108 protein-coding genes and 4 pseudogenes (2 of these 112 only partly in view) are annotated in these 115,343 nt (G+C 42.1%); 86 read left to right on the top strand and 26 right to left on the bottom strand.

What is annotated here, in order from left to right; genetic code table 11:
• Nucleotides 1–411: the 5' portion of a hypothetical protein gene (locus tag EGM68_RS07955; RefSeq protein ID WP_129548959.1), read on the bottom strand. 63 nt of this gene lie to the left of the window's left edge; 411 of the gene's 474 nt are visible here — the first part of the coding sequence; the start codon lies at nt 409–411; the stop codon falls past the left edge of the window.
• 219 nt (nt 412–630) lie between these two features.
• On the opposite strand from EGM68_RS07955, the gene EGM68_RS07960 reads away from it, so the two are divergent.
• On the top strand, nt 631–1,014 hold the full coding sequence (locus EGM68_RS07960; RefSeq protein WP_129548960.1) for a DUF423 domain-containing protein: 384 nt from the start codon (nt 631–633) through the stop codon (nt 1,012–1,014).
• Nucleotides 1,015–1,119: 105 nt separating this feature from the next.
• Here EGM68_RS07960 and EGM68_RS07965 read toward each other — a convergent pair whose 3' ends face one another.
• On the bottom strand, nt 1,120–1,668 hold the full coding sequence (locus tag EGM68_RS07965) for a hypothetical protein (protein ID WP_058829284.1): 549 nt from the start codon (nt 1,666–1,668) through the stop codon (nt 1,120–1,122).
• A 365-nt stretch (nt 1,669–2,033) separates the two neighbouring features.
• The gene (locus tag EGM68_RS07970) at nt 2,034–2,804 is read right to left on the bottom strand and encodes an ANT(4')-I family aminoglycoside nucleotidyltransferase (RefSeq protein WP_129548961.1); all 771 of its coding nucleotides are present in this window, start codon (nt 2,802–2,804) and stop codon (nt 2,034–2,036) included.
• Between the two features lie 457 nt (nt 2,805–3,261).
• On the opposite strand from EGM68_RS07970, the gene EGM68_RS07975 reads away from it, so the two are divergent.
• The gene (locus EGM68_RS07975; RefSeq protein WP_240664135.1) at nt 3,262–3,843 is read left to right on the top strand and encodes an RNA polymerase sigma factor; all 582 of its coding nucleotides are present in this window, start codon (nt 3,262–3,264) and stop codon (nt 3,841–3,843) included.
• Nucleotides 3,800–5,497, top strand: a complete 1,698-nt coding sequence (locus EGM68_RS07980; RefSeq protein ID WP_058829287.1) for a DUF4179 domain-containing protein — start codon at nt 3,800–3,802, stop codon at nt 5,495–5,497. Before EGM68_RS07975 ends, EGM68_RS07980 begins: the two co-directional genes overlap by 44 nt.
• A 266-nt stretch (nt 5,498–5,763) precedes the next feature.
• On the opposite strand, the gene infC is transcribed toward EGM68_RS07980, so the two are convergent.
• Nucleotides 5,764–6,279: a translation initiation factor IF-3 gene (gene infC / locus EGM68_RS07985; protein ID WP_129548962.1), complete on the bottom strand. Its 516-nt coding sequence runs from the start codon at nt 6,277–6,279 to the stop codon at nt 5,764–5,766.
• 172 nt (nt 6,280–6,451) lie between these two features.
• Between infC and EGM68_RS07990 the strand changes: the two genes are divergently transcribed.
• From EGM68_RS07990 to EGM68_RS08035, 10 genes are all read left to right on the top strand, one after another.
• Complete coding sequence (locus EGM68_RS07990; protein ID WP_013370192.1) at nt 6,452–7,447, top strand: ABC transporter substrate-binding protein; 996 nt, start codon at nt 6,452–6,454, stop codon at nt 7,445–7,447.
• Nucleotides 7,444–9,492, top strand: coding sequence for an iron ABC transporter permease (locus EGM68_RS07995; RefSeq protein WP_025676426.1), 2,049 nt, complete (start codon nt 7,444–7,446; stop codon nt 9,490–9,492). Before EGM68_RS07990 ends, EGM68_RS07995 begins: the two co-directional genes overlap by 4 nt.
• A gap of 139 nt (nt 9,493–9,631) precedes the next feature.
• Nucleotides 9,632–9,943, top strand: a complete 312-nt coding sequence (locus EGM68_RS08000; protein ID WP_014599587.1) for an ArsR/SmtB family transcription factor — start codon at nt 9,632–9,634, stop codon at nt 9,941–9,943.
• A 74-nt stretch (nt 9,944–10,017) separates the two neighbouring features.
• Complete coding sequence (locus EGM68_RS08005; protein WP_129548963.1) at nt 10,018–11,193, top strand: MFS transporter; 1,176 nt, start codon at nt 10,018–10,020, stop codon at nt 11,191–11,193.
• 234 nt (nt 11,194–11,427) lie between these two features.
• The gene (locus EGM68_RS08010; protein ID WP_129548964.1) at nt 11,428–11,952 is read left to right on the top strand and encodes a hypothetical protein; all 525 of its coding nucleotides are present in this window, start codon (nt 11,428–11,430) and stop codon (nt 11,950–11,952) included.
• Nucleotides 11,953–12,040: 88 nt separating this feature from the next.
• Nucleotides 12,041–12,715 (top strand): VOC family protein, encoded by a 675-nt coding sequence (locus tag EGM68_RS08015; protein ID WP_129548965.1) that lies wholly within the window; start codon nt 12,041–12,043, stop codon nt 12,713–12,715.
• A 96-nt stretch (nt 12,716–12,811) separates the two neighbouring features.
• On the top strand, nt 12,812–13,267 hold the full coding sequence (locus tag EGM68_RS08020; RefSeq protein WP_013370198.1) for a GNAT family N-acetyltransferase: 456 nt from the start codon (nt 12,812–12,814) through the stop codon (nt 13,265–13,267).
• 223 nt (nt 13,268–13,490) lie between these two features.
• Entirely contained in the window at nt 13,491–14,822 is a 1,332-nt protein-coding gene (locus EGM68_RS08025; RefSeq protein WP_129550305.1) for a helix-turn-helix domain-containing protein, read from the top strand.
• Between the two features lie 439 nt (nt 14,823–15,261).
• Entirely contained in the window at nt 15,262–16,632 is a 1,371-nt protein-coding gene (locus EGM68_RS08030) for a helix-turn-helix domain-containing protein (protein ID WP_129548966.1), read from the top strand.
• Between the two features lie 161 nt (nt 16,633–16,793).
• Nucleotides 16,794–17,135, top strand: a complete 342-nt coding sequence (locus EGM68_RS08035) for a hypothetical protein (protein WP_240664136.1) — start codon at nt 16,794–16,796, stop codon at nt 17,133–17,135.
• A 744-nt stretch (nt 17,136–17,879) separates the two neighbouring features.
• Here EGM68_RS08035 and EGM68_RS08040 read toward each other — a convergent pair.
• Nucleotides 17,880–19,124 carry a hypothetical protein gene (locus EGM68_RS08040; RefSeq protein WP_090735994.1) on the bottom strand — a complete coding sequence of 415 codons (1,245 nt, stop codon included), beginning with the start codon at nt 19,122–19,124 and terminating at the stop codon, nt 17,880–17,882.
• A gap of 218 nt (nt 19,125–19,342) precedes the next feature.
• Here EGM68_RS08040 and EGM68_RS25665 point away from each other — a divergent pair, with 218 nt between their 5' ends.
• Entirely contained in the window at nt 19,343–19,504 is a 162-nt protein-coding gene (locus EGM68_RS25665; RefSeq protein WP_206099047.1) for a hypothetical protein, read from the top strand.
• A 289-nt stretch (nt 19,505–19,793) separates the two neighbouring features.
• Here the strand turns inward: EGM68_RS25665 and EGM68_RS08045 are convergent, their stop codons facing one another.
• Nucleotides 19,794–22,070, bottom strand: coding sequence for a preprotein translocase subunit SecA (locus tag EGM68_RS08045; RefSeq protein ID WP_129548968.1), 2,277 nt, complete (start codon nt 22,068–22,070; stop codon nt 19,794–19,796).
• A 218-nt stretch (nt 22,071–22,288) separates the two neighbouring features.
• On the opposite strand from EGM68_RS08045, the gene EGM68_RS08050 reads away from it, so the two are divergent.
• From EGM68_RS08050 to EGM68_RS08060, 3 genes are all read left to right on the top strand, one after another.
• Nucleotides 22,289–22,762, top strand: coding sequence for a copper amine oxidase N-terminal domain-containing protein (locus EGM68_RS08050; protein WP_013370208.1), 474 nt, complete (start codon nt 22,289–22,291; stop codon nt 22,760–22,762).
• Nucleotides 22,763–22,975: 213 nt separating this feature from the next.
• The gene (locus tag EGM68_RS08055) at nt 22,976–23,218 is read left to right on the top strand and encodes a DUF1871 family protein (RefSeq protein WP_129548969.1); all 243 of its coding nucleotides are present in this window, start codon (nt 22,976–22,978) and stop codon (nt 23,216–23,218) included.
• A 231-nt stretch (nt 23,219–23,449) separates the two neighbouring features.
• Nucleotides 23,450–23,779: a hypothetical protein gene (locus tag EGM68_RS08060; RefSeq protein ID WP_129548970.1), complete on the top strand. Its 330-nt coding sequence runs from the start codon at nt 23,450–23,452 to the stop codon at nt 23,777–23,779.
• Between the two features lie 95 nt (nt 23,780–23,874).
• Here EGM68_RS08060 and EGM68_RS08065 read toward each other — a convergent pair whose 3' ends face one another.
• Complete coding sequence (locus EGM68_RS08065) at nt 23,875–24,156, bottom strand: DUF3139 domain-containing protein (protein ID WP_240664137.1); 282 nt, start codon at nt 24,154–24,156, stop codon at nt 23,875–23,877.
• Between the two features lie 128 nt (nt 24,157–24,284).
• Here EGM68_RS08065 and EGM68_RS08070 point away from each other — a divergent pair, with 128 nt between their 5' ends.
• The 9 genes and pseudogenes from EGM68_RS08070 to EGM68_RS26440 form a co-directional block, all read left to right on the top strand.
• Nucleotides 24,285–24,830 (top strand): hypothetical protein, encoded by a 546-nt coding sequence (locus EGM68_RS08070; protein ID WP_129548971.1) that lies wholly within the window; start codon nt 24,285–24,287, stop codon nt 24,828–24,830.
• A 159-nt stretch (nt 24,831–24,989) separates the two neighbouring features.
• Nucleotides 24,990–25,628: a restriction endonuclease gene (locus EGM68_RS08075; protein WP_129548972.1), complete on the top strand. Its 639-nt coding sequence runs from the start codon at nt 24,990–24,992 to the stop codon at nt 25,626–25,628.
• A gap of 379 nt (nt 25,629–26,007) precedes the next feature.
• Nucleotides 26,008–27,267, top strand: a complete 1,260-nt coding sequence (locus EGM68_RS08080; RefSeq protein ID WP_129548973.1) for a WXG100 family type VII secretion target — start codon at nt 26,008–26,010, stop codon at nt 27,265–27,267.
• Nucleotides 27,268–27,293: 26 nt separating this feature from the next.
• Nucleotides 27,294–27,575: a hypothetical protein gene (locus EGM68_RS08085; RefSeq protein WP_231124621.1), complete on the top strand. Its 282-nt coding sequence runs from the start codon at nt 27,294–27,296 to the stop codon at nt 27,573–27,575.
• Between the two features lie 1,881 nt (nt 27,576–29,456).
• Complete coding sequence (locus EGM68_RS08100) at nt 29,457–31,508, top strand: YfaP family protein (RefSeq protein WP_064963858.1); 2,052 nt, start codon at nt 29,457–29,459, stop codon at nt 31,506–31,508.
• 82 nt (nt 31,509–31,590) lie between these two features.
• On the top strand, nt 31,591–31,902 hold the full coding sequence (locus EGM68_RS08105) for a hypothetical protein (RefSeq protein ID WP_013370248.1): 312 nt from the start codon (nt 31,591–31,593) through the stop codon (nt 31,900–31,902).
• A gap of 65 nt (nt 31,903–31,967) precedes the next feature.
• Nucleotides 31,968–32,500: pseudogene (locus EGM68_RS08110) on the top strand (3'-5' exonuclease).
• A 50-nt stretch (nt 32,501–32,550) separates the two neighbouring features.
• Complete coding sequence (locus EGM68_RS08115) at nt 32,551–33,330, top strand: RNA ligase family protein (protein ID WP_129548974.1); 780 nt, start codon at nt 32,551–32,553, stop codon at nt 33,328–33,330.
• Nucleotides 33,331–33,660: 330 nt separating this feature from the next.
• Nucleotides 33,661–33,780, top strand: a pseudogene (locus EGM68_RS26440) (YunC family protein); the annotation flags it as partial.
• Nucleotides 33,781–34,083: 303 nt separating this feature from the next.
• On the opposite strand, the gene EGM68_RS08125 reads toward EGM68_RS26440, so the two are convergent.
• Together EGM68_RS08125 and EGM68_RS08130 are read right to left on the bottom strand one after the other, a co-directional pair.
• Entirely contained in the window at nt 34,084–34,467 is a 384-nt protein-coding gene (locus tag EGM68_RS08125) for a hypothetical protein (RefSeq protein WP_058829304.1), read from the bottom strand.
• A complete protein-coding gene (locus tag EGM68_RS08130) occupies nt 34,460–35,440 on the bottom strand; it encodes an amidase domain-containing protein (RefSeq protein ID WP_129548976.1) in 981 nt (326 codons plus the stop codon). Before EGM68_RS08130 ends, EGM68_RS08125 begins: the two co-directional genes overlap by 8 nt.
• Before the next feature lie 1,526 nt (nt 35,441–36,966).
• On the opposite strand from EGM68_RS08130, the gene EGM68_RS08135 reads away from it, so the two are divergent.
• From EGM68_RS08135 to EGM68_RS08250, 23 genes and pseudogenes are all read left to right on the top strand, one after another.
• Nucleotides 36,967–37,749: an MBL fold metallo-hydrolase gene (locus EGM68_RS08135; protein WP_165263996.1), complete on the top strand. Its 783-nt coding sequence runs from the start codon at nt 36,967–36,969 to the stop codon at nt 37,747–37,749.
• A gap of 162 nt (nt 37,750–37,911) precedes the next feature.
• Entirely contained in the window at nt 37,912–38,175 is a 264-nt protein-coding gene (locus tag EGM68_RS08140; protein ID WP_240664138.1) for a hypothetical protein, read from the top strand.
• Nucleotides 38,176–38,340: 165 nt separating this feature from the next.
• Nucleotides 38,341–38,535 carry a hypothetical protein gene (locus EGM68_RS08145; protein WP_129548977.1) on the top strand — a complete coding sequence of 65 codons (195 nt, stop codon included), beginning with the start codon at nt 38,341–38,343 and terminating at the stop codon, nt 38,533–38,535.
• A 391-nt stretch (nt 38,536–38,926) separates the two neighbouring features.
• The gene (locus EGM68_RS08155) at nt 38,927–39,610 is read left to right on the top strand and encodes a zinc ribbon domain-containing protein (protein WP_129548978.1); all 684 of its coding nucleotides are present in this window, start codon (nt 38,927–38,929) and stop codon (nt 39,608–39,610) included.
• Between the two features lie 248 nt (nt 39,611–39,858).
• Nucleotides 39,859–40,473 carry a copper amine oxidase N-terminal domain-containing protein gene (locus EGM68_RS08160; protein WP_129548979.1) on the top strand — a complete coding sequence of 205 codons (615 nt, stop codon included), beginning with the start codon at nt 39,859–39,861 and terminating at the stop codon, nt 40,471–40,473.
• A 153-nt stretch (nt 40,474–40,626) separates the two neighbouring features.
• Nucleotides 40,627–40,944: a hypothetical protein gene (locus EGM68_RS08165; protein WP_126665702.1), complete on the top strand. Its 318-nt coding sequence runs from the start codon at nt 40,627–40,629 to the stop codon at nt 40,942–40,944.
• 73 nt (nt 40,945–41,017) lie between these two features.
• On the top strand, nt 41,018–42,112 hold the full coding sequence (locus tag EGM68_RS08170; protein ID WP_129548980.1) for a DUF4238 domain-containing protein: 1,095 nt from the start codon (nt 41,018–41,020) through the stop codon (nt 42,110–42,112).
• Between the two features lie 3 nt (nt 42,113–42,115).
• Nucleotides 42,116–42,364 (top strand): hypothetical protein, encoded by a 249-nt coding sequence (locus EGM68_RS08175; RefSeq protein WP_126665700.1) that lies wholly within the window; start codon nt 42,116–42,118, stop codon nt 42,362–42,364.
• Between the two features lie 116 nt (nt 42,365–42,480).
• A complete protein-coding gene (locus tag EGM68_RS08180; RefSeq protein ID WP_126665699.1) occupies nt 42,481–42,996 on the top strand; it encodes a hypothetical protein in 516 nt (171 codons plus the stop codon).
• Nucleotides 42,997–43,019: 23 nt separating this feature from the next.
• Nucleotides 43,020–43,493, top strand: coding sequence for a hypothetical protein (locus tag EGM68_RS08185; protein WP_129548981.1), 474 nt, complete (start codon nt 43,020–43,022; stop codon nt 43,491–43,493).
• 435 nt (nt 43,494–43,928) lie between these two features.
• The gene (locus EGM68_RS08190) at nt 43,929–44,243 is read left to right on the top strand and encodes a DUF3102 domain-containing protein (protein WP_129548982.1); all 315 of its coding nucleotides are present in this window, start codon (nt 43,929–43,931) and stop codon (nt 44,241–44,243) included.
• Nucleotides 44,244–45,099: 856 nt separating this feature from the next.
• Nucleotides 45,100–45,717 carry a recombinase family protein gene (locus EGM68_RS08195; protein WP_129548983.1) on the top strand — a complete coding sequence of 206 codons (618 nt, stop codon included), beginning with the start codon at nt 45,100–45,102 and terminating at the stop codon, nt 45,715–45,717.
• A 750-nt stretch (nt 45,718–46,467) separates the two neighbouring features.
• Complete coding sequence (locus EGM68_RS08200; RefSeq protein WP_129548984.1) at nt 46,468–47,811, top strand: helix-turn-helix domain-containing protein; 1,344 nt, start codon at nt 46,468–46,470, stop codon at nt 47,809–47,811.
• A gap of 276 nt (nt 47,812–48,087) precedes the next feature.
• Nucleotides 48,088–48,297, top strand: a complete 210-nt coding sequence (locus EGM68_RS08205; RefSeq protein WP_129548985.1) for a hypothetical protein — start codon at nt 48,088–48,090, stop codon at nt 48,295–48,297.
• A 383-nt stretch (nt 48,298–48,680) separates the two neighbouring features.
• A complete protein-coding gene (locus EGM68_RS08210; RefSeq protein ID WP_240664140.1) occupies nt 48,681–50,024 on the top strand; it encodes a WXG100 family type VII secretion target in 1,344 nt (447 codons plus the stop codon).
• A gap of 3 nt (nt 50,025–50,027) precedes the next feature.
• Complete coding sequence (locus tag EGM68_RS08215) at nt 50,028–50,435, top strand: hypothetical protein (protein ID WP_129548986.1); 408 nt, start codon at nt 50,028–50,030, stop codon at nt 50,433–50,435.
• A 523-nt stretch (nt 50,436–50,958) separates the two neighbouring features.
• On the top strand, nt 50,959–51,672 hold the full coding sequence (locus tag EGM68_RS08220) for a helix-turn-helix domain-containing protein (RefSeq protein WP_165263998.1): 714 nt from the start codon (nt 50,959–50,961) through the stop codon (nt 51,670–51,672).
• An 88-nt stretch (nt 51,673–51,760) separates the two neighbouring features.
• Nucleotides 51,761–53,668: a CHC2 zinc finger domain-containing protein gene (locus tag EGM68_RS08225; RefSeq protein ID WP_063213742.1), complete on the top strand. Its 1,908-nt coding sequence runs from the start codon at nt 51,761–51,763 to the stop codon at nt 53,666–53,668.
• Between the two features lie 277 nt (nt 53,669–53,945).
• A complete protein-coding gene (locus EGM68_RS08230; protein ID WP_129548988.1) occupies nt 53,946–54,278 on the top strand; it encodes a hypothetical protein in 333 nt (110 codons plus the stop codon).
• A 193-nt stretch (nt 54,279–54,471) separates the two neighbouring features.
• Complete coding sequence (locus EGM68_RS08235) at nt 54,472–54,978, top strand: helix-turn-helix domain-containing protein (RefSeq protein ID WP_129548989.1); 507 nt, start codon at nt 54,472–54,474, stop codon at nt 54,976–54,978.
• Nucleotides 54,979–55,529: 551 nt separating this feature from the next.
• On the top strand, nt 55,530–55,715 hold the full coding sequence (locus EGM68_RS08240) for a helix-turn-helix domain-containing protein (RefSeq protein WP_013309546.1): 186 nt from the start codon (nt 55,530–55,532) through the stop codon (nt 55,713–55,715).
• Nucleotides 55,716–55,813: 98 nt separating this feature from the next.
• Complete coding sequence (locus EGM68_RS08245) at nt 55,814–56,941, top strand: site-specific integrase (protein ID WP_129548990.1); 1,128 nt, start codon at nt 55,814–55,816, stop codon at nt 56,939–56,941.
• A 75-nt stretch (nt 56,942–57,016) separates the two neighbouring features.
• A pseudogene (locus tag EGM68_RS08250) lies at nt 57,017–57,217 on the top strand (YunC family protein); the annotation flags it as partial.
• 103 nt (nt 57,218–57,320) lie between these two features.
• On the opposite strand, the gene EGM68_RS08255 reads toward EGM68_RS08250, so the two are convergent.
• The 3 genes from EGM68_RS08255 to mtnK all read right to left on the bottom strand — a co-directional run bounded on the left by EGM68_RS08255 (nt 57,321) and on the right by mtnK (nt 60,994).
• A protein-coding gene (locus EGM68_RS08255) for an IS3 family transposase (RefSeq protein WP_431191750.1) occupies nt 57,321–58,483 on the bottom strand; the annotation gives its coding sequence in 2 pieces (ribosomal slippage) (nt 57,321–58,219 and nt 58,219–58,483; 1,164 coding nt in all).
• A gap of 172 nt (nt 58,484–58,655) precedes the next feature.
• Nucleotides 58,656–59,765, bottom strand: a complete 1,110-nt coding sequence (gene mtnA, locus EGM68_RS08260; protein WP_129548991.1) for an S-methyl-5-thioribose-1-phosphate isomerase — start codon at nt 59,763–59,765, stop codon at nt 58,656–58,658.
• Nucleotides 59,762–60,994 carry an S-methyl-5-thioribose kinase gene (gene mtnK / locus EGM68_RS08265; RefSeq protein WP_129548992.1) on the bottom strand — a complete coding sequence of 411 codons (1,233 nt, stop codon included), beginning with the start codon at nt 60,992–60,994 and terminating at the stop codon, nt 59,762–59,764. Before mtnK ends, mtnA begins: the two co-directional genes overlap by 4 nt.
• A gap of 307 nt (nt 60,995–61,301) precedes the next feature.
• Between mtnK and EGM68_RS08270 the strand changes: the two genes are divergently transcribed.
• The 6 genes from EGM68_RS08270 (at nt 61,302) to sufB (ending at nt 67,326) form a co-directional block, all read left to right on the top strand.
• Nucleotides 61,302–61,772, top strand: coding sequence for a Dps family protein (locus tag EGM68_RS08270; RefSeq protein ID WP_129550308.1), 471 nt, complete (start codon nt 61,302–61,304; stop codon nt 61,770–61,772).
• 386 nt (nt 61,773–62,158) lie between these two features.
• On the top strand, nt 62,159–62,941 hold the full coding sequence (gene sufC / locus EGM68_RS08275) for a Fe-S cluster assembly ATPase SufC (RefSeq protein WP_013370290.1): 783 nt from the start codon (nt 62,159–62,161) through the stop codon (nt 62,939–62,941).
• Nucleotides 62,942–62,964: 23 nt separating this feature from the next.
• Nucleotides 62,965–64,269 carry a Fe-S cluster assembly protein SufD gene (gene sufD / locus EGM68_RS08280; RefSeq protein ID WP_064963853.1) on the top strand — a complete coding sequence of 435 codons (1,305 nt, stop codon included), beginning with the start codon at nt 62,965–62,967 and terminating at the stop codon, nt 64,267–64,269.
• Nucleotides 64,266–65,486, top strand: a complete 1,221-nt coding sequence (locus EGM68_RS08285; protein ID WP_129548993.1) for a cysteine desulfurase — start codon at nt 64,266–64,268, stop codon at nt 65,484–65,486. The genes sufD and EGM68_RS08285 overlap by 4 nt, the downstream gene beginning before the upstream one ends.
• Complete coding sequence (gene sufU / locus EGM68_RS08290) at nt 65,476–65,898, top strand: Fe-S cluster assembly sulfur transfer protein SufU (RefSeq protein ID WP_013370293.1); 423 nt, start codon at nt 65,476–65,478, stop codon at nt 65,896–65,898. The genes EGM68_RS08285 and sufU overlap by 11 nt, the downstream gene beginning before the upstream one ends.
• A 30-nt stretch (nt 65,899–65,928) precedes the next feature.
• Entirely contained in the window at nt 65,929–67,326 is a 1,398-nt protein-coding gene (gene sufB / locus EGM68_RS08295) for a Fe-S cluster assembly protein SufB (RefSeq protein WP_016819590.1), read from the top strand.
• A 67-nt stretch (nt 67,327–67,393) separates the two neighbouring features.
• Here sufB and EGM68_RS08300 read toward each other — a convergent pair whose 3' ends face one another.
• Complete coding sequence (locus EGM68_RS08300; RefSeq protein WP_129548994.1) at nt 67,394–67,930, bottom strand: site-specific integrase; 537 nt, start codon at nt 67,928–67,930, stop codon at nt 67,394–67,396.
• A 177-nt stretch (nt 67,931–68,107) separates the two neighbouring features.
• Here EGM68_RS08300 and EGM68_RS08305 point away from each other — a divergent pair, with 177 nt between their 5' ends.
• The 3 genes and pseudogenes from EGM68_RS08305 to EGM68_RS26510 all read left to right on the top strand — a co-directional run.
• Nucleotides 68,108–68,977, top strand: coding sequence for an MSCRAMM family protein (locus tag EGM68_RS08305; protein ID WP_240664141.1), 870 nt, complete (start codon nt 68,108–68,110; stop codon nt 68,975–68,977).
• Nucleotides 68,974–69,327: a hypothetical protein gene (locus EGM68_RS08310; RefSeq protein ID WP_040101734.1), complete on the top strand. Its 354-nt coding sequence runs from the start codon at nt 68,974–68,976 to the stop codon at nt 69,325–69,327. Before EGM68_RS08305 ends, EGM68_RS08310 begins: the two co-directional genes overlap by 4 nt.
• A gap of 526 nt (nt 69,328–69,853) precedes the next feature.
• Nucleotides 69,854–70,419, top strand: a pseudogene (locus EGM68_RS26510) (Ig-like domain-containing protein); the annotation flags it as partial.
• 208 nt (nt 70,420–70,627) lie between these two features.
• Here the strand turns inward: EGM68_RS26510 and EGM68_RS08320 are convergent.
• Nucleotides 70,628–71,467 carry a manganese catalase gene (locus EGM68_RS08320; RefSeq protein ID WP_129548995.1) on the bottom strand — a complete coding sequence of 280 codons (840 nt, stop codon included), beginning with the start codon at nt 71,465–71,467 and terminating at the stop codon, nt 70,628–70,630.
• 225 nt (nt 71,468–71,692) lie between these two features.
• On the opposite strand from EGM68_RS08320, the gene EGM68_RS08325 reads away from it, so the two are divergent.
• Nucleotides 71,693–72,547, top strand: a complete 855-nt coding sequence (locus tag EGM68_RS08325; protein WP_025676021.1) for a manganese catalase family protein — start codon at nt 71,693–71,695, stop codon at nt 72,545–72,547.
• Nucleotides 72,548–72,716: 169 nt separating this feature from the next.
• Here EGM68_RS08325 and EGM68_RS08330 read toward each other — a convergent pair whose 3' ends face one another.
• Nucleotides 72,717–73,781: an HD-GYP domain-containing protein gene (locus tag EGM68_RS08330; RefSeq protein ID WP_013370307.1), complete on the bottom strand. Its 1,065-nt coding sequence runs from the start codon at nt 73,779–73,781 to the stop codon at nt 72,717–72,719.
• 270 nt (nt 73,782–74,051) lie between these two features.
• Here EGM68_RS08330 and EGM68_RS08335 point away from each other — a divergent pair, with 270 nt between their 5' ends.
• The 7 genes from EGM68_RS08335 to EGM68_RS08365 all read left to right on the top strand — a co-directional run bounded on the left by EGM68_RS08335 (nt 74,052) and on the right by EGM68_RS08365 (nt 80,813).
• Nucleotides 74,052–75,506, top strand: a complete 1,455-nt coding sequence (locus EGM68_RS08335; protein WP_129548996.1) for a bifunctional metallophosphatase/5'-nucleotidase — start codon at nt 74,052–74,054, stop codon at nt 75,504–75,506.
• Nucleotides 75,460–76,620: an HD-GYP domain-containing protein gene (locus EGM68_RS08340; protein ID WP_017425923.1), complete on the top strand. Its 1,161-nt coding sequence runs from the start codon at nt 75,460–75,462 to the stop codon at nt 76,618–76,620. Before EGM68_RS08335 ends, EGM68_RS08340 begins: the two co-directional genes overlap by 47 nt.
• A 97-nt stretch (nt 76,621–76,717) precedes the next feature.
• On the top strand, nt 76,718–77,848 hold the full coding sequence (yfkAB, locus tag EGM68_RS08345) for a radical SAM/CxCxxxxC motif protein YfkAB (protein WP_013370310.1): 1,131 nt from the start codon (nt 76,718–76,720) through the stop codon (nt 77,846–77,848).
• A gap of 107 nt (nt 77,849–77,955) precedes the next feature.
• Complete coding sequence (locus tag EGM68_RS08350) at nt 77,956–79,314, top strand: hemolysin family protein (protein WP_013370311.1); 1,359 nt, start codon at nt 77,956–77,958, stop codon at nt 79,312–79,314.
• 202 nt (nt 79,315–79,516) lie between these two features.
• A complete protein-coding gene (locus EGM68_RS08355) occupies nt 79,517–79,741 on the top strand; it encodes a spore coat associated protein CotJA (protein WP_013370312.1) in 225 nt (74 codons plus the stop codon).
• Nucleotide 79,742: 1 nt separating this feature from the next.
• Entirely contained in the window at nt 79,743–80,210 is a 468-nt protein-coding gene (locus EGM68_RS26375; protein WP_014599603.1) for a spore coat protein CotJB, read from the top strand.
• A gap of 33 nt (nt 80,211–80,243) precedes the next feature.
• Complete coding sequence (locus EGM68_RS08365) at nt 80,244–80,813, top strand: manganese catalase family protein (protein ID WP_013370315.1); 570 nt, start codon at nt 80,244–80,246, stop codon at nt 80,811–80,813.
• Nucleotides 80,814–80,869: 56 nt separating this feature from the next.
• On the opposite strand, the gene EGM68_RS08370 is transcribed toward EGM68_RS08365, so the two are convergent.
• Nucleotides 80,870–81,580: a GntR family transcriptional regulator gene (locus EGM68_RS08370; RefSeq protein ID WP_013370316.1), complete on the bottom strand. Its 711-nt coding sequence runs from the start codon at nt 81,578–81,580 to the stop codon at nt 80,870–80,872.
• A 284-nt stretch (nt 81,581–81,864) separates the two neighbouring features.
• Here EGM68_RS08370 and EGM68_RS08375 point away from each other — a divergent pair, with 284 nt between their 5' ends.
• From EGM68_RS08375 to EGM68_RS08390, 4 genes are all read left to right on the top strand, one after another.
• Nucleotides 81,865–82,839 carry an SIS domain-containing protein gene (locus EGM68_RS08375; RefSeq protein ID WP_013370317.1) on the top strand — a complete coding sequence of 325 codons (975 nt, stop codon included), beginning with the start codon at nt 81,865–81,867 and terminating at the stop codon, nt 82,837–82,839.
• A 31-nt stretch (nt 82,840–82,870) separates the two neighbouring features.
• Nucleotides 82,871–83,758 (top strand): fructoselysine 6-kinase, encoded by an 888-nt coding sequence (locus tag EGM68_RS08380; RefSeq protein ID WP_025676026.1) that lies wholly within the window; start codon nt 82,871–82,873, stop codon nt 83,756–83,758.
• A gap of 104 nt (nt 83,759–83,862) precedes the next feature.
• A complete protein-coding gene (locus EGM68_RS08385; RefSeq protein ID WP_040101729.1) occupies nt 83,863–85,179 on the top strand; it encodes an anaerobic C4-dicarboxylate transporter family protein in 1,317 nt (438 codons plus the stop codon).
• 30 nt (nt 85,180–85,209) lie between these two features.
• Nucleotides 85,210–86,040, top strand: a complete 831-nt coding sequence (locus tag EGM68_RS08390; protein ID WP_129548997.1) for a sugar phosphate isomerase/epimerase family protein — start codon at nt 85,210–85,212, stop codon at nt 86,038–86,040.
• 149 nt (nt 86,041–86,189) lie between these two features.
• Here EGM68_RS08390 and EGM68_RS08395 read toward each other — a convergent pair whose 3' ends face one another.
• The gene (locus tag EGM68_RS08395; RefSeq protein WP_058711211.1) at nt 86,190–87,266 is read right to left on the bottom strand and encodes a glycosyltransferase family 2 protein; all 1,077 of its coding nucleotides are present in this window, start codon (nt 87,264–87,266) and stop codon (nt 86,190–86,192) included.
• Between the two features lie 389 nt (nt 87,267–87,655).
• Between EGM68_RS08395 and EGM68_RS08400 the strand changes: the two genes are divergently transcribed.
• The 3 genes from EGM68_RS08400 (at nt 87,656) to EGM68_RS08410 (ending at nt 91,980) form a co-directional block, all read left to right on the top strand.
• Nucleotides 87,656–90,505: a methyltransferase domain-containing protein gene (locus EGM68_RS08400; protein ID WP_058711212.1), complete on the top strand. Its 2,850-nt coding sequence runs from the start codon at nt 87,656–87,658 to the stop codon at nt 90,503–90,505.
• Between the two features lie 27 nt (nt 90,506–90,532).
• Nucleotides 90,533–91,195 (top strand): class I SAM-dependent methyltransferase, encoded by a 663-nt coding sequence (locus EGM68_RS08405; RefSeq protein ID WP_025676031.1) that lies wholly within the window; start codon nt 90,533–90,535, stop codon nt 91,193–91,195.
• An 83-nt stretch (nt 91,196–91,278) separates the two neighbouring features.
• The gene (locus tag EGM68_RS08410; protein WP_016819605.1) at nt 91,279–91,980 is read left to right on the top strand and encodes an HAD family hydrolase; all 702 of its coding nucleotides are present in this window, start codon (nt 91,279–91,281) and stop codon (nt 91,978–91,980) included.
• Nucleotides 91,981–92,081: 101 nt separating this feature from the next.
• Here the strand turns inward: EGM68_RS08410 and EGM68_RS08415 are convergent, their stop codons facing one another.
• From EGM68_RS08415 to EGM68_RS08440, 6 genes are read right to left on the bottom strand one after another with little or no spacing between them, the layout of a single operon-like run.
• Complete coding sequence (locus tag EGM68_RS08415; protein WP_025676032.1) at nt 92,082–93,260, bottom strand: YheC/YheD family endospore coat-associated protein; 1,179 nt, start codon at nt 93,258–93,260, stop codon at nt 92,082–92,084.
• The gene (locus tag EGM68_RS08420; protein WP_040101724.1) at nt 93,242–93,757 is read right to left on the bottom strand and encodes a GNAT family protein; all 516 of its coding nucleotides are present in this window, start codon (nt 93,755–93,757) and stop codon (nt 93,242–93,244) included. The genes EGM68_RS08415 and EGM68_RS08420 overlap by 19 nt, the downstream gene beginning before the upstream one ends.
• Before the next feature lie 18 nt (nt 93,758–93,775).
• Entirely contained in the window at nt 93,776–94,882 is a 1,107-nt protein-coding gene (locus tag EGM68_RS08425; RefSeq protein WP_129548998.1) for a YheC/YheD family endospore coat-associated protein, read from the bottom strand.
• The gene (locus EGM68_RS08430) at nt 94,879–96,249 is read right to left on the bottom strand and encodes a YheC/YheD family endospore coat-associated protein (protein ID WP_013370328.1); all 1,371 of its coding nucleotides are present in this window, start codon (nt 96,247–96,249) and stop codon (nt 94,879–94,881) included. Before EGM68_RS08430 ends, EGM68_RS08425 begins: the two co-directional genes overlap by 4 nt.
• Nucleotides 96,250–96,261: 12 nt before the next feature.
• On the bottom strand, nt 96,262–97,416 hold the full coding sequence (locus EGM68_RS08435) for a YheC/YheD family endospore coat-associated protein (RefSeq protein ID WP_013370329.1): 1,155 nt from the start codon (nt 97,414–97,416) through the stop codon (nt 96,262–96,264).
• Between the two features lie 43 nt (nt 97,417–97,459).
• Complete coding sequence (locus tag EGM68_RS08440; protein WP_014599605.1) at nt 97,460–98,839, bottom strand: YheC/YheD family endospore coat-associated protein; 1,380 nt, start codon at nt 98,837–98,839, stop codon at nt 97,460–97,462.
• A gap of 162 nt (nt 98,840–99,001) precedes the next feature.
• Here EGM68_RS08440 and EGM68_RS08445 point away from each other — a divergent pair, with 162 nt between their 5' ends.
• The 3 genes from EGM68_RS08445 to EGM68_RS08455 all read left to right on the top strand — a co-directional run bounded on the left by EGM68_RS08445 (nt 99,002) and on the right by EGM68_RS08455 (nt 101,235).
• The gene (locus EGM68_RS08445) at nt 99,002–99,346 is read left to right on the top strand and encodes a YlbF/YmcA family competence regulator (protein ID WP_013370332.1); all 345 of its coding nucleotides are present in this window, start codon (nt 99,002–99,004) and stop codon (nt 99,344–99,346) included.
• 72 nt (nt 99,347–99,418) lie between these two features.
• Complete coding sequence (locus tag EGM68_RS08450; RefSeq protein WP_017425916.1) at nt 99,419–99,703, top strand: hypothetical protein; 285 nt, start codon at nt 99,419–99,421, stop codon at nt 99,701–99,703.
• A gap of 197 nt (nt 99,704–99,900) precedes the next feature.
• Nucleotides 99,901–101,235: a DRTGG domain-containing protein gene (locus tag EGM68_RS08455; protein ID WP_013370334.1), complete on the top strand. Its 1,335-nt coding sequence runs from the start codon at nt 99,901–99,903 to the stop codon at nt 101,233–101,235.
• Nucleotides 101,236–101,278: 43 nt separating this feature from the next.
• Here the strand turns inward: EGM68_RS08455 and EGM68_RS08460 are convergent, their stop codons facing one another.
• Together EGM68_RS08460 and EGM68_RS08465 are read right to left on the bottom strand one after the other, a co-directional pair.
• A complete protein-coding gene (locus tag EGM68_RS08460) occupies nt 101,279–101,776 on the bottom strand; it encodes a sporulation membrane protein YtrI (protein ID WP_013370335.1) in 498 nt (165 codons plus the stop codon).
• 12 nt (nt 101,777–101,788) lie between these two features.
• A complete protein-coding gene (locus EGM68_RS08465; RefSeq protein ID WP_013309582.1) occupies nt 101,789–102,118 on the bottom strand; it encodes a YtrH family sporulation protein in 330 nt (109 codons plus the stop codon).
• Nucleotides 102,119–102,255: 137 nt separating this feature from the next.
• On the opposite strand from EGM68_RS08465, the gene EGM68_RS08470 reads away from it, so the two are divergent.
• From EGM68_RS08470 to pyk, 6 genes are all read left to right on the top strand, one after another.
• On the top strand, nt 102,256–105,921 hold the full coding sequence (locus tag EGM68_RS08470; RefSeq protein ID WP_129548999.1) for a DNA polymerase III subunit alpha: 3,666 nt from the start codon (nt 102,256–102,258) through the stop codon (nt 105,919–105,921).
• Between the two features lie 167 nt (nt 105,922–106,088).
• On the top strand, nt 106,089–106,586 hold the full coding sequence (locus EGM68_RS08475; RefSeq protein ID WP_013370337.1) for a phosphatidylglycerophosphatase A family protein: 498 nt from the start codon (nt 106,089–106,091) through the stop codon (nt 106,584–106,586).
• Nucleotides 106,587–106,739: 153 nt separating this feature from the next.
• The gene (locus EGM68_RS08480) at nt 106,740–106,928 is read left to right on the top strand and encodes a hypothetical protein (RefSeq protein WP_007429680.1); all 189 of its coding nucleotides are present in this window, start codon (nt 106,740–106,742) and stop codon (nt 106,926–106,928) included.
• A gap of 180 nt (nt 106,929–107,108) precedes the next feature.
• The gene (accD, locus tag EGM68_RS08485; protein WP_013370338.1) at nt 107,109–108,002 is read left to right on the top strand and encodes an acetyl-CoA carboxylase, carboxyltransferase subunit beta; all 894 of its coding nucleotides are present in this window, start codon (nt 107,109–107,111) and stop codon (nt 108,000–108,002) included.
• Nucleotides 108,003–108,986, top strand: a complete 984-nt coding sequence (locus EGM68_RS08490; RefSeq protein ID WP_044785431.1) for an acetyl-CoA carboxylase carboxyltransferase subunit alpha — start codon at nt 108,003–108,005, stop codon at nt 108,984–108,986.
• Nucleotides 108,987–109,111: 125 nt separating this feature from the next.
• A complete protein-coding gene (pyk, locus tag EGM68_RS08495) occupies nt 109,112–110,542 on the top strand; it encodes a pyruvate kinase (protein ID WP_013370340.1) in 1,431 nt (476 codons plus the stop codon).
• 96 nt (nt 110,543–110,638) lie between these two features.
• On the opposite strand, the gene EGM68_RS08500 is transcribed toward pyk, so the two are convergent.
• Complete coding sequence (locus EGM68_RS08500) at nt 110,639–111,526, bottom strand: LysR family transcriptional regulator (RefSeq protein WP_129549000.1); 888 nt, start codon at nt 111,524–111,526, stop codon at nt 110,639–110,641.
• A gap of 206 nt (nt 111,527–111,732) precedes the next feature.
• Here EGM68_RS08500 and EGM68_RS08505 point away from each other — a divergent pair, with 206 nt between their 5' ends.
• The 4 genes from EGM68_RS08505 to pstB form a co-directional block, all read left to right on the top strand.
• Nucleotides 111,733–112,656 carry a phosphate ABC transporter substrate-binding protein gene (locus EGM68_RS08505; RefSeq protein WP_013370342.1) on the top strand — a complete coding sequence of 308 codons (924 nt, stop codon included), beginning with the start codon at nt 111,733–111,735 and terminating at the stop codon, nt 112,654–112,656.
• Nucleotides 112,657–112,761: 105 nt separating this feature from the next.
• Entirely contained in the window at nt 112,762–113,694 is a 933-nt protein-coding gene (pstC, locus tag EGM68_RS08510) for a phosphate ABC transporter permease subunit PstC (protein WP_013370343.1), read from the top strand.
• Entirely contained in the window at nt 113,694–114,590 is an 897-nt protein-coding gene (pstA, locus tag EGM68_RS08515; protein ID WP_013309592.1) for a phosphate ABC transporter permease PstA, read from the top strand. Before pstC ends, pstA begins: the two co-directional genes overlap by 1 nt.
• Nucleotides 114,591–114,607: 17 nt before the next feature.
• Nucleotides 114,608–115,343 carry the 5' portion of a phosphate ABC transporter ATP-binding protein PstB gene (gene pstB / locus EGM68_RS08520; RefSeq protein WP_016819624.1) on the top strand. The gene runs 107 nt beyond the window's last position, so only the first 736 of its 843 coding nucleotides appear in the window; the start codon lies at nt 114,608–114,610; the stop codon falls past the right edge of the window.

Genomic DNA, 115,343 nt, shown 5'->3' on the forward strand with positions numbered 1-115,343 from the left:
GGCAAGTAGTGCAATAAAACCTACAATAATGAGTGCATTAATGATTAATCCAGTAATAGCAAAGGTTTTTTTGCGGTTTTTTAACGCAATGCCGATGATCCCGACCACAAGTCCGCTACAATTGAGCAGCAGGCTGGCTAAAAAAATAAAGGGAATCAGCATCGTTCCGGTTTGCTGAAAAACGACTTCCGGGTTCATTGTTTGGTATTGGCTGAAATGAGCCATCAGATTAATGACCATAATAGCCAAGATAATATATCCGATCAGACTGACGAGCGACATAATAAAAGAGGCAATTCCGGGACCGGAATGCTTGAGCTTGACCGGAGGCTGAAACACAGGAGCTTCTGAAAAAACAGGGTGCTCCTCAGACGCAGCAGGCTTTTGCAAATTAGGATCTTGGTAACTCATTTTTTCAACTCCTTGAACATAGTCCGAACAGGTACTAATTTTCCACAAAATAAACAAAAAAGCAAGCCACTTTACATATTACCCTCCAAATAGACAGGGCTTAATCATCGAATTTCGTATGTGGTTTGTTTACACACACTGGCTGGTAAACTTCATGCTGTTCCGATAAAATAAGAAGAACATTCGGGTAAAAGGAACAGTGAAAAGGAGTAAAAAAACATGCAACGGAGATGGATAATGGTAGGATCTATAATGATGATGTTGGCGGTAGCCATTGGAGCCTTCGGAGCGCATATTGTAAAAGCATGGATCGACGCGGATGCATTGGCTATATATGAAACCGGTGTGAAATACCATATGATTCACGCTGTCGGTTTGCTGATCATTGCATTGGCTGCCGGACAATGGGGCCCTTCGACCCGCTTAAGATGGGCCGCGCGGCTGTTGTTCACGGGTATCATTTTGTTTTCCGGCAGTCTGTATGTGCTAAGTTTAACCGGAATCCGTGTGCTGGGTGCGATCACCCCATTAGGGGGCGTATGTTTTATTGCAGGATGGATATTCCTGGCATGGGCTGCTGCTGGTCTAAAGAAAGAGGCTTAGAAAACTTACCGGTCCATACTAAAAAAGAGAATCGTGAGGAAAGACGCAATGTTTTTCCACCGATTCTCTTTTTTCATGCTTAGTTGTTTTAGTGAGATGTTACACTTATGATGTGATTTCGTCAATCTCATTCATTTTAAAGGAGTATACTTGCTTCTCATCGACATGATACACACTCAGCAGGTTATTATCATGGTCCAGGTTGAGTATGCGGCAAGGAATGCTGCGCTGTCCTCCATAGCGGTTCACAATTAACCGTACAAGCGTATTATCATGTATATAGCGTTTGATCCATTCGTACGTACTAAGGTCTTGTTGTATTGCAGGCTTTGGCTGTACGTGGGATTGTTTGATCTCTTGAACAACGGGTGTCTTGTTCGGAATTGCGGCTGACTTCTTTTTGGAGAATCTCTCCGCAAGCGTAGCGGCTGCATCAGATGGGCTATTAACAGCCGACTGTTTTTTTAGATATAATGCAGCTTCAATTAAATTGCCAAGTTCGATACCAGATTGAATCCGACTATCCGCAATTTGTTCGTTTTGGCTCAAGAGATTAAGCAGGAACTGAAGGGCCTCTACGTTCGAACGACCTTTAACTAATACATCAACATTAAATAAATAACTGGTTTCGTCTTGATTTGATTCCTTTTTCATACATCCTCCAGCCCAAGCCCTGGGTAATTAGTCTTTTGTAGTATCTATCAATATATCATTAAAATGTAATCTGTCATAGGGCCTAGGGCCCTGTTATTGGATATTAACAAAAATTAGCTCTATATAAAGACCTATGCGTTACATTTTCTCTGAAAACACAGGAAATATACATTCTGGCATGTGTACATGAACAAGGACTGTATATGCGAAGATTAATAGAGCCAAAGTATGCATATACCGAGAATAAGCGAGGTGGGGGATGAAATCAAGTGATTTAAATTTAAAATATTTTACAAAAAAATATAACGTAACATGTCTGTAAAAAGGATCTCATCCGCTCAGAAGAAAAATGAAAAAATTTCCGATTAAAATGGGATTCGTTGTGAATTCATATGATAGTCATGTTCGACTGCCCAGCTCACAAGACCACTCCAGAAATTTTCACAGGCTGAAATGATCTTTGTGGATTCCGCTAAGTCACCGGACATGACCATCTTAACCAGATGATCAAATCCTTGTGGACGACTTGGCAGTTCCAGTGCTTCCGGTAGAACCATTGAGCCCGTTGAGAAAAGCTTCTGATTGTGTAACCCAACTAACATAGCCCCATATTGGGCAAACTGCATGATCAAGTACGGCAAGTAAGTACGAGGGCCATTTATACTGACATTTCTAAGCTTTCCAATAAACTCATACATTTCACCTACAAGCACTTCGTTGATGGCATGCCTGAAATCTTCCCTTGTTGGGGATTCGGCAGCTTCCTTTAATATAGAAAAAAAGTCTTTAGGATCATACAGACGAAGTGGGGAAAAGAAGGGTCCATGTGTTAACGGCCAGTCGCCCTCAACAGTAGAGGCGGTTTTCAGAAGAATGTCTGAACTACAGACGTTCACCTCAGCTTTCCAGGGACCCGCCGACCATTCATGGCTAAAATCTACAGGAGCGTTGGATTCACTTAATACACAAAACATTTCAATATCTGAAAAAGGGCCGTCCGTACCTTTGGCAACAGATCCATAGACCCCTATAGCTAGAATTTTGTCTCTATATACCTCATGCAACCTAGCAGCTATTTCGTGGCAAGTCTGAAATCTCTCAATTCGAGAAATGTGAATAGGTCCATTCATGTTCATTAGTGATTCTCCCTCCGATTTATTGGGGTGAGTTGAAACTAACACATGGATGGAGGAGACCGGGCTTAACGAGGGACATTTTTTCGATGCATTCCAATTCCCCCCAAGGGATTTTCTTATGGGAATTGTACTCAAACGGGTCTATTTTAGCAAGCATATTGCTCTGTCCATCTTACTTAGGCTATTGATAGAGCGGTCATAGGGTGAATCTACGGCTGAAGATTGTTGCTTGAGCGCTGTAAGAATTGGCGATAAGTTTAAGGCATGTATTTTATGAGTAAAGCGGTGATCCTCTCACAGCTGAACTAGGCATAGAGAAATGAGCCAAGTGTTCATGACCTTGAGGGCAACAAAACCTCAAGGTCTTTTTTATATGGATCAAGTGAGAGAAAAGATGCAGATTAGGAGTCTTAGAAATGAAACAAATAAAAGCCGGACCGTAAGAGGAGGGGAACGCGTGGAGCTGACAGACGATCATTCCATTATTGAAGTTGTATTAAAAGGCAATAAACAGGCGTACGCAGACATTGTCCGGCGCTATCAGAATAAGCTTTACGGTTTGTTTCGCAAGATGGGGACTTCTGAAGCGGATGCTCAGGATCTGACCCAAGAGACACTAATTAAAGCCTATCGTAAACTGGCAGCACATAACCCGTCGCAAAGTTTTGCCGGTTGGATGTATACAATTGCCGTCAATTTGCAGAAGGACCGTGGACGCCGAAAAGATCCGAAGTCTCCGGTACAGGAAGATACATATGAACGTGAAACACCGGAATCAAAGTTGCTGCAAAAGGAACTACGTTTCGAATTGGATCGCTTGTTGGAGACGCTACCCGAACATTATCGACTTGTGTTGATTCTGCGCTACACTAACCAACTGAGTCACAAGGAGATCGCTAGTATTACTGGCATGTCGGTTCGGCAGGTTAACAACGCCGTCCACCGTGCTAAAATCAGCCTACGGAAAACCGTAGAAGCCAGGAAGGGGCAACGTTATGAGATTCTGGGGTCGTACAACAACGAAAAAAGCCAATCTTGAAGCAGTAGACGGTAAATCGATGATAGAAGATAGGAATTGGGAAAATTCGTTGTTTCACGAAAGGCTTCCTGATGAGTTTACCGACCAGGTGATGCTGGAACTGGAAGGAGTGGAGATCGAACCAGCTGACAGAGCCGACGCGAGCGATCAGGATCTATCCAGATACTCTGCGAGCGGGCAACCCGCGGAAACGGAGGCACAGATTATGACGGGATCGACTGGACACGGGAAGCGGCAACAGAACGCAGCAGCGTACGATGACACGTCCATAGTTGCTCAGGTGAAACATTACCGTCTTACCAGATGCTCTTCACAGCTTAAAGTATGGAGTGTGGTGGTCGTCGTCTCTGTATTTGCGGTTAGCACACTACTGTATACGCAGCCAACTCTCGCAGATACGGTGAGATCGCTGTTTGCGAAAGATAGTTATGTGGATAGCGGTATGAAGAAGGCACGTGAAACAGGGCTGGTACAGATTTCGGGCGCCAGCGCTAAAGATCAGGGTTACACCCTGAAAGTCAACGAACTTATCGCCGATTCGACTAGAATGATTATCGGGATCGACGTTTTCGACGCCAAAGGAAATGCTATAGCCGGGGATTTTGGTCTTCAAGATGTCGATTTCAGTATCTTTGATAACCAGAGAGGTGATATTGGCGCTGTTCCTTTTGAAGTAAGCACAGGGAGCAACGAGACAACTAGCAGGATTGAGTTCGACTTTACGAGGCCAGTACTGACTGACAAGCTTCAGCTTAGTGCGCATATCCGTGAACTTAGGCTGTATGCGGATAAACTCAATGTGGAAGCTCCTATTAAAACGGTAAAAGGAGATTGGAGACTGAATCTTGAGGCAGATCTGACTAAAGCCAAAGAGCAAACGTTGCTGACTCCAATTGATAAAACGTATGAGACGCCAAGCGGCTTACAAATTCACATGCAGGGAGCTACTCGGACACCAAGCGGCGGATCATTGGAATATACGACAGAGTTGACTCCGGAAGCGGCAGGCCGAGCGCTGAACGGAAAAAGCGGATTCCACGAGCTTAAGTATCATCTGGAAGATGCACAGGGGAAATGGCTTGGGGATAACAGAGAACCTGAATTCGAACGCCGATCTAAATTGGACCGTTGGAGTGGCAAGACGCACTGGTTCTATCAATTTAATGACTTCGCTTATGATAAGCAGCAAATTCGATTCGTATTGGACGGCTATATAATTCGAGAGAAAAGCGAAATGTCGGTCGTGCTCGACCCGGCTCAAACCTCAGCTGTGCATCCCGTTAAATTTGAAGATTCGGGTGATGCTTATCTGTTCAAGGGGCTTAAACTTCGTCCCGACAGTTCCAATTCGGGCAAAATGTATGCGACCATTCCGGTTAGTGGTACGTTCAGCAGTCCAAACTTCACGAAAGATATCTGGGTTGCAGTTGACGAGAATGGCAGGGAGTATTCAATGTTTTTTGGCGGAGGCTATACCACAGACCGTGCAGGTGTGATCGAGCCGCAGGAGGATGCCGGATATTTCGTCGATGGTCTAAATCAAATGCCGAAACAGCTCACGTTAAAACGAAAGATTGTTAACCATTTGTACAAGGATGCCGATTGGTCGTTTGTCATACCGCAAACGGGAACGAACGGCGTCATCCTGAAATAAGCAAGCGGTTATGTATCGAGGTTGATGAATGAAAAACCTTTTTGGTATCTCCCTTGGAGCAAAGTAGCTGTGACAAGAACAGGAATGAGGTGGAGCACTTGATCATAGTAAATCAGATAACCACATTGAATCTGCTCGCTCTGCTTCACCTGACTTGTGCCGAAGATAAAAAGAAAAATTCAAACAAGGGATTTATAACAGAGGGCACATTCGGCCCTCTGTTTTCATACGGACGAAGAGACTTGTCCAATCTACCGATTCGCCATTCAGCGAGGGTTTAATTTTACCTGTGAGCCCTTGCCGCCCGTCTGGATTCCAGTTTCCTTTACGCCGACTTCCTTCAGATCACCCAGTAGACGCTCCAGCACCGCTTTGGCGACAGGTGCTTCTTTTGCGCCTGAGGCCTTAACGACCAACTGTACCGGCTTACCAGAACGAAGCTGTTTGTCCGCCTGACGCAGCTTCGTGTCGTAATCATGATCCTCAATGTGAGCGGTGAAGCGGAGCTCCTTGACCTTTTCTTTGCCGCTGTTTCCTGCGGCTCGTCCGTTGTTTGTTTTGCTTGCTGCGGCTTTTTTTTGCGCAAGCGCTTTTCCTTTACCTTTTGCAACCAAACTGCATGGTGGTGGACTACTCATCAGTGAGGTGCAGACCAGATCCACTCCTTTGGATCGGGCCATAGCCAAGGCTTCTGACTTGGAAACAACGCCGAGGTTCTCCCCTGAGAGTCCAGTGAGCACCACCTCATTAGCTTTAATTTGCTCGTTGATTAATACTGCCACTTCAATGTAGCCTCCCTTAAAACAATGATAAAGCTATCATATACGGAACCTGTGTGCGATTCAATTGAACTTCGATATATCCTTATTGACAAAAATCACTAACCCCTATACTCTTTTACTGATAATGATTATCATTTTCCGATGCATATACATACAGGGGTGATTGAGAGAAATGAAAAAGATGTTGAATGGCCTATTGTTATTTGTAGTTTTCGCGATTGTATTGGCAGGTTGCGGTTCGGCTGGGGATAGCTCAAAGACGGAAGGTGCTGCAGGATCTGAGCAGACATCTACAGCGGCTGGTCCAGTTACGGTTAAGGACGACCATGGAGAAGTCAAGCTGGACAAGCCAGCGGAACGTGTCGTTGTACTCGAATGGACGTTTACCGAAGATCTGATTGCCCTTGGCGTACAGCCGGTCGGCAATGCGGACAATGAAAACTACAAGCTGTGGGTAACACCGGAGGCGAAGCTGGCTGATACCGTAACGGATATCGGCACACGGGGCGAACCCAATCTCGAAGCGATTGCGGCGCTCAAGCCAGATCTTATTATCTCTAACGCCGATAACAATGCAGCGATTTATGCGCAGCTTAAGGGAATTGCACCAACGATAGAGTTCGATCCTTACAAGGGGAACGGCTATGATTACGATCGTATGGTTGAAATCTTCAAGCAAGTTGCTGTGGCTACCGGTAAAACGGAACAGGCTGATAAAGTCTTAAGCGAACTTGACCAGCACTATGTAGAGGCAAAGGCTACATTGGAAAAAGCGGGCAAAGCAGACTTTCACTATGCGCTGACACAAGCCTTTACATCTCAAAATGCTGCCAGTCTGCGAATGTTCAAAGAAAATTCGGTTGTAGTGGGAACACTTGCGAAAATCGGTATGGTGAACGACTGGAAGTCGGACCAGACTGAGAAGTACGGATTTAGTACCGTTGGAATCGAAGCTCTTCCAGCTGTACAGGACAGTAATTTTATCTACATTACGCAAAAGACGGACGATATATTTGGCGCCGCGATGAAGAACAACACGGTATGGAACGGACTGAACTTTGTTAAAGAAAAACGGACCTACCCGCTAGACGGCACAACATGGACATTCGGTGGCCCAATCTCATCCAAAGTACTGGTTGATCAAGTAGTCGGAGCTCTGACGAAATGACCCGAACGGACACAACGGGTTTATCGAAGACTTGGCGTATAGGAAGCATCTTTGGGGGCGGTTTGCTCGTCCTCATCGTGCTTTTTTTTGTAAGCTTGTGTTATGGGGAGGCTTCGATCCCGCTGCATACAGTCATCGAGGCGTTGACCCAGCGTCAGGATACGCTTGAGCATAACATGGTGTGGGATCTTCGGATGCCGCGTACGGTTATTGGAATCCTGGCTGGCGGCGCGCTGGCTATTGCCGGTGCTTTGCTTCAGGCCATCACCAAAAATCCACTGGCGGCTTCTGATACCCTAGGGATAAACGCTGGTGCCTACTTTGTGGTCGTACTTGGTGCGGTGATGTTTCCTGGCTTGCTGCACCAGGCGCCATTTCTATTTGCCGCCGCTGGCGGGCTGTTGGCAGCGGTGCTAGCTTATTTTATGGGTGGAGGAAGAGCAGGAACTCCGATTCGGTTGGCGCTTGCCGGTCTGATCGTATCCATGGTTCTTGGTTCATTTACCGGAGCGTTGCATATCTTTTATTCATTTGAAACACAGGGGCTGTTTCTCTGGGGTTCGGGCTCACTGGTGCAAAATGATTGGAGTGGGACGACTTACGCTTGGCCTTGGGTAGTAGGACTCTCGGTTATTGCTGTTATGCTGTCAAGGCAGTTTGATGTGCTGGATCTGGATGAGTCCACATCCACATCCCTTGGACAAAAGGTTAGCTTAACCCGGGCGGTGGGAATTGTGCTGGCGGTTCTGCTATCGACCATTACAGTCAGCGTCATTGGTCCCATCGGATTTGTAGGTTTGGTGGCTCCGCATTTGGTTCGCTTAAGCGGGCTGAAAATGCATCGTTGGGTACTGCCCGGTTCCTTCCTATGGGGGGCACTGCTGTTGATAGGCGCAGACGTGTTGGCGAAAATGGTTCACAAATCAAGTATGGATTTGCCAACCGGAGCGGTCATGGCCTTGATCGGGGCACCTTGGTTGATTTGGCTGATTTTGTGGAAGATGAAGCTGCCTTCCGGTATCGGTGGACAGTCTTCAATGAACATAGGTGTGCGCTCTCGGAAATTACCGTTTGGCAGACTGGTTACAATATTTGCTTGCTGTGCCGTGATATTAACGGTATTCAGTCTAATGTTTGGAGGCATGCGCATTCCGGTGGGGGATCTGCTGTCTGGCCTGTTTGGCGGGGAGAACGCGAATTCGGCTTTGCTACAATTTAGAATACCACGCACATTGGTGGCGGCCGGGGCTGGTATCGCGCTTGCGGTCAGCGGCGTCTTGATCCAACTAGCGGTTCGTAATCCTTTGGCGGATGCCTCAATCATCGGGGTTTCTTCGGGGGCTGGTTTCGGCGCGCTTGCAGTGATTATCGTGTGGCCTGGGCTGCCTATTTATATGTTGCCCATTGCGGCAATTGCCGGAGCGACGGTATCGGCAGCGGTAATCTTCTTTTTATCGTGGAACAAGCAACTCAATCCGTCTGTGGTCATCCTGCTTGGTATTGCCGTATCTGCCATCGGATCAGCCGGTATTCAGGTGTTGATCATCCAAGGTTCACTTTGGGGTAGCACAGGCTATATCTGGCTGACTGGTAGTACCTACGCTCGAAACTGGGGGCAGGTGGCGACCATTCTGGCCTTTCTGCTCGTGTTGTTGCCAGTAGCGTGGTGGCTGGCTCGTCGTTTCGATCTTTTGGTATTTGACGATAGCAGTGCCATGGGTCTGGGACTTCCGGTGCGTCGCACCCGGCTGCTGGCGATGGTAGTGGGTGTGCTGCTGGCAGGTGGAGCAGTAGCCTGTGTGGGTACAATTGGCTTCATCGGGCTAATTGCTCCGCATATTGTGCGTACGTTGATCGGGCACCATGTACGCCGTTCCATTGTTCTGTCGAGCATCTTGGGAGCGGTCATGCTGGTGCTGGCGGATACGATTGGACGGACCGTGCTTGCACCGACCGAAATTCCTTCTGGATTGCTGATTGCATTGATCGGTGCACCGTATTTTCTGTACTTGATGTACCGCTCGAATAAGAGTAAATCTGTGTAGTTGAGATGACACGAACAGGCTGTTTCCAAGCGGATTCTCCGTGAGGAAGCAGCCTTTATTATATTTTATTGTGTAATCATCTGAGTAATCATCTGAATTAAATATTTACAAATCTAATAAAGTAGATATAATGTGATGTATGGAACCGTCATTGATTTATAAAGCTTTGTCCAACGAGACTCGTCGTCTAATTATGCAGTGGTTAAAAAAACCGGAAGATTATTTTGATGAACAGGCTTATTTAAAGCAAGGGCTTAATTTTCAAATTGGTGTATGCGTGGGAGATATTCAGGCCAAATCGGGACTGGCACAGTCTGTAATTTCAAGTTATTTATTAACGATGCAAAAATCCGGTTTGTTAGAGTCTGAGCGAGTAGGAAAGTGGACGTACTATCGTCGGAATGAAAAAACAATACAGGAATTTGCCGAGTACATCCAAAAAGAACTATAAACAGAAAGGAGTTTTTTTTCACATAACATATCTACAAATCTATATATATAATTAATTGGAGGCTTATACTTAATATGAAAAAGGTTAACCCGTTACTTATTATCATTCTAGCTTTGGGCGTGTTCGGCATTATTACAACGGAAATGGGGATTATAGGTGTTCTTCCCCAAGTCACTCAAAAATTCAATGTATCAGCTTCCCAGGCTGGTTGGCTCGTCAGTATATTTTCTTTAGTTGTTGCTATCTCAGGTCCGTTTTTGACCTTACTCGTTTCTGGCATGAATCGTAAAGTTATTCTATTAATAGCTGTATTCAGTTTTGTTATTTCAAATATTGTCTATGCCTATACTACTCATTTTGAGGTCATGCTCATTTTTCGTGTTCTCCCTGCTATATTTCACCCTGTCTTTTTTTCAGTTGCCCTCGTGACCGCATCTCATCTTGTCCCCCCTGAAAAGAGCAGTAAAGCCGTCACCAAGGTTTTCGCCGGGATTACAGTAGGATTTGCTTTTGGTGTGCCCTTGACTTCTTATCTTGCTGAGAAGATAGCGTTAGAAGCTGCTTTCTGGTTTGGAGCTGTCGTAAGCATGATTGCATTTGTAGGAATTCTCATATGGCTTCCTTCTCTACCTGTCCAGCAAAAGATGTCTTATGGCAAACAACTTGGTATATTACGCAAGCCTCAATTATGGTTCAATATTGTGTCTGTTATTTTTATCTTTGCGGCTATGTTTTCAGTGTATAGCTATTTTGCTGAATATCTTGGAGAAATAACTCTTATGAACGGATCATGGATCAGCATGATGTTGATGGTCTTTGGAATCGTTATGATTTTTGGGAACTTTTTATTTGGAGGGTTATTACATAAAAATCTGATCAAGACCGTCATCATGTTCCCGTTGCTATATATGGTCGTTTACGTATTCACTTATGCTCTGGGTACATCTTTCCTAGCGATGATTGTAGTTGTGCTCATTTGGGGAGTTGTGCATTCAGGAGGGCTTATTATTAGCCAAACATGGTTAACCACTGAAGCGAAAGAAGCTCCAGAGTTCGGTAACAGCCTGTTTGTCTCGTTTTCTAATCTGGGTATTACGATAGGATCTGCTATAGGCGGATGGTTTATCTCTCATCTGGGAATACACCAGCTCATCTGGAGCGGAATGATGTTTGCGCTGCTGGCATTCTTATCTATGATTATAAAAATAAAATTGTTCAATTCAAATGCAACGGAAGTGAACGTGCGTTAAAATATGGAGAGGCATTAGAAGATACTTTACAAGATGACCATAAAATGATGCATGGGGTGATGTTGATTGCATTTCGTATGGACTTCGATCTTAATGACCTTTGTAATTGTCAGTGGTATCTTGGCGTTGCTCATCTGGGGAGTGATATCCTTGATTAAGCGCTTTCGTTAATTGTAATGAAGGAGTAGACATCTCTAAGTGTTAGAATTTATATTGTCTATGGGGAGGAATCTGATGGATATTCGAATGTATCACGATCTGGAAGCTCAATTGGAAGAAACGATTTGGGCTCTTGGAGAGGAAGCAGCTCTTACACTCCCGTTAGATAGCAGCTTGGCCGAGGAAAAGGTACAGAAGGCTTGGGACCTCATCCCCGAACCTAAGCATACATGGGGCATTACAAGTGTAACTTTGCATCAGTATGTTCAAATTCTCAATTATAACAGCCATATGCAGCGATCAGTAGAGCTTTTAAATGAGGAAATTTTAGATTTGGAAAGTGCGGGGTACCGGATTATACATGCAGGGCCTTACATTCAAATGGCGGAAACTCTTCTTCTGCAGAGCAAGCCTGTATTAGCTCATGAATATCTCAAGAAAGCATACTCGATTGGGAATGCAAGGGCATTTCGGGATCAACCCAAGCTTTATCTCGAAATGGCAAAAAGTAAAGTTCTGGATGAACAGGCTATATTACTTCGTTTTAAGGCGTTGGATGTAAATGCCAAACTTTTGAGCGAATTAAAAGATAGTCAATAACCAATATAATGATCCAATACAGCCCTAAATCGATATGCTAATTTGGATATGTACAGGTTATCTTTTATCTATGAGGGAGGACGATTGTATGAAATTAAAAGCAGTGCTCTTGGACACACGCAGCTTCGAAGCGATGAAAGCTTTTTACGGCTCTCTCCTGGATTTGCAGGTTGTAGAGGAGGGCCCTTCGCGGTTGTCGTTTCAAGTAGGGGAATCGGTGCTTGCTTTTCAGGAATCCTCCCACATGGAAAATGAATTTTATCATATTGCCTTTACGATCCCAACAAATAAATTCATAGAAGCAAAACAGTGGGCCATCGACCGGGGGATTACATTGATTGCAAGATCCCAAGAAGACGAGTTTTTTTTCGAAAACTGGAATGCCACGGCGTTTTACTTCTATGATCCGGATCATAACCTCATTGAATTCATTGCTCACCATACACTCGATAATGCAGTTACTGAAGCTTTCGGTCCCCACTCCCTACTTCGTATAAGCGAGATTGGTCTTCCAGTTGATGATGTTCCAGAGGTATCCAAAATAATCACCGAAACGTTCCAATTTAATTCATGGGGAGGGGCTGGACAGAAATTCGCACCGCTAGGGGATGTGGAAGGTTCCTTTATTGTCACAGACAAGCAACGCCCCTGGTTTCCTGATGATAGGCTTCCGGCCGTGTTCGGCATCAGTGTCTTGTTTGAAGGTACATGTTCTGCCCGTCTTTCGCTTCACAAGGGGTTGTATGAATTGAGATCAACCTAAGTCAAGGCTTTATCTCATCGTCCCCACTCCCGGATTTCTGGAATAAATCAAGAAGTGGGAAAATTCGGGGATAACAATACATACAGGAGAGAATAGATGAATATTAGATTGCTTAAACCAAATGAAAATTGTCCGTTAGAGCTCTTGCTACTAGCTGATCCTTCGCGCCAACTTGTTGAGGAATATTTGAAAAGAGGGCAGTGTTATGTAGCAGAAATTGAGCATCAAATTGTGGGAGTCTATGTTCTTTTACCTACAAGACCCGAAACAATTGAGGTGGTGAATATTGCAGTAGCGGAAGTCATGCATGGTAAAGGGATTGGGAGACAATTAGTAACCCATGCCATTGAAACAGCCCGGTCACAAGGCTATAAAACGTTAGAAATTGGTACAGGAAACTCTAGCATTGGACAGTTAGCTCTCTACCAAAAATGTGGTTTCAGAATTGTGGGTGTAGATCTAGATTTCTTTGTCAGACATAACTATCTAGAAGAAATTTATGAGAATGGCATACAGTGTAGAGATATGATTCGTATGTCTCAGGATTTATAGAGCTTAATTTTCTTTGCAAACCCTTCAAAGGTATCTTAAGTAAGGTTCTGAAAGGTATATGATATTGTGCCAAAAGATGGTACAATAAATTGCGGAAAGGCTATACAATCATTGGATTGCAATAGTCCTTTTTTAATGAGTTGATATCCTAATAAGTTCCTGATAAGGGGTGGTTACTTTGTACAACACAACAACCACGATACTCACAGAGATAGCAAAACATATGAGAGATCATGATTTAATCCTAAGTGATTTAGCTAGAGCAGCCGAAATGAATCCGGGCACCATGAGCAGTATTATTAATGGGAACCGCACACTTTCAGTGGATCAGTTAGATCGAATTACACAAGCGATGGGCTACCCCGTTGGTTACTACTATGAACGCTATGTGTCTGAGTATTTAGCAGAGGCTAATCCGAACTGGCGTCGGATGAGCCCTTTCATACATAATTGTGCGAGACTCAATAAATTGGACTGCATTCATGATGTGGTTAATTTATTGATGGATAAACTAGGCTATTCAGAATCTTTATTTGAGCTTGCCGAAGAATTATTTAGAGAAGGGCTTTATGAAGCGGCAACCATACTTTATGAAAATGTGGCTATAAGTGAGAAAAAGCAATATTCAGAACGTCTGGCTATGTGTCAGTACCGTTTGTTCCATACAAGGCAAGGAGATAATCAAGAGAAAAACTATGAAGCAGCCGTTCAATTTGAAATATACGTTGATCGACTAGATGAGATAGAACAGTTAGATGCATTAAAAGATCTGGCGAATACATACCGTTCATTACGAAAATGGGACAAAGTAGAATTATTCGCTAAAGCTCTGGGAGACAAGGCCAAAATTCAATATAACATGGAGCAACAACGGCATCCTTCCAAAAAAGAAAATGCAAAGAAACCAAGCTTTCCTCTGTTTGCTTATTGGGCTTTTTCTCATTTACTTCGTGATGAAGTTTGCGAAGCACATAAAGATTATGAGAAAGCGCTTCAACATACGTACACATATGCTGACCTAAGTTGGGTGAAGGAAACTGATGACATTACCATGGTATGGAAAAGGCGATATGAAGAATGGGCTGAAGCCAACGCTTATGTAAATAAACTTCACGCTGGTGAAATTGGTGTTTTGAATGATTATGTAGCGTTTTTTTCTTCAAGGAAAGAAGAGACACTTCCCGGATTAGATAACGTAATTGAAGCTGCTAATCGATTTAATTTAAATGTTGATCATATTCTAAATCAATTTCAAACGGGAATTTTAGCTATGCGAGATAAACATGAGGGTGTAGGTGTCTACAATCAACAATTTATTATAGAACGTTATGCTCATTTTACATTTGAATTAGCGGTTTACTACTTTAATAAAAATAATTTTGCAGATGGATTTACTTTTTTATTAAGTTGTTTGGAAAAATCTACATTAGTAAACAATAAATCGTATATAATTAAATGTGTAAAGCTGTATGAATCCTATCTGGAGTATGCATCGTTTGAAACGAAGGCAGCATACAGAAATTTGATTAATAAGGTGGATGAGGATGGGACGTAAAGTGATGATAGCTTTCTTGGTAACAAGTTTTACACTAGCAGCGGTAATGGTTATCCCCCTTCAGTATCAAGACAAAGGATCTACTTACGAGCCGACTGGAAAACACGGAGGAATGTGAGAATAAAAAGGTCTCAAGTTCAAGGTCACAGTAGAACCTAGAAAATCACCATTATTAAGTGGTTAGACGGAATGATCCGTCTAGCCTTTTTATTACCTATTTTGCTGTATATCAGCAATATGAGGAAATCTTCTTTTGAGGAATATATGTAAAAAGTGCAAAAATGTAATGTGTGTTATTGTACACAACTAAAGGGTGTATGGCTTTATTCTAAAAGACGATACAACTATGGGTGATAAAGTGATTTTTACTAACCATTTCTCTATTACATCGTTTTATTTTATATCATATGCCGATCTACGTTGAAAGGGTGGTTTATCTATGGAGATCACACCTACGATTAGAGCAGAAGTACAAACCTATCTGATACGGAAAAGCTTAACCATGACCGAGTTTGGTCACATGATTGATTTGAATGTAGGTACAGTTAGTGGCATTGTGACGGGCAACCGGTCTATTTCTGTTCACCAGTTAGATCGCATCACTATGGGAATGGATTTACCACCGGATTATTTTTATGAACGTTATATTGAAGAATGTATTGAGGAAGAACCGCTCAACTGGCGAAGAATCAGCCCTTTTTTGTACCGCTGCGTGGAGTTAGGACGACTTGATTGCTTGCGAAGAGTTGTAGGTATGTTGCTAGATAATCCTGTTTATCTTCCTTCACTTTTTGAAGTAGCCGAGGATTCTTTTAAAAAAGGTAATACTGAAGCAGCGGCGTTCCTTTATGAAAATGTGGCAGAAGGGGAAAAGTATCAGTATTCAGAACGTTTGGCGGTTTGCCAGTATCGATTGTTTACGATTCGTATTGGAGACGATCAAGAGAAAAACTATGATGCAGCCATTCAATTTGAGCCTTACGTTGAACGGTTAGATGAGATAGATCAGCTTGATGCACTAAGAGCGTTGGTGAATACATATCGTTCTCTACGAAAATGGGCTAAATTGGATGACTTCGCCAAAACGTTAGGGTATAAAGCTAAAATACAATACAAAATTGATCAACAGCATCATGAAAATAATGAACACACAAAGAAGCCACTTTACCCTCCATTTGTCTACTGGGCATTTTCGCATTTAATACGTGCTGAAGTTTGTGATGCTCATAAAGATTATGAGACAGCACTCCAACATATTCAGAGATATGCCGATTTAAGCTGGGTAGAAGAGAAAGATGAAACGACTCTAGAATGGAAAAATCAATTTAAAGAATGGGCAACTGCTAATATTTATGTGAATAGGCTTATGTCAGGCGACTTAAGTGTAATTCCTGATTATGTTGCTTATTTCTCTTCAAAGAAAGATGAAATACTCCCTGCAATAGATAATATAATCGAGGCGGCTAATCGATATAATATTAATGTAGATCACATCCTTGATTTGTTTGAAACAGAAATTCAATCTTTTTTGAATGAACAAAATCAGGTAGGCGTATATACTCAACAAATTAGTTCAGAACGTTTTACTCATTTATTAAGGGGATTGGCAATCTATCTTTTGCGTAAGGGCAGATTTTCAGATGGCTTCACATTTTTGTTCGGTTGTTTGGAAAAGTCGACTGAAGCTAATAATAGAATACAAGCAATTAGATGTATGAGGTTGTTTACACATTTTAAAGAACATGCATCTGCTCACACGAAGGCAGTCTATGGAGAACTGATTAAAGCGGTTAACGAAGAGGAAGAGTGAGTTGATCCCACCATTCCTAATTACAGATCAACAGACCCTCACGAGGAATCTGCAAATATAATGCTCTCAAGTTCAAAATCACAGCCATTAGTAGGAGTAAGAGTACAGATAAAATAAATAATACCTACTATGCTGGATTTGAAGGAGAACCAGAAATAAGATTGATTTATACAAATTCAGATGAAAGCTATGTATTGAAGATATGGAATGGATACTTTGAAACATTATTGGGCTGCTTGATTCAAATAGAGTCTGTACAAAGTAATATACTAAGTGAGTATGATGCTCACGAAGGCTGGTATGAGGAAAGTCCCTGGGAAGTGAAAAATATTAGAGAGACTCTACATTTGTTTGATTCATTTGATATTAAAAATTTGACCGAGGAAGAAGCGAAAAGTTTGACTAATATATTACCTGTACTTCCCGGTCTTAAGGACAATATAATTATATTGTTACAGAAAGCCATCAATAGAAACGGCAATGTGTTCATTGAGTATGATTAATATTTTATAAGCTTGCGCCTTTGACATAAAATGAGGACAGGCTTTTTTAAAATAGTTAGTCAATCAAATAAAGGGTACGAGTTTCTGAATACAGCAAACAACAATATCATCCATGATAAAATGGCTGTGCCTCGATAGGCTAATATAACTTGAGTAGGAGCAAGCTTAAAGTAGTTCTACCTGTGACGCAATATTTGCTTTGAACCGTCAATAAAGAAAAGGAGCTATTGCGATTGGTCGGCTCCTTTTGCTTTAGGATTATTCTGGGGGATCTACTTATTTCCTTTTATACATAAAAAAACGATAGTATAGACCACTCCAGCAATGAGGCTTAGTAGAAACGAGATGGATAAAGTTCTGAAAATAAAAGTAGAAGTGGGTACTGTATAAAACTTAAATATACCGTTGACTGAAGAACTCATAGTTGGCCCTTTGATAAAGGAATAATATATTCCTACAAAAAAACCATAAGACAAATACTTAATTAGATTTTTCTCGAATTTACTCATCTATTAGCCTCCAATAATGTTTATGGAAAAGGATAATTTTTGTACTATGAAACCATTCAAATTAGTATAGGGAAAGCCTGGTAATTAAAAGAAATCCTTGTTAAGCTAACGAGAAACGTTAGGTCAATGACAACAGGGGCGGACACAAGATTTTATTTATCAAGTCTTGTGTCCGCCGCTGCTCTTTTATTATACTGGTCCATATTTAGCTGGTGTTAGATCTGGAAGAGAAGAATTATGGTTTTTTCTTGGTTTTAGGCAATACTTCGACTGCTATCTCAGCCCATTTGACAGAGCCGTACGGTGAACTACCTCCGACGAATACATCTGGGCTTAGAATATTGACCAAATAAGTACCAGGTTTTTGAATAACGACAGAACCGCTAAAGGATTTATCCTGTTTGAGGGGAATAACGGTCTTTTTTTCAACTTCAACAAAATCACCGTTTTGAAATGCTGCCACTCCAAAAGAAACTTCATTGCTTTCCAGATACGTAGCTGTCACGACTCCAGCAATTGCTATTGGATCTCCAGCCTGTACACGGAGGTATCCCTGTGTAGGTTTGGTAAAGCGGATATCCTGCTCGTTCTCGGGATGGTTGTATCTAATAGGGACGGAGGACGGGTTTAATACTTTGCGATGGACCATTATTTTAACAGATCCTTTATCATTGGTGTGAATTTCTAATGGATTTGGACCAGGACGAAGCTCAACTGAATATTCAATCCGCCGAAATGTTTGCCCATTTATTATAATTGGCTTTCCAATGCTTTTTTCTTTTCCCTTAAACGTGCTAATGCTACCTCCAATGGAACTTGTCATGCCACCGTGCCCTGTATTTACCATAAGATAAGCATGCCCGAACTCTTTTTGTACTAATGCACTAAAAGTGATTTTTTCCTTATCCGTTGTATAAGTTGGGTGAAGCGCTTTAACTACTTTGTCGTTCCAGACCCAGTGCATGACTCCATTACTCCATGTATAATTTATTCCCATTTTAGGCAGAAGTGACGCTGGAATATACAATTGATCGTTTTTCATAAAGGTTTTAGGGATTGGCTCATCCAGCGCTGTCATTGTTCCGTCTTCGTACCTGAAAATCTTTGATTGGTTAGGCATCAACCGAAATGAGGAAAAAGGTACTGAGTTCTCAATGTCAAACTCCGCCCACGTGCTGCCTGTCTTTGCATCCCACTTGATGGTTGCCAAGTGAACTGTTTCCAGCCATTTGAACGGGAAATATAAATGATTATTTTTCTTCAGCAGGGGAGCGGTTTTTATGGAGACGGAATCCAGCGATAAAGAAGATTTGTTTATTTCGGCAGTCAGTTGGTGCGGAACCAGATAGAACACAGCCGCATCCTCTACTACAACGGGAAGATTGGAAGTTGAATTCTCCGCATAACTCAGAGCCGTTGGAAGCAGGCCAGAAATTAGAAGGCAGGAAGATACAAGTAGAGAAACAAAAATTCGTCTCATTGAATAAACACCTGATTTCATTTTTTTATCATATATACCAGAAAAACGAAAAAAAGTTGCACAGATATAAGTCTTTTATTCTGACCATAAGTTTTTTTGAATAACTTAGTTCTTTCATTAACTGCTTTCTTATTTGTTTTATGACAAGCTTTATGATACTTCGATACGACTCTTACTATAGGATAAATATAAGGCTAATTTACTTTGGAGGTGTCTTTTTGGAGTTATTTCTATTTATACTTAATATTTTAGTTATTCTCCTTTCTATTGCTGGTGGAGCGCTTTTAATTGGATTATTGTGCAGAGGATATATACTGCTAGGTTTACTTATTGCTGAGAAAAAGAGAAGAATAACGGATCAATCTCAAGATCAGGCTTGACTATTAGCCCAACATCCGATAGCGGTTACATTCAATGAGAATGCCTGCTTTATAGCGGCTACGCTTGTTGCCATTGGCATATCAATCCCTCCTCAAAATGAGTGCAAAAAAGCCGCCATAGCTTTGGCGGCCGTGATTGGTATGTTTATACCGATTATAAAATTGAGAAATCCAAGCGGACGTCCAAAGTCAACACGGAGTCAATGCTTCGCTTCAACTTTTTCAGCGCAGGATGAATCGAGCGTTTGCTCTTATTCGTCCCGATCATTCTCGAAAAAGCTACGCTGCATCAAAATTTTGACAGTTTGAATATCGGCCTCAAAATCTTGCGAATCCCAAAAGCAAATACAGTCATTGCGGTCCATGAGCTGCGCATATTCTGGATGTATTGATCGTTGATTATATAAGTCCGAGTGGAAGTAGGGCTCTTCAGACCGAACTCTTCCCACTTCGCCGGATCATTCGAACCTCCGAGCCTTACAAGCATATTCGCTGACTTGCTATTTATTTTAGCTCGAATTTGCTCGTATGCTTGGATGATTTGCTCATGAAATTCGTCGATCGGATTGCGGTTAGCAAGGCTCTCCAAGTGGATGCCTTCGCGAAGGTAAGAAATGTATGCCAGATGGTCAGCCCAGAACTTGTCAATATAATAAAGCCGTACCCGCTGCTCCGAAGGGCTCATCGGCGTCGCTCCTTTCAAAATTACGAGCCGCTCCTCGTATAGAATACGTCGCTGTTCCTCCACCATATCCGAATAACGGTTTAGTTCCTGGTGGATATCGAAGTTCTGGCCCATAATAACGTGCTGAATATGCGCGATTTTGCTGCGTAGCACCGGGTCTTCGAGAGTCTCATCCTGCCTGTGGGCGCGAATCGCTTTATCGATGCCGAACCGAAGTAACAACTCGTCCTCCAAGCTTACGAAAAATACGGAAGCTCCAGGGTCGCCTTGGCGTCCAGAACGCCCGCGCAGTTGGTCGTCGATCCGCACACTTTCGTGCACATGTGTACCAATCACGTATAACCCTCCCAGCTTGGCGACAACTTCTGCTTGCGTAGGGTTACCACCGCCGAGCCGAATGTCGACGCCGCGTCCCGCCATATTCGTAGACACCGTCACGGCGCCGATTTCTCCCGCTCTTGCAATGACCTCGGCTTCTTCTACGTCGTTTTTCGCATTCAGAACATGGCAGGGTACGCCGGCAACCGCTAGCACCTTTGCCAGCATGTCCGACTCCTCCACGCTTGACGTACCAATGAGAATCGGCCGTCCCATCGCATGGACGGACGAGATTTCTTGGACAAGCGCCTTAAGCTTGGCTTCCTTATGGGTATAAATTCGATGCGGTTGGTCGATCCGTATGTTTGGCCGGTTCGGTGGAATTTGCACGACCTGCAGTGCATAAATCTCTTTGAATTCCATTGCGGAAGCGTACGCGGTAGCCGTCATTCCGCAAATTTTTGGATACAGGCTAATGAAGTGTTGAAGGGTGATCGTTCCGAGAATTTTCCCGCCGACTTTCGAGTGCAGCCCTTCTTTGGCTGCAAGCGCGGCTTGCAGTCCTTCTGGCAAATGCCTGTTCTCCGCCACGCGGCCGGTATATTCGTCGATCAGCTCGATTTTACCGTCCCGGACGATGTAATCGACGTCTTTTTTCAATAACGTTTCCGCATACAACGCGCAATTTAACGACGACAACAAATGACTATTATGGCTTTCGTACAAATTACCGCATCCCAGCAGCGACTCCGCTTTCGCAGCGCCCGCCTCATTCAAATAAACGTTCCGCTTGAACTCGTCGAAGTCGTAATACTTATCTTGCTCAAGCTGCCTAGTCACATCTGCGAAACGAATTACGTCGTTGCCGGAAGAATCCGGCTCGCCAGCGATGACTAGGGGCACCCGAGCTTCGTCGAGAAGCAGTGAATCCGCTTCGTCGACGATAACGTAGTGGAAAGGACGATGCACGGTATCGGCTTCGCTTAGTGTAATCGTGTCGCGCAAATAATCGAATCCCGCTTCTTTGGCCGTAACATAGGTTATATCCGTGGCGTACGCTTCTCGTTTCTCGGACAAGCTCATGCCCGCTTGAACCGATTTTACCGTTAATCCGAGGAAACGATAGATCGGACCCATCCACTCCGCATCCCGATTTGCCAAATAATCGTTAAAAGTGAGCACATGAACGCCTTCGCCGGTCAGCGCATTTAGATAAGCAGGCATAACAGCAGAGAGCGTTTTTCCTTCGCCGGTATGCTGCTCGATCACAAACCTATCGTGCAGAGCGATGGCAGCCATGATCTGGACATCATAAGGCTGTAATCCGAGCTTTCTCTTCGCTGCCTCGCAGACTAACGCATAAGCATCGACAAGCAGCTCATCCAAAGGCGTACCCAATTTTGCTTCCTTTTTCAGCCGGAGAGATTCCGCTTTCAGCCGCTGATCGTCCCATGCTTCCAAATTCCGTTTCCTAATGAGCTCCGCTTTGTCCCGATAGCCTTTCAGCTTATTCTGGGTATCGCGGTCTTTGAATTTTTGCATCAACTTGACGGCTAAATTCATTGGAATTTGATCCCTCCTCGGTAGAAACACGCAATTCTAATAGTGGCTAAAGTATAATCAAACTCTGTAACAATAGCAAAGTTTGGAATAAAAAACTTCCTTGCTTTATTCTTATTATTAGGCAACGATGTATGATTCACAGGAAAAGTACATCTTGGAGGTCAGAAAGATATATTTTCAGTAAATTGTTAATTTTAAACAAAGGGAGAGATGGATGCATGATGAAAAGATTCTTTCCGGTTTCCGTATTTCTTATTTTTTCACTTGTATTAAGCGTACAAGCCAGTGCAACAAAACATCCTTATAGTTACACAATTAATGTACAGGTAAACGGTGTTCCTATTAATTTTGGAACTAATTCAGATTCACCTCCTTATATTGAAAATGCTACAAATACAGCTTTTGTTCCTCTTCGCTTCGTTTCTGAAAATCTAGGAGGGAGAGTAAGAGACTGGGACAAAACTTTACAACAAGTCACAATCGAATCAAAGAATGGAACTGTAATTAAATTGGCGATCGGTAGTAAGATTGCATATGTCAACGATGAAGAGAAAATGATGCTGGCGGCACCGCAGATTCCTACAACTCGTGTTCAAGTTCCTTTAAGAGTTGTTTCCGAAGTGTTGGGAGCTAAAGTGGATACCCAAAAAATAGGTGAAACATTAAATGTGAACATTACAACCTCTAATTAATAATTCTTGGAACTAAACTATCCTATTTATGCGGCAGTTTTTCCTCATTTAATTGATTAAATTTATTTTCATCGTTAAACATTTGTTTTCAAAAGAAGATGCTGCTGTATTGCTAACGATGGGACGCTTGTTATAGTTATTCCTAAGGGTAAGTATGGTGATGCATATAAAGCACTATCTAAATCGTTATTTGGAGAATAGGAGTCTATAAAAATGAACGATGATATAGTACAAATGATTAATGAATGGAACCCAATCGAAATATATCCTCTATTAGAAGATGAATATTATTCAGAAATACATAAAATTCATGAAAAAAGCAAGGAAACAAACTCTATTAGAGAATTAGCCAAGCAGATCCATTCTGTATTCGCTCAATCTTTTAAAAAGGAATTCGATAAAAGCATTGAAGATTGTCAGTCAATCGCTGAAAAGATAATGAATATTACAAAATAATTTATTTATGAGCTTGCTCCTTTAACAATAAAATGGGAGTAGGCTTATTTTTGCATAATTGGTCAATCAAATAAAGGACACGAGTTTTTGAATACAGCAAACAACAATATCATCCATGATAAGATGGTTGTGTCTGGATAGGTTAATAAGGAATTGGGACAATGGTTTATTTATAGCGAAACACTCCATTGAATTTGAAGACGAGAAGAGCCTTAAACTAAGGAGGAATATATGGGATATGATTCTTTAATTAAAGCTATTATTTCAGTACCAAAAGAAGAATTAACTATTCATTGGGAAAATGGGTTAAAGATTATTGGTACTAGAGACACCATCTATGAAACAAACAATGGCTTAGATGAAGATGATAATGAGTTCCTTGAATATGATGCTGCGGTTGTTGAAGTTAAAAAGATAGTATCTAAGCCGATTAACGATGAAGGAAGTATATATAAATGGTTACAAAAAGGAAAAAGCTCCTTTATTGAAATTTCTCTCCATGACGACCCCCCTAGCATGATTACATCTTCAGATGGGTCTATTATCTGGAAAAATGAATAGCTTAGACCATCCTCAATTGAGTTTTTTCACTGAATTGAGGATGATCTTTCGTTCTTATTTGTTTTCATGATGTTTATAATTATAAGTACCATCATCTACTCCTTTAATAGGGGCTTAGTTATACTGAATAATTTTACCTTGCTCCTTTTATAAAAATACCTTGCATTGATTTCGTCCTTAAATATAACTTGTGTACTAATTAAGGGAGCTTTAGCTATTTGAGTTTCAACTGAATAAATTTCAGATGGTTTGTATCCTTGATCTTTTATAAGATAGCTGAATACTTCGTTTTGGGTATAACTTTTAGTGTAACTACTAAGTATCCAAATGCTCGCAAATAGAGTTGCTATAAAGATTGCTATTCCATATTTCTTCATAACGATCTCCCTTTTTAATTGAAAGAATAGAAAAAATTCAGTTTTTCTTCTAATGCTTTTTAATTATATTTACTCTTACCTTTATTTCCCTTATGATAATTGTAATACTAGCAGATAAGGGGATATATATGAAGAAAGCTATTTTATTAATATTAATGTTTGTTGTTTTAATTCCATCACAAGTATTGGCAGCAACATCTACAAAAGCTATGTCAACAAGTGAAATCGAAAAATTATACTTTGAGAATTACAAAGATCGTGTAAAAGAAATTAAAGCTGCACAAAAAAAGCTTAATGCTGTTCTAGGGGCAGAAGTTCGTGAGCTAACTCAAAGATTAAACCAAGCAACTGCACAATATAAAAACGAAGTGAAAAATAAGTCTAGTAAAACGGTAATAGCTCAAGCGAAGGCTGATTGCGATAAATTAAAGAAGCAACTCAGCGTGGCGAAGGTTGAACTAAGTAAAAGTATTAAACATTACAAGCGAGAAAGTGACCAAGTTTTAAAGGATATTGCAAAACAGAAAGCAGACCTTATAAAATTCATTAAGGATCACACGGCAGGAAAAGACAAACTTACGGAATCTCAATTTAGCAAGCAAGTTAATGGAGAAATTATGTCGATCGGCAATTCATTTACTGAAGCTTTAAAAACATTAAGGGAAGCTGAGTAATAGGAAGTGAGGCAGCAGGTATTACCTGTTGTCTTTTTATTTAGACTCATTTTTGTTTCTAATCTACTATATTTCTCTGAATTTCAATGGTAAATTGTACCTATTCGTTGTATTATGAGCAAGTGTGAAAAAGGGTTGAATAGCTAAGGAGGAGCAGAGTTGTACATATTTATAGTTGTTGGTGTCATTGCTGTATTACTTGCTTTGGCTCTATTACGTTTTCTTAAAAAGCCTAAAGTCCAAGAGCGATATAAAGTAACGCAGGATATTGACCCTTACAAAATCGGAATAAATGAGATCGATCGTATGGAAGATGGCAAGGACTTTGAAATGTATCTGTTCAGGTTGTTCTTGTGTTTAGGCTATAGTGATGCGTATAAAACACAGGACAGTAGAGATTTTGGAACAGATTTGGTATTTACGGATAGAGAAGGATATCGCAATGTCATTCAGGCAAAACGGTATGCATTAAGCAATCCTGTAGGTTTGAGTGCAGTTCAGGAAGTGTACAGTTCTATGCGATTTTATAGAGCTAAGAAATCTATTGTGATTACTTCAAGTAAATATACTCCCTCGTGTGAACAGTTAGCCAGTTATAATGGAGTGAAGCTGCTGGATCGTAATGATTTAATTCGAATGATTGAGCTATTCCAAGAACAACAGCACAGCAAAGTAAAAGATATCATCGAAGCAGAGCCTTACTTGAGTCTGGATTCATGGGATGATTATAGGAATAACAGTAAAGTGATTAAAAAGGATCGTAAGACTGAAAAATACCAGAAACAAACTGTGTTGTAACGAAAGAAAACAAGACCGGAACGGATAGGGATACCCCCTTACCAGTCCGGTTTTCACTTTTTTCATGCAAAAGACTGTCTAATGGTCGAAGAAAACTACTTTTGGAAGAGATCCATTTGTAGACGGAGGGCTAAACAAGAAGGGATGTGCATATAGAGTCAAACAAATTGCAGAAGGCAAAAGTTACAAAAACGCTTCTCACATTATTCCTTTGTTAAAGATTAAAGAATGAAGATGAAGATTAAAAAACGATGAATTTAAGTCTTTAGACATAGGTAGAAAGGTTAATCCTTCATATAACAATTAGGAATTAAGTTTATTTTCCATAAATCGGAATAGTGTTACTATGTCATAACGAACTCATGACTAGAGGTAAACTATGACAACTATTAAAGTGACACCTGAGCAACTTATGACTGTCTCCAAGCAGTTTGAGTTAGCACAGCAAACGGCAACTCAAATGAACAGCAATTTAGTACAACAAATTTCATCTATGGGGCAATTGTGGGAAGGACTGACTAAAGAGCACTTTTACTATTCCTTCCAGACCTCTCAGAAGAATATGAATGACTTTGTTACCCTAATAGATTCTATTGCTAGGGAGTTACGTCAGCATGCAGATAAATTCAGATTAGCGGACCAGATGGAAGCAGGTAATATTGACGCAAGTTGTTTACCGCCTCCACCGAATTCATGTGCTGTTCCTGCCCCAGATACACGAAATGCATTCCAGAAATCGGTAGATAGCTTAACTGAACTAGGTCAGGATTTTGTAGATGCTAATTCAGTACGCTATGAGAAAAAGTTTGATTCGGTTTGGAGCTTCTTAGATTATATGTCGTATGGTATTCCAAAAGGAATGTATCAAGGGTACATGGAACGGGCAGCTAAACAAAATGATTCGTGGAATGACATGCTCAAATTCGGTACATTTGGAATAACGGGCATGATTCAGGGAGCATTTAATCCTACCAATGCGTGGTCAAAGGAACACTGGGCTAATATGATCGGTACAGCAGGATTGTTTGGAGGAGTTAGTTCGGTAATTAAGCCTAAAATTGGGTTATCAGGGTCTATAAAATATACTCCGTTAAAAGATGGAACTACCCGAATAATAGAAGAGGCGGGCAATGCAAGGAAAATTATTGATACTAATGGCCTTCGTAATGAAGTGCCTTTAACTGTAGCACAAATTGAAGGTTTAACTCAGTACGCAAAAAAATTAGGGATACCACAAGAAAATATCCGTGTAGCGGGGCCAAATGACACATCTCCTACTGGATTATTATTTGATACGATTCTCAATATAAATAATGATGTATTACCTTCTAATGCAACAGGTAAATTAGCAGCTAATAGCCGGATTACTGGTCATGGAACAATAGCGCATGAAGTTGTCGGACATTATGAAGCAGGACTAGCAGGAAAATCCTTTCAGGTTATGGATGATGAATTTAACGTTATAACTAGAAACTTTGCACTTGACGAAGCTCAAGCAAGTATCCGAGCTGCACGGTTTGCTCCTGATTTGACCCAATTAGAAAGGATCATGCTATTAAGAGATGGAATTACTAGATTAAAAAACGAAGGTATCAAAATTAGGGAAGTTAAAGATATACTGTTTATACATGAACGTTAGAATGGAGAGGTTCTCTTTTGGAGATTATGAAATTAGACGATATTATTAAAACACCTAATAAAGGAATCATTTTAATTGGAACTAATTTTAGTTTAGATAAGCAGGATCATACCAATTTGAAAGGTTTGATAGGTTCGAAAATACAAGTAGATAAGATAGATGGAACGAAATGCGAACTGGATGTATTGGATATAAGCATTTCTTTCTCCATTGCTAACCATCCGCTAATTGGAATTAATGTAAAGGATTCAGAAAACATTGAAGATATAAAAAAGGGAACACAAGTAACAGTACTTAAAAAAGTTTGAATAAAGCGTAGAACTAGAACATTAACTTATGATCAAGAGACTAGATGGAATGATTCGTCTAGTCTTTTTGATTTCGTCTGTTTTGCTGTACATAAATAAGCTTTTTAATATTTTGAATGCATCCACGTATTTCCATTATAATCCTTCGAAGAATAATTATACGCCCCATCATCTACTCCTTTAATGGGGGCGTGGCTATACTGAATAATTTTATCTTGCTCTTTAAAAATACCTTGCCTTGGTTTCGTCCTTAAAAATAACTTGTGTACTAACTAAGGGAGCTTTACCTATCGTTTTGAGTATGATTTTTAGTATAACTACTAAGCATCCAAGCGCTTGCAAATATCATTACCGTAAAGATTGATATTCCGTATTTTCCTATAACTATCCCCTTTGTTGGAGCAAGCTAAAGTGGCGCTACCAATGACGTAATATTTGCTTCGAACTGTCACTTAAGTAAAGGAGCCGCTGCAATTTGGACAGCTTCTTTTGCTTTGGAGTTATTTAAAGAATCTACTTACTTCCTCTTATACATAAAAAAGTAATTGTATACACCACTCCAGCAAAGAGGCTTAGTAGAAACGAGGTTGATAATGTTCTGAAAATAAAAGTAGAAGTGGGTACCGTATAAAATTCAAACGTACCGTTGATCGGAGTACTCGTCGTTGTTGGCCCTTTAATAAAGGAATAGTATATTCCTACAAAAAAACCGTAAGACAAATACTTAATTAGATTTTTTTCAAATTTACTCATTTGTTAGCCTCCAATAATGATTTTGGAAAAGTAGAATTCTTGTACTATGAAGCCATTCAAAGTAATGTAGGAAAAGTCTATAAATATAGCGATCTTAAAAATCTTTGGAAAGGATGTTTATTGATATTATGTCAATTATATCGTTTTAAATCAATAAAAAGGACTATGGATAAAATCCTTGAAACTCTAGGTCACGCTAAGAATGTACACAGCGTCTAACATTAACAATACGTGAAATCCCGTCATATCAAGGCTTATGACAGTTTGTCAAAAGTATTAGGAAAATTTTACAACAAATCAGCCTAATAAAATGATTTAGGCTCTTCGCCATGTTGTCTATGTGAGGCAAATATAATAAAAAGGCAGGGAAGGATTGTGTATATAGGAGTCAGATAGGAGTGATTTTACCCCTTTGATATGTAATTAAGCATCTAGCAATAGGCGTTATTTATTGTCGATTTACTATAGTTATTTAAAAATAATTGGGAAATTGTCCCTGAGTGTTGTATTATAAGCAAGTGTGGAAAAGAGTTGGAATAGCTAAGGGGGAGCAGAGTTATCTATATTTGTGATTGTTGGTGTCATTGCTATATTGCTTGCTTTGGCCCTGTTACATTTTCTTAAAAAGCCTAAAGTTCAAAAGCGATATAAAATAACGCAGGGTATTAACCCTTACAAACTCGGTATTAACGGAAATAAACCGTATGGAAGATGGCAAGGATTTTGAATTTTATTTGTGGAAGCTGTGCTTGGGCTATAATGATGCGTATAAGATACAAGACAGGACAGTAGAGATTTTGGAGCGGGTTTGGTATTTATGGATCCTTGTGTGAACAGTTAGCCAGTTTTAGTGGAGTAAAGTTGTTGGATCGCAATAATTTAATTGAAATGATAGAGCTTTTCAAGTCACAGCAGCATAGTAAGGTAAAAGATATCATTGAAGGAGAGTCTTATCTGAGTCTGGATTCATGGGACGATTCTAGGAATAAGGTAAGTGATTAAAAGGATCGTAAGGTTGAAAAACTCATCGCTTCAGGTAACTAGATACTGAAGACTTTTGAAGTAGAATGATGATTTTACAATCATGTTACATAAAAAATAATAATACAATTAGGAGAAGGTTAAAAAGTGAACAACAATATCAATTATATCAAAGACAAATACGACAACAGCAATGATCAATACCCACATTTCAGTGAGGTAATCAAAGAAAGATTTACAACCTTTAGCAGCAAGCCGCTTTTCACAACTGATTCCGATGGAGTATTTGACGCATTTCTTGAGGGCTTACCACATGAAGCAAGACAACATTATACTTGTAAATGTTGTAGAAATTTCGTGAATCGTTTTGGTGGGCTTGTTTCTATTTCTGAAGATGGCGAAATCTATTCTGTTATGTGGGATGAAAGCAACACTCCTGAGTTTTTCATTAATTCTGTCAATGCAATGAAGCAAATTGTTCTTAAATCTAGAGTTACAGGGGTGTTTGTTTCTAGCGAAAGGAATCTTGGTCAGCCACACTCTAATGGACGGGATCATATGTCAGTTACGCTTCCAGCAGAAAAAGTTTATCAATCTAGACTGAAAACTGCTGGACAGGAACTGGCAGAGAAGAAAGAGGATTTCAGAATTTTGACTGCTGGACTTACGGAATATCCGCCGGAGGCTGTCGACCAAGCTGTGACTCTCTTGGAATCAGAATCTTTGTATCGGTCTGACAAAATTCTTGGTGTAGCTAAATTTCTTCAAGTTCTTCACTCAAAACACCAAAACATTCGGAACAGTCAAATTCGTGAAAACATTACTTGGATGGCTGTTGCAACCGCTCCATCTGGATTCTGCCATGTGAAAAGCAGCATGATCGGAACTTTGCTTGACGATATTGTTAATGGACTTTCATTTGACTCTATAAGTCGCAGATTTGCTGAAAAAATGAGTCCTTCCAATTATATGAGAGCGCAAGTTGCTCCATCTCAAGGGAACATTGAGCAAGCTGAGAAGATTGTTCAGAAGCTTGGCATTGCTAATTCGCTACAACGAAGATACGCAACGATTGAAGAAGTCCCTGAGACCATTTGGAAGAGTAAGGGTTCTTTTGTGAATAAGGGTGTTGTTAAAGCTGGAGGTATATTCGGTAATATTACGCCGAAAGAGAAAACTAATACTGTTTCAAACAGAGGTGACCTTCCAAGCGCGGTTATGACATGGGACAAATTCCGAAAAACGGTAATGCCATCAGCAGAAAGCATTGAAGCGAAAATCGATAATCCAAATAGATTTATGGCATTGGTTACGGCTTCTGATGATACAGCACCTAACATTCTGCAATGGGATAACGCATTTAGCTGGTATTATCATGGAGGCATTGATGGAGAGATCAAACGTAGGGTTGAGAGTGCAGGTGGTCAATATAAGAACAATGAAATCCGATGCTCACTCATTTGGGAAGGATATACGGATCTTGATTTGCATTGCGTGACCCCTAACGGTGAACATATTTACTACGGAGACAAGCTAAGCGGGTGTAATGGTTGGCTAGACATTGATATGAATGGTGGAGGTCATAGAGAGTACTCGCCAGTAGAAAATATCAGATGGAGCGAAGGAGAAGCTAGAAATGGAACATATAGATTCTATGTTCATAATTACTGTGAACGAGGAAAAGGAAGCACACCATTCAAGGTAGAACTTGAAGTCAATGGAAAAATATATTCCTATCATGGTGTTGCTGGCGGTGATGGCTATCAACAAGACGTATTTATATTTAAACATATTAAAGGCCAGCATCCGGAAATCGTTAACTCAAATTCATATTCTTCTGATGATGCATGGAATGTTTCAGTTAATAGTTTTGTCAAGGTAAACGGAATTACGAATTCTCCAAATTTGTGGGGCGAAGAGAAAGTTACTCATACAGGCCATCATATTTTCTTCTTGTTGGATGGATGCAAAGATTTGTCGGAAGGTAAAGGCAGAGGATTCTTCGTTGAAACACTGAAACCAGAACTTCGTGAAATCAGAAAGACGCTTGAAGCGTACACCGCTAACACTCCAATCGAAGGAATTGAAGCAGCGTCAGCTAGTGGTGTGGGTTACTCTAAGGATAGTGAGTGGAATTTGATTGTGAAAGTAACATCAGGCAACTTCGCACGAATCATCAAGATTGATCGTTGGGATTAGTATTTAATAATTATCTTGGAAATATATAAAAGCTTGGGAAGAATCAAAATGAATTTTTCTGTCCATGAGGAGGGCGATTGTAATGAAAGAAGGGTTGACACTAGAATTTCATAAGAATAAATTAATTTTTTTTGAATTCAAGAAAAAGGCTGTCACTCTGATACCTGATATTATTCGCGAGGAATTCAAGGATGCGCAAGTGATTAATGAGCATAACAGTAAAGAAAAAGTGATTTACCAGGTATACCTATATGAAAACGACATAGAATTTACCATTCGAATTATCGCTTCTTATTTCTATGATTCCATCATCATTATCGCTGACGAAGTAAATATAACAATCAGAGCTTATCAAGTCTTGCATAAAATACTTGCAAATGGCTCATTGGCTTGAAAGATGGCTAACCTAGCTATATATGGTGAGAGTAAAACAAGATTTGACATGAGAAAGGATAAATAATGAACTACATAATCTTTGATTTAGAAGCTACCTGCTGGGAGAATGATCGAACAAGGCAGAATGAAATTATTGAAATTGGTGCTGTCAAAGTAAATGTAAATTTAGAGATCATAGGCGAATTTCAAACTTTTATTAAACCTAATTGAACTCACAATTATCTGACTTCTGTAAGAGTCTAACTTCAATTTCGCAGCAAGATATTGATATGGCAACATATTTTCCACAAGCTATCTATAAGTTTCAAGAATGGATTGGTAAAGAACCCTATTATCTTTGTTCTTGGGGATTTTATGATAAGAGCCAACTGAAGAAGGACTGTGAGTTACATAAAATCAGAACTGAATGGATTAGAAATCATATAAGTATTAAACATCAGCATGGAAAACTGATTGGAAATGATCGTGGAGTTGGTATGGAGAGAGCTTTAAAGATGCTTAATCTGCCATTGGAGGGTACTCATCATAGAGGAATTGATGATGCAAAGAATATCTCAAGGATTTTTGTTAAGATATTTGACCGTTTGAAGCTTTAATTAACCGCACATATAACAATGATTTTTTAGTTGGATAAAAGGAGACAAACATGGATATACAAAAAATTAATTCGATTACGAAGTACCCTAGCATTCTTACATATCATGAAATAGGCGAAAGAGGGCGGCTAAAAGATACTCTTACTCAAGCTAAATTCTTTCCTTCTGATGAGATGCTATATTGTTATGAGAAAGTAGATGGTGAGAACTCAAGAATGATATTCATCAACGATGGTGAAGAAGCAGATTATTTTATAGGTTCCAGAGAGGAGCTTTTAACTTCTAAAGGCGATAGAATAGCAAACCCTTACGGTAATATTGCAGAATTTTTAAAGCCATTAGCAGAAAAGCTGAAAGGATCTATTTTTAAGAATCGAAACGATCTTGCGTTAACTGTTATCTATCAAGAATCTTATGGAGGAAAAACTCCTAAATCTAAAAACTATACGCAGAATAAAACACAAGGTTATCAAGTATTCGATGTTTTTTCCCTCACATGGGAGCAGTTTAATGGATTGATGGATAGGGATGTATCTGCTATAGCATCTTGGAGAGACAATGGAGGACAGCCATTTTACAATGGGACAGAGAAGCGTAGATTGGTTGATGGCTTTAAATTGGATGCTAGCCCTATCGTAGACTATTTAAGTTCAGATCTTTTTCCTGAGTCAATTGATGATGTATACGCGTATTTGAAGAGGTATGAATTTACTAAGGTAGGTATTGATGTAATCGGTAAATCCGAAGGAATTATTGTTCGAACAGAAAATAGAAGCATGATTCGAAAAGTTAGATTTGAAGATTATGAAAGAACCCTAAGAGCCAGATAAAAGATTAATTTGGCCAAGATCGCTTAGGCGGTCTTTTTTTGGTAATTTAAGTAGGAAAGATATTTGAAATCTAATCCATTGATTTTATTAACCAGGAGCATATCAATCTTTCAAATGGTGGTTCGGTCGTACCTTCTTAAAAAATACGATAGAAACAAACTAAGGAAAAGGCTAGATGGAATGATTCGTCTAGTCTTTTTGATTTCGCCTGTTTTGCTGTACATAAATTAGCTTCTTAATATTTTGAATGTATCCACGGGCGTCCACACTTACCCGCAAATGCCGCATAAAATATCCCGGATGAACAAAGAGGAGGTGCATGTAATAACCATGATACACATGGAACCCATTCAAGTGGGTGAGCATACATTTATCGGAGTCGAGGTCAAACTGCCTAAAACAACGCTGTTGACGATCTCTAACTCTCGTGGTTACATCATGTGTGGTGCGTCTAAGATGTACCGAATTTGGAATAGTAAATTTTTTCGCTGTTTAAGACTTAAAGTCAAGCGGGACAAGCTTTCATAGCAGTTTTCAATTTACTGATCTGTACTGATTCATTCTATTAAAATCTTATAAATAACTGAATTTTGTGACCGCAATTGTGACCTCTTGGAGGGGGACAAGCATGTGACTATGCATCATACTCCTGTGAGGTCTGCTCAAAGGAGAATGTTAACCAACGTAGGTGAAAGTTACGGGGGCTTTGAGACTTCCATATTCATAATATAAATAAAGACCCCGTGTGGGGTCTTAAGAATTTTTTCTAACTGTAACCTTGGTTGTTTGATTGTCAGAGCTTTTAGTAATAATCAGTAAGTATTTAATATTGTTTTTTTCTACTGATATTACTTTGTTGCTTTCGACTTCAGTTATTTCCCATCCCTCATCTTTGAGTTCTTTTTGATATGCAGCATTAAAATTTTCAAAAGGTTGAGAAACTTCATATATTTTAAAATATTTAGCAGATTTTCCATCGACTTCGATGGCAGTGCTGGGGAGAGGCAAATTATTAAGTTCCTGAACATTTTCATATTCAGTACTAACCTCCTGGGTCGAACTATCTGTTACATTTGAACATGATGCAAGGATTATTAATAATACTAAACAAATCAAGCGCATAAACACCTCAGTCATTTGGGGTTCTTTTTGCAGTACTCATTTTCCATGCATAAACCTTGTACCCATTTGAATACCAAGTAGATAGGGGAGCGTCTTTTCGATCTGTTGTATGCTGAGTCAAAAAGAAACGACCATTCGTAAACTCAGTTATAATAGCTGTATGATCAATGTCACCATCATTATTAAAGTCAGCATTTACTGGGTCTCCCATTGATATATCGTTTGTACTAGATGCTAATTTAGCTCTATACTTCCAGTGATTATAGAAGTTATGTGCCCCTCCCCAGCTATGAGTTGGTTTAAAGAGGCGACCATTTCTAAAGTACCAAGCATCATCACCAGTTAAATATAAACCATCCCATTCCAGCATACCACCAGCATATAATGCCTGTGAAACAAAGTTGGTGCAGTCATTCCAACATGCTCTACTTACAGAACAACCAAAATAATCGGCGTAGTACTCAGAGTAAGTTGGATTACGGTCATCCCACCATTTGTAAGCATATTCTCTTGCTTCAACTGAACTGTATCCATTTGCATATCTTAACGGTTTTATGTCTGCCTTTTCTTGATAAACTGAGGCTTCAACAGTCGAAGGAGCCTCAACTGTTGAAGGATCTGACAAGGATACTGGTACAAGTTCCAACAGTTCCGCTAAGCCATCCTCATTAATGGATTTTGTATATAATTTTGATTTAAGGTTATTAATAATCTTGTTTTTCTCAGCGTTTTCGTATAAATCCACAAATTTAACTAACTTCACAAGTTCTTGTCTGTCAGGCTCTGAAAAGTCATCAAGTGATGACCCTAATGATTTTATAAATTTTTGATATTCAATGTTGTCGAGATCTTGATTGATTTTAATATTTTTTTCTACAATATACTTTTCTACAATATCAAAAGCTTTAGCATATTGTTTTAAGGCTTCGTCTTTTGTAACATTTGTTTCTTTAAGGGTATTGATTTTTAGCGTAGTTTTTCCCTGCACAATGTTATCTACCAATGTAGAAAAGGACGAATTTGGTTAAGCTTTTGACGTCAATTCCTTTTCTCCGTCTGCTGATGCAGGCGATGTTAAGAATGAGGTGGTTAAAAAAGAAATAACAAGTAACGGACTAGCAATTTTTCTTATAATTTTTAACATAATTGCACCCCTTTGTAATATTTATAATCAAAGACTAGCACACATCCTAAAGTACTTGAACATGCCATTTGAATCAAAAGTCGATGTCGTTTTTTGTCTTTTTGGGGCTATTTGTTTATTTTTTGATAAATCCGCTATTTCGTAAATAAAGATGAGATTGATGAAATCTAAACAAAAGAGTAGGTACTTTTATTTAAAGTAGGTAAAATTGCTATCGTTGAAATCGATTAATGAAAATTAAGAGGGGATGAGGCTTAGTCAGATATTTTTTGCAATGTCCAACTTGTTTAAGGTATTTGAGTCTGATTTAATAAGGAGAGTATATATAGTCAATATAACCCATGTAAAACACCAATTTTACCATCCAGTTGCCCCCATATTGACGGTGACTGGATTTATTTGTATCCAAATGTCCCAACGCCTGAACGTTTACAACCTATATTATTCTCAGTATGGACTTTTTTGTCCACATTGGAGATGCGACATCGCAACGCGTCAAATTGACGTTTCGCCAAATCAAATCTATAAGAGATGCGATGTCGCAACTGTCAACTTTGGCGTATGAAGCTAATTATATAGCTTGGTTACCCTTAAAATTCACCGACATCGGAGAAAATTGAGCGCCTTGAATGGACTAGAGAGCTTGAACAATTGGAGAGATTGAAAGCAAAGGAACGCTAAGGAACTCGTACAGACAATGATGACAACATTGGACAAAATTTTGCGCGAAGTAATTCACCAAATACAACAATCACTACTGTACGAATTGAGAAGCTTCTACGAAAATTTCGGGGAACCTTATTGTTGTCCTAACTGTTGCCATAACTAATACTTAAATAATTTCAGTATTAGGCTACTAAGTTAAGTTTAGTACGTTCAAATCAAATGGTGGGCTGTCCAACTTTGGACTGTCCTGTAAAGTTGTAAAGGGTGTGGAAAATTTTCCACAGGGTTCATAGCTGATAATATAGTTTATACAACAAAATGGGTGTCATCGAGTGTCAACCCAACGAAATATCAAATTGTAATGTTGTCATTTGTACATGTCACCGAGTGACACGATTCTCGTTGGACAATTCTGACCAATGAGAAGGGACGTGATTTCAAATCGCCCCCTTTTTCGCGAAAAGGCGAAATACTCCTCCACCAATGAAGGCACAAAATTGTGCTGTGTCACTTTTATTCTCGCTTAACTAGATTGCCTAATGTAACGATGTCGTTGGAACTTGATGTCTGATGAAAACAGAGCTGTAGTCCAAGAAAACAAAGTTGTAGATTGGCCGTTGGTATTAAGCTAATGGGCAGAATAGTTCAATGCGATAAATAATTGTATAATTTAGAAGACGGAAGAATCTAATTTGGAGGTTTGTATGATTAAAGATCATTGGTTTACAGTGCAACGGATTGATGATAATACATACGCAATTAGTGAATACGGACATTGGGAGAAAGTACATTCATTTTTATTATTGGGGAATCAAGAAGGGGTATTAATTGATACAGGTCTTGGGATTGATAATATTAAAAGAATAACAGACCAGTTGACAGCCTTACCTCTAAAAGTTATTACGACACATGTCCACACTGACCACATCGGTAACCATGGCGAATTTGAGCGGATCTTTGTCCATAAAGGAGATGAAGACTGGCTAATTAACGGGATTCAAGGCTTAACGATAGAGCAAATCAGGAAGGATATTAGAAGAGATATAACTTTGCCTACACCAGAAACATTTAATCCGGATACATACCAACCCTTTAAAGGAAAGCCGACAGGTTTGTTGAAGGATGGTGATATATTCGATCTAGGGAACAGAAGATTAATTATATATCACACTCCGGGACATTCTCCTGGCCATATTTCAGTTTTCGATGAAACAAAAGGGTATTTATTTACTGGCGACCTGCTTTATGATGAAACGCCAATATATGCTTTTTATCCTTCAACGAACCCTGTCGATTTAGTAAATTCATTAGAAAGGATTGCAAGAATACCCAACGTCAAAATGGTATATGGTTCTCATAATACATTAGGGCTTAATCCAATAATTTTAGATGAAATAAAAATTGCAGTTAAATTTCTCAGGGGAAATGATCTCGTCAAGTTTGGAACTGGGATTCATAAATTCAACGGATTTAGCATTCAGTTCTAATAATCTTGTTAAATTAGGGGCAGATTATTTATAAATATGTTAAAATAAGGGTGAATAAAATCAGAGGTGATTTAATGTTCAATCCGAAGGTCTTCTTCTATTAGTTGTGTCTAAGGCCATGGCTTCAAATGCCAAATCTAACCCGGCACAACGGGGATGAAGATGTTTATACGGGAAGAGATTCAATCCTGGGTAGAAGAGAAACAACGTAGTCTGGAGATCAACAATAAGCCCAAAGATCCAAGAAGAGAGAAGCTTAAGGATTTCCGTAAAGGAATCAAGAGTGTTCATTACAATAAAGAATGTAAAGTAGCAAGAAAAGATGATTATCGTCTGTATAGAACAAAAATGAAACGATTGATGCGTAGCGAGAAATACGAGCTTCTACACAGTTACAAACGAACAAGTGGTTGGATTACTTGGTAAATGAGGTGGCCTTGGATGAACTTATCCTATTGTTGAAGTGACTAGCAGTAGGGCAGTTCATGAGGGGCTGCTTTTTTTTCATTGAAGTAAGGTTAGAACCAATACGTGGTATTATTTAGAAGGAATCGATTCGAGAACAATTGCTGCGACAAGGAGCGTTGTAACATGAAGCTGATCAAAAATTTCGCGTTAGTCGTTGTGAGTCTTATTAGCGATTTGTGGCTTGGGTTAGGAATCAAGCCGGAGGTTTATGATAACCGAAGCAGCGTGAAAACCAAAGCCGGGTATATTTTATTTGTTTTGATGGCGGCATCAATTGCAATAACAACTGTTGCATGGGTAAGTGCTCGGATTTATTAAATCAGTGGGTCTTTACACTAACGGGATAAGTTAGTTTAATAAAACAGCAGCATTTTAGGATTTTATTCTCTTCGGACACTTGATTCATTCAACGTAAAATTGCATTCGATTAGGATACACAAAAAAGCCTAGATGATTAGTCTAGGCTCTTTGTTGTGTCTATGTAGTTGTAGGTTTATTCTTCTGTTTCTTCTGCTATATCGAACAAATCTTCTAAGCCGATACCTAAATAACCACAAATGTTAGCCATCATTGAGGTAGAAAGACGAGAGCTATCACCCCTCTAAATATTAATCAAGTGCCTAGCAATAGGTTCCTTTTCGTTACTATAGACCCATTACCCAAGACATGGTAAACTATTGGTATTATTTGAGAGGTGGGACTATTTTAAATGAACGCGTGTATTAATTGCAATAATTCACTAGAAGATGAAAGTTTATTTTGCAACAAATGCGGAGCTAAACAAAAAGATGATCGGCAGTTTAACGATAATCATGTTGATTCAATCGATAATTCAGTTATTAAAAATAAACGAAAATTATCTAAAAAAATTCTATTTATCACTGCGGCTATCTGTGTATTGTTTATTGTGTCAGTTGTTATCTATTTAAATACTCCTGAACAAAAGGCTAGAGCAACAGTGGACAATTACTTAAATGCCATACAACATGGTGAGTCTGTAAGTAAATTTAAAAATGAATATTTTACTGATTATGTAAATGTGTTGGATTTCAAATATATTAACACTAGAGAACATTTAAGTTATGACGGTAAGCAAACTCTCACCCTTGATGAAGATTGGTACAACAAATATGAGAAACAAAAATTTTCTAGCTTTATGGGCTTTTTGATAGTTAAGGAAGCTGAATATAGAGAAAATACAGATTACACTATTCTAGAGAGCAATAGTGAAAAATTAGTTGTCAGAGACAATAAAGTTGGACATTCATTTTCTTTCTTATACGATATGCAAGTAACAAACACCTCAGGTACTCCTACCTATAAAAGGGTTGTATTTGATGTCGACAACTTCTCTGGTAAATATAAAATTTCTGATATCATAGAAAAGTACTAGTACAGACACACTATAATTACTTTTGCGATCTTATATTAACTGATGCGGATAGTTGCTTTTCCGTTTGTTTATACTATTTATAGAAAATGAAATCGATTTCGAAAATATTAAGATGGATGAATAAGTAAAAGCGCCTGTAATGGGCGTTTTTTTTGGGTTTATTTAAATATCAAACAAATTTCTTCCTTATTATTGGTACATTGTGCTAATATACTAGGTATATAATACTAAAAAGGGGTTGTGTAAGAGTGAAAAAGAAAGTATTAGCTAGTTCATTTGCCTTAGTGTTGATTCTTTCCAGTGCTACAGCATATGCTCATCCGGGTAGAACTGATTCAAATGGTGGGCATTATTGTCGTACTAACTGTGCTAAGTGGGGACTTCAAGACGGGGAATATCACTATCATAATGGTGGAGGATCTTCTTCACGTAGTTCCTCATCTTCGAGTTCAAGTAAATCAACTCCTAAAAAGAGCGCTGCAAAGCCTAAAGCAGCGAAGCCAGCTTATAAAGAATCTGGATTAAGAGTTTATGTAAACGGAAATAAATTAAGTTTTAGTAGTGAGCCATTGATTTATCAGAATACCAATTTGGTTCCACTTCGTGAGATTGCTGAAGGTTTGGGTGCTACCCTGAACTATGATAATAATAGTGGCACAATTGGCGTAACTAAAGGAAATAGTAAAATGACACTTACCATTGGAAGCAAAATAGTGTTTTACAATGGATCATCTGAAACAGTGAGTGCAGCACCTAAAGTAATAAAAGGAGTTACCTATGTTCCTGCTCAGGTTTTTGCTAGGGGATTAGGTGCAGGTATTGAATTAGACAACATTAATAACTCTCTAAAAATAACATATTAAAGCCATGTAAATGAGCTAGAGGAGTTTTTTGATTACCATCAATATACTAATTAAAGTATCACAGGTTTTAGAAAGTCACATAAAATCTGTGATGCTTTTCTGCTTGTATATTTGTAAGTAAAACGATGATTTTATAAGGAGAGTGAGATGCTAATGAGTACTAACGATAAGTTGTTTGAACACCAAGTTAATAGAAACCTCAAAGGAATCGAACTCGAAAAAAAAGGAGAAATTGTGGAAGCTATTTTGCTATATGAAGCGAACGTTTCTGAATGTTTTGAAGGGAATCATCCTTATGATAGGCTGCGTACTATTTATAATAGGCTCAATCGATATAAAGATGTAATACGAGTACTTGAACAAGCAGTATATGTATTTGATGCAAAGGTCAATAAACTAAGGGCTGATAGACTACCGAAACTGACTAAGTTTATTGACCAACTAGAAAAAGCGAAGAATAAGTATAGCTAAATATGTATCTCATGGCATATAGTCAACTCATCAATTTTCAATTATTACGCATACTTAGTCAGGAGAAATCAAAATGGCAGAGAAGAAGAACCAACATTTTGTACCTCGATTTTATTTAAAGTATTTTTCATGCGAAGGTTCAGGGAAGTATCTAGGCATTTATAATATCCCGAACAACAAGAAGATTGCCAGAGGCGGATTACAGGGACAAGCATCGAAAGATTACTTTTATGGAAAGGATCTTGAAATAGAAGATGCTTTGGGGAAAATTGAATCAGAAGCATCAAAGATTTTTAATGCAATGATTATAACTGGAGAAGTTCCGATGCATGAATCAGTGGCTCATTATATTTTGTATGTATTCATATTTTCATTATCTGCTAGAACCGAGCAAGCTGGCGACAGCGTAAATGAAATGGCAGATAAGATGGCAAAAGAAGTTTTAAAACATAATAGAGAAATAAAAAAATATTTAGAAGGAATAAGCTTTGGCTATGACCATCCTACTCTGCTTTCTATTTCAGCAGCAATGCAAACTCTGCCATTAATTGAAGACTTGAAATTTAAGTTTTTGTTTAATGGAACTGACATTCCATTTATAACCTCAGATCATCCTGTTATAAAATATAATCAATTTTGTGAGAAACGCAAAAAATTTGGTGGTCATACTGGATTAGCTACTAAGGGGTTTCAAATCTTTTTCCCAATGTTTCCTGATCTATATATTGTATTGTATGATTCAGATGTTTATCGACTTGGCAATAAGAAAGATGAAGTAATAAATATAGTAAGCAAAAAAGACGTTCAATCATTAAATCTACTTCAATTTATTAACGCTCACAGAAATATTTATTTTAATGAAGGCTTTAAAAACGAATATTTAGAGGACTTGAAAAAACGTGGAAGCAAATTCAGAAAGAAGTTCCTTTCTTCAGTTGTTGAATACAAAAGAGCCGATGGATTGCGGCATGAATCATTACTGCATATGTATTCAAATGATACAAAGATTGGTCTTAATCTATCTTTCATAAAAGAAGTAAAAAAGGCAAAAAAATATGATTTAGGCTCCAAGGTAGTTCATTATCGAGATAAAAGCAAAGTGGAAAGTTTCGAGTCAGAAATAAAGTCTAAAAATTTCAATAAAATTAGCCTTATACGAGGAGATTAAACTATGAATGATAAAAAAATTGTTTCCATTGGTATCGATTATAATCAACGTTTGAAAAACAACAAGGGTAAGGGGTGCGTTCCATGCGAGGTATCAGAAAGATACATATTATTTGATGATTTAGTTCATGAGAATGGAATGGTTTTTGCTCAGGTGAGAACCACAAATGACGATGTAGACAGATTGTTGTGTGGGTTAACAATAAAATATGATGATCTTGTAGCTGCTATAGAGAATATGAAAAGATCGTAAAAGAAAAATAATACAAAGACAGGCGTTTGAATCAAACGAAAATTTCTATATAGTCGTTACTTAAACAAAGAAATTAGAAAGTATTAGTGAGATTCAACTTGTTAAAGGAGAGAAAAATGGAAATTATCACGAAGTATTTGCCTGTAGTTGGAGCCGGTTCCTTAATTGCATTAATCGTTCTATTTTTTAAAGGTATAGCCTTAATTAATTCCTCTCACATCGAAAAGTTACTGTATAAAAGTAACAAAAAATATGTAGCAACAACATTGAGTATTATTCTATATTCCTCAATCTCTACATTTTTATGTGTAAGCATGAGTGTTATCTTTGGTGGAATTAAAACTATAATAGATCTGAAGGCGGTATTAACAATCTCTTTAGTTCTTAGTATTGTAGCCTATTCAATTGTGGCCGTAATTCTTTATCTTATATCTAAGAAGAAAGAAAGGGTATATTATATTAAAGAAAATCTAAATGGCACAGATATTGAGCTTTACTTATTGAAAACTACTGATGAGGGCTATATTTTATTATCTGATCAACCATATATTTATTCTAGCACTGGATTTAAAATATTAAAGAAACAAGAAGACATACTTAATAAGCAGATTTATTCAAAGATCATTTCATAGCAAACAGAGGTGAATACTTTAATATGAGTTCAAACCAGCATCACACAATGACCTACACACTAAACAGCGGTATTAAAGGAACTGTCAATCTATCCACCAAACAAATACAGCACTGGATAGAATCTTATCGTGTAGGCAGTAAATATGTAACCACAGTTGGTAAAGAATACTTTGGATTGAATCCTGAGCTTGTAGCAGATTTTAAGGTACATAATGAATTTTCTGAGCAGAGGGAATATGTAACAGCAATACAGCAACAACCAGCAACAAGTAAGGACAATGAACAGTTAGCAGACGAATACAGCCAACATAAGGTGTTGATTCAGGTAGAGTGTAAGTGTGGAGCTTCCTTTATAGATGAGTCAACATATAGAAGGAACAAGTGGGGATGTAGAGAGTGTGGTGATATTGTGTTTCTGGACAGTAAGAAGGGGATGGTTGATACAGTGAAAGGGAAAGCATGGTATATGACCAATAGGTATTTTGTTGAGAGGTGAATTGGCTTTCCTCAAGATGAAGAAACCCTTGATATGACTGAGTTTAACATAGAATTAAACCGTTGTACGGTGCGTAAAACTATTGGACATTGCGCTCAACTTTGGGGTGTCACTTGGTGTCACTATGGCAGCTTAATACTGAAATGATGTCAGTATTAAATCAGAGGGGACGAAATTTCATCCTCCCTACACGTCTCATCAAAGTTGAGTTCTAAGTTTAACTTAGTGGTGACCAAAATAATTTTGCTCACCAATTTTCTATCCTCTTATCATGTTAGTTGCTTCCATTTTAATACTTAATCAATTTCAGTATTAGGCTACTAAGTTAAGCTTAGAAGGCTCGAAGGTAAAATGGAATTGAGTACCACTATGGTACGGGAGAATATCCGGCCAATATATGAGGAACAAAACTAGGTTAAACCGAGCTACAAGCAAATAGCTGGTCAATCAGTGTTTGAGATTGGACGACGATTGAAGCATGTGAAAGAGAATGACTTGGTGCATGGCGAGTGGGAAAAGTGGCTCTCTAAACACGTTGATTTCAGTAGGATGCAAGCTCATAGATTTATTCAAGTGTACGAACAGTTCGGAAATGTAACGACATCGTTACAAACAAGCAAATTATTTGAAATGCTCTCTCTGCCTGAATCCATTGATCGCCTAGAGTTTGTTGAACAGGAACATACTGTTCCATCAACTGGTGAGCAGAAGACAGTAGAAGAAATGACTGTAAGTGATCTGTGTGTATGATTCAACCTTGAGACAAATTGTCTTAGGGTTCAGGTGTGTAAGCGTGATAGAGTGTGTAATTATGTTCATATTGATAATATCAAAACGACAATTATAACACTTCCACTCCGCGATTCTTGTTACGATTCACGATAGGTGTTTGCTGTGTTTAAAAGTATAGATAAATAAAGCATTTTTCGAATTTTAGTTTTTCGAAATTTAATTAATAAAAACTTAAATATCCCTTGATGCATCAAGCTTTTTTGCCCATTATTTCTCGATACCTACGATTGAAGTCACGATGCAAAGCAATTCTCCATAAATCCCTTTGTTTATCTACATTTTCACTATTTCTTCGATACGGCACGATGTAAATATATTATGGTACAAAGTTGAACCACAATGACTCAAAAAGCTATATAGAATAAGTGTTTATGAATATATAATCAATTTTGACGATTGAGCTTCGATAAGGGTGTCGATAAGGGTCTTCTTATACAGTGTCGCCAAAGTTGGACACCCCCCTATAATGGTTGACACAGCATCAGCCTAATAACATATCGACTTCGATATTTTCTAAGTTGCTCATTGGATTGGACGCTGTGTCCAACTATCCATATGAGTGCTAACCAATTTGGTTAATACCGTCTTGAAATTCAAGATGGTTATTTCTGCATGACCATTGGTCGGGCAGAATGTTGCTAACTCTATGTCATAAAGTATACCTTTTGCAATAGTAGTTTGATGTGTGTCGAAAATATTTATGAAATATGTCAAATAGTGTATAAAATATTTTGAAACGTTTCATATATATTGATATACATTTTGACATAGTTTTGCTATAATATAATCAATGACATAGCAAAGGATGATCCATATGAGTGAGATTAGACACTATGGTTACATAAGGGTATCGACGAAAGATCAGAACGAAGCTAGACAATTGGAAGCAATGCAAGATTTAGGTATCATGGAGCGTGATTATTTCATTGATAAGAAAAGCGGCAAGAATTTTGACAGACCACAATATCAAGCATTGAAGAATGTGCTTAGGAAAGGCGACATTTTGTTCATCAAGGAACTAGACAGACTTGGACGGAATGCAGAAGAAATCAAACGTGAATGGCAAGATATTACGCACGAGATAGGCGCACACATTGTTATTCTTGATATGCCTATCCTTGATACCAGACAATATCATAATGGCTTGGAGAAAGTTATATCCAGTATCGTGCTTGAGTTGCTTTCGTATATGGCTGAACGTGAACGAGAGAAGATTAACGGAAGACAGAATGAAGGCATAGCAGCAGCTAAGAACAATGGCGTTGTGTTTGGTCGTCCTAAACAGGCAATAAGCGATGACTTCATTATGGTATATGAGGAATGGAAACAAGGCAGCATAACAGCAGTGGAAGCCATGAGACGTGTAGAAATGAAGCCTAACACATTTTATCGCAGGGTAAAGGAATATGAGCAACAGAAACAAGTAGGATAAAATAATAATTATGTGTACACTACGTACAGACTCACGCCTAGATGATTTATTCTAGGCTTTTTGTTGTTTAATAACCATATATTGGTGAGCGATTTGAATGAGGGGGGATAGTTTACACCTAAAACGCCTATTAAATTTCCAAATAATGCAGTAGCACTTCCACCTACACACTGAAGTTATTTTATAAGCGAATGATTCAGGCTTCCTAACAATTTGGTAAATACGCAGATGCCTGCGCGTTTCAACTAGGCAAAATCGAAATGCTCTCTTTGATACCAATACGGAAAATTTCCTGCATGGGGGGATGGTTAAAATCATTTGACTATTCACTTTCTACAAATACAGGCTCAGCACATCTACTCCCCGACTCAGCCCAATTTATAGCTCGATACCGTCTCTAATATCATTAAGGTTGCTTGTATGCCATACATCCATTCTAAGCTCTAAATTAGATTAATTTATAAGGGAATACGTACATGACTATTCAATAGAGTAACTTTGTATTGGATGAGTTGTATTATGATTTTTCCAATAAACTATACATCAATATGAGGACGATACTTTTAATCATAAAATCATCGCAAACTATCCCAAAAGGTATCTTAAGTACATATATGAAAAGTATATGATTTTGTACCAAAAGATGGTACAATCAAGATCATTAGAGCATTTTACTACTTGTTTCACAACTACATAATAATTTTAACTATGCATCGTATTGTTAGTCTACGTTGAAAGGGTGGTTTATCGATGAAAATTACACCCACGATTAGAGCAGAATTGGAACAATTTCTACAACAAGAAAACTTAACATTATCGCAATTTGGACAAATTACAGGGATGAATAGGGGAATAATAAGTAGCATTGTAACAGGTAATAAATCTATGTCTATTAACCAGCTCGACCGAATTACCGAGGCTATGGGTTTACCTGAAGGTCACTTTTATGATCTGTTTATAGATAACTATATCATCGACACTCCCCCGAATATGAGACGAATAGAACCATTTTTGTATCGCTGTGCGGAGTTGGATAAGCTGGATGCGATCCGTCGAGTGGTGGGAGCCATCATGGACAATCTTCTCTACTCACCCAAACTATTTGAAATTGCAGAAGGATTGTTGGCACAGGGACGACTAGGAGCGGCATTGATACTCTATGAGGGAGTTGCAGAAGCGGAGAAGTACCAGCACTCGGAACGGTTAGCCATCTGTCAATATCGTATATTTAAAATCCAGATTGGAAATGACCAAGAAAAGAATTTCCAATCAGCACTCCAATTTGAGCCATTTGTCAAACGACTCGACGCTATAGACCAATTAGATGCCCTTATAGATTTGGCTAATGTATACCGGTCATTGCGCAAATGGGAACGCACTAAGGAAGTTGCTAAGGATTTAAGAACTTTAGCCGAAGCTCAATACTCCTTAGAATATTCCCAGAAGAGTGAAGAGCGCAAGCCTCAGAGACCGTTATTTTTTTATATAGCATTCAGTAAATCACTTATTGGTGGCGTTTATTATGAACAAGGGAAATATGAGTTGGCGTTACAAATTGCGTATGAGTCTTGTGATTTGGATTGGGTGAAAGAGACCGACGAAGAAGCATTGCGCTGGAAAAGCTTGTTTCAAGAATGGGGCGAGGCTAACATATGTTTAACTAAACTCATGGCTGGAGATACAGAGGTACTTCCTTTATATATTGATCTTATTTCAACAAACAGAGAGGAATTACTACCGGGTCTGTGGAATATAATGATAGTAGCCAATCGTTATAAATTAAATGTAGATGGTATTCTAAGTCAATTTGAAAGGGAAATATCCAACATACATGATCAAGAAGGAAGACAAACGAATGACAAGCAGAATATTAATGATCAGCTTGTTGGCTTTTTAAGTGAATTGGCTGACTATTATTTGACCAACGGTCAGTACGAAAAGGGAATTAGTTACTTATTAGACTGTATGAGATTATCCACTATAATCAATAATGAGCACTCTATACTTCGTTGCGTGAGAATGTTTGAACGTTGTCGCCAATTTGTCTCAAATGAAGTCAAAGTAGAGTATCGAAATTTAGTGGAAATGGGGTAATGGTATGAAACGCATAATTAAAGGGTTGTTTGCAACTACTTACTTATTGGTGTTGTTAGCGAGCATACAAACAATAAACATTCAAGATTTTAGTATGTTACAGCCAATTTCTAACGGTGGTATCTCAGTTTTTGGTTGGCATATTGGAAGTTAGTACATTTTAAATAGTGTGAAAGCGTTTGTTCAAATGAAGAATATTAAGTCACATTTAAGGGTTGGACGGGATTATCCGTTTAGCCTTTTTTGTGGTAAACAATTGATTTGGAGGTGTGCTGGATGGATATAGGTGAATTAGTGCAGTATTTAAATCGGATGAGTTCCAGCATAAGTGAAATAGGGGATAAAACTAGTTCAGGTTTACAGGACATTGAAATTAGATTGAGCGACTTAGATAGCACTCTTACTGTGACTAATGTTTTGCTTATCGTTCTAATTATTGTTATTGCCCTAAATACATTTCTAAAGTGGAAAAACTTAAAGAATTAGTCATGAGATCATTGAATATGTTCATTCATGAATGCCCCTATAGTTGCCAGAAAGCTGCGACGATCTGGTTAGAGGCATATTCTTATAGATTGAGTATAGGAGCTACTAAAAGACTGCGAGTCTAAAATACAATCCAGTATTATCTCAAGAAATTAGAATGACCAAGCAACCCCTACATAATTGTAAAAACTTCTAATGCCTTTAGAGGGACGTACCATGTAACTTATAACAAGGGATTATAATACTTTTGACATAGTAACCTGTTTATTTCAGTCCATTGGTCACATAATATAAAAAGGAAATAACAGGATAGTAGATGGATTTCCCTAAATCACCCCTTCTGATAAGATTATTTCCATCAAAATTAAAGTGGGCGTGGTAGAATGGGGAGAATATTAGTTCCACCTGACAAACTGATGGAAGTTGCTGATCAGTTCTTACACGGAAAGCATGAAATGGAACGTATGCTGAATTTTTTGAGTGGACGAATTGAGTTTGTCCAACAAGGTTGGTCTGGTGCTACCCGAGAGAGGTTTTTCCAAGATTTTCAGGTTTCTCGACAATCCATGAGTGTGACGCTTGAGCGACTATCAACAGTAGCACAAGAACTTATTTTTATTTCAAAAAACTTTACACAGGTGGACGGGGAGAAAGTCGTATTGGATGTGCCGTGGCTTGGTACCCCTGTTAAAACGGCATCCACAGGTGAAGGTTGGTTACATAAAATCTTTGAACAAATTGGACAAGCTGAGATCACCAAGGCTGAAGCTCAATTGGAAGCTAGCAAACTTCAAGGAGAAATCCTTTGGGATACTGCACAGGGAGCAAAAGGAGCTATTCAGGGGAATTTGACATTGGGGATGCTGCCTGATAAAGAACGAGTTTATGATCATCCCATGGCAGCTAAAGTAGGAGAAATTCTCGGGAATGTAGCTACAACATTGCAAGGGGCTGGTGAGGTAGTAGCTGGATTGGGTGGAGAAGGATTATCAGTTGCTATATCATCTACAGGCGTAGGGAGTATAATCGGAGTACCCGGATTAATTGGATCGGCAGCGTTGGCGTCGCATGGAGCTACAACTGCGGTTAAAAGTGCAAAAGGAGTAGGAGAAAGCTCAGCAGAATTGTGGCAGATGGCGAGAGGAGAAGGTGGAGGCTCATCAAAATCCACTCCATCTTCGGGAGCTAAGGCAGAAAGTGCGACTCCTACTGAAAGTAAGGGGAGAAATCAGGAAGAACTAAAGCAAAGATTGTCGCATGAACGTGAATTGAAAGCAGACAAGAAACCCGAAAATCGTATGGAAACATTAACTCAAGCAGAAAAGAAAATTGCTGAACATAAAATGCAGATGGAAAAACTAATCGACAGTGATGGGAACTTTAATCTTAGTAATGGAGTAATAGAAAATGGAAAAATAAGCGAACACCAACTACAATCTTGGGTTCCATCAGGAGCAAGTAATAATTTTAGACCTGATCCTGGTATTATTGAGAGTGGTTATAAGTATAATTTTAATTATAATGGGACAAAGGTTGAAATAAAATGGCATTCACCACAGCTTAACCTGAGCAGCAAGCTTTCTCCATCTGAGCTTGCTACAAGCAATTCCTATAACGGATGGAGCGCACAAATTAAAATAGGAAGAAAGTATTTGGGTACGGATGGGAATTTGTATAGAAATAATCAGCAAAATATTACCCATATACCAGTTGATCTTGGGAGGTAAACAATGAATTTGAATGAAATTAAACAGTTGCCTGATATTATGTCAAAAGAACAGTTAGAGTCCTATATTATTCAATATTTAGACTCCATTGAAAATTTAGAGAAGATGAATGTTTTTGAAACGTTGGAATGTTTTTCGGAATTTGCCGACAGGAAGACTTATACTTACGAATTGCTAAGTGATTCGTTGAGAAAAAGATTAGACAGCTTTGTCCAGAAATTATGGGATGATACATCTTCAGAGTTAGTAGATATATATTCTTCAGTTGTTGTCAATCTGAACTTAAAAAGTAGCTATAACTTGATGGAAGAATCTTTAAACAAAGATTTGGATGAAGATGTAAGGGAAATCATCGAGGAAACTGTAAATGAAATTGGTGAAGATATAGAGGTTCCATTTAAAATGAACTAAATTTATGAGTTCAGAGCTAGATATACATGGCCTCAGACGACGTTAATTTGCCTCAAGCTTGCTCCTTAAACATAGGGAGTGAGCTTTTTTATAGTTGTCCAATCTAAATATAGGGGGATGGTATTTGCATACACCTAGCTTCAACGAAGGTGTGTCAAAATTAACTCACCGTACTCCATAATCCACCATCACAAATCGGTGGGCTTGGATAGGCTCAACAAGCACGCGGAACAATGTTACATTTGAAGTTTTCCTGAGAACTTGGTGAAAACGAATGTGACAACCAATTGCTCGTCAAAATGACGATAATAAATTTTTTTCTTCCTATTATATCTATGATATCTGTCAGCTTCATTTTAATATGATATATCGAATCATCGCGATTAAAGTTTTAAATAATCTTAGTTTTAATCAAATCCAACTATATATTTAGAATGTAAAAAAAAATTGACTAATCGATTAGTCATCTGTTATATTGTATTTAAAAGAAATGACTAATCGATTAGTCAGAGGAGGGTTGGAATTGATTGGACTTGAACACATAGTCAAAGTTTACAATGGTACATATAAAAAGCTAGCTGAGAAGCTAGGGATATCTTCTCCAACAATTATGGGATGGTTGAGCAAAAAAAGGCCAATTCCTAAGTCGAAATTGGAGGCACTTTCGAAAATGTTTGGAATTGATGAGGAGTATTTTCATAAAGAATTAAATGAAGTGGAGAAAGTCCAGATTGAATTAGAATATTTAAATCGACTCTCTAAAAAAAACTCAATGCTTATTCCAGATGTTGTTCAAGATGATGAAGGCATTCAACATGAGATAATGGTGATGTTCGATCCACATGAACATGAAATCCGAGCAAAGCATGAAGAACTAGCACTACAGAAACTACTCTTGAGACTTAAAGGTATTCTTTATAATGAGTCGTTTTTAAGTGATTTTTCTCTGGATCATCATTTTAATTTACTGAAAGAAGTGTGTAACTTTCTTGAGGAAGATAACTATTTTCAAGTTACTGACAGAGGTATAGAAATTGAAGGGAATTCAAGTCAAGTCACTGCTATTCAAACACTAGTATATATTCTCAATAACGAGAATAAACTGGCATTTGGACATAGAGAAGACAACGCTTTTACTCTAGAATTAGAGGCATTACTCCATAAATATAAGTTACTTTCCCCAAATCATGTCTTGGGAATTAAGGAAGATCCATTCTTTAAAGATGTCGATCATTAGTGAGAAAATAAGACATTATGCGATTGTTCTTTGAAAATCAAACATATTTTTAAATTTTACAAATTAACGAAGGGAGTAGTATGTACTTTTGGAAGATAAATTTAAAATAATGCTAGATGAGCATACATATACATGTAAACCCACAGATGCTGGCGGAATTGTTAATCGTATAGTGAAGAACCCAGCAGATCTTACTATCGAGGAACTAATTCTAGCAATAGAACAAGGAAAGACCGTATTACCAGCTTATTTAGCGAGTACGTATAACGGAAGGATTAGAAAGTCTAAAGAATGTTGGAGTAGCCAACAACTGATTTTCCTAGATTTTGATAACGAAAGCGAAGTGTTTGATCCTTTACCGGGGAAACCGAAGAATAAAAAGAAGATAAAGGATATTCGCATGACGTATGAAGAAGCGATTGATCACTTTAAAAATTTTGCTTTATTCTTGTACAAATCGTTTAGCTATACAGATGATCACCCTAAGTTCAGAGTCGTTATTGCGCTGGACAGGGTAGTTTACAACAGAGATATGATTAGGAATATATTCACGAGATTTAAACAGTTGTATCAATACATAGATAGTAAGTGTTTAGAAGAAAGTAGGTTATTTTATGGTGGGACAGACGTACATAGGTTTGACTTCAGTAATAGGTTAAATGTGGATGAACTTCTTCAACAAGATGAGGGCAAGAAGGGGTTACATTATATCTTATCTAATAGTAATAATATTCCCCCCTTTTGCCTACCAAGTATCCAAGGTAAATCAACGACACAGACTACAACTAATAATATCGAATACATAATCAATCGTGACGTTAGCTACTTACAATCAGTCATTAATCCTGTTGCAATTTCATTATCACAGTATGATTTATATGAGTATCTCTATAAAATAGACTTCTCAATTTTACTAGGAGTCAACCATAAACACTGCTGTATGTACCATAATGACAACAATCCTTCAGCCTTAATTAAGGTTAAAGAAGACACTGGGGATTATATGTATCATTGTTTTGGATGTGGGTTCTCAGGCAATATCATTACATGTATCGAAAAAATGTTTGAAGATAGGCAAATAGAGATCAGGCGTGGGCAGGTTGTAGAACTACTTAAAGAAATCTATATGATTGATGATCAGCTTTCTGTATGGGGAGAGCAGCAAAAACGAGAACTCGAATCCAATATAGCACTGTTGTTAAGCCGAGAATTAGAAGAACTGGAACCAAATCTACATAAACTGATTGTGAGGAATGTCCCCAATCTGGTGGCACTACATAATGTAGCGATACAAAATATTGCAAGTGAAAACTACACAGATAATAAAGGAAACGTTCTTTTCTTTAAGGATTTAAAAAGTATCACGGCAGCTTTAGGTAAAAGTTCTGTTGATAAAGTGACTAAGGACATCAATTTTTATACATATTTAGGAATGTTGAATAAGATCAATCCAAAAGAGCTACCTAAGAGTTTGAGGAAGAAAGCAGTTGAATTCCAGTTAAAGAATCATTATAAGTATCAGAAAAACTTTTATTCGTTCCCTTCTTATACTATCAGTGTGCGGAGATCTGCTGAGCAGAGAGCTGTGGAATGGAAAGAGAAGGGATACACAAAAAAGGAATTAACGCGAGAGATGATTTACAGAGGTCATGGAGAAGAAGTAGCAGATACAGTTTATCCTCAGATGAAGGGTGAAAAATTCTCTGAAACCAATGTAGCTGTAGCAGATGAATTAGTTAAGATTGGCTTATCGCTTATTGAACAAAAGGGCTGGACGACAGAAAAAGAAATCCAAGAGAATTTACATTTACATTGGAAAGGACAGTCTATATACAAAGCTGGGATGATAAAAACCATTCGGGCTGAATTTCTGGAGTCTTACGGATTGGTCAAGAAAAAGCTGAATAAAGAGTTATCCGAGAGACTAGGTATTGACGTTCCGACGAATGGTAAAGGGAATCCTTGTTATCCTCAGATTATCTATAAAGCGGATTAGTTATGGGCTGAGAAGGTAAAATAAAAAATCCTTCTCAGAGCCTTTCTTTAGTGCATCCTTTTCTCTGAATATTCTATCATGAAATTAAGATATTTCATCATAGACAAGGTATTTGTATGGGTAAGGACAACACCCATCATTTATAAATAAATCTATCGGGATTAGAGCGTCAGAATGGATATGAAAGGGGTGATGCGCTTGATCTAGTGCTGGATTGTTTTCACTATGATGTAAGCCAGAATTATATATAATACATATAAGAAGGAGCAGCAATTAAATGAATAGTACAATAAATATCTCTGTAAAAATGCAGGTCGATGCAGGTGTAATGTATGAAAGATTCTTGAAAATTATCGAAAGAACAGAAGACATTATGCAAAAGGTAGACTTTTCTATTAATGAGGAATTGCAAATGCTACGCAACAAAGGGAAACAAGTAGCAGAAAGCATGACAGTTCAATTAAAGAAGATGATTAAAGGATCAATTAATTTAAATTTAACTCTAAGCGATTTGGCGAGTTTTACAGAAGTTTTTGATAAATATATTGATCAACAAGAAAAGCTCATAGATGATTACTTAGATTTAATGCATAAATTTTGTAGAAAATAATTCGATAATCTAGGAAGTACTAGCAAGTAATTAATACATATACGAGGAGAATAACAATGAATATTTCAATTTAAAAGCACTGGACAAGGAACAACTGGTAGAACTATATAACGATACTTCAAAAATTATTTTTGCCGACAGCAAACAATCCACAAAGAAGTTTATTGAAGACAGTCAAAACGAGTGGAAAGAAGTGGGACAAGAATATAAACAACCCAGACAGTTGCTCAATATCAGCCTGAGAAAACTTAGTGGACTGCTAGGATGCTCTGAATCTAAACTGCGTAAATGGGAGAACGGTCAACCTGTGCAAGCTGTTGATATGCTTCAACACTCCTATGACATGGCTCTAGAACTCGAAATGATTAAAAAAGATAAGAAAAATTTTAGAAAAGAGATTCAAGATGAAACAACTCTTTCTAATAAAGAAGTACGTGCATTCTACGATATTCTTTGGAGTTGGATTTGTGTAGAAGATAGCACATATGATCTTTATACGTTTATTCAATTTGACATGGATGGAAAAGATGATCCATACTCTTTACTCGACAATCAAGAAAATGCTACTCTATTTGCCAAACTGCTTGATGATCATTTGGAAGAATATGAATGTCTAGATTTTTATAAAGAAGGTTTTAAAAAATTGAAAAAAGGAGTAGAGAAAGAAGAGAAAAGATTAGAATTGAAAGGGATTATTTAGAGGATAATTAGGCTATGAAGGGAGGTGATGCGCTTGATTGATTAGCATATTAGATACAACGATCTATAGTATCCTTTACATATTCCTTTCTTATGTAAAGTTGATTGGATTGTAGCCGACTTCTTGTACCTGTTTTATATTCTTTAATGAGGTGGTTATTATGGAAGGTAAAAAATTTGTTCTTATGCTTTTACTTTTTTGCTTGTTCGGTATTATAGGACTAATCGCTTTAATGTATGGATTCCTCTGGTTAGTTTTCAACGGATAGTTTATAAAATTGGCATTTTACAATCAGTTGTTGTGTTTAAAGAGTGACCAGCAGAGTGAGCATGAACATAGAGTGGCTTCACACAGGCGTAAATGTTGTTTTAGGGTGTATATGATTTCGATTAGCACAAGAGGGAAGACTATAAATTTGGAAGCTAAGAAGACAAGCTAGAGTCTATACAAAAGAAGTTGAGAAATAGCACGGCAAGATTTATGAAGCAGTTAAACAAGGAATGGAATAGGACAAATTAAAACATACATAGGAGTATTTTGAGGTGAGCGTGATGACTAAAACGATGGAAAGTGGAAGAGTTATGATTGGTGTGACGGATATTATGCGTAAGATGGGAATCGGGCGAGATAAGGCGTATGAGTTAATTAAATCCAAGCAGTTTTACACCATAAAATTAGGAACCAGATATCTGGTGCATGAAGATGTGTTTGAAGACTGGATGAAAGGTCGGTTATAGCTGATTACAAGTAGGTTAAGGGAGGCTTTCATGTGGTATGATTACTTTTAGTCACATGCTTGACCTCCTTTCTTATTGTCACAAGAAGGGAGTTTTAAATGGCAGAACCTTTTGTTAATGAGAAGACAAAAAAATGGGATTTTGTTTTTGGTTATTACGATGAAACTGGGAAGAGGCGGCAAATCCGCAGAAAAGGCTTTAAGACAAAACGCGAAGCAAATGATAAGATGATTGAGCTTCAGAATGATGTGAAGAATAAAGAATATATCAGGAAAGATAACATTACACTCAATGAGTTTATGGATTACTGGCTGGATAACATCCGGGTTCATGAATGTGGCGAAACAACGCTTTACAATAACAAGTTGTATTTCAAAAATCATATTAAGCCTAAATTCGGAAAAGTAAAGTTGCAAAATTTTGATTTATTGAAATGTCAAAATTTCGTGAATGAGTTGCACAAGAAGAATTTTGCGAGGAATACAATAGATCGCATTACAACGATGGTCAAAAAAGTATTTGATAAGGCGATTGAATATGGCTTCATCAAAGAAAATCCCATGCGAAAAGTGACACTTCCCAAGCGAGTAAAAAAAGAAATGTCTATTTGGACGTTGGAACAAGTGAATCATTTTCTCCAATGTACCAAAGAAGATCGTTATCATTGTGTTTATGGACTCGCTTTATTAGCAGGAATGAGGCAAGGGGAGATTTTAGGGTTAAGATGGAAGGATATTGATTTTGAATCAAAGACAATTACCATCAGACAAACGCTTGCCCATTATGGAACTCGGATCAAATCTGGAGCTAAAACTACCGCTGGGGAACGTAAAATATCTATACCTAATCAACTGATTGCGATTCTTGAAGAACAGCGTAGGCTACATGAAGCTTACAAAGTAAAGTGGAAAAGAGAGTTTGGAGACGGTTTTATCGATATGGATATTGTTATTTTCAATTTAAAAAATGGTAAAACAGTGTTCCCTGCTAATTTGTCCAAGGCTTATAAAAAGGATGTTATAAGTGCCAAGCTTCCGCATATCCGTTTCCATGATATGAGACATACCCATGCGACGATGCTGTTAGAAAAGAAAATGAATGTCAAAGTGATTTCAGAGAGATTAGGTCACAGTAAGATATCTGTCACGCTGGATACGTACAGTCATGTACTTCCTAGTATGCAACAAGAGGTAGCCGATGAGCTTGAGCAGATGATCATGTTGTGATTTTTGTGACCTTTTTGTGACCTCAAATGAGTTGTTGCTTAAAAACTGTTGATATACAAAGCTTTACTGATAGTTTACATCATGTGTGGTGCGCTGGATGTCGGATTGCTCAATGAACGGCTGGCGGATCGGAAAATTCTGGCCGCACGAGCTGTAGGGGTAAAAACACTAAAGGAACTGTTGGAAGCACCAATGGAGTCAGTGACGACGGAAGCTGAGCAACTTGGAATTAAGCCAGGGATGCCAGGCTATGAAGCATTATTGAAACTGGTGTAAGAAGCCTAGTAATAGTTGTTGGATAAAAGCAAAAAAGAAAAAGTTAAAAAACCGGGCGCTATGGTCATACCCCTGTCAAGTAGACAGAACTAAAAAGACATCTTTAAGCAGCAACCGTTTCTCGGTATTCAATCGGGGAACGGTTGTTTAATTTTTTCTGAAATCTATTTTCATTATAAAAAGAAATGTACTCCCGTACGTGTTGTTCTACCTCCGCTAGGGTTCCGGGTTTCGTTAAATAAATCTTCTCTGTTTTAAGATGGGAGAAGAAGGATTCTATACAGGCATTGTCTAGGCAATTTCCACGCCTTGAATGGCTCCCAAGCATGCCAAGCCGCTTAAGTTTGCGGTTAAACGGCTTGGAGGTATACTGAAAACCCTGGTCTGAATGGAGAATGACACCCTCCATGTTCACGTTCTTACTTAGAACGTCTAGCGTCTCGCTAACTAGAGCAAGGTCATTTCGTTCCGAAAGACGCCAAGCCACGATTTCATTGTTAAACAGATCTTGAATGACAGAGAGATATACAAACCGCTCTCCAGCTCGTATGTATGTAATATCGGTAACCAGCTTGGATAAAGGAGAATCTGCCTGAAATTGTCGATCTAATCGGTTGGCATTTACCACAGATGCCTGTTTGCCAAAAAAGCGCCGCTTCTTTCGAATGACGGAACGGATCCCTAATTTCTTCATTAGGCGGTACACCTTTTTGTGATTGACCAAGATACCTTCTCTACGTAAAGCAACGGTCATCCGCAGATAACCAAAATAGGGATGGATCCGGTGGATCGACAACATATGCGATTCCAGAAGCTCTTCTTCTTGCTTACGCTGCTGGGTTGTTTGCTGATTCTTTCTCCATTTATAATATCCTGCCCGAGAAACATGGGCTAATTCAAGTAACCATTTCAACGAATATCGTGTTCGCATTCCCTCAATAATTTCAAACCTCGCTTCTTTCCTCGTCACTCCTTGTGTAGATTTGGATACTGCTTTTTTAAATATTCAATCTCCGCCCGTAGATACGCCATCTCCTCTTCCATACTGGAAAATTTCGTTTTGGGTCGTCCCTGCCTTGTGGTCGTTGGCTGGAGGTTCTCCCCCGCTCGATGTTTCATCACCCAGCTTTGCACTTGGGATTTATTACGAATGTCCAATTGTTTCGTCACTTCACGAATACTCATATGTTCTTCGTTCACCAACCGGACTGCCTCCATCTTTACATCTAAGGAGTATTGCCGGAATGATTGTCCCTTTTTAGCCATGAAAAATCCCCTCCGTTCAACAAGATTAAGTCCATCTTAACAGATGTCTTTTCTCTCTTGTCTACTAGAAGGGGATAATACCACTACGGCTCCGGTTTTTTCTGTGAAATTTTTCATTCTATCGAGTGGAACTATTTGAATTATATACCAACTAAATAACCTGCAAGAACAATTAATCGGCAAACAAAGCGGTGAGGTTCTCGCTAAAAGGAGCTTGAACAATTCCTTTTTCGGTAATGATGGCGGTAATGTACTCATGAGGTGTAACGTCAAAAGCCGGGTTGTAGACTTTGATGCCTTCTGGGGCAGTTCTTTTACCAAAGCTCTCGGTAACTTCTTCTGCAGAACGTTCCTCAATCGGAATATCTGCGCCTGTTGCGGTCTGCAAATCAATGGTTGATAACGGCGAAGCAACGTAAAAAGGTATACCATGCGCTTTCGCCAGCACTGCCAGGCTATAGGTGCCGATTTTATTGGCCACATCCCCATTAGCAGCGACTCTGTCTGTGCCGACAATGACCGCCTGCACCCATCCTTTGGACATCACCATGCCTGCCATATTGTCACAGAGCAAGGTTACATCTATGCCTGCCTGCTGAAGCTCAAAGGCGGTCAGACGCGCACCCTGTAATACGGGGCGAGTTTCGTCAGCAAATACTTTTAGGTGGATACCGTTCTCCTGAGCTAAATACATAGGCGCGAGCGCTGTTCCGTATTTGGCTGTTGCCAAGCCGCCTGCATTGCAATGAGTGAGTACGCCCATCCCGTCCTCGAACAGAGGTAATGCATGGATACCGATTTGGCGACAAACTTCTTCATCCTCCGCCTGAATGGCTATAGCTTCACGCTCCAGCCCTGCATTCCAGTCTTCGATCTGACTTACCTCAGCCTCTGTGACAAGTTCGCCGGCTCGCTTCTTCATGCGGTCCAGAGCCCAGAACAGATTTACGGCAGTCGGCCGTGAGGTAGCCAAATGTCCGCACACCGCGTGTACATGCTCCAGCCATCCAGCAGCGTCGTTGCCGCGATAGGAGATAGCGCCCAGCACAACACCGTAGGCTGCAGCCATCCCGATGGCGGGGGCGCCCCGTACCTTCATGGCATGAATGCCCTCCCATACTTCCTCGGTCGTGAATAAATCCAGCATGACTATCGTTTCGGGCAGTAGACGCTGATCCAGCATGGACAAGTGGTTACCCTTCCACACCAGCGAAGATAGAGGCTGTCCGGTCGCAGATGCTTCTCGGGAGGATGCGGGCGTCCATTCTTTATTTTCACTCATATTCGTGATGTTCCTTTAGTTTGGATCGCTGTTGCTGTCCGAACAATATCCTCCAACTCCCGAATCGAATGAAGCTTGCGATTGCAGAGAACCAAGGCTTTTCCGATTGCTAACGCGAGACGTTCCGCAGCTTCCTTGATATCAGGATCGGCAATGGTATCGATATCCGCCACATGCGACAGGCTGATGATCCGGCGGATCACTTTGCACCCTGCAAAACCAATCGTATCTTGCAGCACTTTCTGGAGATACAAGTCCTGATATCCGGGGGTACGTGCCAAATGATCGGTGACGTGCTTGTCCCACAGGGTACGGAACCTGCTCTCAAACTGTTCCCATACTTGAATGGCAGTCTCCAGGAGCCAGTCACGTCGTTCTTTAAGGGCCTTCTCGCCAGAAGTCCATCCGGGCTGTGCTGCGTAGTTCAACAGCAGATTGGCGATGACTGCTCCGATATCAAACCCCATGGGTCCGTAGAAGGCAAATTCAGGATCAATGACTTTAGTCGATTCAGCCGTTACAAAAATACTGCCTGTATGGAGGTCGCCGTGTAGCAGTGCTTCTGTTCGTGTCATAAACCTTTCTCGCAGTAAAGCTACTTCCAGGTGAAGCACCTGATCTGTACGGAGTGCCTCTGCTTCGTCTTCAATGTACACACCATAGTTGTTATTATCTGAAAACCGGTAGGGCTCATCCAAAATCAGATCCTCAGTTATTTTACAAAGTTCAGGATTAATAAAGCGTTTAACCAGCTCTTTTTTATCCTGCTGATTCATGCCTAAATCTGAGGTGAAAAAGAGCGTGCGTGCCAGAAACTCCCCAATATGATTAGCAAAAAGGGGATATCTGTTGCCTTCTATTAGTCCCTTGCGCATGATTGTGTGTGAGCTAAGATCCTCCATCACGGTTAGCGCAAGCTCATCGTCATAGCCCAGTACCGCAGGAACCAATTCGGGGCAAAGCTGGTGTTCCTGCTGAAGTGCCTCACGTTCAATACGGGCACGATCCAGGGACAACGGCCAGGATTCACCTACAATTTTTACATAGGGAAGTGCCTGCTTGGCAATGATACTCTTGTTAGATTTGGAATCTGTAATATGAAAAACCAGATTTAAGTTGCCATCACCGATTTCTCGGCATTCCAGCTGGGCTTCCTGACTGAAAAATCCGGGGATGTTTTTCACGAATTCGATTGCATCTTCGGTCGTTAAGGGATGATATTTGGACAATGAGGTCACCTCCGTAAATTGTGCACATGTAAATGGTGGAAAAATATCACAATATTAAACCAAGTATTTTGATAGGATAGAGAAAGTATAACGAAAATCACTGAATTTTTGTATATTTTTTTTATGATGGATTGGAAGAGAGAGAACTCTTCTTTTTGTTTCGTCTCTGTATAGAAAGGGTAAATATGAAACAGACGTCCGGCAGGTGATACTCAAATGCCCGCTGGCGTCTTATCGTCAGCAGTGACGGTGATGGATACGTAAACGCTTCTGAAAGTCAATTTGATGAAAAAGGAAGGGATTTATGATGGCTAAAACAACAAGTAACTCGAAAAATACGCAAACCAAATCGGTGGAGGAACTTTTAAACCGTCAAGTCGCTAACCTCAATGTGTTATATGTGAAAATTCATAACTATCACTGGTACGTGAAAGGCTCCAGTTTTTATACACTCCATGTTAAATTCGAAGAATTATACAATGAAGTGACATTGAAAATGGATGAGATTGCCGAGCGTCTGCTCGCCTTGAAAGGTTCTCCTTCCGCAACATTAAAGGAATACCTGGAGCTGTCGTCGATTCAGGAAGCAACCGGCAATGAAGATGCTCCTAAGATGGTACAAACTTTGATCGAGGATTTTGCGACTATATGTGAGGAGTTTCAGGAAGGTATCGAATTGGCGGAAAGTAATTCCGATCAGCCTACTGCAGATTTGCTAATCGGTTATAAAGCGGATCTGGAGAAACATATGTGGATGCTGCGCTCTTATTTGGGCTAACTCCTCAAGCTTTCGTTCTAAAATAACCCTTTACATGTAAAACGCTACTGACGCATGCTGTCAGTAGCGTTTTTATGGCTAAAAAAGAGATGATGTATCCCATGGTTTTTTGTACTACACTATAACTATATAATCATTCGCAGGATGTATTTAGTCATTTGTGCGCTTGGTAGGATGAACATTTTATGAAGAAAGTTGGATAACGTGTGTCTGTTGGTTGCACCCTTAAAGATATTTATTATAAAATAACTTGAGAATCATTGAGAATCAGTTTAGAATGATTATAAATAAATTTTTAAATATTGCTTGAAATCAGGGGGCTCCCCTGTTTAAATATACTTTCTGATTTCGACACCACACTACATTTTTTGGAGGGTATTGCGAATATGGCTACAAACTTTAAGATTGAAGGTCTCAAAGCGACCATTGAAGGTAAAGAAATTTTGAAGGGTATTAACCTCGAAATGAAGGGCGGAGAAATCCACGCTATCATGGGTCCTAACGGAACGGGTAAAAGTACACTCGCATCTGCTTTGATGGGTCATCCTAAATATGAAGTCACAGATGGCAAAGTAACTTTGGATGGAGAAGACGTGCTGGATATGGAAGTGGATGAGCGTGCACGTGCAGGATTGTTCCTGGCGATGCAGTATCCAAGTGAAATTGCAGGGGTAACAAACTCCGACTTTTTGCGTAGTGCAATTAACGCACGCCGTGAAGAAGGACAAGAGATTTCCCTGATTAAGTTTATCCGCCAAATGGAAAGCAAAATGAAAGAGCTTGAAATGAATCCTGAGTTTGCTCACCGTTATCTGAACGAAGGTTTTTCCGGTGGTGAGAAAAAGCGGAATGAAATTCTGCAAATGATGATGCTTGATCCGAAAATTGTCGTTCTGGACGAAATTGACTCCGGTCTGGATATCGATGCTTTGAGAATCGTAGCTAACGGTGTAAACGCTATGCGTTCTGAAGACCGTGGCTTCCTTGTGATTACTCACTACCAACGTCTGTTGAACTACATTAAACCAGATTATGTACACGTGATGATGCAAGGACGTATCGTTAAATCCGGTGGTCCTGAGCTTGCAGAGCGTCTGGAAGCGGACGGTTACGACTGGATCAAGGAAGAGCTGGGTATCGTTGATGAAACTGTAGGACAAGAGGCGTAAGCCGGAAGCGAGGAGGAAAACTGATGACAACACAAACAATCCTTCCGGTAGATTCCGAGCAACTGCGTGTTCTGTCCGAACGTAATGGCGAGCCAACTTGGCTAGCCGAAGACAGACAAAAAGCACTTGAGCTTGCAGGCCAACTGGAGCTTCCGGTATTTGAAAAAACAAAAATCGAGCGTTGGAATTTAAACGATTACGGTCAACATAAACTGAGCGAGGTCATTGCATCTGTAGGTCAGGTTCCTGCAGCCATTGCTGATCTGGTCAAAGAACAACAGGAGGGCGGTCTGATCATCCAGCGCAACTCCGGTGCGGTATACGTGAAGCTGAGCGAGGAACTGGCGGCGCAAGGCGTCATTTTCACGGATTTGCAAACGGCGGTTAAAGAGCATGCTGATTTGGTCAAAGCTCATCTGAATACTGTTATTAAAGCTGAAGAAAATTCATTATCTGCACTACATGCAGCACTCTGGAACGGTGGAGTATTTGCTTATGTGCCTAAAAATGTAGAGCTGAACGTTCCGCTTCAAGCTGTGTTCCTCACGGATGATGCGACTGCAACGTTTGCGCCGCATGTGCTGCTCATAGCTGAAAACCATAGTTCCGTGACGTACGTAGACAACTATGTATCTGCGGATTTGGCGGCACCTGTTCTTCATAACGGTGCGGTAGAAGTGGTTGCGAATGCAGGCGCTAAAGTACGTTATGCCACAGTGCATCAGTTTGGAGAGCAAGTAACGGATATTTCCATTCGTCGTGCCACGCTCGGAAATGACGCTGCTATCGAATGGATTGTAGGCGAAATGAACAACGGCAATACAGCTAGCAATACCATGTCCGTGCTCAAAGGCAATGGCTCCAACTCAGATGCCAAGGTTATTGCTGTAGGTTCTGGTTCGCAAAAGTTGAACTATACGACACAAGCACAGCATTTTGGTAAAAATTCCGCTAGTCAGATGATTACGCGCGCCGTTATGCGTGAAGAAGCATCTTCTATCATTAACGGAATTACGAAAATAGAAAAGGGTGCTACCAAAGCAGACGGTCAGCAAACAGAACGTGTTCTGATGCTCAGCCCGCAAGCACGTGGTGACGCTAACCCGATCCTGCTGATTGATGAAGACGATGTAACAGCAGGACACGCAGCCTCGGTTGGTCAGGTTAACCGTGAGCAAGTGTATTACTTGATGTCCCGCGGAATTAGCCGTGCAGAAGCTGAACGATTGATTATTTACGGCTTCCTGGCACCTGTCGTATCTGAAATTCCGCTTGAAGGACTTCAACATCAGCTGCAAAGCCTTGTTGAAAGGAAGTTAGGCCAATGAACACTGCATTGATCCGTGAACAATTCCCGATTTTACATCAGGAGATTAACGGTCATCCGCTGGTTTATTTGGATAATGCGGCCACTTCGCAAAAGCCGCTAGCGGTCATCGAGGCGATCAAGCACTACTATGAATTTGATAATTCGAATGTACACCGTGGTGTGCATACCTTGGGTAGCCGTGCTACGGATGCTTATGAAGGTGCGAGGGAGAAGGTAGCCCGTTTTCTGAATGCCAAACGCAGGGAAATCATCTTTACACGCGGAACAACAACCGCGCTGAATCTGGTGGCTTCTTCGTACGGTAGAGCTAACTGTAAGGAGGGTGATGAAATTGTCATCACTCAGATGGAACATCACAGCAACCTGATTCCGTGGCAACAGGTTGCCAAAGCCACTGGTGCAACTTTGAAATATATTCCGCTTCAAGAGGACGGTAGCGTTGATCTTGCGGACGTGGAGAAAACCGTCACAGAAAACACAAAAATTGTAGCAATTGCGCATGTCTCCAATGTACTTGGCGTTGTGAATCCGGTCAAAGAAATTGCTGCTATTGCACATCGCAAAGGTGCAGTCATCGTTGTCGACGGTGCACAAAGCACGCCACATATGAAAGTAGACGTGCAAGACATTGATGCTGATTTTTATGCTTTCTCTGGTCACAAAATGTGTGCTCCTACAGGAATTGGTGCACTCTACGGCAAGAAGGCGTTGCTGGAAAACATGGAGCCCATTGAGTTTGGCGGTGAAATGATCGACGATGTGGGATTGTATGAATCCACATGGAAGGAGCTACCTTGGAAATTCGAAGGTGGCACCCCGATTATCGCTGGGGCTGTTGGCTTGGGAGCTGCCATTGATTTTCTGGAAAGCATTGGACTGGACGCCATTGCACAGCATGAGAGCCGTCTATCAAATTATGCACTTAAACGTCTCCGTGAAGTGGATGGTTTGAAGATCTACGGACCTGCTGAACGTCATGTCGGGCTTGTAACATTCAACTTGGATGATGTGCATCCGCATGATGTAGCTACTGTACTGGACAGTAAAGGGGTGGCCATACGTGCAGGCCATCATTGTTGCCAGCCATTGATGCGCTGGTTGAAAGCCAGTGCAACTGCACGTGCTAGCTTTTACCTCTATAACACAGAAGAGGATATCGACGCTCTGGTCAGCGCCTTAATCCAAACAAAGGAGTATTTTGGCGATGCAACTTGACGACTTGTACCGACGCGTGATTATGGATCATTATAAAAATCCGCGCAATCGCGGACGTTTTGAGGATGATGCTGTTACGGTGGATTTGAACAATCCTACGTGTGGTGACCGGATATCCCTTCAACTCAAAACGAAAGACGGCTTAGTTGAGGATGCTCGTTTTACTGGCGAAGGTTGCTCGATTAGTATGTCCTCGGCTTCGATGATGACAGAAGCGGTCAAAGGAAAAACGATTGATCAGGCCTTGGATATGGCGAGTCGCTTCTCCTCTTTGATGAAGGGCGAAGCCGTCGAATTTGATGATTATGAAGAATTGGAAGCTTTGTCAGGCGTTAATAAGTTCCCGGCCCGCATTAAATGTGCGACCTTGGCTTGGAACGCGCTGCGTAAAGGAATAGATGAAGATAAATAATTTAAATAGAATAGAGGAGGTTTGAGAAACATGGCCAAGAAAGCACCGGAAATGGAAGAGTATAAGTATGGCTTTCGTGACGAGCACAAGTCCATTTTCCAAACAGGTAAGGGTCTCACTCCGGAAATTGTAAAAGAAATCTCCAAAATTAAGGGTGAACCGGATTGGATGTTGGAGTTTCGTCTGAAAGCATTGAAGCAATTTGAAAAAATGCCAATGCCAAAATGGGGCGGAGACATGGATGAGCTGGATTTCGATGATATCCAGTACTATGTAAGACCTTCCGAGAAACAAGGGAAAACGTGGGAAGAGGTTCCTACAGAAATTAAGGAAACCTTTGATAAATTAGGGATCCCTGAAGCGGAGCAAAAGTTTCTGGCTGGTGTATCCGCGCAGTATGAATCCGAGGTTGTCTACCACAGCATGCAAAAGGACCTGGAAGAGCAGGGTGTCATTTTCATGGATACCGATACGGCGTTGCGTGAGCATCCTGAGATTCTGAAAGAGTATTTTGCCACAGTCGTACCTCCTGCGGACAATAAGTTTGCGGCCCTGAACAGTGCGGTATGGTCAGGCGGTAGCTTTATCTACGTGCCTAAAGGTGTAAAATGTGAAGTTCCATTGCAGGCTTACTTCCGTATCAATTCGGAAAATATGGGGCAATTTGAGCGTACGCTCATTATTGCTGACGAAGACAGCTTTGTGCATTATGTAGAAGGCTGTACAGCTCCAATTTACAGCACGAACTCGCTGCATAGTGCTGTGGTGGAAATTATTTGTAAGAAAAACGCACGTGTTCGTTACACAACGATTCAGAACTGGGCACCAAACATTTACAACCTGGTAACCAAACGTGCGGTTGCTGAAGAAAATGCAACCATGGAATGGGTCGATGGAAACATCGGTTCCAAACTGACAATGAAGTATCCTGCCGTTGTATTGAAAGGTCGTGGAGCGAAAGGGATGGTCTTGTCCATCGCTGTTGCAGGCAAAGGCCAGCATCAGGATGCAGGTGCGAAAATGATCCACTTGGCACCAGATACTACATCCACCATTGTATCCAAATCGATCAGTAAGCACGGTGGTAAAGTAACGTATCGCGGATTAGCTTCCTTTGGTCGTCAGGCCCAAGGTGCAAAATCGAATATTAAGTGTGATACGTTGATTTTGGATAATCAGTCAACTTCAGATACTATTCCTTATAATGAGATCATGAATGACGATATCACACTTGAGCACGAAGCAACGGTGTCCAAAGTATCGGAAGATCAGTTGTTCTATCTGATGAGTCGCGGTCTGACCGAAGCTGAGGCAACGCAAATGATCGTTATGGGCTTTATCGAGCCGTTCACCAAAGAACTACCGATGGAATATGCGGTAGAAATGAACCGTTTGATCAAGTTCGAAATGGAAGGCAGTATTGGTTAAAAGCAAAGCTAAGCGTATCGGCTATTCTAGGTTTTATTTATTGGTCATGATACCGAAATGATACCGATTAGTCGTCGAATACGCTCATTGCTTCTCGTTTCCTTTCGGCGTAAAGATGACCATAGGTGTTGGTTGTTTGCTTGATATCGTCGTGTCGCATCAGTTCCTTTACGAGATAGATGTCCACGCCTTTGTTAATCAAGTATGATGCGTAGCTGTGACGCAAGTCATGAATTCGCAATTCAGGGAAGAGACTTTTAAAATGTTTGCGAAAATGGGAATAGTGGTATGGGACCACTACACCGAATACAAACATATCGTTATTGAATCCGTAGATTTTCTCTGCGGATTCTTTTTTTATGCGCTCCAGCATCTCGCCTATAAAGGCAGGAAACGGAACGTAACCTACACTGCCCTTAGTTTTAGTCGTAGTAGTCTTACGTGTGGTTATATCAAGTGTTTTGTTTACGCGAAGCAGATTCTTCTCAAAATCCATATCTGACCACTTTAGTGCAAGTCCTTCTCCTACTCGTAAATCTGTGTAAAATAGTAATCTAGCTAACTCCTGATCCTCTAAGAAGAAAGGGTTTCTCCAAAGGGGCAGGGGAACCTTAAAAGATTAGAAGTAGAAAAAAGCACTAAAAACCCATATAATCGACAGAATGCTTATTAGCCCCTCATCATGTTAGTAACGCTAAAAAAAGTATGAGTTAGGTTGTTTGACCAGTCGTTTATGAACTCTCAAGCATATATTGAGTTGTAAGATTTGTGAAAGGAGGTCATGGTTATTCCAATTTCTGACTTGTTCAAACTTCAACCAAGTGCTCCAGTTACCTTGGATGGGCACGAAGAAGAGAGCGTCAATCTAGAACTTCAAGCCTCGTCCAGCACCTCCGTTGGTGTGGTGCAGGGAACAACCCTCCTGCCTAATGGGAATCCGGTTCCTTTTGCTACAGTGCAGGTATATACTTCTCAAGGGGTGCCATATGCGCATGTTAACAGTAATCCCCAGGGGATATTTATAATACCTAACGTTCCAGTAGGCTCTTATTTAATCACTGCATCTGAACCAGGCTACCTGACACCTGTCCGTATTCCGTTAACAGTTACACAAGGCAGACCAACGCAAGTATCTATTACTTTACAACCCGATCCCGCTGCAACGACGGGAGCCATGTTTGGTATAGTAAGGAATATTACCAATAATGAACCCGTGAATAATGCTTTGGTTAGTCTATTTCGAACAGATGGGACTACGGTTACTCCGATCGGAACAGTGACTTCCAACGCATCAGGGCAATATTTGTTTGCTGAACTTCCGAGTGGTACCTATTTCGTTCAGGCGGTCCTACCCGGATATTTGTCCAACCAAAGTGCCCCTGTAACAATCCAAAGTCCTGAGTATGTCCCCCTTGATATTAATCTGACAGCCGATCCGAATGCCAATACAGGGACTGTAAGTGGTATTGTGACGGACCAAGCGAATGGTGTTGCTATACCCAATGCGCTAGTGGCACTCTATACGTTGACCGCAGGAGTGGAACAGATCATCCAGATTACGCGTACGAATCAGGGGGGGCTCTACCTGTTTGGCGATTTGCCACCGGGAATCTACCGTGTGAAAGCGACAGTTCAGGTGAATACAGGATGAACGATAAAACTATTCTGACAGACAGTTCTGCTTTTTCAATCGGTTCCGGTGAAAGTAGATGGATCCCTCTGGCTCTGCACGGCAGGAATGGTTCCATCAGGTATGGCTTCAGCCCTGTCCGAGTAACGTTTTGTCTGGTTGTTAGAAAAAAAAGAATCGTCTATAAGCAGCGGTTCCAGCTCTATATTCGCAGTGAAGAAGGTTGCAGAAATGCAATAAAATGGAGCAGTAAAAGAAAGCTATACTCATCTACTAAGTCCCGTAAAATATGTCCGGTAAAAATCGAACTGGGGGTGTCCGTGAGAAATAAAAAACGGGCGAACCGCAAGAAATTTAAAGCCGTTATTTAAGAGGTGTCTTCAAACATCCGAATAAAATAAAGCTAAGGGCGTTCTCGGATGATCATGGGAACGTCTTTTTTTGTTTTCTGCCTTACTAAAAAGTTCTTGAAAGAAAAATCGTCACTTCAATAAGGTACCAAACTGATAACGATGAAAATAAGGATCATGGTTGGCGGGGGTTTTTTCATTAAAGGAATTACCACATCATTCATTGAATGAATTATTGAGGTGACCAGCATGAACCATACATATAAAGTGTTAAAGTCGGATATCGAACTATTTGCAGCTTCGCTAAGCCAGGTAAAGGTGTACGTTGTTCAGTCGTTGGGAGAGAATATGGTGTCGGTTGTAAGGCTATGGTGGCAGTATAGAAAAGTTTTAGCCTGAATCGGTTAAGATTACTGGTAAGTATTTTATGCGGAATCAGTTTGAATTTAAGTCTGAGGAATATATTACCTTAATGACTGTTAATAGATAAATTACTATCAACGACACTGGATATTTAGTAAATCCTAAAATCAGTGCTCCTTCAAATCTATTGGCAAAGGCAGGAGACGCTAAGGTGGATTTGAACTGGACAGCAAGTCCCGATAAAAAAGAATATACTATAAAACGCAGCACTACTTCTGGAGGACCATATGAAACAATTGCTTCAAACGTCAAAACTCCATCTTACTCTGACACGTCTGTGGTTAATGGAACAACATACTATTACGTTGTTACCGCGGTAAATGATACTGGAAAAAGTGAGTTTTCTGAAGAGGTATCAGCTACTCCTCAAGGAGAAAAGCAAACAGTTCCCAATACAGACAAATCATCTCAACCTAAACCTGAGCCATCGGAGACAGTACAACCAACAGGTGATCGTGCAATTCTTGTAGTAACTATGACAACTGGTTTGGAGAAGGAATTTGATTTGAGTATGAAAGAAGTTAACAACTTCATAGCGTGGTATGATGCCCAAAGATGCCAGTCGTGGTCAATCATTTTATAATATTGATAAACATGACAATAACAAAGGACCTTTCAGCAATCGCAAGGAATACGTAATCTTTTTTTGATAAGATACTTATGTTTAAAGTAAGTGAATACTCTAAATAAATCAAAAAGCTCTGCTAACTATAATTGGTCGGCAGAGCTTTTTGGTCTTACATTGATTCTATACTTCTTGTTTATTATCAGCTGTAATTTGATGTGCTTTATGATAAGCCGTCTTATGTGCACTTTAAGTATATATTTTTGTTTCATTTTATGGTTAGTGTCACCAATAAGCGATCTTTAATGTTGGGAAGACTCGTCTGTTACACGTTTATTTATCTGAAGTTTTATGGTCTAAGTCATGATGTAACTCGGTTGCTGGTATTTTGGCATTATAGATCTGGCCTTTGGCAACGGGGTTAGAGATGTATACATAGCTCCCGGTTCCATCCGGCGCACTTCCTGTTGCCCACAGACCTTCACTAGATTCTTCGCCTTCAGACAAGTTCCAAAACTCATATGCCTCAGGCTGAGATTCTTGCTCTGCTTCAGGAGGAAAGGAAGCCGGTACCACAACACCATTTTTTTCTTCTAATTCTTGGATTGCCGCCAGCCATTGATACTGATGATAGCGGTCGCGTGCTAGCATTTTCCGTAATGTAGCCCTAACGCTTTCATCTTGGGTCATATGATATAGTCTTGCTACCTGCAATCGACCTTGACTCTCTGCATGTAGGTTGGACCGCATATCTGCCAAAAGATTACCACTAGCAACAATGTAAGAACCGTTCCATGGAACTCCATTTGAATTAGTAGGTAATCCGCCAAGACCACTCACCAGTAAATGCTGCGGGTTAATTCCCCCCATAATGGCAGCTGTAACAGGGTCTTTGGCAGCTTGCTCCTGATCTTCTGGTTTAGCCCTATCAAGTAATTGACTTATTAAAGCACACAGCATCTCCACATGCCCTATTTCTTCTGTTCCAATATCCATTAACATATCTTTATATTTTTCATCACCGCGACAGTTAAACCCTTGAAACAAATATTGCATCATCACGGTCATTTCTCCAAATTGGCCTCCCAAAACTTCTTGTACCTGTCGGGCAAATAGAGGGTCAGGTCGCTCTACTTTCACTTCGAACTGCAACTCTTTTTGATGTCTAAACATAATTAGTCCTCCTATAGGTTAAAAGCAGTTTAGTGAATCCAAGCTATATTAACCCATTCAATGCGCAACAAAACGAGGAGCTGCTTAACAACAAATATCCCTAATACTAGACTGATAGGAGCCTGCATAATAATAACCTTTCTGTTTCTTTGTCTTGTATAAAAATGATAAAAATGGGTAGCATATGTTTTACTTCAAAATAAAAGCTCTGAGGGGGTTTTGGTATTGTATTTTTATAAAGAAGATTTGATTAACTTAATAGTGCCCGATAAACCCGACCCAGCTGCTGCAAAAGTGATTCAGGAGGTATTGGGTGGTCGATTTGGAGAAATGCGTACGATGATGCAGTTTTTCTTTCAAAGTAATAATTTTCGTGGTAATGCTGTGCAGTATAGGGATTTGATACGAGGAGTTTTCCTAGAGGAGCTTAGTCATGTTGAACTGGTCCAACATACCATAAATCAACTTCTGACTGGCTCAGGCGAAGACCAAGCCGGCGATGCTGGAATTGATCATGCTCCTTTGGATGAAGCGATAAAACATGCCAATCCTCATCATTTTATTATGGGTGCTCAAAGTTCCTTACCCGTTGATGCAAGTGGTAACCCTTGGTTAGGCAGTTATGTCTATTCCCACGGCAATCTGATTAGTGATTTGCTTGATAATCTCGTACTCGAATCTACAGGGGTTCTGCAAAAATCCCGAATTTACGAAATGAGCTCGAACAAAACATTCCGGGAAACATTAGCTTTTTTGATTGTACGAGATAATGCTCATCAAAATGCGTTTGCCAAAGCGTTAGAGACACTTGGAGTAGATTGGGGCAAATTGTTCCCGGTTCCAAACTACGATATTAACAAGTATCCAGAATGTCGGAAGTATGTTGAAATGGGCTTTCACAATGCACAGTTTAATTTTCGATTGGATTCTACCCGTATTGGAGAAATATTCAATGGGCAAACGCCAAGCAGAAACGGTGGAGATTTGAGTGTCATTAACCCTCCAGAAGGCTTTCCTCTTCCGTATATGCCTGAATTGCCTAATGAACATAGCCCAGGCCTACAAGATCTTAACTCCTAGGATTAAACAAGCAATACAGAGTAATTGGGCTAATGTTCGTAATACAAAAAGAGGCTGTCCTTTGTAGGAAAAACCTACGGATTAAAGGACAGTCTCTTTTTATTCGTGTAGCCTGTGCTTCGGTAAAACATTCCGTACAAACAAAGTAACGCCGGGTGGCAGTGGCAGATCAGGATTCCAGATAAATTTCGTCAATGTATACATGGCGTTCCTTTGACAAATCTATATATTCATTATCGTTAATTCTTACTAAGGGTCTGAAGTAATCCACAGGATTGTTCAGAATAATAGTTCCTGTCTGGCCTGTAGTCAATAGAACCTGCTTATTAATAAAATTCGGAAGCATATGTCTGATGAACACTTGGGTAGTTTCTGGATTCAGATGTCCAAAACTCATACTGTGCAGCTCGCGTAATACGGTGAGCAACTCCTGTTTTGTCTGATACACACGGTTGGAAATCATCGCGCTGTATACGTCGGCAACAGCTGTTATGCTGGCAAAAGGATGAATCTCTTCCTTGAACAGTCCGTGGGGGTATCCACTTCCGTCTTCGCGTTCGTGATGCTGCAAGGCGACAATTGCTGAAATATCATCGCTGGTTGAATTGCGAATAATATCATAGCCATACAGAGAATGTTTCTTCATCTCATGAAATTCTTCAGGTGTTAGTTTATCCGGTTTATTTAAAATTTCATCCGGTATCATGGACTTGCCTATATCGTGTAAATATCCAGCTTTGCCCGCGGCATATGCCTCTTCCTCTGTATATCCAAGCCAAGTGGCAATGTAATATGACAGTATACCTACTTGGAGAGAATGGTTATAGGTATAGTGATCTCCCCGTTCCATAATTAACAGCAGAGATACGACATCTTTTTGACGAGCCAGCTCTGAAACAAGAGGGGCGAACAGCTCATCAACTCGATGTTCATCAAATTTTCCAGTTGAGGAAGCTTCGAGGAACATGCTTTCAAAGCCACTGATCGTTTGCTCCATAAGGGGAACGGCGCGTTTGAGGGACTCGGGGGAAGCAGGAACATCGGGGGCAAAGCCAACCGGAATGCTCGTAGAACCAGCATCAATGTCAATATAATCGACACCATGCATAATGAGCTTGGAAATATCGTCATGCTGAAGCTCGGTGCCCTGAATCAAGACAGGTACACCGTGCCCATTGTATGTATCGGATTTGAGGCGATCTCCCGGCTTGGCATCGGTAACGTGAACTCTCATGTGCTAACCTCCTTGTCGTAAATTTGTCGAAAATACGAAACAAACTTAATATATCAAGAATTATATGGGATGACAACGACTAATTTACTATTATTCCAAGCTGTAAAATAGGTCCCAAGGACCCGTCTCCTCTGAGTTACATATAGAAGGCAATGTCAATGATTTTCACTATCTATGTCCACCTCATATGTACCATATTGCTAAATAACATGGTATGCTTAAACATTAGAAGCTCCAAAGTCGATATATAAAATATAGAGGAGGGCGGTTATGGAAATGACGACTCGGCAAACGTTGACCATTTTGCATACCAATGATATCCATAGTCATTTTGGCAGTATGCCTTCGATAGCCGCGATGATTAATGAACGAAAAGCTGCATCAGGGGATGCGCTTCTTGTGCTGGACATAGGAGACCACATGGATCGGATGGCCCCCGAAACGGAAGGAACGCTCGGTGGGGCAAATGTGGATGTGATTAATCTGACAGGATACGATGCAATTACGATCGGTAATAATGAGGGACTGACTTTTACCTCGGATATGATTGAACAGGCATATGCGGGCATTCATTGTCCAGTTGTATGTGGCAATCTGACAGAGCGTGCTACGGGGAGGATTCCTTTGTGGATGAAGGAATCTGTTATTCTAAACAAAGCAGGAATCAAGATCGGTTTACTAGGTGTGACGGCTCCTTTTACAGAGTTTTATCAATTGTTGGGCTGGGATGTGCTCGATCCGTTTGAGGTGCTGGGGAAGCAGATCGCGTCACTCAGAAAGCAGGTGGATGTGGTGGTCGTGATGTCTCACCTAGGTTTACCCTCTGATGAGAAATTAGCATCCCAGTTTCCTGAAATTGACGTTATCCTTGGTGGTCACACCCACCATGTGCTGGAGGAACCGCTTCGGATCGGGAACACCGTTCTATGTGGGGCTGGGAAGTTCGGAACGTTGCTCGGTGAAGTGACGCTAACCCGTAACCATAGTCTTGAACCGTTTCGAGTTACCTCAGGCGGCGTAGTTCCTGTGGATCAGACGCTGCTAGACGAAAAAGTGGCATCGGCCATTGTGTTGCATCGCAGACAAGCAGAACGCGCCATGGAGAGCACGGTGGCAGTAACAGATCGGGAATTGGAGATCGCCTATAATGAGGAGTCCCCTTTCGGGAATTTGCTGGCACAATCCGTGTCCCATTTTACAGGAACCGAAATCGCCCTCGTCAATGCAGGTCAACTGCTTGGTCCCTTGCCTCAAGGAGATATTAGCAAAGGAGTACTGCATTCCTTATGCCCATCGCCGATCAATCCCTGTGTTATGAAGTTGCGGGGAAGAGACATTCGGTTGGCTCTGGAGCAATCTTTGCTGCCAGAATTTACAGACAAGCCCATGACGGGCTTTGGCTTCAGAGGCAAAGTGCTGGGCACGATGTGTGTGGAAGGGTTGACCATTCAGTTTGATCCGGACCGTGCTCCTTATGAAAAAGTGACGGACATTCGTGTAGCGGGTCAACCTTTGGAAGAAGATGAGGAATACACAGTGGGCACGTTGGATATGTTCACTTTTAAAGCAGGCTATAAGGTGCTTGCGAACGGAACAGATCTCCGATTTATGCTTCCAGAATTTTTACGGGATTTGATTGAAATGGAGTTGAAGCGTCCGGGCGCGATGGAAGAATGTTTTGCAGCTAGGTGGCTTCAGGTATCAAAACAATCGGGAGAGGATTAAGCTGCGACTGGTACCTGTTACATTATTGAGAGCCGGCATGAAGCTGGGCAAAAAAATATACAATGAAAATGGAATGGTGCTGCTCTCGGAAGGTGTTGAGCTTACTTCGCGATTGATTGAACGTCTAGGCCAAGTCGGAATTGGATATGTATACATTGAGGATGCTGTGACAGAAGATATCGTCATACCCGAGATGATCCATGAACAGACAAGGGCGGCGGCGCTACAGGAAATCAAAAAGCAGTTTCAGGGTTTGTCATCCTACTCCGTAGATCATAAGCACAAATATTTTGGCAAGTCATTTTATAAGGTCATGGAATCCATTCTGGACGATATTGGAGGCCGCCAGGATGCCATCATTATGTTGATGGATATCGGGGCCGCGGATCAGGATTTGTATCATCATTCTTTGAATGTATGCTTGTATTCACTAGTCCTGGGGATATCCAATGGCTACGATAATAATCAGCTCATGGAGCTAGGGATAGGTTCATTACTGCACGATATCGGTAAAATGAAGATTTCACCTCAAGTGCTCTATAAGCCGGGTAAATTGACGGACGAGGAATATGAGCATATGAAAACACATACAGTGATCGGCTATAAGCTACTTAAAGACGAACCCGGGATTCCCTTGTTGTCAGCTCATTGTGCATTACAGCATCATGAGCGTATTGACGGTAGTGGATACCCACACGGTTGGAAAAAGGACCAAATCCACGAATATGCGAAATGGATCGGTCTGGCGGACTCGTATGACGCGATGACGGCAAGTCGAATCTACAAGCAGGCTTTGTTGCCTTATGAAGCAATGGAGGTGCTATACGCCGGGGCAGGAACGCTGTATGAGCAGCGGATGCTGGAAGCCTTTCGTGACTGTGTAGCTATTTACCCTCTGGGGCTTTCTGTAATGCTCAACACAGGGGAAGAGGGAGTCGTAGTGCGTATACATTCCAAAATCCCGCAAAGGCCTGTCATTCGTATTGTAAGAGACCGGGATGGGCAGGAACTGAAGGCGCCTTATGATGTGGATTTGTCCGTATCCCTTTCGGTCATGATTACAAATACATTAGGCGCTGCTACCGGCCCTTTCGGAGGAGTACGCGTAGATTAGCAGAGGATGTGGAAGAAAGCATGCAGGCACTTTACACATCATGATATGATAATTATACGTCTTTTGAGGTTAATAACAGAAATAAGGTGAAAACATAATGACAGTTCTACAAAATAACACACTACCCCAAATATCGCCAACGTATGATCCGTGGGACCCGATTGTCTCACTGCGTACACATGGTCGTCATTTGCTTACAAGTGTGGAAATGACCGTAACACATTTATGTAATATGCGCTGTGAGCATTGCGCTGTCGGCGATATGCTGGTTATGAAGGAGGCCCCTTTCCTTCCTTTAGATTTGATGCTGAAGCGGCTGGATGAAGTTGAGCATCTGGAGACAATAAGTATTACAGGCGGAGAACCTGCATTGCTTGATAAAACAGTGGACGATGTGATCGTTCCGCTGTTGAAGTATGCTAAAGAGCGCGGTATTCGTTCGCAAATTAACTCCAACCTGACATTGGATATCAGAAGATATGAGAAGATGCTACCGTATCTGGATGTCATGCATATATCGTTTAATTATTTAAATGCAGACGATTTTTATGAAGTGGGATTTGCAAATACCGGACGTCCGACTCCACGCGCGGGTGCTGTGCGCCTGTATGAAAAAATGATAGAGAATGCACGCAGATTGAGCGAAATGGGGATGTTCATTTCAGCTGAGTCCATGATTAATTATCGGACACATACGAAGCTAGAAGGCATTCATCAGTTGATCAACGAAATGGGATGCCGCCGACATGAGGTTCATCCGATGTACGCATCGAATTTTGCTTCTGCCTTGCCTGTACTGTCCCTTGACGATATGCGGAACTCTATTGATAAGCTGCTGGATGTGCGAAATCAGGACATGTGGATGTTATTTGGTACACTACCGTTCTTTGCTTGTTCTGAGCGGGAGGAAGACCGTAAATTGCTTCGTCGCTTGCGCCAAGAACCGAATATTACGGTGCGTAATGATCCAGACGGAAGAAACCGTGTAAATGTGAATATGTTCACGGGTAGCGTATATGTGACGGATTTTGCAGACATTCCAGCTTTCGGAAATATTCAGGAAAACAGTCTGGACAATATTTTCGGTGAATGGCTGAATGAGCATCCGCTGAATCAGACCGTGAACTGTCATTGCGATGCGGCTGCCTGTTGCGGGCCGAATCTACTCGTAGCGGATATGTATTACAAGGGTGTAGACTTTAAATCAAGAAAAGCATTGCAATTATAAGCATTTTTACATGATTCCAATTCCAGGTTTCCAATCATAAATATTGAATTGAATAGCTTGCAAGTCGAATGGTGCAAAATGCTAACTAAAGAAATGGGGAGTTCGTATTGGATGGTCATACCGAGTTTCATTGGGGATTGCTAGGGGTGAATCTCTTCTTGGTACTGCTGCTTGTCTTTCTAAATGGTGTCTTTGTGGCCGCAGAGTTTTCGCTGGTCAAAATGCGCCAATCCCGATTGACGCAGCTCCAAAGTGAGGGGCATCGCCTGGCAGGCTATGCGCTAAAGGTGAACCAAAAGTTGGATGCTTATCTGTCTGCCACCCAATTGGGCATTACGCTGGCTTCATTGGGGCTAGGCTGGATTGGTGAGCCAGCAATATCCGGCTACCTGATAGAGCCACTCATGCACAAACTCGGTGTAACTGACGGTACACTGATTACAACGGTATCCGTTGTCGTCGGATTTTGCGTAATTACTTTTTTGCATATTGTATTGGGCGAACTGGCTCCCAAGTCTTTGGCGATTCAAAAGACCGAAGGAGTAGCGTTGTTTTTATCGGCGCCCTTGCTGCTTTTTTATAAGGTTTTTCTCCCTGTAATCTGGGTGTTGAATGCTGCCGCAAACATGCTGTTACGGGCATTCGGCATTCAGCCGGCCAGTGAAGCCGAAGCGGCACATTCGGAGGAAGAGATCCGTATATTGATGAATCAGAGCGCCAAAAGCGGTGTAATCGATAAGGATGAAATCAAACTGATGGATAATATCTTTGATTTTTCCGACTTGCTTGCTCGTGAAATCATGTTGCCGCGTACGGATATGGATTGCTTGTACACGAATTTGTCGTTTAAGGAAAATCTGAAGATTATCAGTGAAACCAAGCATTCCCGTTACCCGGTAGCGGTTGAGGATAAAGATCAGATTATCGGTTTTGTTCATATTACAGATCTTCTGTTAGCCGAGCAGGGCGAACAACTGGATCTGGCCTCAGTGGTGCGTCCAATTCTGAATGTGCCTGAGTCTATGGAAGTAAGTCATGTGCTGCGCCTTATGCAGAAAAAGCACTCCCAAATGACTCTCGTGGTGGATGAATACGGCGGAACCGCCGGTCTGCTGACAGCGGAGGAAATTCTGGAGGAAATCGTCGGGGATCTCTATGATGAGTTTGAAGATGAACGTCCAAGCGTGGAAATGAAGGAAGACTTCATCTCTGTGGACGGTCGTATGCTCATTGAGGATGTGAATGATTTGACTGGAGTGAACATTGAAGACGACGAGGTGGACTCCATCGGAGGCTGGCTGTTCAAGGAATTAGAAGGCAGTCCGGTGAAAGGGAAGAAAATAGAGTTTTATAATCTGACCTTTGAAGTGGAGGAAGCAACAAGGCTTCGCATCATGAGAGTGAAAATTCACCGCAAACCTGATCTGGTCAATGAAGATAATCTTTCTAGCGATGAGGAGTCCTGATCCACAGAGATAGGTATAATTAGTTCAGATATGTAAGTTATATAGAGTGCTGAAGAAAGAGCCTTTAAATCCACATTATCGTGGTTTTAAAAGCTCTTTTTGAATTTTATTTCTTTGAACCCATTTTTTTGTTCGAGACTTGGGCGATGCGGCATATGTTGAATAGTAAAGCAGATGGATCAATTAAAGGAGGTCCCGGCCCGTGAAATTTCCACAGCAAGGTCAGTATGCCCCGTTTGTCGGCCCGTTCGATCCGTGTCCGCCCATTCTATGCAAGACTTATGTGCTTCCGCCAAACTTGTTTATACAATTTCAGCCCCCTGGTCTGCCGCAATTCAGTCCAGAAGAGGCGCTGACGAAAGGAACGCTATGGCCATTGCTTTTCAGTCCTTATGAGCCTAGGAGAAACCAGGGGGGAGGCGAATAATATGGAGAATCCAAATCAGGGTCAGTCCCCAAATCAATTTCAGCAGCAAGTTCAGTATGAGAGTGGTCAACAACCGCCGAATCAGTCTCAAAACCCTTTTTCAAATTCGTATCCATCTCAGAGTCCATATCCATCTCAGAACCAGTACCAAAACCAAGCCCAGGGTTATAGTCAAGCTATCCCCCCGGCTCAGGGCTATACATCTCAAACCAAGCCAGTTGATGCCCAGTTTTATGCGCTATTGGAGAAGCTCCAAGCGGTGGATTTTGTCTTGGTAGAGCTGAATTTGTATTTGGATACACACCCGGATGATTTGCAGGCCATCGAACAGTTCAACAAGCTAACACAGGAAAGAACGGCGATTGCCAACGAGTACCAGCTCCTATATGGGCCTTTGCAAAATTTTGGTCGCGCTTATTCCAAGTATCCTTGGGAGTGGAGTCAAGCGCCTTGGCCGTGGCAGGTATAAGCAGGTACAACCTTTAATAAAGGAGGAACATGAATGTGGGTATATGAGAAAAAGCTGCAATATCCTGTACGTGTCAGCAAATGCGACCCTCACATGGCCAAGTTGCTTATGGAGCAGTACGGGGGAGCGGATGGAGAGCTCGCAGCAGCTTTGCGTTACCTGAATCAGCGGTATACCATTCCGGATAAAGTGATTGGTGTACTGAATGACATCGGGACGGAAGAATTTGCCCACCTCGAGATGATTGCAACGATGATTTACAAGCTGACGAAGGATGCGAGTGTGGAGCAATTAAAAGCGGCTGGTCTGGGCGAACATTATGCGGCACATGATCGTGCGTTATTTTATGAAAATGCGGCGGGGGTTCCTTTTACCGCGACCTATATTCAAGCCAAAGGCGATCCCATTGCGGATTTATATGAGGATATTGCGGCAGAGGAAAAGGCGCGAGCTACATACCAGTGGCTGATTGATTTGACAGATGATGTGGATTTGCAGGATAGTTTAAAGTTTCTGCGTGAACGTGAGGTGATTCATTCGCTGCGTTTCCGTGAGTCAGTAGAAATTTTGAAAGGGGAAAGAGACCGGAAGAAAGTATTTTAAGGGAATTTAGTAGGGAGGGCCATCTGCAAATGCAGGTGGCCTTTCTGTTTATAATCTTAAACAATCAACTCGAACCTATCCCCTAATATCAACTGCTTGGAACGATGGATTTTTTGGCCGTCTGGATTACAAACGGTACTTTTAATACACAGCAGAGGATAGCCTTCCTCAATATTTAAATAGGTGGCTACATCAAAAGAGGCAAATTCCATAACTATATATTTTCTTGATATTCCAAATGTAATCTTGTGTTTATTTTTTAAAATATCATAAAGAGATATATTATTTAAATCCTCTTGTAACAAAAAAGAAAAAGAAGAAGGGAAACGTGAATACTCTACAGATACCGGCACATTGTCAGCATACCTGATTCTTTCTATATTGATTACTTTATCCCCTGGCATTAAACCTAAATGTTCCTGATCTGATGCTGTAGCATCTTCAATCACGCATTTTATTACTTTTGCACCAGGCACTTTATTTTGTAATTTACAAGTATCGCTAAATCCAATGGTCTCTACGACATTTTTTTTGATTTTATCTTTTGTAATAAATGTTCCTTTTCCCGGAATCCGTACCAAGTAACCTTCAGAGGTAAGTGAATCAAGTGCCGCACGGACAGTTACACGACTCACATTATTGGTTTCACTTAATTCTAATTCTGTAGGGAGTTTGTCTCCTGGTTTTAGGGTACCGTTGTGGATGGAATCTAAAATTTTTTCTTGCAGCTGTCTATATAACGGTGAAGATTCTGAATGATCAATCATGCAGTTCAACCTCCAAATCAAGTTTTTATAAATGTATTATATTGTTTTATATCAGCATGCTTATATTATAACAGCATATACAATTTATGAATAGCTTGTAAGCCCTTGCAATATGGGGTTTATCCTTTAAAAATCGGGGGAATTGAAGCAGTACTCTAGAAAAAGTAGTAAAGTGTTATTGCCTAATGTATTGTTTTGTGTTATTGTTTCTTTATAACATTCCAATACATACACCGGTGTGGAATGAAAAACAAGAAAATGTATCATACAAGGAGGAAATGATAATGGAAATCAAAAAAATTATTGAAGAAATTTTAGCAAATAAACAAGAGGCTGGCGGTATAAAGCAGGTATATTATGTAGCTTGCGGTGGTTCTTATGGTGCTTTTTATCCTGCAAAAACATTTCTTGAAAAAGAAGCAAAGGAAGTTAAGGTAGGTCTCTATACCAGTAATGAGTTTGTGCATAACACACCTAGAGCATTTGGAGAAAATTCAGTACTGGTAGTGGCATCACATAAAGGTAATACACCAGAGACTGTGAAGGCCGCAGAATTAGGTAAAACAGCAGGAGTTCCAGTTATTGCATTAACATGGGTTGAAGATTCTCCTATTACAGAACAAGCAGACTATGTGGTGAAGTACACATTTGGGGATGGCAAAGATATTGCCCGCGAGAAAACCATGAAAGCACTAATGACGGCGGTAGAGGTATTAAATCAGACTGAGGGATATGAGCATTATGAAAAATTCCTGGACGGAGTAGGAAAAATAGATCGAATTGTTAAAAATGCATGCAAACACGTGGAAAAGCGTGCGCTGGCTTTTGCGAAAAATCATAAAGATGATTCCGTAATCTACACCATGGCAAGCGGAGCTGGCTACGGGGCTGCCTATATGCAAAGCATCTGCATTTTTATGGAGATGCAATGGATTAACTCTTCCAGCATACATTCAGGTGAATATTTCCATGGACCATTTGAGATTACTGATGCTGAAATACCATTTGTCATTCAGGTCTCTGAAGGAAGTACCCGACCTTTAGATGAAAGAGCGTTAAAGTTCCTTAACCGTTATACCAAGAGAGTAGAGGTTTTAGACGCAAAGGATTTGGGACTGTCTACCATTGACAGCTCTGTGGTTGATTACTTCAATCATTCTCTATTTAATAATGTTTACCCCGTTTATAACCAAGCTTTGGCCATTGAAAGAGCGCATCCGCTTACAACTCGTAGATATATGTGGAAGGTTGAATATTAATCTTTTAGCAACCTTTAGAGGGGATATTCTTATGGAACAATATAAGGTTATTGGCATTGGTGACAATGTAGTAGATAAATATGTCCACCAGGGTATGATGTACCCTGGTGGAAATGCCTTGAACTTTTGTGCGTATGCCAGAATGTGTGGTATGGAGGCATCTTATTTAGGTAAGTTTGGTAATGATCATATAGCTCAGTATATTCAAAAGGTTATAGACGATTTAGGGATAGAACGTAACCATTGCCGGATTTTTGAAGGGGAAAATGGGTATGCGCGGGTTACATTGGAAGACGGTGATCGTGTATTTCTGGGCTCCAATAAAGGCGGTATTGCAAAGGAAAAGGCATGGGACTTTACGGAAAATGACTTGAACTACATTAAAAATTTCTCCGTAATTCATACCAGTTTAAATAGCTATATAGAGCAGGATCTCGCAACATTAAAAATAACGAATGTGCCTATCTCCTATGATTTCTCGGTACGCTGGAATGATGAATATTTGGAACAAATATGCCGGTATGCGGACATTTCATTCCTTTCATGCAGTCATTTAACGGAAAGTGAAAGAAAAAGAGAAATGCTAAAAGCACAGAAATTCGGTTCTAAAATAGTGATTGGAACTGTGGGAGAAAATGGATCAGTTGCTCTCTATAAAGATCAATGGATGCACCAGCCGGCGGTATTGACGGATACCGTGGATACGATGGGAGCGGGTGACTCTTATATAACCGCTTTTATTGTAGAGATGATTAGAAGTTCTAATGCCGGCAAGATTTTCTACGATGAAGATGAGGATATGCTTCGGAGTATCAAAGCAAGCATGGAAAAAGGAGCGGTTTTTGCGGCTAAAATATGCCAGATAAACGGAGCTTTTGGCTACGGCACACCCATTCGTTGTTTGGACTCGGAAGAATAAGCATGATAAGAATTTTGTAAGCGTATTCAGTAAAGGGCGGCTACGCCCTTGTAGATAATGAAAGATCGGTAAAGTTCGTAAAATCAAAAAAAGGGAGAATTCTTATGTTTTGGTTTGAGCTATTGATCATCTTTTTACTCATTTTCTTCGGCGCTAGAGTTGGCGATGTTTTTATGGGCTTGCTCGGTGGAGTGGGCGTAGCGATTTTTGTATTTATCTTTCATGTCCAACCAGCGGCTCCTCCCATTGATGTGATGCTGATCATTTTAGCGGTTGTATTGGCTGCCTCTGCGCTGCAGTCTTCAGGCGGACTTAACTTACTCGTCCAGATTGCAGAGAAAATGCTTAGTAAGTCACCTAAGAATATTACAATAATAGCTCCAATCATATCCTGGTTATTTACCTTCTTATCAGGAACCGGGCATGTCGTATATAGTTTATTGCCTATTATCAATAAGCTTGCCATTGATAATGATATCAGGCCGGAAAGACCCATTTCAAATAGTATCATTGCTTCCCAGCAGGCAGTAACTTGCTCACCGGTTTCAGCAGCTACTGCTGCTATGATTGGATTTATGTCACCCCTTGGAGTAAGTTTGGGAACTATCTTGGCCATTTCCATACCTGCTACACTCTTAGGTGTCATTACAAGTGCGGTGTGCACGTTGCGTAAAGGGAAAGAATTATCTGAAGATTCGGAATATTTGCATAGATTGGCAGAAGGCTTAATTGAAAAATCAGAAAAGAAGGCTGAGAAAAAAGAAACTTCAAAAGGAGCGAAAGCCGCAGTTGTTCTCTTTTTGATGGGGGTTTTAGCCATTGTTATTATGGGCATGTTTACTCAGCTGCGTCCATCCTGGGTGCTGAATGGCGAGGTTACTAGTCTATCAATGCCGCATACCATTGAAATGATTATGCTAGTCTGCGCTACTATGATTATTATCGTATGCCGTCCGGCGATTGAAACGATTCTTAACGGACCCATATTTAGGGCAGGGGCGCTGGCTATGGTCTGTGCCTTTGGGTTAGCCTGGATGAGCAGTACCTTTATTAACGGACAAAGCGCTTTTATTCAAGATCATGTTGCTACGATTGTAAATAGTCACCCGTGGATGCTTGCCGTTATCATGTTTATCGTTGCTGCTTTAACTACAAGTCAAGGTGTCACGACATTAATTATGATACCTATTGCCATCGCACTTGATTTGCCTACCTACATCATAATTGGAGCCTGGATGGCTGTAAATGCAAACTTCTTTTTACCAGTATCTGCTCAGTGTCTTGCTGCGATATCTTTTGATACAGCGGGTACGACTAAAATTGGTAAATATGTATTGAACCACAGTTTTATGATACCTGGAATGATTAATATTATTTTATCTGTAATATTAGCTACTTTACTTGGAAGCGTTTTAATATAGCGTTGTGTAAAAAGGAGGTATCTAATTATTATGATACAGATCTCACAAATTGCGGCTGCAAACTATCATTATAAAAGATATTCTATGGAGTATTTTTTAGATTCTGTTGCAAGGCTGGGATTCCATAATATTGAATTGTGGGCTTCAGGTCCACATTTCCATTTAGACTATTTTACGTATCAGGATATAAAAAAATTAAATAAAAAAGTAAAAGAAAGAGGGTTAAAGACGATCTGCCTTACCCCTGAGCAGTATGTCTACCCGGTAAGCATCAGCCATCCTGATCCGGAGTATAGAAAGAGAAGTGTAGAGTTTTTTTGCCGGCATATCGAAGCTGCATCTTTGCTGGAATGTGACAAAGTGTTGGTGACCACAGGCATCGCATACTTGGATGTTGATGAGACAGAAATGTGGAAATGGTGCAGAGAATCTTTAGGCGAAATATGTAAAACAGCAGAAAAAGAGGGGATTTACCTTCCTATGGAGGCTTTTACCTCTTTTACCACACAGGTGTTTAATAGAGTCGAGCACATTTCCAAGATGATAAAAGAAGTTGGGAGTCCTTATTTAAAAGGTTTAGCGGATACAGATGTGATGGAAACTACAGGAAAGGATACCATTCATGATTTTATAAGGGAACTGAGAAATAATTTAATGCATGTACATTTTGTGGATGGTAATCCTGGAGGACATCTGGTGCCCGGAGAAGGAAAATTAGCAATGATGGAAGTGTTAAAGGAACTTAACAGTATAGATTATAAGGGATATCTAGGTCTGGAATTATTGGATAGAAGGTATGTTATGAATCCGGAAAAAGCCCTGAAGGATTCGCTCACGTGGTTCGAAAAACACCTGGAATGATATAAAAACGAGCGACTTTCAAACCAAGAAAGTCGATTCCCAGAAGGAATCGACTTTTTTAAGTGCGCCTAGCATGGGTATTAACTCTGGAGCAGGAAAACCCGAACGTGAACTGGCAGGTCCCTGCCTTTAGCCATTGTTCGTCTTCCTTATTTCTGCTGCTCTAGTTGTGCAAAATACTGTTCGTTATATAAAACACTTGGATGAGTAGGATGGTGCAACTGAGCTATGCGATGATGCGATTTTGCCTTTTCGATGTCACCGATTCGGTCATAACACAGGCATAATTGCAAGTGTGGAAACCAGGTATAGTACGACGAATTGGTTAAGGCCATTACATCTTGTAGGGGCTCGATCAGCGTCGCTTGACGAAACCAATAAATGGCTTGAGCATATTGTTCATCTTCAATGAACAAATTGCCGAAAACACAGCAGAACTGAGCGCGTGGTACATCGAGGGTAAGTGTGCGGAGCAAAGCCATACGTTGCTCCTGTTTTTGTCCTTGACGATTGTAGCAATCCGCAAGCTTAAAGCAAGCAGCAATCCGATCTTCTATCCATCCTTGATTTAGCCCTAGATAATGTTCGTACTGCTGAATGGCTTCTAGCGTGCGCCCGTTATCATATAATTCATTGGCGAAGTAGTAGTGATCTCGTTCAGAAAATACGGTACCCTGCTCCCGATGTTTGAGATATATGTGCAAATTACGGTCAGTATAAGCGCGTGTCTTGTTATGAGTCACCGCCATATTACTGTGAAAGATGCTGCCTGTTACATTCAGGAACTCGTGAACAAATCCGGTCCATCTGAATCTGCGATCACGCCGTACAATTCGGTTTCTTTTGAGCTTATACAACGGCTGTCCTTGTTCATCTACGGAAAGTACATAATCCATTGTAATGCTGTCATAAGAGAGGGTGGCTTGTTTTTTCCAGGTGAGAAAGGATAGTCGATCTTTTTCTTCCAGTATGTCATCGGCATCCAGCCAAAATTGATATTCTTGCGTGGCCTGATCAAACGCATAATTGCGAGCAGCGGAGAAATCATCGCACCACTCAAAGTTGTATATCCGAGCGTTGAATGCTGCAGCGACCTCTTGGGTTCTATCGGTAGATCCAGTATCAACGATAATGATTTCATCCACCAGGTCATGGACTGATTTCAGACAGGTATGAAGGGCTTCTTCTTCGTTTTTAACAATCATACATAAGCTGACAGTTACCATGCTCTTTGTCCCCCCAAAATAACTTGGTTTAATTTCCATTTTATTAGGATAGCTTGCTCATTATGTAGAATTCGGATGGAACGTGTAGAGGAGATGATGATCATAAATTCAGTTCTGTTCTAATAAATTAGAAAATCAAGTTGGATGTTTGGGGGGAGAGAATGGATTGAACGATGTGCGTGACATTCCGGGTTAGGACGTGCGACAGGATGGGTTTTATCGTTGAATGGGGAGATTGTATTTTGTATTGTTGTCGTTTTCAATGATATTTCCAGGTGTAAGTCCATTCATACCACGCTCACTCCCAATCGCTTGGTCGCAATTATGGTATGCGTTAGGACATGGAGGGGAACGGTTATGAGGCTTCCGCCTGATGGAGGCGTTGACACATGCGTATACTAATCGGCAGCCCGGTGCACCAGAAGCCGGAAATTTTGTCTTTGTTTCTTCAAGCCTTGGAGCGCCTGGAGACACCTGACGTGCTACCGGATTATTTGTTTGTCGATGATAATGACAATCCGATTTCAAGTCAGTGGCTAGTTGAATTTTCCAATCGGCTTCCGGGTCGGGTTTTGCCCTTGTTAACAGGCTCGCAGCAAGTGGAGAATCGTAGTGATGAGCACACTCATTATTGGCCGCCTGCTCTCGTCTGGAAAGTGGCTGGCTTTAAAAATCGTCTTATTGAATATGCCCTTCAGCACAATTATGACGCGTTGTTTCTGGTCGATTCAGACCTGGTTCTCCATTCTCGTACCTTGTGCAGGCTGGTGGAGACGGAGAAGGACATCGTATCAGAGATTTTCTGGACACGTTGGCAACCGGAAGGACCGTTATTGCCTCAAGTGTGGGTCAGTGATGAATATAACTTGTTTCACCGTGAAGATGGCGAAGTGTTGTCGAAAGAGGAGCGAGCGCAACGTGAGTTGCATTTTATACACCAGTTGCATATTCCTGGTTTGTATGAGGTGGGTGGTCTAGGCGCTTGCACCTTAATCCGCAGACGGGCGCTGGAAGCAGGAATTCATTTTGGCAAAATCAAAAACGTTTCTTATTGGGGAGAAGATCGACATTTTTGTATTCGGGCGGCTGCATATGGATTTCCACTTTTTGTAGACACACACTATCCGGCAATGCATCTATATCGGGAAGCCGATCGAATGAAGGCAGAACAGCTATTATTCACCCTAAAATATTTTACATCGAACCATTCAGAGCAAGTAACACATGCGGAACACTCCGATACTTCTCCAAGCTCTCCAGCCTTCAATCATTCAGCATCTTCAAGAACCCCTAAGTTCCCTGAACCTCCAGTTATACCCGATCATCTCCACGAAACTGCTGTCTTTGCCAAGTACACAGCGGATTCGTTTGTTGTACCACCAACGTTCACTGGTCCACGACAAAGTGAGCTTTATACACCGCCTGTCTCTAATCCTAAATTGACGCTGACCATGACGGTATACAATGAGGCAGATCACAAGCTTACAGACGTGCTGCTGAGCCACCGAAAATACATTGATGAAGCAGTCATTATTGATGATGGTAGTCATGACGATAGCGGAGAGTTGTGCCGGGAAATCTTACAAGGAATCCCACTGCGTCTGATCCGCAATGAAACACCCTCTTTTACCAATGAAGTCGAACTGCGAAAGCAGCAGTGGAGAGAAACATTGGCTTCCTCTCCCGAATGGATATTAAGCATGGATGCTGACGAAATGTTCGAATCCCGCTTTGCCCAAGGGGTCCATTCTTTGTTAGCGGGAACGACAGCGGATACGATTTGTTTCAGGTTGTTTGATATGTGGTCTTCCACGCATTACCGTGATGATGAATATTGGCAGGCTCATCGGTATTACCGTCCTTTTTTAATTCGATATAAAGAAGGGTTCCCTTATAAATGGAGGGAGCAGTCCTTGCACTGTGGGAGATTACCCGAAAATGTACTTGATCTTCCCACAGAGATCAGCAACTACCGTATTCAGCATTGGGGTTGGTATACACCTGCTATTCGCATGGCTAAATTTGAGCGGTACCAGCTGCTTGACCCAAGTGCTCGTTATGGATGGAAAGAGCAATATGAATCAATTCTGGACTCGAACCCACAACTCACGCTCTGGGTGGATCAGGACAACAAAAATACAGAAAAAGAACCTACACCAGAATATGAACCTGCCCATCAGGTGGACGCCTCGGATGTCGCCAAGGTGGCCAGTGTACAGGTTATGAACAAACCCGAACCACAAATAAAAAGTGAAACCAAGGACACCTTTTATGCTACGGAGAAGGGGAAAGGAGCAGAGCAGAGTGTAAAATGCAAACTGTGTGGCTCATCTGACACGGTAGTATTTCATGATTATCAACGCTTTACCTTGATGGGATGCGGCTCCTGTGGATTGGTTTTTCGTAAGGATGTGGATCATATTCAGTCTGAGGAAATGATAGCAGAGATTTATAATGCCAATTGGGTTGCTATGCGGGATAGTGCAGCGGCGTCCACCTATGGGGATCATGCTCTTTTTGGACTTATGTTGCTCGATATGTTCAGTCCCAGAAAAGGAAAATTGCTAGAGATTGGCTCAGGCACCGGAGAATTTATCCATGCTGCCCTTCAAGCTGGCTGGAATGCAGTGGGCATTGAGCCGTCCAGTGACTCGCGTGCCTACGCCAAAAGCAAATATGAGGTAGATTTATTACCCGGCTATTGGAACGGTGAAACAGAATTAGATGCTCAAACACAACAATCTGTGGAAGTGGAAATTCACCAAGCTCATGAAGCTCAGGAAGGGATTGAGGCCGAAAGTTTAGAGGAAGAACTGGACTTATCTTTGGAGCACCCATACGAAGCCATCGCATGCTGGCATGTGCTGGAGCATATCGCGGACCCAGTCGCATTTTTGACGGATTTATGCGAACAGCTTCAACCTGACGGAACGTTATATATTACGGTGCCCAATAAAAACTCGTTTACCAACGAGGCTTACGGCGTTCATTCACCTTTATTTACGGAGGAAGATCATTTGTACCATTATTCAGATCATACGCTGACGCTCTTGCTGGAAAAGTCCGGCTTGCGTCCGGTGGCTTTGTTCACCCGCCAGCTTCCTGCTGGTTTGGATGCCTTGCTGCAAGCACATCCATTGTACGGTGAGCTTGCCTTTACAGAACAAATGGGATTGTTGGCTAAGCTTCAAGGCGAGAAACGGGGTCATGAATTATGCTGTGTAGCAAGAGTAATCTAAACATCTCCAAAGGAGGAGGCTACATTCATGAATATGGCTGACCCGTATCTGTCTCGCTTTTTTGTATATTCTGATCCCAACTCGTCCAACATGATTTACAGACTCCCTCAAAGCTGGTGGAGTCGTCCTTATGAGTATGAGTGGTGTCTCCAATTTATGTCTGGGCAAGATACAGTATTGGACGCGGCATGTGGTATCCCTCATCCATTCAAATTTGAGCTGGCCCGCCGTTGCGCTCAGGTCTATGCCTGCGATCTGGATATACGAATCGTTTCTGTAGATGCTATCTTGGCCGAGGTGCGGCGGGATATTGGAGAGGAGGCCGCTGAGCGCATTCAGGAGATTTTACCGGTTCGGCTCCACTCCGCCCATGCCAATCTGACCGCCCTGCCCTATGAGGATGCCAGTTTTGACAAAATTGTATGTATTTCAGTGTTGGAGCATTTAACGCCCGATGAATCTTTGGCAGCCTTGCGTGAATTTCATCGAACTTTACGGGATGACGGAATGCTTCTGTTGACGTTTGATTACCCTACAGTAGATCTTTCAGCGATGGAACAATGGATAGAACAAGCGGGATTTTCGTATTGGAGTGGTGTGGATCTTAAGCTTCCACGGGGAGCTCTACACACAGATATGTGGGGCGGATTACATTGTTTTAGGACCGTTCTAAAAAAATATAAGAGTTAACGGTATGCGCAATGAGGTTTACACGGACCTCTCTTATTGCTTATCATGAGAGGGGTCGGAGTGTAAACTTACATAGGAAAGGAATGACTGATAACTACATGAACAATGCACCTGTGTTGAAGAAACCTGAGGCTATGGTATTTGATATGGACGGTACACTTTTTCAGACGGAGACGCTGCTGCTTCCTGCGTATCACAAGCTGTTTGATACGTTGCGCGCCGAAGGGCTTTATGAAGGAGAGACTCCTCCGGAGGAGCTTATTTTGAATAGTTTGGGTATGCTGCTGGATGAAATCTGGAGAAGAGTAATGCCAGAAGCCAGTGAAGCAGCTCACAGAAGAGCGGACGAGTTGTTGCTTCAGCTGGAGCTGGAGGGGTTGAAGAATGGAAGTCATGCTCTGTATCCACATGTAAAAGAAACACTCCAGGCACTTCATGAGCAAGGTGTCCGATTATTCGTAGCCAGTAACGGGCTGGAGGATTACGTAAAGGGGATTGCTGCTGCGTATGAAATGGTTCCTATTTTTGAAGGACTGTACAGCGCTGGGGAGTACAGTACGCTTTCCAAAGTGAATTTGCTAGAAATTCTGTTGAGCAAGCACGATATTTCGAATGTATGGATGGTCGGAGATCGTTCCTCCGATGTGGAAGCTGGTAAAAAGAACGGACAGACCGTGATCGGCTGTGCTTACGCTGGATTTGGTGTGAATGATGAGTTGGAAGGGTCCGATGCGATTATTACGGACTTTACCCAGCTGCTTACGCTTTATAAAAACGCCGAGTAACTGTGAAAGCACAGATAAGAGTTATAAATAGCTGTGGCGTATCATATAAATAATACATGCAAACGATGTTGGGCGATAACAAAACAAAGGAAGGCAGCCACTTAGGCGGAGCCTTCCTTTGCTTTACTCTCTGTCTTATCTTCTGTTTGTTCTTCTGCTTTCTGTTCCGTCTGCGGCTTCGGATTAATCTGAGTGTGGTAGACCCACAGGGCGTATTCCATGGGCTTGGTGATGGCACGACGATAGGTTTCTTTTTCGCCAATGCGTGAAAATACCTCGCGAGCCGGCTTCGGGTTGACTTCGAGCACGTAGATATGACCGTCCTTATTGATTGCCAAATCGAGCGCAAGCTCACATAATGCCCCATAGCTTTCTTCCAGATACGCAGCAATGTCCAGTCCGAGCTTTTCCCCTTGCTTGATGATTTTCTCTCTCTGGTCTTCATCACGAATCCATTGCGTCAGCAATTGCTTCATCGGCACTGCCTTGCCTCCGCCATGTAGGTTGGAAGTGACACTCCGATGTGCCCCGATGCGCCCGGCACATCCCGTTAGCTCCCATACTCCCTGGCTATTTTTCTGTACCAGCATACGGTAATCATGGACCCTGCCATTCGGCAACTGCACAGGAATGCCTTCCTGAACAATGTAGTTATCCATGTTCCAGCTGCTCAGACGCGGCTCCAGACGATCCAGACGTACCCGCTGCTGAGGAATAATATGGCGCTTGCGATTGCGTCCCTCAATCAGATACAGGCCGCTCTGCTTGTTAACAGGCTCAATGCGTAAAATGCCGCGGCCTCCCGTGCCGTTAATTGGCTTGAGGTATACTAGTGAATTCTGTTTGAGCATTCGCTTTACACTATGAAATCCATCGAACGGCTCTGTTGCAGGCAGATGGGGGCGAAAGGCAGCCTTTCTCGCAAGCTGCTGATGAATGGCCCATTTATTACTCAGCGGTCGGTTTAAATAAACAAGGTCTGTATACTGCAATCGGAATTTCTTTAATTGACGATACCGCTCACTGCGCTGGACTCGGCAGCGGTCGAAAATCATATCCGGAAATTCTCGCCATTTTCGTGTCCATTTATCGCTGTGTGGATCATAGATTTGGGCAAGGAGCAGTCTGCGATCCTTATGGACATCCGCAGGAGTGAATACATACATATCCAGCCCCAGCCTTTTTCCTTCTGCAATCATGCGTTCATATATGTCACGTTCCTCCAGTTGCTTCTTACTGTTCAAATACAAAGTCATGATGCCTAGGACAGGTTTTGGCACAGCATTCCACCTTCCTCTGCCGTCTGCTCATCTTCGGATAACTCCCCACAAAATATTAGCGTGGGCTTCCCCGTCGGTCCAGTCGTCATTTCATGTGCAATAAGTCCAGCACGAAAACAGGTTTTGAGACTGGCCATATTGTCGGTGGCTACGCTGCACGTCAGACGGCGCAGCTGTTGAAGCTGGGCGGACAGCAGTCTAGCGCCCAGTCTGCGGCCCCGGTAAAGCGGACGAACAATTACGATGCAAGCATCCTTCCCATAATTCAGAGCGAGGGAAAATCCCGCAATCCGCAGCCCCTTCTCTGTGCGCACATATGCGCACAGGAGGGAGGAGCCAGGGGTGTTCAATTGCTCCGGCGTTAAAACAGCCAACTGCCGCAGAGCATTGCGAGTAATGCGCATGCCGCCCGAGCTACGAGCCAGAAACAGCAACTGTCGTCGTCTCAGTACCCAACTCCGGGCAGGCAAATGTTGAACATCGCTAATTTGCGGCATAATTCCACTTCCTTGAGATTATTTCATTCGTTCGGCCAAAAAGGAGCTGTACTGAAATATACGTCTAAGTGATTTTTGACGGATGTCCGGCTCGTCGAATTTCATCGGTTTGGCATTGGCTTCAAAAAACCAGAGGGTCCCGAGTGTGTCTACGCCCAGATCCATGGACATTTCACCATGAGAAAGACCGGATGCGCGTTCAATTTGACGTGCAATCTGAATGGCCGTACTTTTAACCTTATTCAGCAAATCTGTGCTATCCTCAGGTCCAAAGAGTGAGGACAGCAGCATAAACGGGTCCTCCACACTTCCCCCGCGCGGAACATGTGTTGTAATACTTCCCTTACCCGCTAGTCTGGCACCTACTCCGGTAATGCTCCATGCGCCACGGGCATTTTTTTGCACTAGAATGCGCAAATCGAAGGGCTTTTTCTGATAGGTTGCTAGATCGATACCCTGCTGAATGATATAAGGGGAGCTGCCTGCTTCTCGGCGAATACGTCCCCATAACCGAGACAAGGATACAGATCGGTAGGTTATGCTTTTTTTGTCATGTTGAATGGTCAACCTGTATGCCATCAGATGCTCTGGGTTGAATCTGAGGATCATAATTCCCTTTCCGGCTTTACCGTTTTCTGGTTTGAGATACAGGTATGGATATGCAGACAGCATTTTTCCTAAGGATGACAGGTTGCTTAATCGTTTGGTAATCGGAACAAGTTGACGAGTGGATTCCGAGGTGCGGAGCCATTTGAACAGTTCCCATTTGTTAAAAAAGCCTGGATTGTACAGCTCAACGCCTGAGGCATGTGCAATTTCATCCAGCTTTGTGCGCACAGATGTTTTAAGTTCATAATTACGGTTGGGGATACGATTATAAATGACCTGTGGAGATGGGAAATTTTGTTCCTCCCATATCTGTGAGTTTTTGTTGTAGATGTAGCCCTTCACTGTTTCATCCGTCAGTTTCAAGTCCCTGACAGTAACAATGTATACCTGATAACCCATGCGCGTTCCCGTTTCAAGAATATCCCTGAAGTTTCGCTGATTTCCCTTGAAAAATTGTTCATCGTCGTGCACTGTCAATACAGCAACAACTGGTTTTTGCTCCGCCCGGGTATTCATAGTTCCTCTTTTCTGCGGAATTTACTGAGGTAAAGACAGTGGTCCAAAATATGCTCCACGGATGCTTTACCCTCCGCACGCAACGATGGATGCTGAAAAATGGATCGACCTGGCTTAGAATTGGCTTCAAACATCCATACCTTTTCATCCTGATCAATGCCCAGATCGAATCCGATTTCACCCAGTAGATGCTGGTGGTGATATTCAATGGCTTCTGCTAGTGTAACTGCTACATTCTTGGCACGTTGCAGCACTTCACCCGCCCGGTCTCCGAATACACGACCGAGCGCTTGCTCGGGTGTCATCAGGGAACCGCCGTTTTTGATATGGGTCGTGACACTGCCACGTCCGGCTTTTTTGGCTCCAATGCCAACGACGACCCATTGGTTATTACCGTCTTTGTGCATATGAAACCGAAAATCAATCGGGCAATTATCAATCTCGATCAGCTGAATGCCCTGCTGAATGACGTAGCCTTTTAGCGTCTGCCCCTTATTGGAGTGAAGCATCCTCAGCATGGAATTAAAAGAGGCGAACCGCAGCAATACATTGCTATTTTTTTTTCGGTACCTTACATAGTATCCTTGCTTGGGGACATAGGACAGACGATAGATTCCTTTGCCGAGACTGCCGCTACTTGGCTTGTAATAAGCAAATTGATGCCGCTCCAGCATACCTCGAATACGTTCAGAGCTAGGATTCATATAGGATTCAGGGACATAACGGTTAACCTCTGGATTATTTTCTAGCAAATGATAGATATCGGATTTATTGAAAAAGCTCCAGTTAAAGAAAGGAATTCGTTTACGGGAAAAGCGTTCGCGTAGTTGATTGATCGCTGGGGAAAAATCAGAGCGACGGCTCGGCAAACGATTATAAATTACGTCCGGCAGAGGTACGAGTTTACGGGTAAACTCCCCGCTGGATGACAGAAAATAGCCGTTAATCGTATCATTTTGCCAGTTGATATCCCGTGGGGTGAAGGCAAAAATATAAGACTTTTTGCTGCCTTCCTTCAACAGTTGCTTAATAAAGCCTGTGCGTGATCCGAAAGGGCGGGTGGTGGAGCTAGTAGCATCAGACAATACTCCAATCAACGGTCCAAGCTGAACATCTCCGTCCAGATTCCGCAAATAGATAGACCCGCTTTTGGGAACACGGATTGCATTGCGTAAGCCGGAGGTCAAGTATAGATGACGTCCCGCCTTCTGAATGGGTTTTACTGTTGCGGGAATCTGATCCTTGCCAAGTCGCAAACGAATGGACTTGGCTCCAGATAACTTAAGGCTTTTCAACAAGGCAGTGGATATATACGCCACCTTGTCGGGCTGCTGTGAGAAATGCACATTGCAATGCGTTAAACTCATCTGTTTATCCTCCTATACCGTATGTTCAAGGGAGGCGCCCGCGCCCTTTGGCCCTGTCGCTTTGGAATGGGTCATTAAATATCGAGCATATTCGAGCGGGCGGTTGACCGACCGAAAAGCGCACTCTGGCTGACGAGTCTGAAAAAAGGAAGCCCGACCAGGGCGGGAATTAACCTCCAACAGCCAGATATTCCCGCTCCGGTCAATACCATAATCAATTCCCAACTCGCCAAGGCGACCATAGCGTTCCTCCAACGCCCCGGCAATGGTCAAGGACAGCTCCATCATCTGCCCGATGATGAGACGTGTGCTGTCCACGCCAAATTGTTCACGAAGGTAAGGCTCTGCCGGATGGGCTTCGCCCCCACCGTGCAGATTGGAAGTCAGAGTTCCTTTTCTGCCTTCTCTCACGGCAAAGCCCGTCAGGCGCCAACAGCCGTTGCCGTCCTTTTGCATGAGCGCGCGAACATCAAAGGGATGATTGCTTTGGCTTGTTAATTTCAAATAAGGCTGCACGATATAGGCGCGTTTGTGTGCAATACCGTCGATCCATGACAATCCTGCATCCAATTCAGAAAACAAGCGACGGAACGGGCGGTTTTGGGAGTTCCTGCCTTGTACGTACAGTCCCTGACCTCCTTCCGCCAGCCGGAGATACAGCGTGCCCTTGCCATGTGTTCCGGACTGTGGTTTCATAAATAGCTCCGAATGGCGTTGCAGCCACTCCACAAGCTGGAGCGTATCCCGGTATGGGGCCGTAGGCGGTACAAAGGGCCGCACTTTATCTACCGTATGCAGAGCGCGATATACCTGCCATTTGCCAGGCAAGTTACGCGACCAGTAGATGAGCTTGCACGATTTTTGCTCCGCTATGTCTCCCAGTGTGCGCTTGACATTCTGGCTCTCATGGACATGGAGACAGCGGTTATAAACAATATCCGGCAAGGGAAAGCGGCCGAATGTCCATACTCCAGCACGATAAACATAACCCCGTATGGAATGATCTTCAGGTGAAACTCCTTCGGCGGTAAACGCCATTACGCTAATACCAGAGCGCCTGCCCAACAAACTTAGCCTGCGGCAGAAATCGGCTTCGGTAATAGGGGGAGTAGCGTCCTGCTTTCGGCTAACAAGCACGCCCAGCATGCCTGGCATAACAAGAGACACCGACAACAGCTCCTTTGGCAGCCGGACTCTGGAACAGATAGATTCATTTGAATCCGGCTGAATAACAGCAGTATTCAATCATTTTTTTTACGGACGGGCGGGTTTTCTGATCGTTCAACGGTGTATTGTCATTTTTTGATGGTTTGGAATTGACCTCCAGCAACCAGATACGCCCCGTGCTGTCAATCGCCAAATCAATACCAAATTCCGCGAAATGGGCGGGAATTGCCTTTTCTACTCCGCTTGCGATATCCAGTGCTGCTGTTTTGAGAGAGGTAAGACCATTCGATTTAACAGTTGCGGGCAGCGTGGTTTTGGCCAGTGCTTCCTTGACTGTACTGAGCGTACCGCCTCTTGCCAGATTGGATACAAAGTGGCTGCCTCCTGCGATCCGAGCGACAATGGATGTTACGGTCCAGGTTCCAGACGCATTTTTTTGTACAAGCGCGCGAAAATCGACCGGACGCTTATCGTGATCAATCAAGGTAAGACCCTGTTGCAGCTGAAAACGTGTTGATTTCATTTTTCCCGCTAAGCTTTTGTACAGTTTATCGACGTTAGCGTACGATTGCTTTCGGGGTGTGCCCGCTGTCGTGGATAGCACCGAAAAGGTACCATCGGTTTGCTTGTTAATGCGCATAATGCCTTTACCAAGGCTTCCGCGCACGGGTTTGAGAAAAACAGAGGGATACTGGTTGCACATTTTTTTGAAAACGGCAAAGGTTTGCAGCAAGTGGGACTCGGGTAAATACTTGCGCAGGGAAGAATTCGATTTGAGTGCATCAAACACTTCGTTCTTATCCAAAAACTTTTCATTAAAAAAGGCCGTGCCGTACTGCGATTTTACTTCTTTCATGAAATGCTGTACGCTAGTTCTGTTCTCGAGTTTACGGGAGGTAAGCCGGTTATTGACGACATCGCCGGCAGGCATGACCGTCTTTTTCCAGCCTCCGTCATACACCCATCCCTGAACTCGCCCGGGCTGACTTCCGATATGCTCCGGGGTGAAGAAATACACATATGCTCCTTGTCTGCGGCATTCCCCGACTAGTTCACGGCAGAACAGGGTGATCGACCCGAAAGGCTTGTCGGGCTGTTCGGGATAGTCCCGACTAACCAGCACGCTAATAAGTGGGCCCACTCGAAGTGTCCGGCGGCCTCGGCTGTAGGTTACTCGCAGATTACAACTGTCATGACTGGCATGAAGCCCCATTTTTCGGGCCAGCACGCTTCCCACGCGTAGACCGCTGTATCGGGGTACCGATATGACGGTAACCTCTTGGCGGAACGAACCGAAGGCGAGCTGAACGGGGTGGCCTGCGGATATTTTCCATTTGCGAAGCAGGGACTCGCCGACCATGAGTACGTCATCCTGCAAGATGCCCGATCCGATGATTTGAATCGTTGTTTTTTTGATGGACATCGTGGATCTCCTTCCGGGCAGCAACTTGATGTCTTGAAAGTAACGGGAAACGTGAATGGGCTGTAATAGCACTGATTCATCATATGAGGACATATATACCTTGGTGATTGACGGACAATGTGAAATGTTGACACAAAACTTATAATGGAGGAATGAACAATCATGAATATCTATGACAAAGCCCATGATTTAGCGAAAGCATTGAAGGAAAGCAAAGAGGTAGAGGAAATTACGTCAGCAATGAAGCTGATTGAGACTGATCCGGAAGCCAAGAAAATGCTCGACGATTTCCGTGAACGCCAAATGGAAGTGCAACAGCGGATGATGAGCGGCGATATGCCAGCACAGGAAGAGATGGAAAAGATGGAAAAAATGTTCGAGGTACTCAGCTTGAACCTTAACATCCGTCGTCTGTTCGACGCTGAACGTCGCCTGGCAGTGATTATTGAGGACGTAAATAAGATTATTGCAGACAGTCTTCAACATTTGTACGGTTCGTCTCTGTAAGTTTGTCTCATATTCCTTCCTGTCCTCTCATAGACTAGATACATAGAGTCAAAGGGAGAGGAAGGGATACGATTGGGTTCTTTTAAAAAATGGAAACACGGTTTGTACACACTAATCGCATTGGCTATGGTATTGGTCGCGTTACCACGCATCTCGCTGGCAGGTGGTTTGAACTGGGTCAACGGCTTTGGGATGGTATGGGTACTTTTTGCGTTGCTTGTCATCGGAGCGAACCTGCATTTTTTGCTGGGTGTAGATGAGGAAAAACGCAAAACGCTGGAGCGTGTGCGACGGGCCAAAATGCAGCAGTGGCAGATGAAATGGGATAATAAAGCTGACAAAGGCAAGATGCTGTAAGTTTTTCTGCCAGTTTGTTCTGAGCTTGCTCCTAAATTACAAATCATTCTAGTACGAAGCGGTCTCTTGTAACAAGGGACCGCTTTTTTGTTATTTCCAAAGGAAAGATATCCTAATAACAAGGGTCTAAAACAAAGGGGTTTTGTGGTATAATAGATACAGAATGATACAGATTGAGCGTTGGGGGTGTAACAGAGTTGGACGGGCTAGATGAAACAGTTACGAAGCATGAGCAGCTATTACGTCATATCGAGCAGTTGAAAATAGGCTCCAAAATTTCTGTACGCAGGTTGGCTAAAGAAATGAGCGTTAGCGAAGGCACGGCTTATCGGGCCGTGAAAGAAGCAGAGAATTTGGGAATTGTCATTACCAAGGAACGGATTGGAACAGTACGAGTGGAGAAGCGTCCACGCGGCTTGTCTGAGCAGCTGACCTTTGCGGATGTCGTGAATATTGTAGAGGGACATGTGCTGGGCGGAAGCGAGGGGCTAGAGAAGCCGTTGCACAAGTATGTGATCGGGGCGATGCGTGAGGAAGCGATGGCTCGTTATATTGACGCAGGCAGTTTGCTGATCGTAGGTAACCGGGAGGATGCACATTCGCTTGCATTAGAGCAAGGGGCAGGTGTGCTGATTACAGGGGGGTTCGGTACGAGTCGGGAGGTTAAGCAGCTTGCAGACCAGATTAGTCTGCCAATTATTTCCTCGCGCCATGATACATTTACGGTGGCATCTATGATTAATAGAGCAATATTTGACCGCCTGATCAAAAAGAAAATTATGTTGATTGAAGACATTGCGGCAAGCAAACCGAAGACGCTGACCTTGAAAATCAACAGCACGCTTACCGAATTTGAAGAGCTATCAGCGACCACGGGATATCATCATTTTGCCATAGTGGATGAATGGAATCGCTTAATTGGTATCGTCAGCCGTAAAGATGTGGAAGGACTTCAACCTGAGCATACGATGGATAAATGTATGATCCGTAATCCAATTACGGTCACCTACCAGACCTCGCTGGCTTCTGCTGCTCAAATGATGGCATGGGAAGGTGTAGATTACTTGCCGGTCGTGGATCGCAACCGTAAGCTGCTTGGGTCCGTTACACGGCGTGAGGTGCTGGAAGCACTGCGTAACGCCCAAAAGCAGCCACAACTGGGCGAGACGTTCGACCAGCTGATTTGGAACGGTTTTGCTGAGGAGCGTAATGAGGACGGATCCTTATTTTTTCGCGGTTTTATCATTCCACAGATGGCCACCAATTTAGGGACGATCTCGGAAGGCGTACTGGTCAACGTGATGACACAAGCGGGCTACCGAGCAGCTAGAGATATGAGCGGCAAGGATTATGTGCTGGATAATTTGACGACTTATTTTATTCGACCGGTACAGATTGAGGATGCTGTCGTTCTTCGTCCGTTGCTGCTTGAGATGAGTCGCCGCACATGTAAGCTAGAAATTGCGATTTCTCGGGAAAATCATCTGGTGTGTAAAGCAGTGATGACGCTCCAATCTATTGAACATGGTTGATCTACCTCTGGATTGGAGCAAAAGGTGGGGTGAAATAGATCGATTAGTGGCTTTGAGGCAGTCTTTCTTTGGCCTCCAGCCAAATTTGCAGCACACCTTCCATTACAAGCATCGTTTTGACCTGGATTGTATACTCCTTGTCACGAACGGTGTATTTTTTTTGGTGCAGCAACATACGTACCAGCTTGCTGTCAGAGTCAATCTCAAACATATCTCTGCCGCGCAGCACCTCCAGATCACGACTGACGCGGCGAAGAAGCTCTTTTAGATTAATAGAGTCAATTTTTTCAGCCGAAGCTTCCTCCGCGATCAGCTTGATTTCTTTGATGACGGTTTGGCGCTTGCTGTATTTACGTAATGTTTTGTTGTCCTCTTCGGCTTGCTGGAGCTGGAATTGAAGGTCCTGGTTGTTCACCCACAGCTGATTGAAGCTCGCATGCCAGATGGCATTATAGATCATTCCTCCCGTAATCATACCGAGTACAAAAACGGAGGATAATTGCATAAAAGGGCGCAGGCGCTCAAAGGGGGGAACTCTCATAGTCGTTTCACCTCACGGCCGTCCGTTGCCGCATACCCACTTGACCAGCTCTGCACCCATATGAGCGCCTAGAAAGGCGAAAATCAAATACAATATCTGCTTAATGGCAGGTGACAAATTACCATCCAACATATTGCTCTCAATGACCCGGATCGGGTCCATCGTTCCCCCCACAGCGGCGGCAAGCGCCCATATTTTAATCCTTCCTGCAACCTCCAGCATCGTCTGGGTAGGTGGCTGAAGCGATACTACAGCTCCCATTCCGCCGAGCATGGCTCCTCCGAGCACGATGCCGAAGGCAATGAAGAAGTCGAGAATCGCTTTGGATATAAAAGTGCTCATGCCCTTTTCCTCCTTGGGTATATGAATCAGGACCGCGCTTGTCCGCCCGGGTCTGTACTTTTATTCTATGGGCGCTACTAACGCGGATATGATAAAATAGTTTGAAGAAAATCAAGCGGTGAAGGGAAGAGAAGCGCATGAGTTCATTTGTGCATTTGCATGTTCACAGCGAGTACAGCCTGCTGGACGGCGCGGCTCGTACCGCGGAATTGGTCAAACAGGCATCAGCTTACGGAATGAAGGCGCTGGCTCTTACAGATCATGGGGTCATGTACGGTGCCATTCCTTTTTATAGAGCATGTGTAGAGAACGGCATTAAGCCGATTATCGGGTGTGAGGCTTATATGACGGCAGGATCGCGCAAGGAGCGTGGCAGCCGGAAGGATCAGCCTATATATCATTTAATTTTGCTCGCCAAAAATAAAACAGGCTATCAAAATCTAATGAAGCTGTGCTCCATTGGCCATTTGGAGGGTTTTCACTATAAGCCGCGCATCGATATGGATGCTTTGGCTGCCCATCATGAAGGCATCATATGCTTGAGCGCTTGCTTGGGCGGTGAAGTGCCGCAGCATTTGCTGCATGGCAGAGAAACCGAAGCACGACGTGCAGCGGAACGATACCGTAGCATTTTTGGCGATGATTTTTATCTGGAGCTTCAGGATCATGGTCTGTCGGAGCAAAAACGCGTAAATCCTCAATTGATCGCACTGGCAAAGGAACTGGATATTCCGCTAGTGGCGACGAATGATGTGCATTACTTAACCGAGCCGGATGCTGATGTCCAGGACGTCCTGATCTGTATCGGGACAGGGAAGACAGTTGACGATGAGGAGCGCTTGCGGATACCAACACGTCAGTTGTATCTGAAAAGTCAGGAGGAAATGGCTCGTTTATTTCCACATGTAGCAGAAGCCATCGCCAATACGGTGCGTATTGCTGAGAAGTGCGAGCTGGAACTGGAATTCGGCCAATCTATTTTGCCTGAATATCGCCCGTTGCCGGAGGACATGACGTCTTCGTCCTATTTGCGCAGTCTGTGCGTGCAAGGGCTGGAGCGTCGCTACGGAGGCGATCCTGTGTGGGAGCAGCCGGAGGAGCGGGAAAGACTGGACCAGCGGCTGAACTATGAATTGAATACGATTGACAGCATGGGCTTTAGTGATTACTTCCTGATTGTATGGGATTTTATTGCTTTTGCTCATAAGCATAAGATTGCAACCGGTCCGGGACGGGGGTCCTCCGCAGGTAGTTTGGTTGCCTATGTGCTTAATATCACGAATGTTGATCCAATGAAATACAATCTGCTCTTTGAACGGTTTCTGAACCCTGAACGGATCAGTATGCCGGATATAGATATTGATTTTAGCGATGAACGCCGCGACGAGGTTATCGACTATGTAGTACAGAAGTACGGAAATGAGCATGTAGCGCAAATTATTACCTTTGGGACATTAGCGGCAAGAGCCGCAGTCCGTGACGTCGGCCGTGTATTGAACGTGCCGTATGGCGAGGTGGACAAGGCGGCCAAGTTGATCCCGGCGCAGCTCGGTATTAATATCCGACATGCGCTGGAGATTACCCCCGAGTTGAAGGCTCTGTATGAAACGAAGCCCAAGACACGTGAACTGCTGGATATGGCGATCAAAGTAGAAGGAATGCCTCGTCATGCTTCGACACATGCGGCAGGTGTTGTCATCTCGCGGACTCCACTGACCGATGCGGTTCCGCTGCAAGAGGGGAGCGAAGGGGTTCCTTTAACGCAGTACTCGATGGAAAATCTGGAGCGCATTGGTTTGCTGAAAATGGATTTCCTCGGACTGCGTACGCTCTCCATTATTGAACGTTGCATGCGCTGGATTGCGGAGCAGCATGGAGAAACACCTGACTTTAGCCGTGTTCCCGATGATGACCCACATACCTATGACTTGCTGGGCAAAGGAGATACAGGAGGCGTGTTCCAGCTGGAGTCGGCCGGTGTACGCCGGGTGCTCAAGGATTTGAAACCGAGTGTTTTTGAGGATATCATTTCTGTCGTGGCTTTGTATCGTCCGGGTCCGATGGGCTTTATTCCTAACTTTATACAGGCTAAGCACGGACAGATTGAGATTTCTTATCCGCATCCTGATCTTGAACCGATCTTAAAGGATACGTACGGTATTATTGTGTACCAGGAACAAATCATGCAGATTGCTTCGCGCATGGCTGGCTTTTCTTTGGGGGAGGCTGATCTGCTGCGCCGCGCGGTGTCCAAGAAAAAGCGCGAGGTGCTGGATCTGGAGCGTGGCCATTTTGTCGATGGCAGTATTAAACAGGGCTACACGGAGGAGGAAGCTGGAAGGGTTTACGATATGATCGTCCGTTTTGCTGACTACGGTTTTCCGCGTGCCCATGCAGCTGCTTATGGTGTGCTAGCATTCCAGACGGCCTATCTTAAGGCACATTATCCAGTGCAATTCATGGCTTCCATGCTGACGGCCGTAATGGGAAGTCATCGAAAAGTGGCTGAATATGTCGTCGAATGTCGTCGTATGGATATCGCAGTGTTGCCGCCTGATGTGAATGAGAGTGGGGTGCTGTTTACCCCATTACAGCACGGTGATATCCGCTTTGGACTGGCTGCAATTAAAAATGTCGGCACACAAGCAATGGAAAGCATTCTTGCTGTTCGTAAGGAACGTCCTTTCGACAGTCTGCTCGATTTTTGTCGACGTGTTGATTTAAGGGTGTGTAATAAGAGAGTGATTGAATCGCTCATTCAGGCAGGAGCATTTGATTCATTGACAGGCCATCGGGCACAGTTGCTTGCCATGCTTGATGAAACGGTGGATGCAGCAGCCAAATGGCGCAAGGAACGTGACGATTTGCAAATTGATATGTTTGGGTTTGTGGAAATGCCTAATTGGGATATCGAATATCCCAATGTACCCCCATTTAGTACCAGCCAGCAATTAGAGCTGGAACGCGAACTGCTGGGACTGTATTTGTCTGGGCATCCGCTAGATGATTTTGAGTCGCTGCTGGAAAGCAGCCAAGCGGATCGTCTGATGGAGCTGAGCGATGTGCCAGATGAAACGGTTATTGTGACCGCAGGCATGGTGGTGTCACTCAAGACGATTACGACCAAGCAGGGAAAGGCTATGGCCTTCATTGAGCTGGAGGATCAGATTGAGCGCTGTGAGGTTGTGCTGTTTCCTGAAGTTTGGAAGCGAAGCCAGCAGTGGATTGAAAAAGGTGCCTTGCTTGCACTTCGCGCCAAGATGCAGCAGCAGGACGAACACTTCAAGCTCCTAGCGGATGAGGCAGTTCCGTTGGCGGAAGACGCGCTGTCACGGCTTCTTCAGCGCCGGCGTACCGGAGCACGTTCGTCCGCAGCAGCTGGAACATCCGTGCCAGCTACTGGCAATAGAGGTGGGAGAGCGCCACGTGTGTCGACCTCGCTTTCGGCAGCAGCTCCATCAGCGTCGCCCCAGCAGAAGGAGGCTCGTCCCGTGGCGGCTTCTTCACAACGCAGAGGCGAAGCGGCTCACAGTGAGCAGGTGCCTTCCCCGCGCGGCTCGGAATCGCCCGCCCGTCAGCGGGTGTTTGTCAAAATCACCCGCCAGGCCGAGGAGGACGCCAGCTTGCTGGTCAGCCTCAAGGCATTGCTACAGGAGCATCCCGGTGCTGTACCTACCGTACTTTTTTACGAGAGCAACCAGCGTCTGCTGGCGTTGAGTGATGCTTACAGCATTAAGCCTTCTCCTCAGCTTTTTGATCGAATGGAATCGATGCTGGGTGAAGGCACCGTGAAAGTCAAATGACAGGCACACAGCAACTCGTCTTTATTGTAACGGTTTAATGAACATTTTCCTTCCCTTTCGCATACACTTGGAAAACTGGCGGAACAGGAGGTTCAACACGTATCCTGCACCATAAAGTCCCGCACGGTGGAAGAATAGAACTGCATGGTGAAAGCGGGAGGGAAATTATGTCCTATGAATATGCAGAAACCTTGTTAAATCGCAGAGGCATTCAGATCGAGTCCATTGCGGACATTGTTTTTCAGCTTCAGCTAAAATATTATCCTCATTTGACTATGGAAGAATGTGTAGAAAGTGTCAAAGCGGTTTTGCAAAAGCGAGAGGTACAATATACACTGCTGACAGGCATTGCGCTTGATGAGCTGGCCGAAAAAAAACTTCTTCCCCAGCCACTTCAAGCCATTATGGAGGCAGACGAACCGCTGTATGGAGTGGACGAGACAATGGCTCTTGGCATTACGAGCGTGTATGGCATGATCGGCTTGACTAGTTTTGGCTATCTGGATAAAGAAAAGATTGGAATTATCGAAAAGCTGAACCAAAAAGGCAGTGGTATTCATGTGTTTTTAGATGATCTTGTCGCCGGATTGGCTGCCGCCGCTTCTTCGCGTATTGCCCATCGGAGCCTTCATGCCAAGCATTATCCTGCATCATTGGATGTTTAATTGGCCTGAATAAACAGAATTAATGATTTTCTAGGCCCTCCGACGGAACTTGAACGATCAGGAGGGCTTTTGTTGCGGGAAAAAAGTAAGGTATGTTATCATGAGTCTATTATATGGGCTCAAAACTTGAGGCTTAGGGGGTAGAAACAAGGCATGTGGACGGTGATATATATTGCACCGACGGCCAGACTGGCTGACATGATTAAGCTCAAACTGTCTGAAGAAGGTTTTATGGTGCAGACCCGGGCCATCAGTGCATCCAAGCAACAGTTTGAGATACTTGTGCCTTCGGGTGAAGTCGAAGAAATACAGGAAGTGCTGAATTCGATTTTGCGCCCTTGAGTCCGGAACGGCGGAAGTGATACAGCAGCATGAATGGAACAAAGGATGCACGATCGGCGGTAATGTTGTATTAACTGGCGTTGACGTGTGTATGAACATAATGCTTAAAGGTGCCGCATCGACGGCAGAGGACCTTGTATCGGTTACGGCTGACAAATAAACGGCTGGAGAGGTGTAGTTGTGTTTAAAGATTTATTCCAAAAGAAGCGTAAATACGCGACCATCCCTTCGGAACGGGCGCTGAGCGGCGATCAAGCGGACATGCCGGATCGTCCCAAACGGGAAATTCCCGAAGGTCTTATGACCAAATGTGGCAAGTGCGGAAGTATTCAATACAGCAAAGAGTTGGAGAAAAATTTGAAAGTGTGTCCGGTGTGCGGATACCATATGCGTTTGAATGCGATGGATCGCATTCGCATGGTGCTCGACGAAGACACGTTTACGGAATATGATGCCGATATGATTTCGGTTGATCCGCTGGACTTTCCGGGATATGCAAGTAAGTTGGAGCAACAGACCCTGAAAGCTGGCCTGCGCGAGGCTGTCGTTACGGGCGACGGCCTTATTCATGGGCTTCCTGTTGTCGTAGCGGTGATGAGCTTTGACTTTTTTACAGGCAGTATGGGCTCAGTCGTAGGAGAGAAAATTACGCGCGCCATTGAGCAGGCGATAGACAAGCGCTTGCCGCTTATCATCTTCTCCACATCCGGTGGGGCACGTATGCAGGAAAGTATTCTGAGTCTGATGCAGATGGCCAAAACAAGCGCTGCTCTCGCTCGTCTGGACGAGCAGGGATTGCTTTATATTTCTGTGATCACTGATCCGACTACAGGTGGAGTCTCCGCCAGCTTTGCTATGCTTGGAGATATTATTATTGCAGAGCCAGGTGCTGTGTTCGGTTTTGCAGGTCGTATTGTAATTGAGCAAACGATCAGACAGAAGCTGCCGGATGATTTCCAAACTTCCGAATTTAATTTGCAGCACGGACAATTGGATATGGTTGTACATCGCAAGGAACTGCGTGATACTCTTGGGCAATTGCTTGATCTGCACAGTGTGAAAGGGGAGGAATAAATGGCTGGCGAATTGCCTTATGAAAAGCCCCTGGTCGAGATGCGACAGAAGATCGAAGAACTTAAGCAATTCGGACAGGATAAGCAAATTGATTTTACAGATGAAATTAACCGCCTGGAAGAACGTTATCTCCAGATGGAAGAAGAAATATATTCTAACATTACAGCATCGCAAAAAATGCATCTGGCCCGCCATCATCAAAGGCCAACGTCCCTTGATTTAATCGAGCAGGTGTTTACGGACTTTATTGAATTGCATGGCGACCGCTTGTTCGGAGACGATCTGGCGGTTGTGGGCGGGATTGCCAAGCTAAATGGTATTCCGGTGACCGTCATTGGCCAGCAACGTGGTAAGGATACGAAAGATAACATTGCACGCTTTTTTGGTAGTGCCCATCCGGAAGGATTCCGTAAAGGCTTGCGGCTGATGCAGCAGGCTGACAAATTTAAGCGTCCTATTATTACATTTATTGATACGAAGGGCGCTTATCCGGGTAATACAGCAGAGGAGAGAGGTCAATCGGAAGCGATTGCCCGCAATTTGCGGGAGATGGCAAAGCTTTCGGTGCCTGTTATTTGTGTGGTCATCGGCGAGGGGGGAAGCGGCGGTGCGCTTGCGTTTGCAGTGGGTAACCGTGTGCTGATGCTGGAACATGCTATTTATTCGGCCATTTCTCCAAACGGCGCAGCCTCGATTCTATGGAAAGATGCTTCTAAGGCAGATCAGGCAGCTGAAGCGATGAAGATCACCGCTAATGACCTCCTGCGCATGGAGATTATCGAGGGTATTGTGCCAGAGCCGAAAGGGGGCGCACATCGTAACTATGAAGTGACTGCTGCTGCAATCAAGGAGTTATTAGAACGCCATTTGGCAGACCTTACGAATATGAGCTGCGATGAATTGAGAGAAGACAGGTATCAAAAATTCCGGAAAATAGGTCAATATACTTTCTTAAAACCTTCGGAATCTGAACCTATGTTGTAATACGCTGGAAACGGGTAACAATAAATATGACGAACTTCCTATACAAATAGGAAAAAGTGTAGTAGATTTAATTGTTGGAAAAAGATATAAAGAGTAGCACCTTTGAAAACGGAGGAAAAACCCAAATGCGCAAAACTAAGATTGTATGTACCATCGGTCCTTCCAGTGAATCATTGGAAAATGTGAAGAAACTGATTATGGCTGGTATGAACGTAGCCCGCCTGAATTTCTCTCACGGTGATTTCGAGGAGCATGGCAACCGGATTAAAAACATCCGTCAAGCTTGTAAGGAGCTTAACAAAAATGTTGCTATTTTGCTCGATACGAAGGGGCCGGAAATCCGGACAGGAAAGCTCGAAGTTGAACCTATTGAGCTTGTTCAGGACGAGTTCATTACGCTGACAACGGAAGAAATTCTCGGTACGCAAGATCGTATCTCCATTACGTACAAGGATCTTCCCTCGGACGTGGAGCCCGGCTCCACCATTCTGATCGACGATGGTCTGATCGGACTCACCGTTATTGAAGTATCAGGCACTGAAATCAAATGCCGCATTGTCAATGGCGGAACGATCAAAAGCAAGAAGGGCGTTAACGTTCCAGGCGTTGCTATCTCATTGCCTGGTATTACGGAGAAAGATGCTAATGATATCATTTTTGGTATTGAGCAGGACATTGATTTCATCGCGGCTTCTTTTGTTCGTAAAGCAAGTGATGTACTGGAAATCCGTGAATTGTTGGCGAAGCACAATGCAAGCCACATTCAAATCATTTCCAAAATAGAAAACCAGCAAGGTGTTGACAACCTGGATGAAATTTTGGAAGCTTCGGATGGTCTGATGGTTGCCCGTGGTGACCTCGGTGTGGAAATTCCTGCTGAAGAAGTGCCTCTGGCGCAAAAATTGATGATTAACAAATGTAATGTAGCTGGCAAGCCTGTTATTACGGCAACACAAATGCTGGATTCCATGCAACGTAACCCGCGTCCGACTCGTGCGGAAGCAAGTGACGTAGCCAATGCTATTTTTGACGGAACAGATGCAATTATGCTATCCGGCGAAACAGCTGCTGGGAAATATCCGGTAGAATCCGTATTGACAATGTCACGTATTGCCGAAAAAGCTGAGTCTTCTCTGAACTACCGCGATTTGTTCAAAAAACAAAGAACGGCGCAAGAAATTAGTATTACAGAGGCAATCAGCCAATCCGTTTCTATTTCTGCTCTTGACCTGCATGCCAAAGCAATCCTGACGTCCACACAAAGCGGAACAACGGCGCGTATGATCTCTAAATACCGTCCAGAAGCTCCGATTATCGCTGTGACAACACAGGAAAGAACAGTTCGCCGTTTGGCTCTGATCTGGGGCGTACATGCAGTACAAGGCAGACCAATCGTCGACACAACAGATAGTCTGTTTGACAATGCGTTGGAAGGTGGTCGCAAATCTGGCCTCGTTAAAGAGGGCGATTTGGTTGTGATTACAGCGGGCGTACCTCTTGGTGATTCCGGTTCCACGAACCTGATCAAAATTAGCTGCGTTCCAGCACAAGCGTAATTGTAGTCTCCACGAAGTAATACTGGGACGGCATCTACTCGTTACAGTAAGCAAAAGAGCATTCAGGTCAATAAGGCCTGGATGCTCTTTTTTTTGTTAGCTAGTCCTTATTCCTTCTCGTCGTATAAAATCAAGGAATGCCTGTTGCATCATGTTCATGTGTGTATCTTGTTGATACACGATGTTTATTTGATAATGGCTCTTTGTGCTGTCAGTTTCGGGATAAGGAAGCCATTCCACCGAGGGGATAGTATGATCCTCGCTACGAACTCCGCAGGCAGGAAAGAAGGCAAGCGCTTCTCCGCCACTAACCACTTGCTTTACTGCTTCCCAAGAGTTGATTTCCAGATGGGATTTAACTAGCGAGGAATAGGAATCTACAACGGATGCCCCGCTATATTTTACCCATATGTGTTTATCCAGCGTATCGGCCCCATTGATGTCCAGTGACTTGGATGTCTCTGCCGATGCAGAGCGGATAATCCCCACCTGATCTGAAGCCACTGGTTCTGCCACAGTATTCTCCAGAAGAGATTCTCCATCGTCGAGAAAAGCAAAATCAACTTCTCCGTCTTTCAGTAGCTGCTTGATTACATTCGGAGATTGAATTTCTAACTGAATACGACATTCTGGATATTGCTGAGCAAAATCAGCCATGATAGTCGGGAGAAGATACATGCCCGAAATCGACTCTGCACCTAGACGTAGTTGACCCTGTGATTGTTCTGTCAGTTCATTTACAGCTTGTCTGGCGTCTTGCTCGAGAGAGAGAATCTGTTTTGCGTAAGGGAGCATTTTTTTACCAGCCTCAGTGAGCATAATCCTCCCTTGTTGGAGAGAGAATAAAGTTGCACCCATTTCCTTTTCCAGACTTTTCATATGGAAGCTGACGGTGGGCTGTTTGATCTGCAAAGTTTCAGCTACCTCCGTCGCTTTATGGAATTTGTCGATCAGCACTAAGATGCGCAATTTTAAAATATTCATGGAATCGAACAATTCTCCTTACTTGATATTTATGCGTGAATTCACACTATAGATTAATTATATACTGAAAAACAATTTATCTATCAATATTTTATATTTGTTTTACAAAACCTAGTCGTTCGTCTAACATTCCAGGCCTACAATGTAAAAGTGTTGATGGTCATAAATAAAAAACCGTCACTTAACTAAGGGGAGGACAATAAAAAATGTTGAAAAAATGGCCGTTCATTCTGATGACTCTCACCATGGTATTTGCACTTGCAGCTTGCGGATCAGGTAACAATGCTGCACCACAAGGAGACGCTGCTGCAGGAACAGACAATAAAGCAGCTGCTGAACTGACAGGTAACATTCTGGCTGTTGGCTCCACTGCACTTCAACCATTGGTAGAGCAAGCGGGACAAAAATTTATGGCTGTCGATAAATATAAAGGCATTGCAGTTCAAGTGCAGGGTGGCGGTAGCGGTACTGGCTTGACTCAAGTTTCCGGTGGACAAGCGGATATCGGTAACTCTGACGTGTTTGCAAAGGAGAAGCTGGAGAGCGGCGCAGAAGAGTTGGTCGATCACCAAGTAGCTGTTGTAGCCATGTCAGCGGTAGCGAATCCTAAAGTAGGCGTAACAGACCTGAAGAAAGATCAACTGGTACAAATCTTCACAGGTAAAATTACGAACTGGAAAGAAGTTGGTGGTGCAGATCAAAAAATCGTGATCGTGAACCGTCCAAGCAGCTCCGGTACTCGTGCAACCTTTGAAAAATATGCGTTGGGACAAAAAACGGAAGATCTGCCAGGCTCCATCCAGGAAGATTCCTCTGGTACTGTGAAAAAGCTGATTGCTGAAACACCTGGTGCGATTGGTTACCTGGCTCTGTCCTACATCGACAACACAGTTACTGCTTTGAAGTATGACGGTGTGGAAGCTAACGTTGAAAATGTAGAACAAGGTAAATATCCAGTGTGGGCATATGAGCATATGTACACCAAGGGTGAGCCAAAAGAACATGTAAAAGCATTCTTGGACTACATTCTGTCTGATGAAATCCAAAAAACAGACGTTGTAGACTTGGGATACATTCCGGTATCAGGTATGCAAGTGAAACGTGATGCTGACGGTAATATCACGAAATAAGGAGAGCGATCTCCTGTTCGGATGCACGCAGCTAACGCGAGTATATTCACGAAGAAGAGGCGGACTAGCGTCCGGCCTCTATTCTTCGGTTAAAGGAGTTACAGTATGGAACCAATTGAAGGGAAGGCATACATGGAACAGAATAAACGATCCCGAGTTATGAAAGAAAGACATTACTGGGAAGAATGGACCGGCCGCATCTATACGTCGGTTTGTGTCGTTTTTTTAGTTGCAGTCATTGTCTCCATCGTATATTTTGTTGCCTCCAAAGGTGTAGCTACATTTGCGGTGAATGGAGTCAGTCTGCGAGAATTTTTCTTTGGAACCAAATGGAGCCCGGATGGCGAGCCCAAGTCCTTCGGCGCGCTTCCGTTCATTACGGGTTCTTTTGCCGTAACCATATTAGCGGCCTTAATTGCCAGTCCGCTTAGCTTGTGTGCAGCTTTGTTTATGACGGAAATCGTGCCAAAATCGGGTAAACGTATCCTTCAGCCTGCCATTGAATTATTATCCGGCATTCCGTCGGTCGTCTATGGCTTTGTCGGCTTGACCGTAATCGTCCCACTGCTGCGAAACGTGTTCGGGGGACAAGGCATCGGTATTCTCGCAGGTTGCCTTGTGTTGTCAGTAATGATTTTACCGACAATTACGAGTATTATGGCGGATGCGTTGTCTTCTTTGCCGGGAGGGCTGCGTGAATCCTCTTATGCGTTGGGTGCTACCCGCTGGCAGACGATTGCCCGTGTTATTATTCCGACGTTGCTGCCTGCTCTTTTAACAGGAATTATTCTCGGTATGGCTCGTGCCTTCGGAGAAGCATTGGCTGTACAGATGGTTATCGGGAATGCTCCGCACATACCGCATTCCTTGCTGGAATCCGCTTCGACCTTGACCAGCGTCATTACACTTAGCATGGGTAACACAGCGATGGGCTCTGTTCATAACAATGCACTCTGGAGTATGGCGCTTGTTCTTCTGCTCATGACATTCATTTTCGTGCTGCTGGTTAGGCTGCTTGAAAGGAGAAACCGGGTTTGATGAAAGCTAAAACGACCGACAAGATCGCTACATTTGTAATCTGTTTCTTCGCCTTGTTCATTGTTGCACTTTTGGTGGGATTACTGGGCTTCATTTTGGCCCGCGGAGTTAGCCATATTTCTTTTGATTTTCTAACCAGTGCTCCGCAAACGTTACGTGCAGGTGGCGGCATTGGTCCGCAACTATTTAATTCTGTATTTTTGCTAATCTTAACTTTGATTATTACCATTCCAATTGGCTGGGGCGCCGGCATTTACATGGCGCAATATGCAAAGCCGGGGAAAATTACGGACTTCATACGACTTGTCGTTGAAGTACTGTCCTCGTTCCCGTCAATCGTGATTGGATTGTTTGGACTATTACTCATCGTAAATACGTTTGATTTTGGCTTTTCCCTCTTGTCAGGGGCTCTGGCTTTGGCCGTATTCAATCTGCCGCTGATGGTTCGCACAACGGAGCAGGCTTTCCGCGCTGTACCGAAGGAGCAAAAGGAAGCCGGACTTGCGCTTGGATTGTCCAAGTGGAAAATCATTACCTCCATTTTGTTGCCAGCTGCGCTGCCAAGCTTGATTACGGGTACCATCTTGGCCGCAGGCCGCATTTTCGGGGAAGCCGCCGCATTGCTGTTTACAGCAGGGATGAGTACGCCGCCGCTTGATTTTACCGATTGGAATCCATTGCATGCCAGATCGCCTATTAATCCGATGCGACCTGCTGAAACATTGGCTGTTCATATTTGGAAGGTCAACAGTGAAGGCATTGCTCCTGACTCCAAAGATATCGCCGCAGGCGCTTCTGCGGTATTGGTGCTGCTGGTACTGGTCTTCAACTTGAGTGCAAGATGGTTCGGAAGAGTCGTTTACCGTCGGTTGACAGCTGCCAAACGAATGGATTAGAAAGGGGATGGAGAACAATGGAACATGTGATTACACGAACGGCAAAAACCGCCACACCAGCAACATCCGTTCAGTCTACGCGTTCAGAACAACTTGCGGGGCAAGCGCCACATCCGTTCAGTACTGAGGATTTGAGTATTTATTACGGAAGTTTTGAGGCCGTGAAAAAAGTAAACTTAGCTTTTCCAGAGCAGACCGTGACCGCCCTGATTGGGCCTTCCGGCTGTGGTAAATCGACTTTTTTGCGTTCCCTTAACCGAATGAATGATGAGATTGCGTCTTCATCGACAACGGGACATATTTGGATGGACGGACAGGATTTGACCGCGCCAGAGACGGACGTGATCAAGCTGCGTCAGCAAATTGGCATGGTGTGGCAGCGGCCTAACCCTTTTTACAAATCGATTTATAATAACATTGCCTTCGGTCCTAAATACCGGGGAGTGCGTAAAAAGAAGCAGCTTGATGAAATCGTCGAAAGCAGCCTGCGTAAGGCGGCATTATGGGATGAGGTCAAGGATCGTCTTCACGATTCCGCTCTTGCTCTGTCTGGCGGGCAACAGCAGCGGCTTTGTATTGCACGTGCACTTTCTGTCCAACCGAAAATTCTGTTGCTTGACGAGCCAGCTTCCGCGCTGGACCCTGTGTCTACAGGCAAGGTGGAAGAGCTTATTACCGAATTGAAAAAAGAACTGCGCATCGTTATTGTGACGCACAATATGCAGCAGGCTGCACGGATTTCCGATTATACGG

It is taken from the genome of Paenibacillus sp. M-152 (assembly GCF_003856555.1).
In the GTDB taxonomy this organism is placed as follows: domain Bacteria; phylum Bacillota; class Bacilli; order Paenibacillales; family Paenibacillaceae; genus Paenibacillus; species Paenibacillus polymyxa_C.

Bases quoted from the DNA above. Each gene is read 5' to 3' on its own strand.
- EGM68_RS07960 (WP_129548960.1), top strand. From the start codon at position 631: ATGCAACGGAGATGGATAATGGTAGGATCTATAATGATGATGTTGGCG.
- EGM68_RS07965 (WP_058829284.1), bottom strand. From the start codon at position 1,668: ATGAAAAAGGAATCAAATCAAGACGAAACCAGTTATTTATTTAATGTT.
- EGM68_RS07970 (WP_129548961.1), bottom strand. From the start codon at position 2,804: ATGAACATGAATGGACCTATTCACATTTCTCGAATTGAGAGATTTCAG.
- EGM68_RS07980 (WP_058829287.1), top strand. From the start codon at position 3,800: ATGAGATTCTGGGGTCGTACAACAACGAAAAAAGCCAATCTTGAAGCA.
- EGM68_RS07990 (WP_013370192.1), top strand. From the start codon at position 6,452: ATGAAAAAGATGTTGAATGGCCTATTGTTATTTGTAGTTTTCGCGATT.
- EGM68_RS07995 (WP_025676426.1), top strand. From the start codon at position 7,444: ATGACCCGAACGGACACAACGGGTTTATCGAAGACTTGGCGTATAGGA.
- EGM68_RS08000 (WP_014599587.1), top strand. From the start codon at position 9,632: ATGGAACCGTCATTGATTTATAAAGCTTTGTCCAACGAGACTCGTCGT.
- EGM68_RS08005 (WP_129548963.1), top strand. From the start codon at position 10,018: ATGAAAAAGGTTAACCCGTTACTTATTATCATTCTAGCTTTGGGCGTG.
- EGM68_RS08010 (WP_129548964.1), top strand. From the start codon at position 11,428: ATGGATATTCGAATGTATCACGATCTGGAAGCTCAATTGGAAGAAACG.
- EGM68_RS08015 (WP_129548965.1), top strand. From the start codon at position 12,041: ATGAAATTAAAAGCAGTGCTCTTGGACACACGCAGCTTCGAAGCGATG.
- EGM68_RS08020 (WP_013370198.1), top strand. From the start codon at position 12,812: ATGAATATTAGATTGCTTAAACCAAATGAAAATTGTCCGTTAGAGCTC.
- EGM68_RS08025 (WP_129550305.1), top strand. From the start codon at position 13,491: ATGAGAGATCATGATTTAATCCTAAGTGATTTAGCTAGAGCAGCCGAA.
- EGM68_RS08030 (WP_129548966.1), top strand. From the start codon at position 15,262: ATGGAGATCACACCTACGATTAGAGCAGAAGTACAAACCTATCTGATA.
- EGM68_RS08040 (WP_090735994.1), bottom strand. From the start codon at position 19,124: ATGAGACGAATTTTTGTTTCTCTACTTGTATCTTCCTGCCTTCTAATT.
- EGM68_RS08045 (WP_129548968.1), bottom strand. From the start codon at position 22,070: ATGAATTTAGCCGTCAAGTTGATGCAAAAATTCAAAGACCGCGATACC.
- EGM68_RS08050 (WP_013370208.1), top strand. From the start codon at position 22,289: ATGATGAAAAGATTCTTTCCGGTTTCCGTATTTCTTATTTTTTCACTT.
- EGM68_RS08055 (WP_129548969.1), top strand. From the start codon at position 22,976: ATGAACGATGATATAGTACAAATGATTAATGAATGGAACCCAATCGAA.
- EGM68_RS08060 (WP_129548970.1), top strand. From the start codon at position 23,450: ATGGGATATGATTCTTTAATTAAAGCTATTATTTCAGTACCAAAAGAA.
- EGM68_RS08065 (WP_240664137.1), bottom strand. From the start codon at position 24,156: ATGAAGAAATATGGAATAGCAATCTTTATAGCAACTCTATTTGCGAGC.
- EGM68_RS08070 (WP_129548971.1), top strand. From the start codon at position 24,285: ATGAAGAAAGCTATTTTATTAATATTAATGTTTGTTGTTTTAATTCCA.
- EGM68_RS08080 (WP_129548973.1), top strand. From the start codon at position 26,008: ATGACAACTATTAAAGTGACACCTGAGCAACTTATGACTGTCTCCAAG.
- EGM68_RS08085 (WP_231124621.1), top strand. From the start codon at position 27,294: ATGAAATTAGACGATATTATTAAAACACCTAATAAAGGAATCATTTTA.
- EGM68_RS08105 (WP_013370248.1), top strand. From the start codon at position 31,591: ATGAAAGAAGGGTTGACACTAGAATTTCATAAGAATAAATTAATTTTT.
- EGM68_RS08115 (WP_129548974.1), top strand. From the start codon at position 32,551: ATGGATATACAAAAAATTAATTCGATTACGAAGTACCCTAGCATTCTT.
- EGM68_RS08125 (WP_058829304.1), bottom strand. From the start codon at position 34,467: ATGACTGAGGTGTTTATGCGCTTGATTTGTTTAGTATTATTAATAATC.
- EGM68_RS08135 (WP_165263996.1), top strand. From the start codon at position 36,967: ATGATTAAAGATCATTGGTTTACAGTGCAACGGATTGATGATAATACA.
- EGM68_RS08140 (WP_240664138.1), top strand. From the start codon at position 37,912: ATGTTTATACGGGAAGAGATTCAATCCTGGGTAGAAGAGAAACAACGT.
- EGM68_RS08145 (WP_129548977.1), top strand. From the start codon at position 38,341: ATGAAGCTGATCAAAAATTTCGCGTTAGTCGTTGTGAGTCTTATTAGC.
- EGM68_RS08155 (WP_129548978.1), top strand. From the start codon at position 38,927: ATGAACGCGTGTATTAATTGCAATAATTCACTAGAAGATGAAAGTTTA.
- EGM68_RS08165 (WP_126665702.1), top strand. From the start codon at position 40,627: ATGAGTACTAACGATAAGTTGTTTGAACACCAAGTTAATAGAAACCTC.
- EGM68_RS08170 (WP_129548980.1), top strand. From the start codon at position 41,018: ATGGCAGAGAAGAAGAACCAACATTTTGTACCTCGATTTTATTTAAAG.
- EGM68_RS08175 (WP_126665700.1), top strand. From the start codon at position 42,116: ATGAATGATAAAAAAATTGTTTCCATTGGTATCGATTATAATCAACGT.
- EGM68_RS08180 (WP_126665699.1), top strand. From the start codon at position 42,481: ATGGAAATTATCACGAAGTATTTGCCTGTAGTTGGAGCCGGTTCCTTA.
- EGM68_RS08185 (WP_129548981.1), top strand. From the start codon at position 43,020: ATGAGTTCAAACCAGCATCACACAATGACCTACACACTAAACAGCGGT.
- EGM68_RS08195 (WP_129548983.1), top strand. From the start codon at position 45,100: ATGAGTGAGATTAGACACTATGGTTACATAAGGGTATCGACGAAAGAT.
- EGM68_RS08200 (WP_129548984.1), top strand. From the start codon at position 46,468: ATGAAAATTACACCCACGATTAGAGCAGAATTGGAACAATTTCTACAA.
- EGM68_RS08205 (WP_129548985.1), top strand. From the start codon at position 48,088: ATGGATATAGGTGAATTAGTGCAGTATTTAAATCGGATGAGTTCCAGC.
- EGM68_RS08210 (WP_240664140.1), top strand. From the start codon at position 48,681: ATGGGGAGAATATTAGTTCCACCTGACAAACTGATGGAAGTTGCTGAT.
- EGM68_RS08215 (WP_129548986.1), top strand. From the start codon at position 50,028: ATGAATTTGAATGAAATTAAACAGTTGCCTGATATTATGTCAAAAGAA.
- EGM68_RS08230 (WP_129548988.1), top strand. From the start codon at position 53,946: ATGAATAGTACAATAAATATCTCTGTAAAAATGCAGGTCGATGCAGGT.
- EGM68_RS08240 (WP_013309546.1), top strand. From the start codon at position 55,530: ATGACTAAAACGATGGAAAGTGGAAGAGTTATGATTGGTGTGACGGAT.
- EGM68_RS08245 (WP_129548990.1), top strand. From the start codon at position 55,814: ATGGCAGAACCTTTTGTTAATGAGAAGACAAAAAAATGGGATTTTGTT.
- mtnA (WP_129548991.1), bottom strand. From the start codon at position 59,765: ATGAGTGAAAATAAAGAATGGACGCCCGCATCCTCCCGAGAAGCATCT.
- EGM68_RS08270 (WP_129550308.1), top strand. From the start codon at position 61,302: ATGGCTAAAACAACAAGTAACTCGAAAAATACGCAAACCAAATCGGTG.
- sufC (WP_013370290.1), top strand. From the start codon at position 62,159: ATGGCTACAAACTTTAAGATTGAAGGTCTCAAAGCGACCATTGAAGGT.
- sufD (WP_064963853.1), top strand. From the start codon at position 62,965: ATGACAACACAAACAATCCTTCCGGTAGATTCCGAGCAACTGCGTGTT.
- EGM68_RS08285 (WP_129548993.1), top strand. From the start codon at position 64,266: ATGAACACTGCATTGATCCGTGAACAATTCCCGATTTTACATCAGGAG.
- sufU (WP_013370293.1), top strand. From the start codon at position 65,476: ATGCAACTTGACGACTTGTACCGACGCGTGATTATGGATCATTATAAA.
- sufB (WP_016819590.1), top strand. From the start codon at position 65,929: ATGGCCAAGAAAGCACCGGAAATGGAAGAGTATAAGTATGGCTTTCGT.
- EGM68_RS08305 (WP_240664141.1), top strand. From the start codon at position 68,108: ATGGTTATTCCAATTTCTGACTTGTTCAAACTTCAACCAAGTGCTCCA.
- EGM68_RS08310 (WP_040101734.1), top strand. From the start codon at position 68,974: ATGAACGATAAAACTATTCTGACAGACAGTTCTGCTTTTTCAATCGGT.
- EGM68_RS08320 (WP_129548995.1), bottom strand. From the start codon at position 71,467: ATGTTTAGACATCAAAAAGAGTTGCAGTTCGAAGTGAAAGTAGAGCGA.
- EGM68_RS08330 (WP_013370307.1), bottom strand. From the start codon at position 73,781: ATGAGAGTTCACGTTACCGATGCCAAGCCGGGAGATCGCCTCAAATCC.
- EGM68_RS08335 (WP_129548996.1), top strand. From the start codon at position 74,052: ATGGAAATGACGACTCGGCAAACGTTGACCATTTTGCATACCAATGAT.
- yfkAB (WP_013370310.1), top strand. From the start codon at position 76,718: ATGACAGTTCTACAAAATAACACACTACCCCAAATATCGCCAACGTAT.
- EGM68_RS26375 (WP_014599603.1), top strand. From the start codon at position 79,743: ATGGAGAATCCAAATCAGGGTCAGTCCCCAAATCAATTTCAGCAGCAA.
- EGM68_RS08365 (WP_013370315.1), top strand. From the start codon at position 80,244: ATGTGGGTATATGAGAAAAAGCTGCAATATCCTGTACGTGTCAGCAAA.
- EGM68_RS08370 (WP_013370316.1), bottom strand. From the start codon at position 81,580: ATGATTGATCATTCAGAATCTTCACCGTTATATAGACAGCTGCAAGAA.
- EGM68_RS08375 (WP_013370317.1), top strand. From the start codon at position 81,865: ATGGAAATCAAAAAAATTATTGAAGAAATTTTAGCAAATAAACAAGAG.
- EGM68_RS08380 (WP_025676026.1), top strand. From the start codon at position 82,871: ATGGAACAATATAAGGTTATTGGCATTGGTGACAATGTAGTAGATAAA.
- EGM68_RS08385 (WP_040101729.1), top strand. From the start codon at position 83,863: ATGTTTTGGTTTGAGCTATTGATCATCTTTTTACTCATTTTCTTCGGC.
- EGM68_RS08390 (WP_129548997.1), top strand. From the start codon at position 85,210: ATGATACAGATCTCACAAATTGCGGCTGCAAACTATCATTATAAAAGA.
- EGM68_RS08395 (WP_058711211.1), bottom strand. From the start codon at position 87,266: ATGGTAACTGTCAGCTTATGTATGATTGTTAAAAACGAAGAAGAAGCC.
- EGM68_RS08400 (WP_058711212.1), top strand. From the start codon at position 87,656: ATGCGTATACTAATCGGCAGCCCGGTGCACCAGAAGCCGGAAATTTTG.
- EGM68_RS08405 (WP_025676031.1), top strand. From the start codon at position 90,533: ATGAATATGGCTGACCCGTATCTGTCTCGCTTTTTTGTATATTCTGAT.
- EGM68_RS08410 (WP_016819605.1), top strand. From the start codon at position 91,279: ATGACTGATAACTACATGAACAATGCACCTGTGTTGAAGAAACCTGAG.
- EGM68_RS08420 (WP_040101724.1), bottom strand. From the start codon at position 93,757: ATGCCGCAAATTAGCGATGTTCAACATTTGCCTGCCCGGAGTTGGGTA.
- EGM68_RS08425 (WP_129548998.1), bottom strand. From the start codon at position 94,882: ATGAATACCCGGGCGGAGCAAAAACCAGTTGTTGCTGTATTGACAGTG.
- EGM68_RS08430 (WP_013370328.1), bottom strand. From the start codon at position 96,249: ATGAGTTTAACGCATTGCAATGTGCATTTCTCACAGCAGCCCGACAAG.
- EGM68_RS08440 (WP_014599605.1), bottom strand. From the start codon at position 98,839: ATGTCCATCAAAAAAACAACGATTCAAATCATCGGATCGGGCATCTTG.
- EGM68_RS08445 (WP_013370332.1), top strand. From the start codon at position 99,002: ATGAATATCTATGACAAAGCCCATGATTTAGCGAAAGCATTGAAGGAA.
- EGM68_RS08460 (WP_013370335.1), bottom strand. From the start codon at position 101,776: ATGAGAGTTCCCCCCTTTGAGCGCCTGCGCCCTTTTATGCAATTATCC.
- EGM68_RS08465 (WP_013309582.1), bottom strand. From the start codon at position 102,118: ATGAGCACTTTTATATCCAAAGCGATTCTCGACTTCTTCATTGCCTTC.
- EGM68_RS08470 (WP_129548999.1), top strand. From the start codon at position 102,256: ATGAGTTCATTTGTGCATTTGCATGTTCACAGCGAGTACAGCCTGCTG.
- EGM68_RS08475 (WP_013370337.1), top strand. From the start codon at position 106,089: ATGTCCTATGAATATGCAGAAACCTTGTTAAATCGCAGAGGCATTCAG.
- EGM68_RS08480 (WP_007429680.1), top strand. From the start codon at position 106,740: ATGTGGACGGTGATATATATTGCACCGACGGCCAGACTGGCTGACATG.
- EGM68_RS08490 (WP_044785431.1), top strand. From the start codon at position 108,003: ATGGCTGGCGAATTGCCTTATGAAAAGCCCCTGGTCGAGATGCGACAG.
- pyk (WP_013370340.1), top strand. From the start codon at position 109,112: ATGCGCAAAACTAAGATTGTATGTACCATCGGTCCTTCCAGTGAATCA.
- EGM68_RS08500 (WP_129549000.1), bottom strand. From the start codon at position 111,526: ATGAATATTTTAAAATTGCGCATCTTAGTGCTGATCGACAAATTCCAT.
- EGM68_RS08505 (WP_013370342.1), top strand. From the start codon at position 111,733: ATGTTGAAAAAATGGCCGTTCATTCTGATGACTCTCACCATGGTATTT.
- pstC (WP_013370343.1), top strand. From the start codon at position 112,762: ATGGAACCAATTGAAGGGAAGGCATACATGGAACAGAATAAACGATCC.
- pstA (WP_013309592.1), top strand. From the start codon at position 113,694: ATGAAAGCTAAAACGACCGACAAGATCGCTACATTTGTAATCTGTTTC.